This is a genomic window from Paraburkholderia ginsengiterrae, from assembly GCF_001645125.1.
In the GTDB taxonomy this organism is placed as follows: Bacteria; Pseudomonadota; Gammaproteobacteria; order Burkholderiales; family Burkholderiaceae; genus Paraburkholderia; species Paraburkholderia ginsengiterrae.
Genome location: NZ_LXKA01000110.1, coordinates 57,672 through 173,014 on the forward strand (window position 1 = coordinate 57,672; position 115,343 = coordinate 173,014).

General features: G+C 63.3%; 106 protein-coding genes and 2 tRNA genes (2 of these 108 cut by a window edge). 57 read left to right on the forward strand and 51 right to left on the reverse strand.

Annotated elements, in window-relative coordinates:
- Positions 1–755 carry the 3' portion of a LysR family transcriptional regulator gene (locus A6V37_RS08375; protein ID WP_064266807.1) on the forward strand. 172 nt of this gene lie to the left of the window's left edge, so 755 of the gene's 927 nt are visible here — the last part of the coding sequence; its start codon lies beyond the left edge, outside the window; the stop codon is at positions 753–755.
- A 96-nt stretch (positions 756–851) separates the two neighbouring features.
- Here the strand turns inward: A6V37_RS08375 and A6V37_RS08380 are convergent, their stop codons facing one another.
- Positions 852–1,994 (reverse strand): branched-chain amino acid ABC transporter substrate-binding protein, encoded by a 1,143-nt coding sequence (locus A6V37_RS08380; protein WP_064266808.1) that lies wholly within the window; start codon positions 1,992–1,994, stop codon positions 852–854.
- A 239-nt stretch (positions 1,995–2,233) separates the two neighbouring features.
- Here A6V37_RS08380 and A6V37_RS08385 point away from each other — a divergent pair, with 239 nt between their 5' ends.
- Complete coding sequence (locus A6V37_RS08385) at positions 2,234–3,157, forward strand: LysR family transcriptional regulator (protein ID WP_064266809.1); 924 nt, start codon at positions 2,234–2,236, stop codon at positions 3,155–3,157.
- An 8-nt stretch (positions 3,158–3,165) separates the two neighbouring features.
- Here the strand turns inward: A6V37_RS08385 and speB are convergent, their stop codons facing one another.
- From speB to A6V37_RS08415, 6 genes are all read right to left on the reverse strand, one after another.
- Positions 3,166–4,143, reverse strand: a complete 978-nt coding sequence (gene speB, locus A6V37_RS08390; protein ID WP_064285907.1) for an agmatinase — start codon at positions 4,141–4,143, stop codon at positions 3,166–3,168.
- A gap of 317 nt (positions 4,144–4,460) precedes the next feature.
- Positions 4,461–4,536: transfer RNA gene (locus tag A6V37_RS08395), tRNA-Ala, on the reverse strand.
- Positions 4,537–4,616: 80 nt separating this feature from the next.
- Positions 4,617–4,967: a c-type cytochrome gene (locus A6V37_RS08400; protein WP_064266811.1), complete on the reverse strand. Its 351-nt coding sequence runs from the start codon at positions 4,965–4,967 to the stop codon at positions 4,617–4,619.
- Positions 4,967–5,761 carry a BON domain-containing protein gene (locus A6V37_RS08405; protein WP_064285908.1) on the reverse strand — a complete coding sequence of 265 codons (795 nt, stop codon included), beginning with the start codon at positions 5,759–5,761 and terminating at the stop codon, positions 4,967–4,969. The genes A6V37_RS08400 and A6V37_RS08405 overlap by 1 nt, the downstream gene beginning before the upstream one ends.
- 26 nt (positions 5,762–5,787) lie before the next feature.
- Positions 5,788–6,375 (reverse strand): phosphoheptose isomerase, encoded by a 588-nt coding sequence (locus A6V37_RS08410; protein ID WP_064266813.1) that lies wholly within the window; start codon positions 6,373–6,375, stop codon positions 5,788–5,790.
- Between the two features lie 205 nt (positions 6,376–6,580).
- On the reverse strand, positions 6,581–7,084 hold the full coding sequence (locus tag A6V37_RS08415) for a YraN family protein (protein WP_100249361.1): 504 nt from the start codon (positions 7,082–7,084) through the stop codon (positions 6,581–6,583).
- Here A6V37_RS08415 and rsmI point away from each other — a divergent pair.
- On the forward strand, positions 7,083–7,961 hold the full coding sequence (rsmI, locus tag A6V37_RS08420; protein ID WP_064285909.1) for a 16S rRNA (cytidine(1402)-2'-O)-methyltransferase: 879 nt from the start codon (positions 7,083–7,085) through the stop codon (positions 7,959–7,961). The genes A6V37_RS08415 and rsmI overlap by 2 nt on opposite strands.
- Before the next feature lie 144 nt (positions 7,962–8,105).
- Here rsmI and A6V37_RS08425 read toward each other — a convergent pair whose 3' ends face one another.
- Positions 8,106–8,708, reverse strand: coding sequence for a septal ring lytic transglycosylase RlpA family protein (locus A6V37_RS08425; protein WP_423213101.1), 603 nt, complete (start codon positions 8,706–8,708; stop codon positions 8,106–8,108).
- 638 nt (positions 8,709–9,346) lie between these two features.
- Between A6V37_RS08425 and A6V37_RS08430 the strand changes: the two genes are divergently transcribed.
- The 3 genes from A6V37_RS08430 (at position 9,347) to A6V37_RS08440 (ending at position 11,166) form a co-directional block, all read left to right on the forward strand.
- On the forward strand, positions 9,347–9,991 hold the full coding sequence (locus A6V37_RS08430) for an MBL fold metallo-hydrolase (protein ID WP_064267177.1): 645 nt from the start codon (positions 9,347–9,349) through the stop codon (positions 9,989–9,991).
- Positions 9,988–10,617: a 3'-5' exonuclease family protein gene (locus tag A6V37_RS08435; protein WP_064266817.1), complete on the forward strand. Its 630-nt coding sequence runs from the start codon at positions 9,988–9,990 to the stop codon at positions 10,615–10,617. Before A6V37_RS08430 ends, A6V37_RS08435 begins: the two co-directional genes overlap by 4 nt.
- A gap of 90 nt (positions 10,618–10,707) precedes the next feature.
- Positions 10,708–11,166, forward strand: a complete 459-nt coding sequence (locus A6V37_RS08440) for an Lrp/AsnC family transcriptional regulator (protein WP_012431468.1) — start codon at positions 10,708–10,710, stop codon at positions 11,164–11,166.
- A gap of 50 nt (positions 11,167–11,216) precedes the next feature.
- Here A6V37_RS08440 and A6V37_RS08445 read toward each other — a convergent pair whose 3' ends face one another.
- The 3 genes from A6V37_RS08445 to A6V37_RS08455 form a co-directional block, all read right to left on the reverse strand.
- Positions 11,217–12,470, reverse strand: coding sequence for a cation diffusion facilitator family transporter (locus A6V37_RS08445; RefSeq protein ID WP_064285910.1), 1,254 nt, complete (start codon positions 12,468–12,470; stop codon positions 11,217–11,219).
- 295 nt (positions 12,471–12,765) lie between these two features.
- Positions 12,766–13,068: an H-NS histone family protein gene (locus tag A6V37_RS08450; RefSeq protein WP_064266819.1), complete on the reverse strand. Its 303-nt coding sequence runs from the start codon at positions 13,066–13,068 to the stop codon at positions 12,766–12,768.
- A gap of 405 nt (positions 13,069–13,473) precedes the next feature.
- Positions 13,474–14,127, reverse strand: a complete 654-nt coding sequence (locus A6V37_RS08455) for a HugZ family pyridoxamine 5'-phosphate oxidase (protein WP_064267178.1) — start codon at positions 14,125–14,127, stop codon at positions 13,474–13,476.
- Between A6V37_RS08455 and A6V37_RS08460 the strand changes: the two genes are divergently transcribed.
- Both A6V37_RS08460 and A6V37_RS08465 read left to right on the forward strand, forming a co-directional pair.
- Positions 14,120–15,535, forward strand: a complete 1,416-nt coding sequence (locus A6V37_RS08460; protein WP_423213102.1) for an MFS transporter — start codon at positions 14,120–14,122, stop codon at positions 15,533–15,535. The two genes, A6V37_RS08455 and A6V37_RS08460, sit on opposite strands and share 8 nt — an antisense overlap.
- 258 nt (positions 15,536–15,793) lie before the next feature.
- Positions 15,794–17,356, forward strand: a complete 1,563-nt coding sequence (locus A6V37_RS08465) for a collagen-like triple helix repeat-containing protein (RefSeq protein WP_064285911.1) — start codon at positions 15,794–15,796, stop codon at positions 17,354–17,356.
- 156 nt (positions 17,357–17,512) lie between these two features.
- Here A6V37_RS08465 and A6V37_RS08470 read toward each other — a convergent pair whose 3' ends face one another.
- From A6V37_RS08470 to A6V37_RS08480, 3 genes are all read right to left on the reverse strand, one after another.
- Positions 17,513–18,529, reverse strand: a complete 1,017-nt coding sequence (locus A6V37_RS08470) for a cupin-like domain-containing protein (protein ID WP_064266822.1) — start codon at positions 18,527–18,529, stop codon at positions 17,513–17,515.
- A 117-nt stretch (positions 18,530–18,646) separates the two neighbouring features.
- Positions 18,647–19,792: a branched-chain amino acid ABC transporter substrate-binding protein gene (locus tag A6V37_RS08475; protein WP_064266823.1), complete on the reverse strand. Its 1,146-nt coding sequence runs from the start codon at positions 19,790–19,792 to the stop codon at positions 18,647–18,649.
- Between the two features lie 435 nt (positions 19,793–20,227).
- The gene (locus tag A6V37_RS08480) at positions 20,228–21,331 is read right to left on the reverse strand and encodes an NAD(P)H-dependent flavin oxidoreductase (protein WP_064285912.1); all 1,104 of its coding nucleotides are present in this window, start codon (positions 21,329–21,331) and stop codon (positions 20,228–20,230) included.
- A gap of 260 nt (positions 21,332–21,591) precedes the next feature.
- Between A6V37_RS08480 and A6V37_RS08485 the strand changes: the two genes are divergently transcribed.
- Complete coding sequence (locus tag A6V37_RS08485) at positions 21,592–22,290, forward strand: dienelactone hydrolase family protein (protein WP_064266825.1); 699 nt, start codon at positions 21,592–21,594, stop codon at positions 22,288–22,290.
- Positions 22,291–22,494: 204 nt separating this feature from the next.
- The gene (locus A6V37_RS08490; RefSeq protein WP_064285913.1) at positions 22,495–24,018 is read left to right on the forward strand and encodes an amidase; all 1,524 of its coding nucleotides are present in this window, start codon (positions 22,495–22,497) and stop codon (positions 24,016–24,018) included.
- 50 nt (positions 24,019–24,068) lie between these two features.
- On the opposite strand, the gene A6V37_RS08495 is transcribed toward A6V37_RS08490, so the two are convergent.
- From A6V37_RS08495 to A6V37_RS08510, 5 genes are all read right to left on the reverse strand, one after another.
- Positions 24,069–25,361, reverse strand: a complete 1,293-nt coding sequence (locus A6V37_RS08495; RefSeq protein ID WP_064266827.1) for an MFS transporter — start codon at positions 25,359–25,361, stop codon at positions 24,069–24,071.
- A gap of 255 nt (positions 25,362–25,616) precedes the next feature.
- Entirely contained in the window at positions 25,617–25,928 is a 312-nt protein-coding gene (locus A6V37_RS08500; protein WP_064266828.1) for a high-potential iron-sulfur protein, read from the reverse strand.
- Positions 25,929–26,128: 200 nt separating this feature from the next.
- Positions 26,129–27,235: an NAD(P)/FAD-dependent oxidoreductase gene (locus A6V37_RS08505; RefSeq protein WP_064285914.1), complete on the reverse strand. Its 1,107-nt coding sequence runs from the start codon at positions 27,233–27,235 to the stop codon at positions 26,129–26,131.
- A 227-nt stretch (positions 27,236–27,462) separates the two neighbouring features.
- Positions 27,463–27,687, reverse strand: coding sequence for a hypothetical protein (locus A6V37_RS40520; RefSeq protein WP_131799836.1), 225 nt, complete (start codon positions 27,685–27,687; stop codon positions 27,463–27,465).
- A gap of 6 nt (positions 27,688–27,693) precedes the next feature.
- A complete protein-coding gene (locus A6V37_RS08510; RefSeq protein WP_064266830.1) occupies positions 27,694–28,671 on the reverse strand; it encodes an AAA family ATPase in 978 nt (325 codons plus the stop codon).
- 268 nt (positions 28,672–28,939) lie between these two features.
- Between A6V37_RS08510 and A6V37_RS08515 the strand changes: the two genes are divergently transcribed.
- The 14 genes from A6V37_RS08515 to A6V37_RS08580 all read left to right on the forward strand — a co-directional run bounded on the left by A6V37_RS08515 (position 28,940) and on the right by A6V37_RS08580 (position 43,911).
- The gene (locus A6V37_RS08515) at positions 28,940–29,443 is read left to right on the forward strand and encodes a hypothetical protein (protein WP_064266831.1); all 504 of its coding nucleotides are present in this window, start codon (positions 28,940–28,942) and stop codon (positions 29,441–29,443) included.
- 76 nt (positions 29,444–29,519) lie between these two features.
- A complete protein-coding gene (locus tag A6V37_RS08520) occupies positions 29,520–30,335 on the forward strand; it encodes an endonuclease/exonuclease/phosphatase family protein (RefSeq protein ID WP_064266832.1) in 816 nt (271 codons plus the stop codon).
- A gap of 72 nt (positions 30,336–30,407) precedes the next feature.
- Positions 30,408–30,539, forward strand: coding sequence for a hypothetical protein (locus tag A6V37_RS42775; protein WP_278185269.1), 132 nt, complete (start codon positions 30,408–30,410; stop codon positions 30,537–30,539).
- 248 nt (positions 30,540–30,787) lie between these two features.
- Positions 30,788–31,558, forward strand: a complete 771-nt coding sequence (locus A6V37_RS08530) for a ferredoxin--NADP reductase (RefSeq protein WP_064266833.1) — start codon at positions 30,788–30,790, stop codon at positions 31,556–31,558.
- A 437-nt stretch (positions 31,559–31,995) separates the two neighbouring features.
- On the forward strand, positions 31,996–32,874 hold the full coding sequence (locus A6V37_RS08535; protein ID WP_064266834.1) for a sensor histidine kinase: 879 nt from the start codon (positions 31,996–31,998) through the stop codon (positions 32,872–32,874).
- On the forward strand, positions 32,871–33,527 hold the full coding sequence (gene rqpR / locus A6V37_RS08540) for a response regulator transcription factor RqpR (RefSeq protein WP_064285915.1): 657 nt from the start codon (positions 32,871–32,873) through the stop codon (positions 33,525–33,527). The genes A6V37_RS08535 and rqpR overlap by 4 nt, the downstream gene beginning before the upstream one ends.
- A gap of 194 nt (positions 33,528–33,721) precedes the next feature.
- Complete coding sequence (bcaP, locus tag A6V37_RS08545) at positions 33,722–35,113, forward strand: branched-chain amino acid transporter BcaP (protein WP_064266836.1); 1,392 nt, start codon at positions 33,722–33,724, stop codon at positions 35,111–35,113.
- Between the two features lie 1,215 nt (positions 35,114–36,328).
- On the forward strand, positions 36,329–36,847 hold the full coding sequence (locus A6V37_RS08550; protein ID WP_064266837.1) for a (2Fe-2S)-binding protein: 519 nt from the start codon (positions 36,329–36,331) through the stop codon (positions 36,845–36,847).
- Positions 36,848–36,857: 10 nt separating this feature from the next.
- Positions 36,858–39,239, forward strand: coding sequence for a xanthine dehydrogenase family protein molybdopterin-binding subunit (locus A6V37_RS08555; RefSeq protein WP_064266838.1), 2,382 nt, complete (start codon positions 36,858–36,860; stop codon positions 39,237–39,239).
- A 22-nt stretch (positions 39,240–39,261) separates the two neighbouring features.
- The gene (locus A6V37_RS08560; protein ID WP_064266839.1) at positions 39,262–40,059 is read left to right on the forward strand and encodes an FAD binding domain-containing protein; all 798 of its coding nucleotides are present in this window, start codon (positions 39,262–39,264) and stop codon (positions 40,057–40,059) included.
- Between the two features lie 141 nt (positions 40,060–40,200).
- Positions 40,201–41,088: an AAA family ATPase gene (locus A6V37_RS08565; RefSeq protein WP_064266840.1), complete on the forward strand. Its 888-nt coding sequence runs from the start codon at positions 40,201–40,203 to the stop codon at positions 41,086–41,088.
- 5 nt (positions 41,089–41,093) lie between these two features.
- A complete protein-coding gene (locus A6V37_RS08570; protein ID WP_064285916.1) occupies positions 41,094–42,329 on the forward strand; it encodes a vWA domain-containing protein in 1,236 nt (411 codons plus the stop codon).
- A complete protein-coding gene (locus A6V37_RS08575) occupies positions 42,320–42,916 on the forward strand; it encodes an SRPBCC family protein (protein WP_064266842.1) in 597 nt (198 codons plus the stop codon). The genes A6V37_RS08570 and A6V37_RS08575 overlap by 10 nt, the downstream gene beginning before the upstream one ends.
- Positions 42,889–43,911, forward strand: coding sequence for an XdhC family protein (locus A6V37_RS08580; RefSeq protein ID WP_064266843.1), 1,023 nt, complete (start codon positions 42,889–42,891; stop codon positions 43,909–43,911). The genes A6V37_RS08575 and A6V37_RS08580 overlap by 28 nt, the downstream gene beginning before the upstream one ends.
- A gap of 82 nt (positions 43,912–43,993) precedes the next feature.
- Here A6V37_RS08580 and A6V37_RS42120 read toward each other — a convergent pair whose 3' ends face one another.
- From A6V37_RS42120 to A6V37_RS08595, 3 genes are all read right to left on the reverse strand, one after another.
- On the reverse strand, positions 43,994–44,359 hold the full coding sequence (locus A6V37_RS42120) for a hypothetical protein (protein WP_242665762.1): 366 nt from the start codon (positions 44,357–44,359) through the stop codon (positions 43,994–43,996).
- Positions 44,360–44,364: 5 nt separating this feature from the next.
- Positions 44,365–45,231 carry a hypothetical protein gene (locus tag A6V37_RS08590; RefSeq protein ID WP_064266844.1) on the reverse strand — a complete coding sequence of 289 codons (867 nt, stop codon included), beginning with the start codon at positions 45,229–45,231 and terminating at the stop codon, positions 44,365–44,367.
- A gap of 149 nt (positions 45,232–45,380) precedes the next feature.
- Positions 45,381–46,118, reverse strand: coding sequence for a PepSY-associated TM helix domain-containing protein (locus A6V37_RS08595; RefSeq protein WP_064266845.1), 738 nt, complete (start codon positions 46,116–46,118; stop codon positions 45,381–45,383).
- Between the two features lie 371 nt (positions 46,119–46,489).
- On the opposite strand from A6V37_RS08595, the gene A6V37_RS08600 reads away from it, so the two are divergent.
- On the forward strand, positions 46,490–48,391 hold the full coding sequence (locus A6V37_RS08600; protein WP_064266846.1) for a DUF3857 domain-containing transglutaminase family protein: 1,902 nt from the start codon (positions 46,490–46,492) through the stop codon (positions 48,389–48,391).
- 42 nt (positions 48,392–48,433) lie between these two features.
- Here A6V37_RS08600 and A6V37_RS08605 read toward each other — a convergent pair whose 3' ends face one another.
- Positions 48,434–49,471 (reverse strand): serine/threonine protein kinase, encoded by a 1,038-nt coding sequence (locus tag A6V37_RS08605; RefSeq protein ID WP_064267180.1) that lies wholly within the window; start codon positions 49,469–49,471, stop codon positions 48,434–48,436.
- A 103-nt stretch (positions 49,472–49,574) separates the two neighbouring features.
- Positions 49,575–49,787 (reverse strand): hypothetical protein, encoded by a 213-nt coding sequence (locus tag A6V37_RS08610; protein ID WP_007179664.1) that lies wholly within the window; start codon positions 49,785–49,787, stop codon positions 49,575–49,577.
- Between the two features lie 427 nt (positions 49,788–50,214).
- Between A6V37_RS08610 and A6V37_RS08615 the strand changes: the two genes are divergently transcribed.
- The 4 genes from A6V37_RS08615 (at position 50,215) to A6V37_RS08630 (ending at position 56,662) form a co-directional block, all read left to right on the forward strand.
- Complete coding sequence (locus A6V37_RS08615; protein WP_064266847.1) at positions 50,215–53,397, forward strand: efflux RND transporter permease subunit; 3,183 nt, start codon at positions 50,215–50,217, stop codon at positions 53,395–53,397.
- Between the two features lie 49 nt (positions 53,398–53,446).
- On the forward strand, positions 53,447–54,727 hold the full coding sequence (locus A6V37_RS08620) for an efflux RND transporter periplasmic adaptor subunit (protein ID WP_064266848.1): 1,281 nt from the start codon (positions 53,447–53,449) through the stop codon (positions 54,725–54,727).
- Positions 54,724–56,232: an efflux transporter outer membrane subunit gene (locus A6V37_RS08625; protein ID WP_064266849.1), complete on the forward strand. Its 1,509-nt coding sequence runs from the start codon at positions 54,724–54,726 to the stop codon at positions 56,230–56,232. The genes A6V37_RS08620 and A6V37_RS08625 overlap by 4 nt, the downstream gene beginning before the upstream one ends.
- Positions 56,233–56,476: 244 nt before the next feature.
- The gene (locus A6V37_RS08630; protein WP_007179669.1) at positions 56,477–56,662 is read left to right on the forward strand and encodes a hypothetical protein; all 186 of its coding nucleotides are present in this window, start codon (positions 56,477–56,479) and stop codon (positions 56,660–56,662) included.
- Between the two features lie 86 nt (positions 56,663–56,748).
- Here A6V37_RS08630 and mgrA read toward each other — a convergent pair whose 3' ends face one another.
- Entirely contained in the window at positions 56,749–57,792 is a 1,044-nt protein-coding gene (mgrA, locus tag A6V37_RS08635; RefSeq protein ID WP_064266850.1) for an L-glyceraldehyde 3-phosphate reductase, read from the reverse strand.
- Between the two features lie 217 nt (positions 57,793–58,009).
- Here mgrA and A6V37_RS08640 point away from each other — a divergent pair, with 217 nt between their 5' ends.
- Entirely contained in the window at positions 58,010–58,216 is a 207-nt protein-coding gene (locus tag A6V37_RS08640) for a DUF3185 family protein (protein ID WP_064266851.1), read from the forward strand.
- A 98-nt stretch (positions 58,217–58,314) separates the two neighbouring features.
- On the opposite strand, the gene A6V37_RS08645 is transcribed toward A6V37_RS08640, so the two are convergent.
- The gene (locus tag A6V37_RS08645; RefSeq protein WP_064266852.1) at positions 58,315–59,076 is read right to left on the reverse strand and encodes a phytanoyl-CoA dioxygenase family protein; all 762 of its coding nucleotides are present in this window, start codon (positions 59,074–59,076) and stop codon (positions 58,315–58,317) included.
- A gap of 459 nt (positions 59,077–59,535) precedes the next feature.
- Here A6V37_RS08645 and A6V37_RS08650 point away from each other — a divergent pair, with 459 nt between their 5' ends.
- Positions 59,536–59,904, forward strand: coding sequence for a hypothetical protein (locus tag A6V37_RS08650; protein ID WP_064266853.1), 369 nt, complete (start codon positions 59,536–59,538; stop codon positions 59,902–59,904).
- 203 nt (positions 59,905–60,107) lie between these two features.
- Here A6V37_RS08650 and metK read toward each other — a convergent pair whose 3' ends face one another.
- The gene (metK, locus tag A6V37_RS08655) at positions 60,108–61,298 is read right to left on the reverse strand and encodes a methionine adenosyltransferase (RefSeq protein ID WP_064266854.1); all 1,191 of its coding nucleotides are present in this window, start codon (positions 61,296–61,298) and stop codon (positions 60,108–60,110) included.
- 286 nt (positions 61,299–61,584) lie between these two features.
- Here metK and A6V37_RS08660 point away from each other — a divergent pair, with 286 nt between their 5' ends.
- The 9 genes from A6V37_RS08660 to hslU all read left to right on the forward strand — a co-directional run bounded on the left by A6V37_RS08660 (position 61,585) and on the right by hslU (position 71,136).
- Positions 61,585–62,469 carry a lipid A biosynthesis lauroyl acyltransferase gene (locus tag A6V37_RS08660; RefSeq protein WP_064266855.1) on the forward strand — a complete coding sequence of 295 codons (885 nt, stop codon included), beginning with the start codon at positions 61,585–61,587 and terminating at the stop codon, positions 62,467–62,469.
- Positions 62,470–62,572: 103 nt separating this feature from the next.
- The gene (gene dapF / locus A6V37_RS08665) at positions 62,573–63,460 is read left to right on the forward strand and encodes a diaminopimelate epimerase (protein WP_064266856.1); all 888 of its coding nucleotides are present in this window, start codon (positions 62,573–62,575) and stop codon (positions 63,458–63,460) included.
- Between the two features lie 56 nt (positions 63,461–63,516).
- Positions 63,517–64,233 carry a DUF484 family protein gene (locus tag A6V37_RS08670; protein ID WP_064266857.1) on the forward strand — a complete coding sequence of 239 codons (717 nt, stop codon included), beginning with the start codon at positions 63,517–63,519 and terminating at the stop codon, positions 64,231–64,233.
- A gap of 40 nt (positions 64,234–64,273) precedes the next feature.
- Entirely contained in the window at positions 64,274–65,197 is a 924-nt protein-coding gene (xerC, locus tag A6V37_RS08675; RefSeq protein WP_064266858.1) for a tyrosine recombinase XerC, read from the forward strand.
- A 95-nt stretch (positions 65,198–65,292) separates the two neighbouring features.
- Positions 65,293–66,495, forward strand: a complete 1,203-nt coding sequence (locus A6V37_RS08680; RefSeq protein WP_064266859.1) for a class I SAM-dependent rRNA methyltransferase — start codon at positions 65,293–65,295, stop codon at positions 66,493–66,495.
- Between the two features lie 190 nt (positions 66,496–66,685).
- Entirely contained in the window at positions 66,686–67,780 is a 1,095-nt protein-coding gene (locus A6V37_RS08685; RefSeq protein WP_064266860.1) for a CobW family GTP-binding protein, read from the forward strand.
- 699 nt (positions 67,781–68,479) lie between these two features.
- On the forward strand, positions 68,480–68,899 hold the full coding sequence (gene dksA / locus A6V37_RS08690) for an RNA polymerase-binding protein DksA (protein WP_064285917.1): 420 nt from the start codon (positions 68,480–68,482) through the stop codon (positions 68,897–68,899).
- Between the two features lie 344 nt (positions 68,900–69,243).
- Positions 69,244–69,780, forward strand: coding sequence for an ATP-dependent protease subunit HslV (gene hslV / locus A6V37_RS08695; RefSeq protein WP_035987163.1), 537 nt, complete (start codon positions 69,244–69,246; stop codon positions 69,778–69,780).
- Positions 69,781–69,789: 9 nt separating this feature from the next.
- Positions 69,790–71,136, forward strand: a complete 1,347-nt coding sequence (hslU, locus tag A6V37_RS08700) for an ATP-dependent protease ATPase subunit HslU (protein ID WP_064266862.1) — start codon at positions 69,790–69,792, stop codon at positions 71,134–71,136.
- A gap of 132 nt (positions 71,137–71,268) precedes the next feature.
- On the opposite strand, the gene A6V37_RS08705 is transcribed toward hslU, so the two are convergent.
- Positions 71,269–71,811, reverse strand: coding sequence for a response regulator transcription factor (locus A6V37_RS08705; protein ID WP_012431409.1), 543 nt, complete (start codon positions 71,809–71,811; stop codon positions 71,269–71,271).
- The gene (locus tag A6V37_RS08710) at positions 71,808–73,118 is read right to left on the reverse strand and encodes an ATP-binding protein (protein WP_064266863.1); all 1,311 of its coding nucleotides are present in this window, start codon (positions 73,116–73,118) and stop codon (positions 71,808–71,810) included. Before A6V37_RS08710 ends, A6V37_RS08705 begins: the two co-directional genes overlap by 4 nt.
- A 129-nt stretch (positions 73,119–73,247) precedes the next feature.
- Between A6V37_RS08710 and A6V37_RS08715 the strand changes: the two genes are divergently transcribed.
- The gene (locus A6V37_RS08715; protein ID WP_064266864.1) at positions 73,248–74,885 is read left to right on the forward strand and encodes a tetratricopeptide repeat protein; all 1,638 of its coding nucleotides are present in this window, start codon (positions 73,248–73,250) and stop codon (positions 74,883–74,885) included.
- Between the two features lie 55 nt (positions 74,886–74,940).
- On the opposite strand, the gene A6V37_RS38860 is transcribed toward A6V37_RS08715, so the two are convergent.
- Complete coding sequence (locus tag A6V37_RS38860) at positions 74,941–75,156, reverse strand: cysteine-rich CWC family protein (RefSeq protein WP_075643435.1); 216 nt, start codon at positions 75,154–75,156, stop codon at positions 74,941–74,943.
- 264 nt (positions 75,157–75,420) lie between these two features.
- On the opposite strand from A6V37_RS38860, the gene argB reads away from it, so the two are divergent.
- The 7 genes from argB to A6V37_RS40525 all read left to right on the forward strand — a co-directional run bounded on the left by argB (position 75,421) and on the right by A6V37_RS40525 (position 82,736).
- The gene (gene argB / locus A6V37_RS08720; protein WP_064266865.1) at positions 75,421–76,320 is read left to right on the forward strand and encodes an acetylglutamate kinase; all 900 of its coding nucleotides are present in this window, start codon (positions 75,421–75,423) and stop codon (positions 76,318–76,320) included.
- Positions 76,321–76,541: 221 nt separating this feature from the next.
- The gene (locus tag A6V37_RS08725) at positions 76,542–77,345 is read left to right on the forward strand and encodes a pyrimidine 5'-nucleotidase (protein ID WP_064266866.1); all 804 of its coding nucleotides are present in this window, start codon (positions 76,542–76,544) and stop codon (positions 77,343–77,345) included.
- The gene (slmA, locus tag A6V37_RS08730) at positions 77,312–77,977 is read left to right on the forward strand and encodes a nucleoid occlusion factor SlmA (protein ID WP_064285918.1); all 666 of its coding nucleotides are present in this window, start codon (positions 77,312–77,314) and stop codon (positions 77,975–77,977) included. The genes A6V37_RS08725 and slmA overlap by 34 nt, the downstream gene beginning before the upstream one ends.
- A gap of 304 nt (positions 77,978–78,281) precedes the next feature.
- Entirely contained in the window at positions 78,282–79,427 is a 1,146-nt protein-coding gene (metX, locus tag A6V37_RS08735; RefSeq protein WP_064285919.1) for a homoserine O-succinyltransferase MetX, read from the forward strand.
- A complete protein-coding gene (gene metW, locus A6V37_RS08740) occupies positions 79,424–80,032 on the forward strand; it encodes a methionine biosynthesis protein MetW (RefSeq protein ID WP_064266869.1) in 609 nt (202 codons plus the stop codon). Before metX ends, metW begins: the two co-directional genes overlap by 4 nt.
- Before the next feature lie 14 nt (positions 80,033–80,046).
- Positions 80,047–81,441 carry an AmpG family muropeptide MFS transporter gene (locus tag A6V37_RS08745; RefSeq protein WP_064266870.1) on the forward strand — a complete coding sequence of 465 codons (1,395 nt, stop codon included), beginning with the start codon at positions 80,047–80,049 and terminating at the stop codon, positions 81,439–81,441.
- A complete protein-coding gene (locus tag A6V37_RS40525) occupies positions 81,423–82,736 on the forward strand; it encodes a M48 family metallopeptidase (protein WP_423213103.1) in 1,314 nt (437 codons plus the stop codon). The genes A6V37_RS08745 and A6V37_RS40525 overlap by 19 nt, the downstream gene beginning before the upstream one ends.
- Positions 82,737–82,801: 65 nt before the next feature.
- Here the strand turns inward: A6V37_RS40525 and A6V37_RS08760 are convergent, their stop codons facing one another.
- From A6V37_RS08760 to gatC, 5 genes are all read right to left on the reverse strand, one after another.
- Entirely contained in the window at positions 82,802–83,581 is a 780-nt protein-coding gene (locus A6V37_RS08760; RefSeq protein WP_064266872.1) for an exodeoxyribonuclease III, read from the reverse strand.
- A gap of 46 nt (positions 83,582–83,627) precedes the next feature.
- Positions 83,628–84,467, reverse strand: a complete 840-nt coding sequence (locus A6V37_RS08765; protein WP_064266873.1) for a PPK2 family polyphosphate kinase — start codon at positions 84,465–84,467, stop codon at positions 83,628–83,630.
- Positions 84,468–84,591: 124 nt separating this feature from the next.
- The gene (gene gatB / locus A6V37_RS08770) at positions 84,592–86,067 is read right to left on the reverse strand and encodes an Asp-tRNA(Asn)/Glu-tRNA(Gln) amidotransferase subunit GatB (protein WP_064266874.1); all 1,476 of its coding nucleotides are present in this window, start codon (positions 86,065–86,067) and stop codon (positions 84,592–84,594) included.
- A gap of 5 nt (positions 86,068–86,072) precedes the next feature.
- A complete protein-coding gene (gene gatA / locus A6V37_RS08775) occupies positions 86,073–87,560 on the reverse strand; it encodes an Asp-tRNA(Asn)/Glu-tRNA(Gln) amidotransferase subunit GatA (RefSeq protein ID WP_064285920.1) in 1,488 nt (495 codons plus the stop codon).
- A gap of 31 nt (positions 87,561–87,591) precedes the next feature.
- Positions 87,592–87,891 (reverse strand): Asp-tRNA(Asn)/Glu-tRNA(Gln) amidotransferase subunit GatC, encoded by a 300-nt coding sequence (gene gatC, locus A6V37_RS08780; protein WP_064266876.1) that lies wholly within the window; start codon positions 87,889–87,891, stop codon positions 87,592–87,594.
- On the opposite strand from gatC, the gene A6V37_RS40530 reads away from it, so the two are divergent.
- The 6 genes from A6V37_RS40530 (at position 87,890) to rodA (ending at position 94,752) form a co-directional block, all read left to right on the forward strand.
- The gene (locus tag A6V37_RS40530) at positions 87,890–88,039 is read left to right on the forward strand and encodes a hypothetical protein (protein ID WP_157447858.1); all 150 of its coding nucleotides are present in this window, start codon (positions 87,890–87,892) and stop codon (positions 88,037–88,039) included. The genes gatC and A6V37_RS40530 overlap by 2 nt on opposite strands.
- A 232-nt stretch (positions 88,040–88,271) precedes the next feature.
- The gene (locus A6V37_RS08785) at positions 88,272–89,315 is read left to right on the forward strand and encodes a rod shape-determining protein (protein ID WP_004189550.1); all 1,044 of its coding nucleotides are present in this window, start codon (positions 88,272–88,274) and stop codon (positions 89,313–89,315) included.
- Positions 89,316–89,471: 156 nt separating this feature from the next.
- Entirely contained in the window at positions 89,472–90,584 is a 1,113-nt protein-coding gene (gene mreC, locus A6V37_RS08790) for a rod shape-determining protein MreC (protein WP_064285921.1), read from the forward strand.
- Entirely contained in the window at positions 90,581–91,093 is a 513-nt protein-coding gene (gene mreD, locus A6V37_RS08795) for a rod shape-determining protein MreD (protein ID WP_064266878.1), read from the forward strand. The genes mreC and mreD overlap by 4 nt, the downstream gene beginning before the upstream one ends.
- A 139-nt stretch (positions 91,094–91,232) precedes the next feature.
- The gene (gene mrdA, locus A6V37_RS08800; RefSeq protein WP_064266879.1) at positions 91,233–93,593 is read left to right on the forward strand and encodes a penicillin-binding protein 2; all 2,361 of its coding nucleotides are present in this window, start codon (positions 91,233–91,235) and stop codon (positions 93,591–93,593) included.
- A 10-nt stretch (positions 93,594–93,603) separates the two neighbouring features.
- Positions 93,604–94,752, forward strand: a complete 1,149-nt coding sequence (gene rodA / locus A6V37_RS08805) for a rod shape-determining protein RodA (RefSeq protein WP_064285922.1) — start codon at positions 93,604–93,606, stop codon at positions 94,750–94,752.
- Between the two features lie 124 nt (positions 94,753–94,876).
- Here rodA and A6V37_RS08810 read toward each other — a convergent pair whose 3' ends face one another.
- The 14 genes from A6V37_RS08810 to def form a co-directional block, all read right to left on the reverse strand.
- Positions 94,877–95,578 (reverse strand): tetratricopeptide repeat protein, encoded by a 702-nt coding sequence (locus A6V37_RS08810; RefSeq protein WP_064266881.1) that lies wholly within the window; start codon positions 95,576–95,578, stop codon positions 94,877–94,879.
- The gene (locus A6V37_RS08815) at positions 95,575–96,357 is read right to left on the reverse strand and encodes an HpcH/HpaI aldolase family protein (RefSeq protein ID WP_064266882.1); all 783 of its coding nucleotides are present in this window, start codon (positions 96,355–96,357) and stop codon (positions 95,575–95,577) included. The genes A6V37_RS08810 and A6V37_RS08815 overlap by 4 nt, the downstream gene beginning before the upstream one ends.
- Before the next feature lie 248 nt (positions 96,358–96,605).
- Positions 96,606–97,049: a 6-carboxytetrahydropterin synthase QueD gene (gene queD, locus A6V37_RS08820; protein ID WP_100249373.1), complete on the reverse strand. Its 444-nt coding sequence runs from the start codon at positions 97,047–97,049 to the stop codon at positions 96,606–96,608.
- Positions 97,050–97,058: 9 nt separating this feature from the next.
- Complete coding sequence (queE, locus tag A6V37_RS08825) at positions 97,059–97,691, reverse strand: 7-carboxy-7-deazaguanine synthase (RefSeq protein ID WP_064266884.1); 633 nt, start codon at positions 97,689–97,691, stop codon at positions 97,059–97,061.
- A 60-nt stretch (positions 97,692–97,751) separates the two neighbouring features.
- On the reverse strand, positions 97,752–98,483 hold the full coding sequence (gene queC / locus A6V37_RS08830; RefSeq protein WP_064266885.1) for a 7-cyano-7-deazaguanine synthase QueC: 732 nt from the start codon (positions 98,481–98,483) through the stop codon (positions 97,752–97,754).
- A 371-nt stretch (positions 98,484–98,854) separates the two neighbouring features.
- Positions 98,855–98,930 (reverse strand) — tRNA-Phe (locus A6V37_RS08835).
- 153 nt (positions 98,931–99,083) lie between these two features.
- Positions 99,084–99,773 carry a response regulator transcription factor EsaR gene (esaR, locus tag A6V37_RS08840; protein WP_064285923.1) on the reverse strand — a complete coding sequence of 230 codons (690 nt, stop codon included), beginning with the start codon at positions 99,771–99,773 and terminating at the stop codon, positions 99,084–99,086.
- Complete coding sequence (locus A6V37_RS08845) at positions 99,774–102,188, reverse strand: sensor histidine kinase (protein ID WP_064285924.1); 2,415 nt, start codon at positions 102,186–102,188, stop codon at positions 99,774–99,776.
- A complete protein-coding gene (locus A6V37_RS08850; RefSeq protein ID WP_064266888.1) occupies positions 102,178–102,777 on the reverse strand; it encodes a DUF4390 domain-containing protein in 600 nt (199 codons plus the stop codon). The genes A6V37_RS08845 and A6V37_RS08850 overlap by 11 nt, the downstream gene beginning before the upstream one ends.
- A complete protein-coding gene (rsmB, locus tag A6V37_RS08855; protein ID WP_064266889.1) occupies positions 102,774–104,213 on the reverse strand; it encodes a 16S rRNA (cytosine(967)-C(5))-methyltransferase RsmB in 1,440 nt (479 codons plus the stop codon). The genes A6V37_RS08850 and rsmB overlap by 4 nt, the downstream gene beginning before the upstream one ends.
- A gap of 196 nt (positions 104,214–104,409) precedes the next feature.
- Positions 104,410–105,267 (reverse strand): zinc metalloprotease HtpX, encoded by an 858-nt coding sequence (gene htpX / locus A6V37_RS08860; protein ID WP_064266890.1) that lies wholly within the window; start codon positions 105,265–105,267, stop codon positions 104,410–104,412.
- A 104-nt stretch (positions 105,268–105,371) separates the two neighbouring features.
- Positions 105,372–106,013: a LysE family translocator gene (locus A6V37_RS08865; protein WP_064285925.1), complete on the reverse strand. Its 642-nt coding sequence runs from the start codon at positions 106,011–106,013 to the stop codon at positions 105,372–105,374.
- A 113-nt stretch (positions 106,014–106,126) separates the two neighbouring features.
- A complete protein-coding gene (gene fmt, locus A6V37_RS08870; protein WP_064285926.1) occupies positions 106,127–107,113 on the reverse strand; it encodes a methionyl-tRNA formyltransferase in 987 nt (328 codons plus the stop codon).
- 31 nt (positions 107,114–107,144) lie between these two features.
- Positions 107,145–107,648 (reverse strand): peptide deformylase, encoded by a 504-nt coding sequence (def, locus tag A6V37_RS08875; protein WP_064266893.1) that lies wholly within the window; start codon positions 107,646–107,648, stop codon positions 107,145–107,147.
- Between the two features lie 243 nt (positions 107,649–107,891).
- Here def and dprA point away from each other — a divergent pair, with 243 nt between their 5' ends.
- The 3 genes from dprA (at position 107,892) to A6V37_RS08890 (ending at position 112,418) form a co-directional block, all read left to right on the forward strand.
- The gene (gene dprA, locus A6V37_RS08880; protein WP_064266894.1) at positions 107,892–109,037 is read left to right on the forward strand and encodes a DNA-processing protein DprA; all 1,146 of its coding nucleotides are present in this window, start codon (positions 107,892–107,894) and stop codon (positions 109,035–109,037) included.
- Between the two features lie 88 nt (positions 109,038–109,125).
- Positions 109,126–109,503, forward strand: a complete 378-nt coding sequence (locus tag A6V37_RS08885) for a thioredoxin family protein (RefSeq protein WP_064266895.1) — start codon at positions 109,126–109,128, stop codon at positions 109,501–109,503.
- 251 nt (positions 109,504–109,754) lie between these two features.
- Positions 109,755–112,418, forward strand: a complete 2,664-nt coding sequence (locus A6V37_RS08890; protein WP_064266896.1) for a DNA topoisomerase III — start codon at positions 109,755–109,757, stop codon at positions 112,416–112,418.
- Between the two features lie 163 nt (positions 112,419–112,581).
- Here the strand turns inward: A6V37_RS08890 and A6V37_RS08895 are convergent, their stop codons facing one another.
- Together A6V37_RS08895 and A6V37_RS08900 are read right to left on the reverse strand one after the other, a co-directional pair.
- Positions 112,582–113,685, reverse strand: coding sequence for a LysR family transcriptional regulator (locus A6V37_RS08895; RefSeq protein ID WP_064266897.1), 1,104 nt, complete (start codon positions 113,683–113,685; stop codon positions 112,582–112,584).
- Positions 113,686–114,028: 343 nt separating this feature from the next.
- Positions 114,029–115,343, reverse strand: partial view of a phosphoenolpyruvate carboxykinase (GTP) gene (locus tag A6V37_RS08900; protein ID WP_064266898.1) — the 3' portion only. 542 nt of this gene lie beyond the right edge of the window; only the last 1,315 of its 1,857 coding nucleotides appear in the window; the start codon falls outside the window, past its right edge; its stop codon occupies positions 114,029–114,031.

The following is a 115,343-nucleotide window of genomic DNA, read 5'->3' on the forward strand; positions in this document are numbered from 1 at the left end:
GGAGTGGTTTTCGCCTCACCGAGCATGGCGTGGCAACGTACGAGGCGGCGCAACGGTTGCAGGTGGCGGTAGAGAGCTTTTGCGTGGATACGGCCGCGCTGAAGAAGCACGTCTCGGGCAAGCTGTATCTCGGCATCATCGACAACACGGTGACCGACTCCGACTCGCCGTTGCCGCAGGCATTGCAGGCGTTCGTGTCGCGGGGGCACGACGTGCATCTGGATGTCTACGTCGGCACGCCTGCCGAACTGGAAGAACGTGTGCTGGATGGCCGGTTGCACATTGCCGTCGGGCATTTTCCGCTGCACGTGCCGGGGCTAACCTATACCGACCTCTATGGCGAGCCGGACGGTCTGTATTGCGGCAAGAACCATGTGCTCGCCGGCCTCGCGCCGAATGATGCCGCGCTCGAACAGGCCATTGCATCAAGCCGGGTTGTCGCGCGTGGCTATCTGCAGCAGCACGACCTGCGCATGCTGAAGGTGAGCAAGGCCGCAGCCACCGTCGACAATATCGAGGCACAGGCCATACTCATTCTGTCCGGCGCATATATCGGATTCCTACCGATTCACTATGCCGCCCGATGGGTCGCGCGCGACGAGATGCACCGGATATGCCCCGACCAGTTCGGTTCTCAATGGCCGTTTTGCGCGATCATCCGGCGAGCTGCAGTGCCCCCGGCGATCCTGCAAGTTTTCATGACTGATCTGATGGAAAGCTATCGCCTCGCCCAAACGACGGCGCATACGGCATAAGCGCGTTAATTAGGCACCCGCTTTTGTGCACGACACCACAGTGGTTGCGGCAGTGTCGTGCGTCGTATTTCGTCGCACAGGCTGGGTGGCGTCGCGTTACGGCTGTGCGGATGCCAGCGGCGTCGGCTCACCATTCCGATAGGTATAAATCGTGATGGGCGAGTCGGTCAGATCGCGATTCTTGTCGAACCGGTAGTGACCCGAAACACCTTGCCAATCGATGCCCGCCAGCGCCTCACGATACTGGGCCGGTTCGATCGAGTTGGCCTTCTGCATGGCCTGCGCAACGATATTCACGCCGTCGTACAAAGCGGCGCTATAGGTCAACGGCTCGGTATGAAAACGCTGCTTGTAGTCCGCCTTGAACTGACGGCCTTTCTCGGTCTGCTCGAGAACAGGTCCGCCTTGCGGACAATACACGCGCGTGTCGACCGCATCGCCGCCGAGTTTTCCGAGTTCGGCGTTGCACATGGCGTCGCCGCCGAGCAGGTAGCCGTTCATCGCGAGGCGCTTCATCTGCTTGCGCATGGCGCCGGCTTGGGCGTAGTAGCCGCCGTAGAAAATGCCTTCCGCGTTCGCGCCCTTGACATGCGTGAGAATCGACACGAAGTCGGTCGCCTTGTCGGTCGTATATTCACGATCCACGATCTCGATGCCGTTGGCCTTTGCTGCGGCGATGAATTCATCGGCGACGCCCTGGCCGTATGCCGTCCGATCGTCGATCACGGCAATACGCTTGATCTTGAGTTCCTTTGCCGCAAACACACCCATGCGGCTGCCAAGCTGCGTGTCGCTGGCGGAGATGCGAAACACGAACGGGTAGCCGTGCTGCGTGATCGACCGGTTCGACGCGACCGTCGCCATGACAATGCCCGAGACATTTACCAGGTTTGAAATCGGAATCGCGACGCCTGAATTGAAAGGCCCGAAGATGACCTTCACGTTGGCGTCGACAAGGCTTTGTGCAACGGTCATGCCGGTACGTGGATCGGCGGCGTCGTCTTGCGAGACAAGTTCGAAGCGAGTCTTCTGACCGCCAATGACGAGACCCTCGGCGTTCAGGCGCTCGATCGCCATTCTCACGCCGTTTTCGTCGTCCTTGCCGATCGCCGCTTGCGGGCCGGTCAAGGGACCGGTCAAGCCGATCTTGACGACCTGCTCGCCTGCAGTCGCGCTTAGGGACATCGTGCTCAAAGCGACTGCTGCCAACCAGCTTGCGCTTGCGTACGGCTTTTTCATCGTCCTCTCCTCACATCGTGACGCGCCAGAAACGCGCCGTCACCTGAGGTGTCGAACGCGCCACGCTTCGGCGCAGAAAACATCGCTTTGAGCCCCGCTGCCCGCTTACGTTTGCCGGGCTTTGGGCAGGGGGTTGAGCATTATTCTGGGTAGCCAAATTCTCCAATAAAATGCATCATTGACGAAACACATTTCGGGGTTTTCCGAAGTAACTTCCGATGTAAAAACGAGGCTGCACGATGCAAGTTCAGGACACCGATCTCAAGCTGTTGCGTATCTTCGAAACCATCGTGAGGTGCGGTGGCTTCGCCGCGGCGCAGCCGATTCTCAACATCGGCGCGTCGAGCATCAGCGAATACATGTCGCAACTGGAGACGCGTCTAGGACTGCGATTGTGCGAACGCGGGCGCGCCGGTTTCCGCCTCACGGAAGAAGGCGCGGAACTGCACGCCGCCGCGCAGCGTCTGCTCGGCGCGGTCGACACGTTTCATATGGAGGCAGGCGCGTTGCGCAATCAGCTTTCGGGCGTGTTGCGCTTCGGCATGATCGAGGCGACGTTGACGGACAAGTACTCGCCGCTGCCGACAGCGATTCGCGAGTTCGGGCAGATGGCGCCGGACGTGCGCCTGCATGTGCAGATCGATACGCCGGGCAGCATGGAGCAGCATGTGCTGGATGGGCGTCTGCATCTGGCCGTCGGGCCGTTTCCCGCGCAGATTCCCGGTCTCGACTATTTGCCGCTGTATCGCGAGGAGCAAGGGCTCTACTGTGCGTCGACTCATCCGCTATATGAGCGGGCGAGCGGCCGCGTGCCTGTTTCGGTACTCAGCAAACAGCGGCTCGCGGCGCGCGCTTATCTCGGCAGCCAGGAACTGAAGCTGCTGCGCATGCCGCAGGCGGCGGCCTCAGTCGACAACGTCGAAGGCCGCGCCATGCTGATTCTGTCGGGTAACTACATCGGATTTTTGCCGCCGCACTATGCACAGCCGTGGGTAGATAGCGGTCTGTTGATTCGCATCGATCCCGAGCATTACGTGACGCATCTGGACTTCCAGATCATCACGCGCAAGGGGGGCGAATCGGCGCGGGTCGTCAAGGCTTTTTGCAATCAGCTGCGAACGGCGGCTGCGGAGTTAAGCCGCGCAAGGCGCGGCGGCAAATAGTGCTTTGCTTAACGGGTAAGGTTGCGCTTGACCTTGCGTTGATGCATGACGCGGCCAATCGTATTCAGCAGCAGTTGCGCCGCCAGAATCGAAGTCGAACCTGAATGGTCATAGTCGGGCGCGACTTCGACGAGGTCGATGCCGATGACTTCACCCTGCGCGGCAAGACCGGCGAACAGCTCGAGTCCTTCGTAGTACAGCAGGCCGCCGTGGCTCGGCGTGCCCGTGCCAGGGGCGATCGATGGGTCGAAGCCGTCGATGTCGATCGTCAGGTAATAGCGCACGCCCTTCGGAATGCGGTCCAGCACGCCCTGAATGCCGAGCCGGCGAAGGTCGCGCACCGAGATAATGTCCGAACCCATCTCGCGCGCCTGTGCATAACCTTCACGCGCGGTCGACGACACGTTGCGAATGCCGATCTGCGTCATGCCTGAAACCACGCTCTTCTCGGCGGCACGCCGCAGCGGATTGCCGTGGCCATGACGCACGCCGTGGCGTTCGTCGACGAAATCGAGGTGGGCGTCGATATGGACGATATGAAAGGGCTCCTGACCTTCGAACGCGTTGATGCAGGGAATGTTGATCGAGTGGTCGCCGCCCATCACCACCGGCAACGCGCCCGCCGCGAGAATCTTACGCACGCCGTATTCGATGTTGGCGTGGCTCTTTTCCGTGTTGGTGTGCACCATGTCCGCGTCGCCGATGTCGACGATGCGGACTTCGTCGCTGGGCAAGTAGACGACATCGTCTTCGAAGTCGTAGGCGCCGCCGTGGCCGAAGGAGAACAAGGTCGACGCATCACGGATTGAGCGCGGGCCGAAGCGCGCGCCGGCTCGCCATTGTGTGCCGCAGTCGAAGGGGGCGCCTATCACGGCGACGTCGGCGTCGATTTTGTCCCAGTCGAGGCACAGCGGGGACTTCGCGAATGTGCAGATGCCGACAAAGGGCAGGTTTAGGCGGCCAGTTTCGTAGGTGTTGGCTGACATGGGTGTCTCCGTTCCTTTTTGGGTCCAGTTGTGGGGTGCGCACCGCTGCTGCCTTAGATGATGCGAGGGATGGCGGTGTGTCTGGAACGGAGTCTAGGGGAGCTGATTCGACGGGAAAATGCGGGAATGGGGAAATGTACTTCGGGAGATTCCGAAGTTAGTTGCGGAGGGTCGCGGGAGTGCCATGAGGATGGGGACGGCGACGTGCATTACGGACCACATCGGAGATTGCCAGAAACAAAAAACCCCGCGAGCCTTGCGCTACGCGGGGTTTTGGACTTTTCCGGAATTACTTCTGACCTCCCTGGCCGTTTTGTTGGTGGAGAGGAGGAGGATCGAACTCCCGACCTTCGCATTGCGAACGCGACGCTCTCCCAGCTGAGCTACCCCCCCAACGTGCAAATTATTCTAGCACAATGATTTTCCGTTTTGCCAAGCCCACCGGCCTGCCAAAACGACATCGGGAGCCATCATCACCTCGACGGCGGAGCCCCCGCCAGCACCCAATCCACCACCGTCCGAATATCCGCATCGCTCATCGATTGATGCGCGGGCATCGGAATCATGCCCCACACGCCGGCGCCCCCGTCTTTCACCTTGCGCGACAATTTCGCCGGCGCCTGGGCATCGCCCTTGTACTTCGCGGCGATCTGCTGAAACGACGGGCCGACCAGTTTGCGGTCCACCGCGTGGCACCCCATGCAGGCATTCGCGTTGGCGATCCGTTGACCAGGCGGCGTATCAGCAGCACGCGCCGCCGGCGCGACCGCACCCGCCAGCGCGCCGACCATCAGCGCGCTAACGACGACAGCACTGCCGCGCATCACGGCGTCGTGGCCTTCGGATTACCCGGGTGCACCGAGTCCGAATTGGTAACGGGGGCCGGCGCCTGCTGATCGAGCGGACGCGCACTCACCGACGAATCAGGAATCGCGCCGACCGTCGGCGCGCTCGCGTCCGGCTGCGAAGCGGCAACCGGCGCCGTCGCCGCCGCGGCAGCGGCCGCCGCGGCTTCCTGCGGCTGAATGTACTGGAACAATTTCACGACCTGCACCACGCCCGGCACGCGGCTCGCGACGTCGGCGCCGCGATTGCCTTCGTCCATGGTCACGAGGCCCATCAGATACAGATTGCCGCGCTCGGCGACGACCTTGAAGTTGTTCGCCGAAATATTCTTCTCGGCGATCAGCGCAGTCTTCACGCGCGTCTCGAGGTAGGTGTCATTGGTGCGCGACGAAAACGAGCTGGCCGGCATGATCGCCAGTTCGTTGACGATCGTGTTGACGTTGTTCAGGCCACGCACGACGTTCTCCGCGCGCTGCTTCGACACATCCCCCGCCACCTCGGCGGTCAGCAGCACGCGGCGGTTGAACACCGTCACGTTGACGTGCGCGGTGTCGGGCAGATTCTGGTTGATCTGCGCGAGCGCCTTGACCTGCAACTCGCGATCTTCGGTCTGCGCGCCAAGCGTGCGCCGGTCGGTCGCCACCAGCGCGCCGCCGCCCGCCGCGCCGGCCACGGCGAGAAAGCAGCCTTGCAATGTTGCGGACAGCCCCGCCGCGAACCCCACCACCAGCACGGTTCTTACCAGTGTCTTCTTGACGCGAAATACGCTCATCAACTAGCTCTCCTTCGGAATCGGTCTCAATCTTCGCCCAGCAACATGGCATCGATGCCGTCGCACAGACAATGGATGGTCAGCAAATGCACTTCCTGAATACGCGCGGTACGATCCGACGGCACGCACACGTGAATGTCGGTATTGCTCAGTACTTCCTGCGTGCGTCCGCCGCCCTTGCCGGTGAGTGCGATCACAATCATTTCCCGCTCGTGCGCGGCTTCAATGGCGGCCAGTACGTTGGCTGAATTGCCGGACGTGGTAATGGCCAGCAGCACGTCGCCCGGCTGGCCGAGCGCCCACACCTGCTTCGAGAAAATCTGTTCAAACGAATAGTCGTTGGCGATGGCGGTGAGCACCGACGTGTCCGTGCTCAGCGCGATCGCCGGCAGGCCCGGCCGCTCGCGCTCGAAGCGGCCGATCAGTTCGGCCGCGAAATGTTGCGCGTCAGCCGCCGAGCCGCCGTTGCCGCACGCAAGAATGCGATTGCCGTTGGCGAGTGCGCCGAACATCGTGTCGATCGCAGCGGCGATCGGCATCGACAGGGTTTCGAGGGCTTCGAGTTTGACCGCCGCGCTGTCGCGGAAGTGTTGTTGAATGCGTTCGACTGACATCGAGTCTCTATCTTCTACCGCGAATGAGCCGCACTGCGCGGCCGTGTTGTGAAGTCGTGCGGCTCCCGTTCAACCGGTCCGGCAACCCGGCGCCTGAGCGCTAAAGCATCGCAATTTACGCTGCTTCCTGTGTTGCCGGCGTTACGCAGTAGCCTGCACGCGTGCGCAAGTTTAGCGTACTCACGCACGTTCTCCGCGCGCGGCGTCAGACTTCGTCGGCACGGAACGCGTCGCGCAACCAGACGAGCCGGCCGCCTTCGAAAGCGATCACATCGAAACGGCACACGGGCTGATCCCGCCCATGCGGCGCACGAGTGGCCAGATAGTGGCGCGCCGCGCGCACAATGCGCTGTTTCTTCTGCCAGCCGATACTCGCCGCCGCGCCGCCGTACCACCGCTGCGCACGAGCACGGACTTCGACGAATACCAGCGCGCCGTCGCGCTCGCGCATCACCAGATCGATCTCGCCGCCACGGCACGACACATTGCGCGCGACGAACCGCAAACGCTGCCGCTGCAAAAACTCCTGCGCCCGCGCCTCGAAAGCCGCACCGACGAGTTTGGACCCGGTGAGTCCCGAAAAGTTGTGCGCGCCGGCGGCTGCGCCGCTCGTTGCCGGCGCGTTCGCCGCCTGTGAGCCTTCCGGAGCGCGTGGCCCTGCGTGGCACAATGACGGCCTTGTTCCGTCTGTCTGCGTCTTCTGCCTCATGACTCCTCTCTCCGAACTCGCGCAAGGCCAGCAGTACCCCGCCGCCGCGCTGTATGTGGTGGCCACGCCGATCGGCAATATTTCCGACGTCACGCTGCGCGCGTTGCATGTGCTCGGACTCGTGGACCGCATTGCCGCCGAAGACACCCGCAACACCGGTCAGCTGCTCGCACGCTATGGCATCTCGAAGCCGCTCGTCGCCGTGCATCAGCACAACGAGCGGGCTGCGGCGCTGCGCCTGATCGAGCATCTCCAAGCGGGCGAACGCGTGGCCTACGTGTCCGATGCGGGCACGCCGGGCATCTCGGACCCCGGCGCGAAACTCGTCGACGCGGTTCGCGAGGCCGGCTTCCCGGTTATTCCGCTACCCGGCGCGAGCGCACTCGCGACCGCGCTAAGCGCGGCCGGCGACTGGGTCGCGACGTTCTCGTTTCTCGGTTTCCTGCCGCCGAAGGCGAAGGCACGCGCCGCGGCGCTGCAGCCGCTCGCCAGCCACCCGTATGCGATGGTGTTCTACGAAGCACCGCACCGGATCGCCGAAACTGTCCAGGCACTGGCCGACGCGTTCGGCGGCGAGCGCAGGTTGCTCATCGCCCGGGAATTGACGAAGTTACATGAATCGCTGCATTGCGGCACCCTGGCCGAAGCGCCAACGTGGCTCGCTGAAGATCCGAACCGGCAGCGCGGTGAATTCGTGCTGGTGGTGGAAGGCGCGCAGCAGGAAGCCGCCGGCGAACACGATCACGATGCGTTGCTGGCCATTCTGCTAGAGGAATTGACGGTGAGCAGCGCGGCGAAAGTCGCGGCGGCCATCACCGGAGCGCCGCGCAACGCGCTGTACACGCGCGCACTGGCTCTGAAAAAAGACGAAGAATAAGGCCGCGACAGACACGAGCAAAAGAAAAGGGCCGCGCAATGCGGCCCTTCGTGCTTCTGCGGACGTGGCCCGAGGGCCTGCGGTAACGACGCGCGTACATCACCGGCATCACCGGGCGCGCCTCGCGCACCCGCCGCCGTTACATCACTTGTCGACGCTCGAAACCGAGTTCATCGCCAGCGTTTCGTTTTGCGCCGCGCGCGCTTCCTGCTGCGTCAAACCTTCGATCTCGACGCGTGCCGTGCCGGCGTGGCGCATGTGGAGCGCGGACGCGGCCGCCATGGAGAGATCAATCACGCGGCCACGCGCATACGGACCACGGTCATTGATACGCACGACAACCGACAGCGCAGTGGCCGGATTGGTCACGCGGACATAGGAACCGAGCGGCAGCGTACGGTGCGCCGCTGTCAGCGCGTGCATGTTGAAGCGTTCGCCATTGGCGGTAAGTCGCCCATGGAAGCCCCGGCCGTACCACGAGGCGCGGCCAGTCTGGTGAAAGTCCGAGATGCCCGAACTGTCATCCGTGAGCGGTTTGGCATCGGCTAGCGACGAGCCCTTGGCAGACGCGTCGGACGCCGGCGCGCTACCGAAAGCTTGCGGTCCGAAAGCACCCGCCTGCGCGTTCTTGCTGCTCAGCGGCACACCGCTGTCCGACGTGCTGCCTGCGCCCGGAGGCGTAGCGCAACCCGCCAGCACAAAAAAGGCAAAAAGAGTCCCCAGACCACGGGATAACCGAGTTTTCATAAGACGTGCAATCACATTGTCGAGCCGCATCACGCGAAGTTTTGCGTGTTGCCTGCGACTCCGGCGGCAAAGGACGACAACGCGCCGCGCTGGTCTGCGCAGAACGTCAAAGCCCGGATGCGGCTCACTCAGCCGCTACCGCACGGTTAATTTTCACGTCTGGCGCAACCTGTCCCCGGCAGCCTGACCAGACCCCACATGCCGCCAGACGAACGTGGCAAACACGTTCTTGCGCGCGAAACTCAGCGAGCAGGAACGGCGGCGTAGGCCCCACCCAGCGTCACGGCAGTTAAGTCCGTTGCAGGCGCGTGGCGCCTGGCTGGGCAAGACGTGTGCATCGAACGCATCGATACTTGATGGCTGCCGACAACCGCAGCAGCCCATACTTGAGTGGCGATCCGCGCGCCCATTTTTGATGGGGACGCATCGCCTTGTGGCATGCACAATTCTCTGTGCATAGGACGCATTATACCCAAAACAAAATTCCAGGTTGGCAAGCGACTGAAAACCTTGATGAATTTTCACTTTTGCTGCAAGAATGAGCCGCCGGAAGCCCGCTGCGACGAGGCTTGCCCGGCTCCGGCGAGCGCGCGCAAGAGGCCGGTACAATCGATGTTTTTCCAGCGGCGCCGCCATCCATGAAAGTCACCTTGATCCCCGTCACGCCGTTCCAGCAGAACAGTTCGCTGCTCGTTTGCGAGGCAACCGGACGCGCGGCCGTCGTCGATCCGGGCGGCGACCTCGACATCATCCAGGGCGAAATCGCGCGGCAGAACGTGACGGTCGAAAAAGTCTTCCTGACCCACGGTCACATCGACCATTGCGCGGGCGCGAAAACGCTCGCCGCGCACTACGGCGTGCCGATCGAAGGCCCGCACCCCGACGAGCGCTTCTGGCTCGACAAGCTGCCGGATCAAAGCACGCGCTTCGGCTTTCCGGCGGCCGAAGCCTTCGAACCGGACCGTTGGCTGCAGAACGGAGAGACCGTGCAGTTCGGCGCCGAAACGCTCGAGGTCTATCACTGCCCGGGGCACACGCCCGGCCACGTGGTGTTCTTCAGCCGCAAGCATCGGCTCGCGCTGGTGGGCGACGTGCTGTTCGCCGGTTCGATCGGCCGCACGGATTTTCCGCGCGGCAATCACGCGGACCTGGTGCGCTCGATCCGCGAGAGGCTCTGGCCGCTCGGCGACGACGTCACCTTCGTTCCCGGACACGGTCCCACCTCGACGTTCGGCGCCGAACGCCGCTCGAATCCGTACGTCGCCGACGGAGTCGAGGCATGAGCAGCGAAATCTATGTGAGCACCGACGTGGAAGCTGACGGCCCGATTCCCGGCCCGCATTCCATGTTGAGCTTCGCCTCCGCCGCCTACACGGAAGACAAGCAGCTGATCGCCACCTTCTCGGCGAATCTCGAGCTGCTGGAAGGCGCCACGCCGCATCCCGTGCAGGAGGCGTGGTGGAAGACGCAGCCTGAGGCATGGGAAGCCTGCCGCAAGGACCTGCAAACGCCCGCGGCGGCATTGACGGCGTATGTGGACTGGGTCGAAGCGTTGCCGGGCAAACCGGTGTTCGTGGCAATGCCCGCCGGCTTCGACTTCACCTATATGTTCTGGTACATGATGCGGTTTGTCGGCCGCTGCCCGTTTTCCTGGTCGGCGCTCGACATCAAGACACTGGCATTCGCGATGACGGGCCTGCCGTATCGCAAGAACATCAAGCCGCGCTTTCCAAAGCACTGGTTCGACGAACACCCGCATACGCATGTCGCACTCGACGACGCCATCGAACAAGGCGCGCTTTTCTGCAATATGCTGAAGGATCTGCGCGCAAGCCAGGCGATCTCCCTCGCAATCGGTCAAGATGGGGACGGCTCAGGACAAAACCCCGCTGAGGAACCGGCAAATTAGGGAATCTCCCTCGTCGAAGCCGTTTTACATTGCGTTTCGTTTTCGCGCCCTCTACCATTCGTTGATACGGCGACGCAAACGGAGGCGCAGTTGACACTCGATACGTTCTCGCAAAAAATTTTGCGCCTACTGCAGCTCGACGCACGCCGCTCGGTGCAGGAGATTTCCGACCAGGTCGGCCTGTCGAGCACGCCATGCTGGCGGCGCATCAAGGACATGGAGCAATCGGGGGTGATTCAGCGCTATACGGCGCTGCTCGATCGGGAAAAGCTTGGTCTGCACGTGTGCGCGCTGGCGCATATTCACCTTACGCGCCATACCGAGGGCGGTGTGGAGCAATTCGAACGGGAAATTGCCACGTGCCCGGAGGTCACCGAGTGCTACAGCACGACAGGCGAATCCGACTACATCCTTAAGATCGTCGCGCCGGACATCAAGGCGTACGACAGCTTTCTGCACGAACGCATCTTCAAGATTCCCGCCGTCGCACAGGTGCGTACGAGCGTCGTGCTGCGCGAAATCAAATTCGATACGCAATTGCCGCTGTGATCGTCTGGCGGCACGCCACGCAGAAGCGGCGTGCTCGCGCGGCGCGAGCCTCAGATGGCGCTGTGCGGCTCAGTCGCCTTCACGCCGTTCGTTGCCGCGCCATCGGTCTTCGCTTCTCCTGCCTGAGATGCTCCCGCCGGCAACGCCGCCAGTTCCTGCCGCAGATCCAGCTTGCGCGCACCCAGGCGGGCCTTGAGCGCTGCCAGATCAATCGAGGCAGCCTGAGATACTTCGCCATTCGACGCGCCGGAAAGCGGTTTCGGCAACACCACCTCAACGTCGAGCCCGGTGCTCAGGTAGTGAATGTTCACGGCGGCCGCCTTCACGCCGCAGGGTGCCAATGCGGCGTTCACTTCCGCGACCACCCGCTCGCGAGTCGGCAGATCGACCGGCGGGTGCGCAACCGCATCGTTTTCCGGATCGACGTGGATCAACGCGTCGAGCACGCGATTGTCGGTCAGCACGCGCAAACGCGCCGACTCCGCAATGTAATGCCCCTCCGACACTGAGATCTGCGGATCGACCAGAATGTGCGCGTCGATGAGGGCAAAATCGCCCATCTTGCGCGTGCGCATTTCGTGCACGTCGCGCACGCCGGGCGTCGCGAGGAGTAGCGCGCGCATATCGGCGGTTGCGGCTTCGTCGAGTGCGCGGTCGGAGAGATCCTGCAGTGCGTCCCAGCCGAACGTCCAGCCCATGCGCGCCACCATGAAGCCGACAATCGCCGCCGCAATTGGATCGAGCAACCGCACGCCGGCGAGACTGCCGATAATGCCGATCGCGACCACCAGCGACGACGCCGCATCTGAACGCGCGTGCCACGCATTGGCAATTAACATAGCCGACCGCACGCGTTGCGCCTCACGCAGCATGTAGCGAAACAGCGCCTCTTTGGAAACCAGAACCAGCACCGCGACCGCGAGAGCACTCATATGGACGGCGGGGATATCCTGCAGATCGGCGAGACGCGTTCCGGCGCGCCACAGCATCCCGACGCCTACCGCGATCAGCAGCCCGCCGAAAAATAACGACGCCACCGTTTCATAACGGCTGTGCCCGTAATTGTGATCCGCGTCGGGCTTGGCGCCGCTGTGCCGATTGGCAATCAGCACGACAAAATCGGAAATCAGATCGGCGAGGGAATGGATACCGTCGGCGACCAGGGCTTGCGAGTGCGCAAACACGCCGATGACGATTTGCAGCGCCATCAACACCGTATTGAGCGCAATGCTGACAAAGGTACTTTTGCGCGCAACGCGATGTTTCTCAGCGGATTGGGCAGCGGCGGCGGCGGTGGGAGGCATCGCGAGAGCAAAGTGAAAAAGTTCAATGCCTGTATTCTACCCGGCGCATATCGAATTGCGCTGGAGAGACCCTGAAATCCCCTTTTAAATCAGACGCTTATCTAAACGAAAAGCATTCGCGTTCCAGTTACGTGGAGCACATGCGGCAAAAGACCACGGCAGTTTGTCGTGGCAATAAAAAAACCGCGCCCTCGACGGTACGCGGTTTTTTACATAACTGCAGACACAGTGATGTGTCTGATTGAAGCTATTCGTATTACTTGATAGCCGGAAGCATTACTCCCAGCCCAAAGCATTACTTCTGAATGAGAAACTTGTCACGATCCAGACCGGCGATCCAGCGCGGCGGCTTGCCACGGCCGGACCACGTGCTGCCGCTATCCGGGTCGCGGTATTTCGGTGCGACGCCTGCGCGCGGACGGCCTGCTTTAACGCCTTTGGCGGCACGGCCGCCACCGAGTTCAGCCAGCGTAATGCCGTAGTCGGACATTTTCTGCTTGATCTCATTCAATACTTCTGCGTATTCACGCGACTTCGCTTCTTCGATCTGCTTTTCGAGCTTCTCGCGCTGAGCGAGTAGTTCCTTGTAGGAAGACATAGGTTCCCTTGTGGTTTGGTTTAATGACTGCCAGTCTTAAGCCGGCTTGCCCTTCAAAGTGATCATGCCGTCGGAATTTGATGGCGAGATTAACACAAATTAGAAAAACCACAAAAGCTCGAGTGTTAAATTAATCGCGGCTCGTTTCAAAAAATTTCGCGACTGCCGCCGAGTTACGGCACTTCCTTTCAAATAGCTGATTTCGTGTTTTGCTGAAAAACGCAGTCGGCATCGGTAATCGGGGAATTAACTATCAAACCATGAAATTTAAGCCTTCTGTTTGCCGTCAACATTTCATGCCATGAGAGCTTTAACCTGAAACGTCGTAACATATTGCGACAAACGTTTCACACCGTTATTGCCATATGAGTGTTTTCCCCAAAAAGCGCGAAAAAACTAATTCGCTTAGCGCCGCATGCAATCTTCGAGCGCCGCGTGCAAGGATTCTGTATTGACTTTGGCATCGTCAAAGACAAAACGCTCGCGCGCACCGTTCTTTTTCAGATCCACGCCATATCGATCGACACCAAGCAGTTCAAATCCGCCAGCACTAACAGAATGGCCGGCAAATACTGACATAAGCGCGTTTTCCTCGTCGCCACTCAATGGCGGCAATGGATCGAGCTCTGAGCCGCCAAGCCATCCCATTGCGCCAAAGCCGCCTATATAACGCAAGCGTTCAAGCCTCATCACCCAGAAAGTAAAATCGCCGAGCACCAGATAGCGCTCCGCATCCGGGTGGTAGCGCAGATAGCGCTGCACGACCTCGGGGGTTGAATCGACCGGTTCGAACGTGCCGAGCAAAGTCACACGCTGGCCACTCAGTACATCGCCGCCGGGCGCGTCAACCGCCAGAAAACCCGCGCGCGGATCCGCATGCAGGTTGTGCGTATGCTCGGCGAGCCGGCTGACCAGAATCACCGGGCGATGCTGCGGGTCAGGCGCGAACGGCAGCACGGTCGGATAAGGAAAGCCTTCCGGCTGGCGCGCGTGAGTGGCAAGCGTGCCGGTGGGGGCCGTGTGCAGCAGATGCAGCGGAGCGTGAGCGGGAATGTTCAAGTGCGCGTTCCTTGATGGAAATGAGCGGCGAATCGCGAAAAACCCGGCGTGCGGATCGCCGCACAGCCCGGCGCGTTCGAGTTGTTCGGCCGCGAGTATGCGGACGCCGCTTTCCAAGCATAAGACACCACGCCTGGTTAGAATCGAAAACTCGCTTTCAACGCGCTTTCTCGCGCGTCCTCCTCACGAGATATCCGTGTCTGACCACTCGTCTGAATTCGCCCACCTCCCCGCCGCTCACCGCGACCTGTCCGGCACCGCCCGGCAGCGGGCGCGGATTGCCACCATGGCGTTGTTCTTTATCGCCGGCATGATGTACGCCTCGTGGGGCGTGCATGTGCCGACGGTGCGCGACCGTTTCCATCTGAATGCGGCGCTGCTCTCGTTCGCGCTGCTCGCCGTGGCGGGCGGTTCGATCGGCGCGATGGCGGCCAATGCGTCGTGGATTGCACGGGTCGGCACGCGGCGCGCCTGCCTCGCCGGCGGTCTCGTCATGGCGGCGTGCGCGGCGCTGATTCTGGTCGTGCCGACGTACTGGCTGCTGCTTGTCGTGCTGGCTATCTTCGGCGCGGGCATGGCCACGCTCGATGTCGCAATGAACGCCGAAGCCAGCGCGGTCGAGAAAGCCCTCGGCAAGCCGATCATGTCGTCGCTGCACGGCATGTTCAGCATCGGCGGGATGTTCGGTGCAGCGGCGGGCGGCGCGCTGCTGTCGCGCGGCATGGCGCCGGCAGTCCATCTGATACTGGCCGCGGCGGTCAGCGCGCTGGTTCTGATCGCCGCATGCCCCGCCGTGCTGCCGCACGTGCCGCACGCCGACCACCCCGATGCCGCCACGCCGCGCGCGAACCCCTGGCGCTCGCCGGCGTTGTGGGCGCTTGGTGCCATGGCCCTCGTCGCCTTGATTGCGGAAGGCGCCATGTACGACTGGGCCACTGTCTATATGCGCGACGTCGTACTGGCCACGCCGGCGCTTGCGAGCGCGGCCTACGCGGCATTCTCGGGCGGCATGGCAGCCGCGCGTTTTGCCGGCGACGCGGTGCGCGCCCGCTTCGGCGCGCCACAACTGGTCATGGCGAGCGCCACGCTCGCCTGCGCCGGGATGGTCGGCGCGCTGTTGCTGCCCAACCCGGTTGCCGCGCTGATCGGCTTCACGCTGATGGGCCTCGGTCTGGCGAACATGATGCCCGTGCTGTTCGCGGCGGCGGCAAGCGTCAAGGGCATTCATGCTGCGGAGGGACTCGCGCATGTCGCCGGGCTGGCCTATTTCGGACTGTTGTTCGGGCCGGTGATCATCGGTGCGGTGACGCAGGCCACCAGTTTGCCGATCGGTTTGTCGGTGGTCGCCTTATGTTCCGCCTTGATCGCCCTCATCGGCCCGAAGGTGCTGCGGCGTTTAAAAATCTGACGCCAGCGTACGCCGGTGCTGCATCGCGACAAACGAAGAGATACAAAACGCTGGTTTCTTACGTTACGTTACGCGCGGCCCGCACACTGACGCGTTCCGCGACACACGGCGTAGGCCGAGGCGCCTTCACGCTTCTCGCGCGTAACATAAGTCATTGATTAATAAGACTATATTAAGAAAGACAGCCATGCGATCAGAAATGGCATAGGCCTTGCAGTTAGCTCTCCCAGCAGTGTCCAAATTACGGGGGAGCAGACCATGAATCGCAAATTCAAGCTGACGGCGATCGCCATGTGCGTCACGTCGATGATCGTCCTGACAGGATGTGGAAGCACGTTGGTCAAGCCGGGTCTAGGGAACGGCTCGGGTTCTGGAAACGGCTCGGGCACGCCTACGCCAACCCCGACGCCGACGCCGACGCCCACTCCGACGCCTACGCCCACACCCACTCCTACGCCGACACCCACGCCGACGCCGACGCCCACCCCGACGCCCTCGAGCGCCAACCCGGTCGGCGTCGTCGTGCAAAACACCGGCAACGTGGTCACCGCCGCCGGCCAAACCGTCTCCTCGATCGGCAGCCAGATCGGCCTCACTCCGATTCCGGGCGCCAACCCGGCGACCACCACGGCGCTCGGCAATGTCGTTTCGAATCTCGGCAACGGCGTGACCGCCGTCGGCAGCGGCGTGGTGAACGGCCTTGGCCAGCTCGGCAATGCCGCCGATCCGCTCGGCACGACGCTCGCGAGCAGCGGCGGCCTGGTCTATAACGCAGGCCAGGCGGTCAACAGCGCCGGCCAGCTCGTCACGAGTCTCGGCAGCGGGCCCACCGCACCACTCAGCCCGCTGACCACACCGCTCGGCTCCACGGTCTCGGCGGTCGGCAACGCCGTCAGCGGGCTGGGTACGACGCTCGGCACACAACTGACGAGCGGGCCGATCCAGCAGGTCACGCAAAACGTCAACACCGCGATCACGCCGATCACGTCCACGCTCGCGCAGACTACCCAAACGGTCGGTGACACGACCGGTCTGGGCTCACCGCTGAACGGCCTGCTGTCGACTATCGGTCACGGCCTCGACAGCGCCGGCGGCCAGCTTAGCGGCGCAACCGGCAATCCGATCGGCCAGAATCTCGGCAATGTCGTGACGAAGCTCGGCGACACGGTCACGTCCGCGGGTGGTCTGCTGACGGCCGGCGGCACCGGCGGCAGCGGCGGCGGCTCCGGTTCGCCGCTCGCGCCGCTGACCAACATCCTCACTGCGCTGCCCGGCACCCTAAGCGGCGGCCTGACAGGCGGTGGCGGTTCCGGTGGCCCGCTCGCGCCGCTCACAAACGTCGTCAGCACGTTGACCGGCGGACTCGGCAGCGCCGGCTCCGGAAGCCCGCTCGCACCGTTGAACAACGTCGTCAGCACGCTGACTGGCGGACTCGGCGGCAGCACGGGCTCCAGCAGCCCGCTTGCGCCGTTGACCAACGTGGTCAGCACGCTGACTGGCGGACTCGGCGGCAGCACGGGCTCCAGCAGCCCGCTTGCGCCGCTGACCAACGTGGTCAGCAGCCTGACCGGCGGACTCGGCGGCAGCACCGGTTCGAGCAATCCGCTTGCACCTGTGACGTCAGCCGTCTCGTCGCTGACCGGCGCATTGGGTTCGGCAACGGGATCGGGTAGCAGCGGCGGGGCCGGCAACCCGCTCGCTCCGGTCACCGGCCTGCTCACCACCGTCACCGGCACCTTGACCGGCGCGGCGACGTCGGCCGGCGGCACGGGGGGCGGCGGCTTGCTCAGCGGCCTCGGCGGTCTCACGCCGAAGAAGTGACGAACACGAATAACGGCAGCAAATAACGGCGCGGCAAAACAAGCGCCGAAAGGGGGGCGGCGAGCCAGGCAACTGGCCCGCCGTTTTTTTATCGCTGCGTTTTACCGCGCATCATTTCGCGACCACAGTCCAATTCACCGTGGCGCAGCGTCAAAGTCACAGTTCGTGATACGTGTCGTAGCGCTGCGCAAAATCGTTACTGCGCAGAAAATTGGTGAACGTCATCGTGACCGATGCGTCGAGTCCTTCCACGTAATGCCACCAGCCGATCGGCAGAAACAATAGTTCGCCGGGTGCGAGCGTGCATTCGATCAACTGCGCATTGCGCATCGCCGGAAACACCTCGTAGTCGATCGCACTGCCGTCCACCTGCGAATAGCAATGCAGATGGTTCGCCATATGCGGCGTGTCGGATAACGGCACGAGTTTGATCTTTTTGCGGCCGATAACCTGCGCCATGAAGTTATTGGTCAGGTCATGGTGAAACGGCGTCCTGGTTCCGGGCGGCCCCATCCAGAAGAAACCGGTATCGGGCGATCCGGCGTCGAGGTACTCGCCGATTGTTGGGACGTCGGACCACAATGCCGCAAGCGCCGCGCGATTATGCGAGGTGTTATTGGCGGTCATGTAGAAATCGTTGGTCGGACCGCTGCTTTCGACGAGATCGACATAATCGGCAAAGCGCATCATGCGCTTGAGCCTGGGCTGATTGATTTCGTAATTCGTATCCGACTCGCGGCCAAACTGCACTTCGACTTCACAATCCCCGCACCGCTCGCGAAAGTAATCGAAACTCCAGCGCGTGCGCGCGGGCCAGGAGTCGAACGCGCCAGTGATAATCACCGGCCGGTTCTGAAAGTAGTACTGCTCAAAGAACACGTCGCGCGGCAAGCGTTCGCGCCGCTCGATCTCGCCGCTTCCGGCGCGCATGCGATTGAGTTCGCCATACACCGACAAGATCCATTCACGCTTGCGCAAACGATTGCGCAGGCGCGTTGCCCCGTGAAAGTAAGGACTCGCGAGCGCCGCATCGATTTCTCGCGCGGCCTCGGCCGCGTCGAAGCCATGCCCGACCAGCGCGCCATGCAACGCCGGCGGTGGAGCTTCGAGCAGCAGATTCTCGGCAATCCAGCGACGCCATGCGTCGTCGATTGAACGGCTCCCAGTAGTCACGACCCTCTCCCCCAACAATGCGGATGTACCAAAGAAAAGGCACGCGAACCTTGCGGCGCGCGTGCCTCGTCAACCATTGGATCGAAGACAGACCAGGCCGTCTTCGATCATGCGGTCTTACATCTTCACTACGTCGAGCAGCGTCTTCTTGCCTGCCTTGTAGTTGTACAGCGAGATCACGCCGTGCTGAAGGTCGCCCTTCGAGTCGAACGTGGTTTCACCGATCACACCCTTGTAGTCCGTAGCCGGCATTGCTGCCAGGATCTTCGCCGGATCGGTCGAGTTCGCACGCTTCATAGCGTCGACGATGATGTACACAGCGTCATACGTGAACGGAGCGTAGATCTGGATCGGCTGACCGAAACGCTTCTGATACTTGGCGAGGAACGCTGCGCCGCCAGACATCTTCTCGAGCGCCATACCGGCTTCCGAGCAGACGATGTTGTCGGTTGCGTCGCCAGCCAGGTCCGACAGCTTGTCGGTACACACGCCGTCGCCTGCCAGCACCTTCGCGCGCAGGCCGAGCTGCTTGGCTTGCTTGGCGAACGGGCCGCCGGTTGCGTCCATACCGCCGTACATGATCGCGTCCGGGTTTTCGCCCTTGATCTTCGTCAGAATCGCGCGGAAGTCGACAGCCTTGTCGTTCGTCGCGTCATGCGACATCACGTTCAGGCCCAGCGATTTCGCGGTCTTTTCGAATTCGTTTGCCAGACCCTGACCATAAGCGGTCGAGTCGTCGACGATCGCGACGCTCTTCACCTTCATGGACTTGGATGCGTAGTTAGCCAGTGCCGGGCCTTGTTGCGCATCGGTCGCCACGACGCGGTACGTCGTCTTGAAGCCCTGTTGCGTGTAAGCCGGGTTCGTGGCCGACGGCGAGATCTGCACGATGCCTGCATCGCTATAGATCTTCGAAGCCGGAATCGACGTACCCGAATTCAGGTGGCCGACCACTGCGACGACCTTGTCGTCGACCAGCTTCTGCGCAACCTGCGTAGCGGTACGCGGGTCGGCTGCGTCGTCTTGTGCGTCGAGTTGCAGCGTGATTTTCTGGCCACCGATCGTCAGGCCCTTGGCGTTGATTTCTTCAACTGCCAGGCGCGCGCCGTTTTCGTTGTCTTTACCCAGGTGAGCGATACCGCCGGTCAACGGTGCGACGTGGCCGATCTTGACGACCTCGTCCGCCACCGCGCCGGTTGCCATCGACGCAAACAACATGGCCGCAGCGCTGATCGGCAACAGCTTTTGAATCTTGATGTTCATGTAAGTCTCCAGTTTCGGTCCCAAAAACAACGTAATCGCCCTGTGCCCCCGCTTCCCCAACACGTGTCGCTCAGTCCCGTGGACGACCACGCCGGTTGCATCGTTCATGCACTTGGCCAGTACCCTCGCCGGACTGTTTGTGGCAGGCGGCAAACCGTACTTGCGCGCAAGTGTAGGCTATCAAATTAATTTGTGGGACTTTTTTGAGGAAGTGGGATGAACACTAATAGCGTTTATCCAACAAGCGCCGATTCCGACTGGATAGAGTGGCTGGAAACCACCAGCCCATGCGGGTTTCCGCTATGTGAGGCTTTCGTCTAACGGCATACCCTAAAGTGTTTCGCGTGTTAAACCGTTAATCGTCCAAAAAGCTTTGCGTCTGAAAAAATAAGGCGCGTCGCAAACGGTTGCGAGACGCGCCGGGGTCATGCTGAATCAGCGTTGATGAGCGGCAATGCGCGCCGTCGCCTCGCGCCATTCCTGCTCGAGTTGCCGCATCAGTTCGGCGGCGCCGATATCTTCGCGGCGCGCGCGGCCCAAAGGCGCGCCCTGGCCTGCCCACAAGGAAAGATAGTCGCTATTCCCCGCACGGCCCGCGCTTTGACGCAGCTCCTGCGTGAGGGCGTTTTGCACCGGATACGGCGCGATCTTCTGCTCCGCTTCGCTCAACCGCTGCATCAACGGATTGCGTATGCCGCGCGCGTGACGACCGGTGATCGCGCGCGTGACCGAGGTCGACGTATCGGACGAAGTGCGTACGCGGGTTTTCCATGCCTTCGGCACCCCGCTCTCGTGACTGGTGAGAAACGCGGTGCCCATGGCCACGGCTTGCGCGCCGAGCGCGAGTGCGGCGACGATGCCGCGCCCGTCCATGATGCCGCCCGCGGCGATCACCGGCAGACCCGTCGCGTCGACGAGCTGCGGCACCAGCGCCATGGTCCCGACCAGCGCGTCTTCGAACGCGCCTATGAACGTGCCGCGATGCGCGCCGGCCTCCGCGCCTTGCGCGGCAATCGCGTCGGCGCCCACGTCGCGCCAGGCCAAACCTTCGGCGACATGCGTCGCGGTCCCGATCACGTAGGTCCCGTCGGCATGGAGCCGGGCCACGTCGTCGGAGGGAAGCAGTCCGAACGTAAAGCTCGCCACCGGCACGCGCAATTCGATCAGCATGTCCAGTTGCGCGCGGAAATGCGGCGCATAGCGTTCGAGCGGCCCGCCAGGCGGCAAACCCAGTTCCGCGCGCAGCGGGTCGATGGCTTCGAGCGCGGTACGCACGGTAGCGTCGTCCGGCGCGGCCGGTTCGAGCACGAACAGGTTCACGCCGAACGGACGATCCGTCAGCGCCCGAATCGCCGCGACTTCGCTCGCGATTTTCTCGGGCGAGAGCGCCGCGCCCGCCAGGAAACCCAGGCCTCCGCCGTTCGACACCGCTGCGACCAGCGCCGGCGTCGTGGCGCCGCCGGCCATGGGCGCCTGCATGACCGGCACCCGCAACTCGAAACGTTCCGCCAACGGAGTCACAAAACGGTCTTCATTCATGGTGGATTCCTCTTCGATGACGCGCTCGCGGCATGGGCGAGCCGCTACGCCTAACTGTACCGAGGCGGCTCGCGTTGGAAAAATAAATTATCGAGAATGTTTCATTCCCCTTACGAGATTAGCCCCGCACGACACCCGCCATTGCGCCGCGGGGGGGCCACACTGCAAGCCGTTTCTTTTGGTGGCAAACTGACCGCCCCGCTTCCGGCATTCATTCAGACCAACCTCGCGCGAGCGCGCGCGAGTCAATGGAGAGCAACATGAGCACGACTTCCCGATGGATCGACATTCCCGCCGGCGACGACAGTTTCGGCGGCTACCTCGCGCTGCCCAAGAGCGGCAAGGGACCGGCCGTCATCATCATCCAGGAAATTTTCGGCGTGAACAGCCATATCCGCTCGGTGGCGGATCAGTACGCGCAAGACGGCTATATCGCGCTCGCACCCGATATCTTCTGGCGCGTTCAACCGCGCGTTGAATTGACATACGACGGCGCCGATCGCGAAAAAGGCATCGAACTGATGCAGAAGACCAACGTGGGTCTCGCCGTGGCCGACATCGGCGCGGCCGCCGCCGCGCTGCGCGCGATGCCGGAAGTGACCGGCAAGATCGCGGCAATCGGCTACTGCTTCGGCGGCCGGCTCGCGTATCTGTCCGCCGCGCAAGGCACGCTCGACGGCGCGGTCGCCTACTACGGCGGCGGCATCCAGAATCAGCTCGATGAAGCCGCGAAGATCAAGGTGCCAATGCAATTCCACTACGGCGAACTCGACGCGCATATTCCGCTGTCGGCTGTCGGTGAGATTCAGGAGCGCTTCGCCGGCCGCGCCGACGCCGAATTCAACATCTATCCGAACGCCGATCACGGCTTCAACTGCTCGGACCGCGCGTCGTATAACCAGCGCGCCGCCGCGCTGGCGCATGGCCGCACGCTGACGTTCCTCGGCGAACGCCTGTAACGCACGCTTGTGACTGGCGTGAGTCACTCGCGTGGCAACTCGCGCGGTGAACTCAGTTACTCTCTCAAAGACGGCGCGTCAGCCGCGTGCCGTCTTCTTCCTTGCGTGGCATCGGGCCTGAGCGACGGGACGCTAAGTGAGGCCGCTCATCGCGCGCATGGACCACCGGCCGTTCCCATCATCGATAGAGAGGGCTCATCCGTCGTGCATTCAGACTATCTCGCCCATGACGCCACCGGTCTCGCCGAGCTCGTGCGAACCCGCCAGACCAGCGCACGCGAACTGCTCGATATCGCGATCTCACGCACCGAAGCCGTCAATCCCGCGATCAACGCGATTGTCCTGAAGGACTACGATGCAGCCCGTCAGCGCGCCTCCCGCGACGACGCGAACCGTGCCGCGAACGGCGCCGGCCACGCGAACGGTACCAGCACGCAGTCCGCGCTGGCAGGCGTGCCGTATCTGATCAAGGATCTCGGCGCGCCGGTCGCCGGACTGCGCATGTCGATGGGCAGCCGGCACTACCGCCATTTCATTCCCACCGAAGACGCGCCGGTGGTCACGCTTGCGAAGGCGGCCGGACTCAACATCTTCGCCAAGACCAGCACCTCCGAACTCGGCCAGATGCCTTATACGGAGCCCGAACTGTTCGGCGCGTGCCGCAATCCGTGGAGTCTCGACCATACCCCGGGCGGCTCGAGCGGCGGCGCGGCGGCGGCCGGCGCGGCGGGCATCGTGCCGCTCGCGCACGCATCGGACGGCGGCGGCTCGATCCGCATTCCGGCTTCATGCTGCGGACTGTTCGGCCTCAAACCTTCCCGCGGACGAGTGCCCAAAGCAGTGCAGGCCCGTGCCGCCGGTGACCTCGGCGTCGACCACGCGGTGTCGCGCAGCGTGCGCGACAGTGCGTTGCTGCTCGACCTGCTGGCCGGTCACGCAGACCGGCCGCTCGGCGCGCCGGGAACGTTTCTGGGCGCGAGCCGCGAGCCGTGCAAACCGCTGAACATTGCCTATGTCACCGAGCCGATGCTGGCGCCCGCGCTTTCCGCCGACTCGCGCGCCGCGCTCGACGACGCGGCACAACTCGCCAGCTCGCTTGGCCATCGCATCGAACCGGTGTCGCTCGATATCGATTTCGCGGCGGTCCGGCATGCGTTTCTCATGCTCTGGTCCGTGACCGCGGAAGATCTGGTGCTGAATGCCGAGCGCATCAGCGGCCGCAAACCGCTGCGCGACGAGTTCGAAATATCCACGTGGGCGATGGCCCATGTCGGCCGCAAGCTCGGCGAACGCGGACTGCCTGGCGCGCTCGAGGAACAGCGCCGCATCACCGAACGGCTCACCGATCTGCTGAACCGCTACGACGTGATCCTGTGCGCCACGCTCGCCGCGCCGCCGATCAAGATCGGCGAGATGCATCCCACCTCGACGGAACGCATGCAGATGCGCGCGGTCACCGCCATGCCGCTCGAAGCGCTGTTGAAGAAAGTGCTGGCGGAGGCGTCGGATAAGGCGTTCACGTGGGCAGGCTGCACCGAACTGTTCAATCTGAGCGGCCAGCCGGCGATGTCGGTGCCGCTTTACTGGAATGCGCGCGGATTGCCGGTCGGCGTGCAGTTCGCCGCGCGCGAGGGCGGCGAAGCGACGCTCCTGCGTCTGGCCACGCAACTCGAAGCGGCGCGTCCGTGGTTCGACAGGCGTCCGCCGCTGATGCAGGCCCGCAGCTAACTCGGGCCGCCGTTCAAGCCACCGCTACAGGCCGCCGCTCAGGCCACTGCTCAAGCGGGCTTGCGCCGCGCGTCGAGATCCGCGTGGCGCTGACCGGGAATGCAGGCCACCGCGACAATCGAGAGCGCCAGTCCGCCCATCACGTAATAGGTCGGCGCGAGCGGCGAGCCAGTCATGTCGATAAGCCACGTGACGACGAGCGGTCCGAAGCCGCCAAACACCATCACCGCGACGTTGTAGGCCAGCGATAGGCCGATCGCGCGCACATTCGCCGGGAACAGCTCGGCGATCAGCGCGCCGCACGGCCCGTAGTAGCCCGACAGCGTAATCGACAGCAGTGCCTGGACGAGAATCAGCTTGGACGTGCTCGGCTCCGCCGCCAGCCACGCGAACAGCGGATACATGATCACCAGCGTGATCACCAGCGACCACAGCGCCAGCCCCTTGCGCCCGATCCGGTCCGACCATGCGCCGGTCAACGGCGAGAGCACCGTCAACAATAGATTGCCGACGATCAGCGCGTAGAAGGATTGGGCGTAAGGCAACTTGAGTTGCTTGACCGCGAAGGTCGGCAAATAGCTGATCAGCACATAGACCGTCACGGTGAGTGCGATGACGGACCCGAGTCCGCACAACAGGTCGCGGCCGTGGCTGTGAAAGACTTCGCCGAGCGTAGCGCGCCGCGCGTTTTTTTGCGCGAGCAGAAAGGCTTCCGAATCGGCAAGACGGCGGCGAATGTAAAAGCCGATCGGGCCAATGATCAAACCCAGCATGAAGGGCACGCGCCATCCCCAGGACTGCAACGCCTCGGGCGACAGACCATGTGTGATCAACGCGCCCACCAGCGCGCCGAGCAGCAGCGCCGCCGCCTGGCTCGCCATCTGCCAGCTGCCGTAGAAGCCGCGCTTCGAGAACGGCGCCGCTTCGATCAGCAAGGCCGTCGAGCTGCCGAACTCGCCGCCGACGGAAAAGCCTTGCAGCATGCGTCCGAGCACGATCATCAACGGCGCGCCAATGCCGATTGCCGAATAGGGCGGCGCGATTGCGAGAAGCAGCATGCCAAGGGTCATCAGCGCAATGACGAGCGACAACGCCGCCTTGCGGCCCGCGCGATCCGCATAGAGCCCAAGTACGATGCCGCCGATTGGCCGGACGATGAAAGCGACCCCGAAGGTCGCGGTGGCGAGCAGCAACGACACATAATCGTTGCCCGCCGGAAAGAACAACTGCGCGATCACCACGGTCAGGAAACCGTACACGGTGAAGTCGTACCACTCGAGTGCGTTGCCGATCACGGCCGCGACGACGGCCCGCGTATGAAGGCTCCTTGACGCTGGTGTCATTCGAATCTCCAGCCCGCGAGAAGTACCTGATTGTTGGTTGTTTCAGCGCTATGGCGTGTTAGCGCATTTGGGCAAAGACAGCACTGGCCGCAGAGGTCGCCTTGGAGTGTAAAGAGCGCACAAGCTGTTTTCAAGCAACAAAAAGGCGCCTGCCACACACGGTGGCAGGCGCCTTGATGATTGATCCGCGGTTGCGCGCCGCCATGTTGCGGCGCATTTCGCGTGGTATCGCCTAGATACGCTGCGAGCGCGTAATCAGGCCTTCTTATTATATGCGCTGCACCAACCCTTGGCCGCGACCTGCTTGCCGGCGAACATCGGGCAGCCCGCGTAAGCGTCGGTCGCCTTGCCCTGGTAGAAGCTGCAGTTGCCGCAATCCTGGCCCGCCGCGTACTTCGCAAACTTGGCCTTGTCGACCTTGCTCGCGTCTTCCTTGTAGCCCAGAGCTTGCGCGGTCGGATCGGATTCGGCGACCTTGGGTGCGTCGGCGAAAGCCTGGCGCGACAGCGCGAACGTGGATGCCACACCGATGCTGGTGATCAAAAACGTACGACGGGAAGACTTCATGGGGACTCACTCCATTTATATTGAACTGATCGCCGTTCTGGTGACAGCGGTCCCCAAGGATAGCAATGAAGCTGTCGCCCGTGATATCCCAAATGATAGAGATAACCGAATTGCTACGACGCGCTGGCGAATTTCACATGCGTAATGCGAATCGATCGCACGCAGGTGGGCAACGTGCGACGAAACGACACACCGGGGCGTTATGCGCGCCCGCTCAATTCGCAAACACGCTGAGCGATAGCGAGCGATGCCGTCAAACCCGGCGACTCGATTCCAAACAGATTGACGAGCCCACGCACGCCATGCGCGGCCGGACCATGAATCACGAAGTCGGCGGCCGGCTCGCCCGGCCCGGACAGCTTCGGACGAATCCCGGCATAAGCGGGCTGCAGCGCGCCGTCCGCGAGTGCTGGCCAGTAGGCGCGAATCGCCGCGTAAAACGATTCCGCGCGACGCGGGTCGACTTCGTAATTGATGGCATCGACCCATTCGACATCGGGACCGAAACGCGTCTGGCCGCCCAGGTCGAGCGTCAGGTGCACGCCGAGGCCGGCTTCGTTCGGCATCGGATAAATCAGGCGGCTGAACGGTGCGCGCCCCGAGATGCTGAAGTAGTTGCCGCGCGCCAGATAGAGCGGCGGCACGTGGCGCGCGTCGAGTCCGCGGATCTTGCGCGCCAGGGCGTTTGCATGGAGGCCGGCGCTGTTGATCACGCAGGCGGCGCTGATCGTGGTCGGCGCGCTGCCGCCCACCTTGATGATGAAGCGGCCGTTGCTGGCTTCGATCGCTTCGACAGGCGCATGAAACGCACACACCGCGCCGTCGCGCTCGGCGTCGCCCTGAATCGCCAGCATCAACTGGTGACTATCCACGATGCCCGTCTGCGGCGAGAACACCGCTTCGACACATTCGAGCGCCGGCTCGAGCGCTTGCGCCTGGTCGCCGGTAATTCGCATCAGGTCGAGCACGCCGTTGTCGCGCCCTTTGGCCAGAATGCTTTCGAGCTGGGGAATCTGGTTGCGCGACGTGGCGACCAGCAGTTTGCCGCAGCGGGAATGCGGCACACCGCGCTCGACGCAGTAGTCGTAGAGCATCTCGCGGCCGCGCACGCACAGCGCCGCCTTGAGCGAGCCGCGCGGATAGTAGATGCCTGCGTGAATCACCTCGCTGTTGCGCGAACTGGTGCCCACGCCGATCGCTTCGGCCGCTTCCAGCACGATCACCTCGCGCCCACGCGCCGCCAACGCGCGCGCCACTGCCAGACCGACCACGCCCGCGCCGATCACCACACATTCGATTTGGTCCATGTCCCTTGACGCGGCCAACCTCTCCGCGCGCTGCCTCGTTCACCCGATGGAGATGTAGACAGGATGCGGCCACCGTATGCCGCACACCGCTCGCTGTCGAACGCACCTGCCCTTTCGCAACCGCTACGCAAAATTGTACGACGCCGTACAGACAGAAATGCCCGCAGTGAGGAGCGACTGCGGGCATTCGGTCTTGAGCGCGTCTCAAACGTATCGGCCGGACAAAATCAGTGTACGCCGTCGAAGGGCGCCGTGCTCGCCTCTTCGTGCGTTGCCGAACCACCGCCGGAAGAGACGCTCGCGCTGTCGCACCGGACGCGGCGCAGACGGCGCCGGTCCGCGATCTCATTAATAGCAATAATTGCCACGACATTCACCACAACTTTGGCATGGATTCCCTGTTTAAGGCCGCCAAAAGCCGCCAACTGGCAGTTTTTTACAAAAAAAGGCAAAAAACCTCAAAAACCGATCGGTTTTCGACGGTTTCCGTAATCCAGAAGAATGTCGCGTGCTTCGATCCGGTCGCGTCCGTCTATCCGCGCGGCGCCGAAGCCGTTGAGAATCGCACGGCGCATGGCGCGCGGCGAGGCCTGCTTCAGTGCGTCGAGCGCCGGCTCGCCGAGCACCTCGGGAAAACGCAGCCCCCAGTTATGCGCTGAACGGATTTCGTCATAGATCGACTGCGCGATACGGCGCGCGCCGGCGTGATCCGGTGGCGGAATCTCGTACACATTCATCCGGTTCAGGATCGGCTCGGGAATCGAGCGCTCGTCGTTGGCCGTGGCGATCCAGATCACGTGGCCCGCATTGATCGGAATCTCGGCGAATTCGTCGGTGAAGCTTTGCGCCGTGTCGTGCTCGAGCAGCGCATACAGCGCGCCGAGCGGATCGTATTGCGAATCGCCGGTGGCCTTGTCGATTTCGTCGACGGCGATCACCGGGTTAGCGTAGCTGCCGTTCACGAGCGCATCGAACACCTTGCCCGGCTTGGCGTTCTTCCATTGCGACGAGGCGCCCGAGAGAATCCATCCCGCCGTCAGCGAACTCATCGCCACGTATTGATAGGCGGTGCCGAGCAGGCGCGCCAATTGTTTCGCAAAGTGCGTCTTGCCGATGCCGGGGTCGCCTAGCAGAAGCATCGGCATCAGTTCGAGCCGGTCTTCGGTTTCCAGGCACAGCGCGACCTGCTTGCGGACGTCGTCGAGCGGGGTGGAAAAGTTGGGCAGCGCGTCGATCAGATCGTCGATCGACGGCATCCGGTTCGGTTTGACACAGAAGCGCAGATTGCCGGTTTTCAGCATCTTTTCGTACGTTGCGCGCAGCGCCTCGTTCGCGCCCTCACCGAGATCGTTCAGCGCGGTCTCGACCTGATCGAGGTCGTAGACCCGGCTGAACGACGCTACGGCAATTTCCTGTTTGACCATCGCTGTTGTCATCGCTCACCCCGACTGTCTGGTCCTGCCGATGCGGCGCCTGTTGGGCGCCGTTTCAAGTCCAGTGTAACGAGGTCATATTCGCGTGCAAGCCAGCAGTCGTGCCGCTCTGCTGCTAACAGCGGGTTGTTTTTAATCGTTCCCGCCCGTATCTGAAATAGAGTATTGCTGAACCCGGCCCCGATTGAAGTGTCAGAAAATCGTTGCGCGTAGCAGGCGTAAGATGGCCGTCTGCGCACGCTGCCGGATGCACTGACCGGAGATTTTTTGTATGTGGAAAACCAGTATCGTGGCCCTGCTGTTCGGCACTTCGTTGCTTGCGAACGCGCAACAGCGGCCGGCGCAGCAGGTCGTGCAATGGCAGTTGCAGGTCATGCGCGACGGCCAGCAGATCGACGCGTTCGACGGCACCACGACCGTCGGCCAGGCGCGCACGGATACGCATCACAAAGTCGTGCAGCATAACGTCGGCTGCAAGGATCAGCCGGGCGGGAGCATCGATCTGGCGCGCACGCTGACGGTCTCGCCGCTGCAGGCGGATGCGAATGCGGTCACACTGTCGATCGACGCGCAGGAAACGTTCGAGGAAGATGCCGCGCGGCTAACCGACACCGGCTGCAAGCTGCCGCCGCAACCGCGCCAGGTGAACGCGAGCCATCCGGGTCTGAAGGTGCCCGCGGGTCAATGGACCAGCTGGACGATCGTCGACAAGAATCCGAACCTGGTCTACCGCGTGCGCGCAAATCTCGCAGACAGCGCAACCCCGGCAAACTGATCGAACGGATGCAACGCACACGCAGGCAGCGCGCGAGTCATCGGCGCCCCCAAACAGAACACGTGGACAACGCGGCATGCGAAACCCCGAAGAATTGATCCGCGAGAGCCTGGCACCCAAGGATTTCATTGCGGTGAGCTGGAACCTGCACAAAGGCCGCACGCCGCTCGGCTTTCAGGCCTGGCAGGCGATGCAGCGCTGGGTGCAATCGAATCACGCGGACGCCTATTTCCTGCAGGAAGCCATGGCGCGGCGCCTGCCTTCGCCGACGCTGGCGAGCAGTTTCGGCGCGCCGCTTGGCGATCCCCTGAACGACGTCTGGCACTGCCAGGCCACCGAAATCGCACGCGCGCTGGAACTCGAAATCGCGCTTGGACCAAACGTGTTCAAGCCGTCCTGGCGGCATGGCAATGCGATCCTGTCGCCGCATCCGCTCGATCTCGGCGGACGCTGGGACATTTCCGCGCATCGCTTCGAACGGCGCGGTTTGCTGGTGGCGCGGGCGACTTTCGGCGGCCACTCGGTCACGCTGCTGTGCGCGCATCTCGCGCTCACACGGTCGGCACGCCTGCGGCAGATGAACTGGATCGCGCACTGGATCGCGAAGGAAGCGCCGGACGGCCCGCTTGTGCTGGCAGGCGATTTCAACGACTGGCGCAACGATTCGGTGCCGCTATTCGGCGAGCATGGCCTGCAGGAAGTGGCTACGCTGCTTGGCGAAACAGGCCGCACCTTCCCCGCCTTCTCACCGGCACTCGCACTCGACAAGATGTTCGTGCGCGGCATGCAGCCGATCGAATGGATCCAGCCGACGCAGGAAACCGCGTGGCTCTCGGATCACTTGCCGTATATGGCCCGTTTGCGGGTCGACCAGGCACAAACACGAGATTGATCGCCACACGGCTGAAAATCCTGCCGTTCAATCCGCTTGCCAGCCCATTTGCCAGTTTTATTAGCAGGGTCAATGCTGCAGCGCATAGCGGGTTTCGGTATGATCCTGAAATTGCTGCCCGCGCGGCGCGCCTACCCGGCGCATGCCGGACAGCCCATGGCGGCCGCCCTGCGCGGCTTTCGCCTGTCGCCGTACCCCTGCTGAAGCACGGCAGCACCCACGCCAACGTACTTCGCGGCGCCCGATCGTATCGACAGCCGGCGCCGACGCTTCCAGGTCCGGCAACCCGCTTTACCGTGCTCGACCGCCGCGTCAAAGCCCTCGGGCAGCGGGCGCGGTAAAATAGCGGATTGCGCGTGATTCCCGACCCTGGGTTAGCGCAGCATCGCCCTTGCCGTGCCGGCCGGCTCAACACGACTGGCCGCCTTTGTTTTCGCACTCTCCAAGAAGCCATGAGCAACCTGAATTCACAAACCGTCCTGAGCGTCCACCACTGGACCGATACGCTTTTCAGCTTCACCTGCACGCGCGATCCGTCGTTCCGTTTCGAAAACGGCCAGTTCACGATGGTGGGCCTCGAAGTCGACGGCAAGCCGCTGATCCGCGCCTACAGCCTCGCGAGTGCGAACTACGAAGAGCACCTCGAATTCCTGAGCATCAAAGTGCAGGACGGCCCGCTCACGTCGCGTCTGCAACACCTTAAGGTCGGCGACGAAGTCCTGATCGGCAAGAAGCCGGTCGGCACGCTGATGGCCGACAACCTGCTGCCGGGCAAGACGCTGTGGCTGCTGTCCACCGGCACGGGGCTCGCGCCGTTCATGTCGATCATTAAAGATCCGGACATTTACGACCGCTACGAGCGCGTCGTGCTCACGCACACCTGCCGTTTCGTCGACGAGCTGGCGTACAAGGAATACATCACGGATCACCTGCCCGCGCACGAGCATCTGGGCGAGCTGGTGCAGGAAAAGCTGCTGTACTACCCCACGGTCACGCGCGAAGCGTTCCAGAACCGTGGCCGCATCACCGAACTCATCGAGACCGAAAAGCTGTTCGCCGACCTCGGCGTGCCGGGCTTCTCGCTCGAAAACGACCGGATCATGCTGTGCGGCAGCCCGCACATGCTGCGCGACACGCGCAAGCTGCTCGACGACCTGGGTTTCCAGGAAGGAAGCAACAACGCACCGGGTCACTACGTGGTGGAAAAAGCCTTCGTCGGCTAAGCCACAACCCGAACGTCGCGGCGCGCGCCGCGATTTCAGCGAAAAAGGAGCCTCCGGGCTCCTTTTTTTATTCTCGCCGTTACAAGTTGGCGTCTTTAGCCTGACATTTGGCGTCGGTATTATTCCTACAAATGTTTGTTTGCCGACCATCAAGCATTGCGTGAGAGATAGGCGCTAACCCTTGGTGGCACTGCATTTTTTATTTTTATGAGATATCATCGCGACGCGCGAATGGTCGATTTGACGCCTCCGTCACGGCATCTTCGTATTGTTACAGAATGTAAATTTCGTTACGTTACAACGTCGCGATCCGCCCGTTGCGTCCTAAGCGCAACGGCCTGCACCTGGAGGCCAGAGACCCACATGCGTTCTTTCGTCTTCGCGCCGCCGATGCGCAGCCGCTCCGCTGTCCACGCTGCTTCCTGAGAAGGCAAGTCATGGATACGTCGACTGTCGTCCCGTTCACCGCTTACACGCCTGCATCACCCGCGTCGCCGGCATGCAACGGATTCGACACGTCCGTAGCGTCCGGGCCCGCCGCGCCGTCCTCGCCGGCTGAGCGCGAACTTGCGCGGCTGCGCGCCCGGGTGCGCGAATTGTCGGCCGAGCTCGTGCAGGCCCAGGAAGCCGCCTGCCGCCATGTGGCGCGTGAACTGCACGACGGCGTGGGCGCCGAGTTGACGGCGACGCGTTTCGCGCTTGCCGGCGTCGAAACCTGGCTGCCTGCCGACGCGCCGCCGCAGTGCGCCGCCGCGCTCGCCGTGGCGAACCGGTCGCTGGATGCCGTGTGCGAGGCGAGCCGTCAGGCCGTCGCGGAACTGCACGCGCCGTCGCTCGAGGCGGGCATTGTCGGGGCGCTGGCCCAGTGGACCGGCGACTTCGCCGCGCGCACCCAATTGCGCACGAGTTTCGTCTGCGCCGCCGACGTCCGCCTCACGCGCCTGCCCACTGAGGCCGCGCTGGCCGTGTTCCGCGTCGCCCAGGAAGCACTGAACAATATTGCGAAGCACGCGAAAGCCGATTCCGCCGACGTGCGGATCGAAACCAGCCGTCGCCACCTCACGCTGCTCGTCGTCGATGACGGGATCGGCGTGCCGCGCAACGCTCGCGCCCGCCGGGGCCATTTCGGCCTGAGCGGCATGCAGGCGCGCTGCGCCGCCTACGACGGCAAGCTGCGCGTGAGCGCGCGGCGCGCCGGCTCGACACGTGGCGACAGCGGCAAGGAATCGCGCGGCACCGCCGTGCGCGCGCGCTTTGCGTGGGACGCGCTGCTGGCGCTCGCGCCCCGTGCCGGACGGCAGGCGGCGCAATCATGAGCCTGCGCATTCTGCTCGCCGACGACCACGCGGTGGTTCGTCAGGGCGTCCGACAATTGCTGCTCGACCGCGGCGTGGCGCGCGAAGTCGCCGAGGCGCAAAGCGGCATCGAAGCGCTGGACGCCGTCGTGCACCGCATCTACGACGTGGTGCTGCTCGACATTTCGCTGCCCGACATGAACGGCGTGGAGGTCCTCAAACGCCTGAAGCGCAAGGCGCCGCGCGTGGCCGTGCTGATGTTCTCGATGTACCGCGAGGATCAATACGCAGTACGCGCATTGAAGGCGGGTGCCTCCGGCTACCTGTCGAAAACCGTCGATGCCGCCCAGATGATCGGCGCGATCCAGCAGGTCGCGGCGGGGCGCAAATACGTGAGCCCGGCAATGGCCGAAGCGCTGGCCGACTACGTCTCCTTCGACGGCGAGCAATTGCCGCACGAAAAACTCTCCGATCGCGAATACCAGACGCTATGCATGCTCGCCTCGGGCAAGCGGCTGACGGATATCGCCGCCGCGCTTTCGCTGTCGGTGAAAACGGTTAGCGTGTACCGCACCCGGCTGCTCGAGAAAATGAAACTGCGCAATAACGCCGAACTGACGTTTTATGTGATGAGCAACCGGCTCATCGATCTGAATCCGGCGATGGCGGGCTGACACGCTCTCACGGCCAGGGTGCGCCCGGTCGGCCACTACGCCGCCCGCACGCGGTTTGGCTGGCATGTCCGGCCCCGCGCGTGTGCCGAAAATACGACGTCCCAAAAAGGTGCAAATACGGGCATCCGTTAAAATCGAGGGTTTCCCCCGACATTCGGCGCGCAACACGCGTGCACTACTGGAGACCCCCGCCAATGTCCCTGTTTCGCAAGAAGAGCGTCGAGCACATGATCGCGGCAAGCGCTCAGAACGCCGGCCTGAAGAAAGCGCTCGGCGCGCTCGACCTGACTTTCCTCGGCGTCGGTGCCATTATCGGCACGGGTATTTTCGTGCTGACCGGCACGGGCGCCGTGCAAGCCGGCCCGGCGCTGATGATTTCGTTCCTGATCGCGGCCGTCGCATGCGGCTTCGCCGCCCTCGCGTACGCCGAATTCGCGTCGACGATTCCGGTGGCGGGGTCGATCTACACATACTCGTACGCGACGCTGGGCGAATTGGCCGCGTGGATTATCGGTTGGGACCTGATGCTCGAGTATGGGCTGGCCACCTCGGCGGTGTCGGTGGGCTGGTCGGGTTATCTGCAATCGCTGCTGTCGGGCTTTGGCGTGTCATTGCCGGTTGCGTTGACGGCCGCGCCGGGCGCCTTGCCGGGCCATGAGACGCTCTTCAACCTGCCCGCCTTCCTCGTGATGATGGCGATCACCGCGCTGTTGTCGGTCGGCGTGCGCGAATCGGCGCGGATCAACAACATCATGGTGGCGATCAAGGTGGTCGTGGTGCTGCTGGTAATCGGCGTGGGTGTTTTTCACGTGACGCCGGCCAATTGGCATCCGTTCATGCCGAATGGCTGGAATGGCGTGTTCGGCGCGGCGGCGGTGATGTTCTTCGCGTTTATCGGCTTCGATTCGGTGTCGTCCGCGGCGGAAGAGGTGAAGAATCCGAAGCGCGATCTGCCGATCGGGATCATCGCGTCGCTGGGCGTGTGCGCGGTGTTGTACGTGGCGGTGGCTGCGGTGGTGACCGGCATCGTGCCGTCGGCGCAGTTCGCGAATATTTCGCACCCGGTGTCGTACGCGTTGCAGGTGGCGGGTCAGCCGTGGGTGGCGGGCTTTATCGACCTGGGCGCCGTGCTGGGCATGTTGACGGTGATTCTGGTGATGGCTTATGGCCAGACGCGGGTGATTTTCGCCATGTCGCGCGACGGGTTGTTGCCTGCGCGGCTTTCGAAGGTGCATCCGCGGTTTGCTACGCCGTTTTTTACCACCTGGCTCGTCGGGATTTTCTTTGGGTTGATTGGGGCGCTGGTGCCGTTGAATGTGCTCGCTGAGCTGATCAATATCGGTACGTTGGCCGCGTTTTCGATGGTGTCGATTGCGGTTCTGGTTTTGCGGAAAACGCATCCGGAGTTGCCGCGGGCGTTTCGGTGTCCTGGGGTGCCGGTTCTGCCTGTTCTGGCTGTCGCTTCCTGTCTGTTTTTGATGGTCAATCTTCAGGCTGTGACGTGGGTCGCGTTTGTTGTTTGGTTGCTTATCGGCATGGTTATCTATTTCGGATATTCGCGGCGGCATTCCAAGTTGAGTAAGTGATTGCGGTTTTTTTGCCTGTGCGGCGCTTTGGGTGTGATCTTTGCGGTGTTGGCCTCTCCTCAAGGTTAAGGTGGTTCACTACTGGCTGTGATCTTATGGCGTTGGCCTTTCCTTGAATTCACGGTGGTCTATTGGTGTTGCCCCTGTGCGGGGCGGCACCTACTTTCTTTGCCGCGGCAAAGAAAGTAGGCAAAGAAAGCCGCTTCACACCGCAAATTCTTAAGCGGGGCCCCTGGCTCGGAGAGGGTAGCGGTGCATCTGGAATCCGTGCCCTCGCACACTCCGCGTTCGTGACAAGGCAGTCATACTTCCGGCGGCGCTTCGCGCGCCGCAGCGGTACTTCATTAAGCCGTTCGCCACTTCTCCCGCCCGCAATACTTCATCAAACCGCTCGCCGCTCTCCGCGCCCGCAGTACTTCATCAAACCGCTCGCCGCCCCCCGCGCCCGCGGTACTTTATCGGACTGCTGGCCCTTCTTTTTCTGGCGATCTTGATCAACGCGTAGGCGTTTCTTGTGCAAAGCGGCACCGCTGAAACTTCCCTCCACCTTCCTTGCGCGGCTACGCGCTGACACACCGCCGGCCTTGTCATTTGCCGGTACCGCTGCGCAAACCAGTAACTGTTTCGTCGCCTCGCCGAGGCGAAGCCGACGGCCCCCACCAAGCGGAACCGAAGCCATTGGCTTTGAAGCGGACCCTTCCGGCGAGCGCGTAGCGCGAAGCGGGAAGAATGACTGCCTTGTCACCGGTGCCGAATGTGCGAAGGCACGGATTCCAGATGCACCACTACCCCCTCCAAGCCAGGGGACCCGCTTAAGAATTAGCGGTGGGAGGCCGCTTTCTTTGCCTACTTTCTTTGCGGCATGCAAAGAAAGTAGGTGTGCCCGCACAGGGGCAACGCCAATAGACCACCGCGAATACAAGGAAAGGCCAACACCCAAAGATCACACCCAACCAGGCGCCCCGCGCAAAAAAACCCCTCATAGCGCCCCGCCCCAATTTGTGCTTTACTTTTCGGCAGCCCCATAAGAAACAAGAAAGAAGGAAAGAACGAAGGAAGCAAAAACCGGCAATCCCCCATCGGACCCTACGAACACGCATCAACAGGCACCACGACAGACAAGCAAACCCAAAGGTCCGGTCTCACCCCATAACATTGTATGGGACCGGAGTAAGCGCTAAAGCGCCAACTCCGGTCGACACAGGAGACAACTTCATGGCGATCAGCATCAGTCTGACGGTGAACGGCGCGCCCATCAGCGCCTCAATCGACCCTGGCACCCTGCTTGTCCAGTTCCTCCGCGAGCAACTCCGTCTCACCGGCACCCACGTCGGCTGCGACACTGCCCAGTGCGGCGCCTGCACCGTCCACCTGAACGGACGCGCGATCAAATCCTGCAACATCCTCGCCGTGCAAGCGGAAGGCGCGGAAATCACCACGATCGAAGGCCTCGCCCAGAACGGCGCGCTCCACCCCATGCAAGCGGCCTTCAAACACTGCCACGGCCTGCAGTGCGGCTTCTGTACGCCCGGCATGGTCATGAGCGCGGTCGCACTGGTCCAGCGTCAGCCCAGCCTCACCGGCGACGACGTGCGCGCCCAGCTCGACGGCAACCTGTGCCGCTGCACCGGCTACCACAACATCGTCAAAGCCGTCCTCGAGGGCGCCGAAGGCATGAAGTCCGCCGGCTCGGCCAATGCCGCCGCGAACGCCAACGCACCCGCCACCGCCTGAGGAGCTGACCATGAACGCACCGGAAACACATGGGCTGATCGGCGCCTCCGTCGAACGTAAGGAAGACTATCGGTTCCTGACCGGCAACGGTCAGTACACCGACGACATCATCCTGCCCCTGCAAACCTACGCCGTGTTCCTGCGCTCGCCGCACGCGCACGCGAAGATCAACAGCATCGACACCACCGCGGCTAAACAGTCGCCCGGCGTGGTCGCGATCTTCACGGGCGCGGATATGGCCGCTGAAAACGTCGGCGGCCTGCCATGCGGCTGGCTGATTCACAGCATCGACGGCAAGCCGATGAACGAGCCGCCGCATCCGATCATTGCGCATACGAAAGCGCGCCACGTCGGCGATCAGGTCGCGCTCGTCATCGCCGATTCGATCAAGGCCGCGAAAGATGCCGCGGAATTGATCGACGTCGACTACGACGTGCTGCCTGCCGTGGTCGACACCGCGCATGCCGCCGACGCGGGCCAGGCCGCCGTCCACGACGAAGTGCCGGACAACGTCTGCTACAACTGGGGCCACGGCGATAAAGCCGCCACCGACGCCGCCTTCGCCAAAGCCGCACACGTCACCACGCTCGACATCGTCAACAATCGCCTGATCCCGAACGCCATCGAGCCGCGCGCGGTCAACGCGAGCTACTCCACGCAGGACGACAGCTACACGCTCTACGTCGCGAATCAGAATCCGCACGTGGAGCGCCTGCTGATGGCCGCGTTCGTGCTGTCGCTGCCGGAATCGAAACTGCGCGTGATCGCGCCGGATGTGGGCGGCGGCTTCGGCTCGAAGATCTTCCTGTACGCCGAAGATGTCGCGCTCACCTGGGCTGCGAAGAAAATCCGCCGGCCGGTCAAATGGACTGCGGAGCGATCGGAAGCGTTCGTCTCCGACGCGCACGGGCGCGACCACGTGACCAAGGCTGAACTGGCGATGGACGCGGACGGCAAGTTCCTCGCCATGCGCATCCATACGATCGCCAACATGGGCGCGTATCTGTCCACGTTCGCCTCGAGCGTGCCGACCATTCTGTACGCCACGCTGCTCGCGGGGCAGTACGCCACGCCGGCGATTTACGCGGAGGTGAAGGCCGTCTTCACCAATACCGTCCCTGTCGATGCCTATCGCGGCGCAGGCCGTCCCGAAGCGACCTATGTCGTGGAGCGTCTGGTCGAAACCGCCGCGAAAGAAATGAAGCTCGATCCGGCAGAGATACGCCGCCGCAACTTCATCCGCTCGTTCCCGTACGCGACGCCGGTCGGCCTCACCTACGACACCGGCGACTACGACACCATCCTCGCCCGCTCGCTCGAACTCGCCGACGTCAAAGGCTTCCCCGCACGCAGACAGGAATCCGAAAGGAATGGCAAGCTACGCGGCCTCGGCTATTCGTGCTACATCGAAGCGTGCGGTCTCGCTCCGTCGAATATAGCGGGCGCGCTGGGCGCGCGTGCCGGCCTCTTCGAAGTCGGCCAGATTCGCGTGCATCCCACCGGCTCGGTCACCGTGTTCACGGGCTCTCATAGTCACGGACAGGGGCATGAGACGACCTTCGCGCAGGTGGTTGCCGACCGGCTCGGCATCCCGCTGGAAAGCGTCGAGATCGTGCACGGCGACACCGGCCGCATTCCGTTCGGCATGGGCACATATGGCTCGCGCTCGATCGCAGTGGGCGGATCGGCAATCATGAAGGCGCTCGACAAGGTCGAAGCCAAGGCGAAGAAAATCGCCGCGCATCTGCTCGAAGCGGCAGCGGAGGACATCGAGTTCAAGGACGGCGTGTTCCGCGTCGCGGGCACCGACCGCACCAAGGCGTTCGCCGAGATTTCGCTGGCCGCCTACGTGCCACACAACTATCCGCTCGACGTGCTCGAACCCGGTCTCGAAGAAAGCGCGTTTTACGATCCGTCCAACTTCACCTACCCGTCCGGCGCCTATATCTGCGAAGTCGAAGTCGATCCCGAGACGGGCGTGAGCCGCATCCAGCAGTTCACCGCGGTCGACGATTTCGGAAACGTGATCAATCCGATGATCGTCGAAGGCCAGGTGCACGGCGGGCTCGCTCAGGGCATCGGCCAGGCCATGCTGGAACGCTGCGTGTACGACAACGAGAGCGGCCAGTTGCTCTCCGGCTCGTACATGGACTACGCCATGCCGCATGCGTCCGACCTGCCGAACTTCACCGTCGAAACCGTGAAGGGCACGCCATGCACGCACAATCCGCTCGGCGTCAAAGGCTGCGGCGAAGCGGGCGCGATCGGCTCTCCACCAGCGGTGATCAACGCGATTCTCGACGCGCTCACGCCGCTCGGTGTGACCGACCTGCAAATGCCGGCCACGCCGCATCGCGTGTGGTCCGCGATTCGCGCCACCAAACAACCCTGAGATCCTGAGCGGAGCATTCGACATGTATTCATTCGAGTATCAACGCGCGACGGATCCGAAAGCGGCCGCCGCCCTCCTCACCGCCGACAGCGACGCCAAGTTTCTGGCCGGTGGTCAAAGCCTCCTGCCCACCATGCGGCTGCGTCTCGCGCAGCCGTCGCAACTGGTCGACGTGACGCGTATTCCCGCGCTCAAAACGATCACTGTCGATGCGAAAACCGTGACGATCGGCGCCGCCGTATGTCATGCCGACGTCGCGGAGCACGCGGAACTGCGGCGCGTGTTGCCTGGGCTGGCGGAGCTGGCCGGCAACATCGGCGATCGCCAGGTGCGTGCGCTCGGCACGATCGGCGGCTCGCTTGCCAATAACGATCCCGCTGCCTGCTATCCGTCGGCGGCCCTGGCGTTGGATGCCACCATCGTCACGGACAGGCGGCGCATTGCGTCGGACGATTTCTTCGTCGGCATGTACGAGACGGCCTTGGCGCCCGACGAGTTGATCGTCGCCGTCGAGTTTCCGGTGCCCGAGCGCGCGGCGTACGAGAAGTTTCTCAATCCCGCTTCGCACTTTGCGCTGGTCGGCGTGTTCGTCGCGAAGTTCGCAGGCGGCGTGCGCGTTGCGGTGACGGGGGCGGCGTCGTCGGTGTTTCGCGTGCCGGGACTGGAGAACGCGCTATCGGCGAATTTCACGCCCGCGGCTGCTCGCACCGTGACCGTGCCGGCGGCCGACCTGAACGCCGACATGCATGCGAGCGCCGAGTATCGCGCGCATCTGATTCCGGTGCTGGCCGCGCGCGCGGTGACGAAGGCAAGCGCTTAGCGATCCTTGCTGGTCGCGGCTGAAGTGTCCTGCTCAAATGCAGGCACGTCAGCCGCATTCGCGCACGTTTGCGAATGCCGCTTCGCGCTTCATGAGCACCGCTTCATTGGTACCGCCTCACAGCGAAGATCCATGAACACCATGCAGCCCGCTTCAATCGACGACACCCTCGCACAACTCGCGGCCCAAAGCTATTTCGCGAGCCGCGAGCTTGCGACCGCGCTCTATCTCGCGCTGCGCATGGAGCGTCCGCTGTTCGTCGAAGGTGAGCCGGGCGTCGGCAAGACCGAGCTCGCCAAGGCCGCAGCCGGGATGCTCGGCACGTCGATGCTGCGCCTGCAATGTTATGAAGGCCTTGACACGGCGAGCGCGCTTTACGAGTGGGACTATCCGCGGCAGATCATGGCATTGCGTCTCGCCGAAGCCGCCGGTGAACGCCCCGATAACGACACCTTGTATCGCGGCGAATTCCTGCTGAAGCGTCCATTGCTGCAGGCGCTGATGCCGGACGAACATCACCCGGGCGCACGGCGGGTGTTGCTGATCGACGAGATCGACCGCGCCGACGAACCGTTCGAAGCCTTTCTGCTCGAACTGCTTTCGGACTTCCAGGTATCGATTCCCGAATACGGCACGGTTCGCGCGGCGCAGCCGCCGCTGGTCGTGATGACCTCGAACCGCACGCGTGAAGTACACGATGCATTGAAACGCCGTTGCCTGTATCAATGGATCGGCTATCCCGAGCGCGAGCGCGAACTGGAAATCGTCGCGGCGCGCGCACCGCAAACGTCGGCGGAATTGCAGCGGCGGGCGGTCGACTTCGTGCACCGGCTGCGCGGCATGGACCTGTTCAAGGCGCCGGGCATTGCCGAAACGATCGACTGGTGCCGCGCGCTGGAAGCCCTGTCGGTGACCGAACTCGATCCGCAATCGGTGCAGAACACGCTCGGCGTGCTCCTCAAGTACCAGGACGATCTGGCGCGCGTCGACGCCACGCAGATCGCGCAGTGTCTCGCCGCGCCAGGATAGTCAGCATGACGAACCCAATCGACGATACGCCTACGCTTGCCCGGAACGTGGTCCATTTCGTCCGTGTGCTGCGCGGCGCGGGGTTGCCGATGTCGCCTGCGCAAGCCGTCGATGCGCTCGCGGCGCTGCACTGGATCGACCTCGCCCGCCGCGACGACGTGCGTGCGGCGCTCGCCGCATCGCTGGTGTCGGCGCCCGACGAGCGCGAGCTCTTCAATGCCGCGTTCGACCTGTTCTGGCGCGATCCCGATTGGGAAGGCAAGCTGCGCGCGCTGCTGCTGCCGAAGGTCCGCGACGGCCTGCCGCCGCCCAAACGCAATAACCGTCTCGCCGACGCGCTGGCCGTGCGCGCGCCCCACTCGCCGCACAACAAGACGCAGCAGGAGACCGAACAGCACGAGTTGCACGCGCAGCTCACCTTCAGCGCAGAGGAGCGGCTGCGGCATCGCGATTTCGACACGCTTTCCGCAGATGAATGGCGCACCTTGCGTCACCTGATTCGCGGCCAGCGACTGCCGCTCGCCACCGAGCCGACGCGCCGTCTGAAAGCCGCTTCGCACGGCACGCATGCGGACTTGCGCGCGAGCGCCCGCCACGACGTGCGCGCGGGCGGCGACTGGATGGTGTGGAAATATCGCGCGGTGGTCGAACGCAAACCACCGCTCGTGCTGCTGCTCGACATCTCCGGTTCGATGAGCAGCTATTCGCGCGCGGTGCTGTATTTCTGCCACGCGCTCCTGCAATCGCGCGAGCGTCTGCAGGTGTTTCTGTTCGGCACGCGCCTCACCAACGCGACGCGTGCGCTGCGCGAGCGTGATCCGGACGTGGCGGTGGCGACACTTGCCGAGCAGGTGGTGGACTGGTCGGGCGGCACGCGGATCGGTGCGGCGCTCGCTGAATTCAACCGCCGGTGGGCACGGCGCGTGCTGACCGGACGGGCAACGGTGCTGCTCGTCACCGACGGCCTCGACCACGAGGCGATCCACGTCCTCGACACCGAGATGGCCCGGCTGCACCGCTTTGCCCACCGCATCGTATGGCTCAATCCGCTGCTGCGTTTCAGCGGTTTTTCTCCGAAAGCGCGCGGCGTGCAGGCGATCCTGCCGCATGTCGATGCGCATCGTCCGGTTCATAATCTAGACAGCCTGACGGCGTTCGGCCACGACCTCGCGCAACTCACGCGCGCGCCGCGTCGCGGCGCCGGCGTCACGGCACCTGCAGGAGCGACATCATGGAATTGACCGAAACCCATACGCTGCCGGTTCCGCAGCAGCGTGCATGGGACGCGCTGAACGACACGGAGATTCTGCGGGCCTGCATTCCGGGCTGCGAAAGCATTGACCCGGACGGCGAGAATGCCTATCTGGTGGCGCTGAGCGCCGCGGTCGGCCCGGTCAAAGCGCGCTTCAAGGGGCGCATGCAGCTGACCGACATCGACGCGCCGAACTCCTACAACATCGTGTTCGAGGGCCAGGGCGGCGCGGCGGGCTTCGCCAAGGGCAGCGCCCATGTTTCGCTCGACGCCGACGGCGACGCCGCCACGAAGCTGAGCTACACGGCGAGCGCGCAGGTGGGCGGCAAGCTCGCGCAGATCGGCTCGCGGCTAATTGATGGTGCCGCGCGCAAGATCGCAGGCGAGTTTTTCAAGCGCTTCGGGGCCCAGTTCGGCGGCGACGCCGATAGCGCGGCGGCCGCGGATGAGGAGCTGCCTGCAGCCGATGACGGAACCGGCGACAATACGGGATCGAATGAGGCTGCGGACGGCGAGTCCGGCGGCGACGGACAGAAAAGGAAGAAATCATGGACAGCGTGGATCTCGAAGTTCTGAAGTCCAGCGCACGTTGGCTGGAGGAAGGACATCGCGCGCTACTGGTTACGGTGGTCAAGACATGGGGCTCGTCGCCGCGTCCCGAGGGCGCAATGCTTGCCGTGCGCGACGACGGGCTGGTGGTGGGTTCGGTATCGGGCGGCTGCATCGAAGACGATCTGATCGACCGCGTTCGGCAAAGAGGGATCGAGCAGACGCACCCGGAGTCCGTCAAATACGGCATCACGGCGGAGGAGGCGCATCGCTTCGGCCTGCCGTGCGGCGGAACGATCCAGCTGGTGCTCGAGCCGTTGACGCCGCAAAGCGGCATCGCCGAGTTGTGCCGCGCGGTGGAAGACGGGCGCCTCGTGGCCCGCGAAGTCGATATGACAAGCGGCATGGTGCGCCTCGATGACGCGCAGGCAACCGACGGCGTGCATTTCGACGGCGAGCGTCTGCTGACGATACACGGGCCGCGCTACCGCATGCTCGTCATCGGCGCGGGGCAATTGTCGCGCTATCTGTGCCAGATTGCCGTGGGGCTCGACTATCAGGTTACCGTGTGCGATCCGCGCGAGGAGTACACCGAAGAGTGGAATATTCCCGGCACGAAGATCGTGCGGACCATGCCGGACGATACCGTGATGGAAATGAAACTCGACGAGCGCTGCGCGGTGATCGCGCTGACCCACGATCCGAAGCTCGACGATCTCGCGCTGATGGAGGCGCTGAAGACGCCGGCGTTTTATGTCGGCGCTCTGGGTTCACGAAGGAATAACCAGGCGCGGCGCGAGCGTCTGAAGGAGTTCGATCTGGACGATATCGAACTTGCCCGGCTGCATGGGCCCGTGGGGATTTATATCGGCAGCCGGACGCCGCCAGAGATCGCCGTGTCCATTCTTGCCGAGGTGACGGCCGCGAAGAACGGGGTTTCCTTGCCGACGTTGCTGCAGGTGGAAGGCGCGAAGGCCGCGCGGGAGATTGCCGCTTCGGGCGGGGCGGTTTGCGGCGTTTAACCTGAGGTTTGGCCTGCACGGGCACGGCAGCGCGTTTCGGAGCGCCGCCACCCAGTGGCCATGCAATGCACAGTGAAGTGTATTAGCCGTTCGTCCCGATCTTCAGCGAGTCGAATTCCACGGCGAGTTCCGCCCCCAAGGTGGAATACAGACAGGCGACATTCGCCCCACGCCGAGCCGAAAGGCGCTCCCCCTGGTTCAGCTCAGCCGTCACTCGCGCAAAATCTTTGTCGGTCGGCGTCAGGAGCCTGAGGCTGTACACAATATTCAACAGGCCGAACCGGCCAAGATGAAAGCACGTCACGCCCTCGAAGGTCACGGTCGCCCGCCTATGGCCAAGGTAGAGCCCAAGCTTAAGCGCGCGGGGCTCCTCATTGGGGCCGACCGCAACAGTATCGAAATACCAGTCGTGAAAATGACCCCATTCGTCCAGTGCTGTCGCATCCATCTCGTTTACCAAGGAAGTAGTGATACCGGCGCACCCTCATCGCGGTAAGTCCCCTCCCAATTGTGCGCATGAGGGTTCGGGTTACCGTGATGAGCCTCGAAGTCGATGTCCGTCAACGGCGTTCCATTGAGGCCGTATTGGCGCAATTGCCGCATCGATCCGGGCATGCTCGATGCCCACGAGCCAGGTGTTCCATTGAATGGCATGCCGGCAATCTGCTCCGCGTCGGCGTTCGGCAAGTCGTCTACATACACAAACGGCTGCGCATCAGCCAGCGACGTCGAGGCGTCGTCGCAGACGAAAGCGTCGGTGTCGGCCACCGCTCCGTCGCCCGCGGGGGCAGCGTCCGTGTCGTCTCCGCCCTGCACCGCTCTGGCAATCGTCTCGGCCGCGACGCTCACCGCGTTCATGCTGTCCCACTGCATTGTTGAACTGGCCGAGCGGGCGACACCCCCACCGCTCGAAGACGGCCAGCGCAGCGGCGCGGGCGTCGGAGAGAATGTTCTCGGCATCAGGCGATAATCGCGATTGACGACCGGCACCAGTTTGCCATCCGAAACGGCCTGCTTGAGTGCGCGCTCGATCCCGGCATTGTCGGACGGCAGGTTCCAGTGCGCGACGTTCAGGTGATCGCTCAGAAAACGCTGAATTTCCTGCAGAGCATGTCCGCCGGTGATGGTGCGCAAATCGTAGTCAGGCCGGAAGTAATGTCCAAAGGCTCGTTCATCCTCTTCGCGCTGCCGGTCGCGCCGCGACCATTGGCGATGCCGTGCCTGCTCCTCGTAGTCACGGCACAGCATGAGCATGCATTCCCACGTGCCCATGTCGAGTGGCACCGTCAGGCTGTTGTAGCTGGAGTAGCTGTAACTCATGCATGTAGGCACCATTCAAAGCCGGGAAAGGCATCTTAGCGCTACGACAAGACTGCGAAGGTGGCGTGGGAGAAATTCGACCTTTTATGACACAGACGACCTGGCGGGTTAAAACGGGCCTCCTGTCTTTGAAACGGCGCAAATCCCGCTTACATCAGCCCGCACACCACGGCGGCGATCACCGACCCGCCCACCAGCACCACGCCCACCATGCGGCGTTTATTCAGCTCGGTCCACAGCAGGACACCGGTTAGCGAGAGCAGGATCAAGCTGCCGGCAATCGTATCGATCAGCAGCACCCAGCCGACGCTCAAGCCCACGCCCTTGTGCAGGTTGTTCATGGTCGCGAGAAACGAGTTCTGCGTGCGTTTCACCGCGACGAAGCTATTGCCCACCCAGTACTCGGCCTGCACGCTCTGCGACGGTCCCATGATGGCGACCTGCCAGAACTCCGGCTGCATCGTACTGCGATCGCCCCATGCCACCGGATGCGCGGGCTCGCGCTTTGCCCGGCCCGGCTTCCCGTCGATCTTCAACTCGTGCTTGAGCCACTGCGCCAAGTCCTTCGGCGAACTCAGCGGCTTTTGCGGCAACGCAATCTGCATTTCCTCGACCTGCGGCTCGCCCGTGGACACCTTCAACGGGCCGGCGCGGTGGTTCAGCAGAAAGCCGGTCACACCGAACATCAAACCTAACACCGCGCCCCACAGGCCGACCCAGCCATGCACCTTGCGCAGCCACTTGATGAAATTCGCGCGCCGCGAACGCTGGCGCCGCGCCGCCTGTTCGGCGTCGTCCATCGATTGATAGCCGCGCTCCGGCGTGGGTGCCATACCTGGCGTAGCGCCGGCGGCAGGTTTCAGGTCGATCGTGTCGGGCGCGTTCACATCCAGGCTCCAGGCGCAGCGGTTAATCCGCCGCCGGCGCACGGCGGCGAAGCGCGCGCTTAACCAGCAGCGGTCAATGAAGTTATCGAACGGAAGAGCCGGACGGCCCGGCTTGCGGTCCGTGGCGTCCGGCGGAGAGGCTGGCTGGCGGTCACAGAGGAGGACACGTGTGACGAAAAGCTGGCGATGCCCTTCAAATGAGAATGGCTATCATTACATATCTGAGGCGTTTGCTCAATCGGCATTCGGGCATCCCGCATTTGATCAATCATTACACGCGATTACGCGCGGCATCCGCTTGACATCCGCGCGGCGCGAACCGACCCTAACTGGCGATCCCGTCAACGTTACCGTTCGGATACCTGCCCGCCATGCGCCTCCTCTCTCTGGTCTGTCTTGCCTCGTTCGGCTGGCTTGCCGGCATCCACGGCGCGGGCGCGGCCATCCCGGCCAAACTGGACGATCCCTATACCAACGAAGGCGAGACCCAAACCTTCACCGTCAATGCCGACGGCTCGTACTCCAAGCTCGATTCGATGACGCTGCGCGTGAACAACGAAGCCGGCGTCGCGCGGGTGGCGCAGCAATACGTCTGGTTCAACCGCAACATGGCGGACGTGCAGATTCTCGAGGCCTATACGATCACGGCCGACGGTACGCGCCACGACGTGCAACCCGAGCAGATCCGCGACGTGCAGGAAGCCCGTTCGTTCGACGCGCCGATGTTCCAGGACATTCAGGAAAAGGTGATCGTCTTTCCCGCGGTGGAGCCGGGCGCGCGAGTGCATCTCAGCTACCGGAAAACGCAGAGGCAGCCGATCGTGCCGGGCGAGTTCAGCGACTTCACGCCGCCCGACCTCGCCCCGACTCACAACTTCCGCCTGATCTACGACCTGCCCGCCGGCAAACCGCTCTACGCCGACGCGCGCGGCTTCACCGTGCAGCAACCCGTTACGCGCGACGGTCGCACGCGCTACGAATATCGCTATGACAAAGCGCATTTCAGCCGGCTGGAGCGCGGCTCGATTGCGTACGTGTCCTATGGCGACCGGCTGATGGTCTCGACCTTCCCCGACTACACCGCATTCGCCGCGACCTACCGCGAATCCGCGGTGGATCCTGGCGCGCGCGATGCGGCCATCGTGCGGCTCGCGCAGCAGCTCACCGCAGACGACCGCACGCCGCGCGACAAAGCCAAGACCCTGTACGACTGGGTCCGCCGCAACGTCCGCTACGTGGCGATCAACGTCGGACGCGGCGCGGTGGTGCCGCACAGTGCAAGCGCGATCCTCGCGAACCGCTACGGCGACTGCAAGGACCACGTCGCGCTTTACGGCGCGCTGCTAGACGCCGCCGGCGTGCGCAACGAACCGGCCCTGATCAGCAGCGGCACGATCTACACGCTGCCGAACGTGCCGGGCTACGGCGTGATCAATCACATCATCACGTGGCTGCCGGATTTGCAGCTCTATGCCGACTCGACCGCGTCGAATGTCGAATTCGGTTTTCTGCCTTCGTCCGACATGAACCGTCCTGCCGTGCTGGTCGGCGAGGGCGTGCTCGCGCGCACGCCCGCTACCGCGCTCATGACACGCAGCACCGATCTGTCGATCAAGGTGGAGCCCGACGGCTCGGCGCGCTTCACCTATCGGCTGGAAGCGGCCGGCGCCTCCGCCGAACAGGCCCGCGCGATGTTGCGCACGCAAACCCCCGCGCAACGGGAGGAGTCGATTCAGGCCGAGTTGCGCAGTGTCAATCTGCGCGGCACCGCCACGCTCACCACCAGCGACCTCACCGCGCCGGACGGTCCGCTGACGATCACGATGAAGGGCACGCTGGAAAGCCTCGTGGTGCCAGGCGCGGCGGCCTCGATACCGGCGCTGACGAGTCTGGCCGGCGGCGTCGCGGCGGATACCCGCTATTGGCTCGGCGAGCGCCAGCGCACGCAGCCTTTCGTGTGCCACAACCTGACGCTGCACGAACGCGCGCGCATTGAGTTGCCCGCTAATTTTCATGTGCTCGACATGCCGGAGGCAAAACAGACGCAAGATCGCTTCGTCGATTTCCAGTCGCAGTACACGTTCGATCCGCTCAGCAACGTCGTCACGATGACGCGCGAAGGCGCCACGCATTTCGATAGCGACGTTTGCACACCGGAAGATTTCGCGCAGATGCGTCCGGCGATCGAAGCAATCGGGCGCGACGTGCGCGCCGAAGTCATCGTCAGATCGACGCTGGTGGAGTCGTCGAACGTGGCCTCGCAGGCGCCCTGAGCGCCCGCGAAAGCCTATCCATCCATTGCACAGGACCGCCGCTCAGACGGGCCAGAGCGGCCCTTCCTGCATCGCACCGAGCTGTTCGCGCAACTCGAGGATGCGGTCTTCCCAATAGCGTTGCGTGTTAAACCACGGGAACGCGGCCGGAAACGCCGGATCGTCCCAGCGGCGCGCGAGCCACGCCTGATAGTGAATCAGCCGCAGCGTGCGCAAGGCTTCGATCAGATAAAGTTCGCGAGGCTCGAAGTCACAAAAGTCCTCGTAGCCGGCGAGCAGATCCGCCAGTGCACGCGAGGCCTCGGCGCGCTCGCCCGGCAGCAGCAGCCACAAGTCCTGCACCGCCGGACCCATGCGGCTGTCGTCGAAGTCCACGAAATGCGGACCGGCGTCGGTCCACAGCACATTGCTCGGATGGCAATCGCCGTGCATTCGCATCATGCGGATTTCGCCCGCCCGCTCGAATGCGCGTTCCACGCCTTCGAGCGCGAGGTTCACCACCGCTTCCCACGCCACGCGCACGTCATCCGGCACGAAACGGTGAGCCAGCAGGAAGTCGCGCGGTTCGTAGCCGAAGGTCTGGATGTCGAGCGTGGGGCGCTCGGTGTAGTTCTGCGTCTGCCCGACCGCGTGAATGCGGCCGATAAACCGCCCCAGCCATTCGAGCGTGTCGCGCCGGTCGAGGTCCGGCGCACGACCGCCGCGCCGTTCGAAGATCGAGAAGCGAAAACCGTCGAAGCTGTGCAGCGTGCGGCCCTCGAAGGCACGCGCGGGCACCGCCGGAATCTCGCGCGCGGCGAGATCGGCGACGAAGGCGTGCTCCTCGAGAATGGCGGCGTCGCTCCAGCGCTCGGGACGATAGAACTTCGCGACCACGGGCGGGCCATCTTCCACGCCCACCTGGTACACGCGGTTCTCGTAGCTGTTGAGCGGCAGCATGCGCCCATCGGTGCGCACGCCGACGGTGCCGAGCACGCTGTCGAGCGCGTCGAGCACGATTTCCGGCTTGAGCCGGGCGAAAGGCACGGCGCTGTTCGCGCCGTCCTGGGGATCCTGGGTATCGGGAATGTCGTCGTTCATGCCCGCATTGTGCGCCGCGCCGCCGTCAAAGACGAGGGCGAACGCGCACAACGCGATTCGAACCGTGGCTTACAACTCGCACACGGCATGTACTCAACTGCTTTCAATGCATCTGCGCGCTCGACGGACGCACCAGCTCGCCCGTATCGATCAGGTCTTCAAGGAAAAAGGGTTCAGTGTTCAGTTGCAGCGAAGCGCCGGGTTCGCCGGCATACCACGCCACCATAGCCATGTCGCCGAGAATGCGCATGACGATCCCGCGCGCGCCTTGCGGCACGGCGATATGCACCGATCGGACAATGGAACCGATTTGCATGATGTTTCCCCGTTTCTCCCATAGCCGGCTTTATGGTGTCCACGCCGGTCAAGGTGATGATAAAAGCGCCGCTTCGCTCAAAACGTTGCGTACGCACCCAATCTGCTGCGCGTAATACGCGTGCGAGGTTCGAGTCATTGTTCCCGTTTTGCGGGGCCACGGAAAGCGCGAAAAAAGGGGCTTCACCCGTCGTTTCGCCCTATTCCCATTACGGCGCGGCAGGCCGATGATGCACGGCATAACGCGTCATAACGAGACCATCATAAACCCTGCTGGGGTGAGATATCAAAAACGTGCACCGGCTGGACGACAAGCTCAATCCGACCACCGCGACCGCCTGCCTGAGCCGCCGCGGCCGGCGTCACGCCCGCCACCTCCAACGTGCGCGCGGCGCCGCTTGCCACGGCTTTGAACGGCGGCGCTAGCCATGTGGATCGTTCGTCTCGCGCTGCGGCGCCCGTACACATTCGTCGTCCTGGCCCTGCTATTGCTGATCGTCGGACCGTTGACGATCCTGCGCACGCCGACCGACATCTTCCCAAATATCGACATCCCGGTGCTGTCTGTGATCTGGTCGTACAACGGCCTGCCCGCGGACGAGATAGAAAAACGCATCGTGCTCAACTACGAGCGCGGGCTCTCGGTGGCGGTCAACGATATCGAGCATACGGAGTCGACCTCGCTGAACGGCATTGCCGTGGTCAAGATTTTTTTTCAGCCGCACGCGAATATCGATGAAGCGCTGGCCGAAGTCACGGCACTCTCACAGGCGCAATTGCGTTCGCTGCCGCCGGGCATCAACCCGCCGTTCATCCTGCGCTACAACGCCTCGACCGTGCCGATTCTGCGGCTTGCGCTGTCGTCCCCCTCGCTCACCGAACAGGAGCTGTACGACTTCGGCAACAATTTCCTGAAGACGCAGCTCGCCACCGTGCCCGGCGCGTCCGCGCCGTTGCCCTACGGCGGCAAGCAGCGGCAAATCATGGTGGACATCGATTCGCGCAAGCTGCAGGAGCGCAATCTCTCGCCGCTGGACGTGGTCAATGCGGTCACCGCGCAGAATCTGATCCTGCCCTCGGGCACAGCGAAAATCGGTTCGACTGAATATTCGGTGGAAATGAACGGCAGCCCGGATTCGCTTGCCGGCCTGAACAGCATTCCGATCAGGACCACTGCCAACGGCACCGTTTATATCCGCGACGTCGCGCATGTGCGCGACGGTTTCCAGCCGCAGACCAATATCGTGCGCGTGAACGGCCAGCGCGCGTCGCTTCTGACCATCAACAAAAGCGGCAACACGTCCACGCTCGAAATTGTCGACCGCATCAAGAAGATGATGCCGACGCTGCGCAATCTCGTGCCCGCCTCGCTGAATATCGACCCCGTTGCCGACCAGTCGCTGTTCGTGCGCGCGTCGGTGCAGGGCGTGCTGCGCGAGGCGCTGATCGCGGCCTGCCTGACCGGCCTGATGATTCTGCTGTTCCTCGGCAACTGGCGCGCCACGCTGATCATCGCCGTGTCGATTCCGCTCTCGATGATCACGTCGATCATCGCGCTCTCCATGCTCGGCGAAACCATCAACATCATGACGCTGGGCGGGCTCGCGCTCGCGGTGGGGATTCTGGTGGACGACGCCACCGTGGCGATCGAAAACATCAGCCATCAGCTCGAACAGGGAAAGACGCTGGAGCAGGCGATTCTGGACGGCGCGCATCAGATCGCGATACCGACGCTGGTGTCGACCCTGTCCATCTGCATCGTATTCGTGCCGATGTTTCTGCTGACGGGCGTCGCGCACTATCTGTTCATCCCGCTCGCCGAAGCGGTGGTCTTCGCGATGCTGGCCTCGTATTTCTTCTCGCGCACGCTGGTGCCGACGCTCGCGAAATACCTGCTGCGTCATCACCATAAATCGCCGGACCCGCATCACGCGCCGGCGCAATCGCACAACCCGTTCATGCGCGTGCACTACGCGTTCGAGGCCGGGTTCGCACGCTTGCGCGAGCGCTACCGTGTATTTCTCGAAGCGCGCGTCGCGAGGCCCGGTGGGTTCGTGACGCTGTTTCTGGTCTGCTGTGGCGCGTCGATGCTGTTGATGCCGTTTCTCGGCCGCGACTTTTTCCCGGCCGTCGACGCGGGCACGATCGCCCTGCATCTGCGTGCGAAAACCGGCATGCGGGTCGAGGAAACCGCCGTGGTGACCGATCGCGTGGATACGCGGATCCGTCAGCTGATACCGGCGCGAGAGCTGCATTCGATCATCGACAATATCGGCTTGCCCGTCTCGGGCATCAACCTCTCGTACAGCAACACCGGCACGATCGGCACCTCGGATTCCGACGTGCTGATCACGCTCAACCCCGATCATCATCCGAGCGCGAACTACGTGCGCACGCTGCGACGCACGCTCACCGACGAATTCCCCGGCGTGCAGTTCGCTTTCCTGCCCGCCGACATCGTCAGTCAAACGCTCAACTTCGGCATGCCGTCGCCGGTCGATATTCAGATCGTGGGCCGCGAAGTGGCCGGCAACCGCGTTTTTGCCGCGAAGCTGTTGAACCGCCTGCGCGCGGTGCCCGGTCTCGTCGATGCACGCATTCAGCAGCCCGCCGATCTGCCGCGCATCTTTATCGATGTGGACCGCACGCGCGCGCAGCAAGCCGGTTTCACGCAACGCGACATCGCCAGCAATCTGCTGATCACGCTGTCCGGCAGCCAGCAAACCACGCCGACGTTCTGGCTCAATCCGCGCAACGGCGTGAGCTACAACGTCATCACGGAAGCGCCGCAGTACACGATCGACTCGCTGCAATCGCTCGCCAACATTCCGCTGAACGCGAACGGCCGCAGCAACATTCTCGGCTCGCTCGCCACCATGACGCGCGAAGCGGGCAACGCTGTGCTCACCCACTACAACGCGCAGACCACCATCGACATCTTCGGCACTGCTGACGGCCGCGATCTCGGCGGCGTGTCCGACGACATCCGCGCGATCATCGACGACACCCGCGCCGATCTGCCCAAAACCTCGACCATCGAGGTGCGCGGCCAGGTGCAAACTATGAACGATTCGTTCTCAGGGCTGTTCGCCGGGCTCGTGTTCGCGATCGTGCTGGTGTATCTGCTGATCGTAGTGAACTTCCAGTCGTGGCTCGATCCGTTCATCATCATCACCGCGCTGCCGGGCGCGCTCGCGGGCATCGTGTGGATGCTGTTTCTCACCCACACCACGCTGTCGATTCCGGCGCTCACCGGCGCGATCATGTGTATCGGCATTGCCACCGCCAACTCGATTCTGGTGATCAGCTTCGCGCGCGAACAGCTGCGGGAACATGGCGATGCGGCGCGCGCGGCCATCGAAGCAGGCTTTACGCGTTTTCGTCCGGTGCTGATGACGGCGCTCGCGATGGTGATCGGCATGGTGCCGATGGCGATCGGTCTGGGCGAAGGGGGCGAGCAGAATGCGCCGCTCGGGCGCGCGGTGATCGGCGGTCTTGCGGTGGGTACGCTGGCAACGCTGATCTTCGTGCCGGTGGTGTTCTCGATGATCTACCGGCGGCTCGCGGCGCGGCATCAGCGCGCGGCCGAGCATGTGGTGGGCAAACAATGAGTGCCATCGCCAAGGTGGCCACGCAACGCCGCTCAAAAGGGGATGCTTGATGGAAGGACAACGCCCAGACGGTTCTCACTCCGCGCGCGATGCCGCGCAGGGCCACCGCGCACGCTGGATCGGCGTCGCGGTGGCCGTCGCGGTCGTCGCGCTCGCGGCGCAAGGCATCTGGTCGCGCCATGACGCACACGCCGAACTCGAGCGCGCTGCCGAGCATGCGAGTCAGACGAGCGTCGAGGTCGTGCGGCCGCAGAAGTCGACCAGCGGCCCCGATCTCATGCTGCCCGGCAACGTGCAGGCTTTTCTCGACACGCCGATCTACGCCCGCACCAACGGCTATTTGAAGAAGTGGTATGCCGACATCGGCGCGCACGTGAAAGGCGGCCAGTTGCTCGCGGAAATCGACACGCCGGAAGTGGACGATCAACTGCGCGCTGCCCGCGCTGATCTCGCGAATGCCGACGCCAACTACGCGCTCGCAAAAAGCACCGCCGACCGCTGGACCGATATGCTGAAGAGCAAATCCGTCTCGAAGCAGGAAACCGACGAGAAGGTCGGCGACATGCTCGCGAAAAAGGCCACGCTCGACGCCGCGCGCTTCAACGTGGCGCGCCTCGAGAAAACGCAGTCATTCCAGAAGGTCTACGCGCCGTTCGACGGCATCGTGACGGCGCGCAATGTGGATGTCGGCGCGCTGATCGATGCGGGCAGCGCGGGCGGCCCGGCGAAGGAACTGTTCCATGTCGCGCAGGCGGATCGGCTGCGCGTCTATGTGAACGTGCCGCAGGCCTACGCGCTGCAGATCCGCGCGGAGCAAAGCGCATTCCTGACGCTGACTGAAACGCCGTCCAGACATTATCCCGGCGTCGTGGCGCGCACCGCGGGCGCGGTCGATCCACAGCAGCGCACGATGCTGGTCGAAGTCGACGTCGACAATCGCAACGGCGATCTGCTGCCGGGCGCGTACGCACAGGTGCATTTCGCGTTGAGCACGGGCGTCGCGCCGTTCACGCTGCCCGGCAACACATTGCTGTTCCGCCCGGATGGCGTGAAAGTCGCAACCGTCGATGCGCAACACAAGGTGAAGCTGATGCCGGTGTCGCTGGGGACGGACTTCGGCACGCGTGTGGCGATCGTGTCCGGCTTGCGAGGCGACGAGCAGGTGATCGTGAATCCGCAGGACTCGATCGTCGATGGCGCGCAGGTGCGGATCGTCGCGGCGAAAGTGGAAGGAGCGTCGGGTCTTTCAGGCGCTCCCGCAGTCGAAGGCGCAGCGAGCGCAACAGGTGCGTTTGCGACGGACCTGCCAACCGTGGAAGCATCTTCATGAATGCGCCTGCATCGCGCCGCCGGTTCGTCGCACCGCCGTTTGAGCGCGTCGGCCCGCACGTCGTTGCATTGGCGTTGGCTTCGGCATGCGCGCTCACCGCTTGCACCGTCGGCCCCGACTACGTGAAGCCACCCGCGGCCAGCGCGGCGACCTACAAGGAACTCGACGGCACCGGCTGGAAACCCGCGCAACCCGCCGACACGCTCGCACGCGGCGCATGGTGGAGCGTCTATGCGGACCCATCGCTCGATGCACTCGAACAGCAGGTCGCGAGCGCGAACCAGAACGTGCAGGCGGCCGACGCGCGCTTTCGCGCCGCCCGCGCCACCGTCGCGCAATATCGCTCGAGCTTCTTTCCGGTCGTCACCGCGAACAGCGACTATTCGCGCGGGCGTACCTCGGAAAACGTGGCACATAAATCGACCGCCGGTCTCACGCTGAACGACTATCTCGTGCAGGCCGACGCGTCGTGGGAGCCCGACCTGTGGGGCCGCGTGTCGCGCAGCGTCGAAGGCGCGAAAGCCGAAGCGCAGGCGAGCGCCGCCGATACCCAAAGCGTGCTTCTGTCGATGCAGGCCGAGCTCGCCACCGACTACTTTGAGTTGTGTGGACTCGATCAGGAAAGCCAACTACTGGACGACACGATCCAGGCCTACCGTGATGCACTCGATCTGACGCAGCACCGCTACGCCGGGGGCATCGCTACCGACGCCGATGTCGCGCAGGCGCAAACGCAGCTGAAAACCACCCAGGCGCAAGCGCTCGACCTCGGTGTGCAGCGCGCGCAACTGGAACACGCGATCGCGATCCTGATCGGCCAGACGCCTTCCACTTTTTCGCTGCCGGTCGCGCCGCTCGTAGCGATGCCGGTCGTGGCAGCGGCGGGCGTGCCGTCGACCTTGCTCGAACGCCGCCCCGACATTGCCGCGGCGGAGCGGCACGTCGCCGATATGAACGCGCAAATCGGCGTGGCGACCGCGGCGTTTTTCCCGAACCTCATTTTGTCCGTGACGGGTGGGCTCGAGGCGACCAATTACAACCAATGGCTGCTGGCGCCGAGCCGGCTCTGGTCGTTGGGGCCTGCGTTGGCGGTCACGCTGCTCGACTTCGGCGGGCGCGCCGCCGTGAAGGAACAGGCCCGCGCGCATTACGACGAGAGCGTGGCGCAATACCGGCAGACGGTGCTCACGGCGTTTGGCCAGGTCGAGGACAACCTCGCCGCGTTGCGCGTGCTCGAACAGGAAGCCGCCGCGCAGGACGACGCTGTCGCCGCGGCGCAGCGTGCGCTGGCAGTCGTGTCGAACCGCTACAAGAACGGCGCGATCACCTATCTCGACGTGGTGGTCGCGCAAACCACCGCGCTCACCAATGAGCGCAATGCGGTATCGATCGCGCGCCGGCGCATGGCCGCGAGCGTCGCATTGATCAAGGCGCTCGGCGGCGGCTGGGATGCGTCGGCGCTACCGACGGACGATCAGATCGTGCACGCATCCAGCCCGCATTGAAAATGCCGCAAAAAGTAAGGCGTACGTAATCAAACGCAGCCTGTTTTTCGACTCTTTTGCTGCATCGCGGAAATCGCGGCCACCGTTGCCACGCCGGGTTCAGCGGCTTGCGAATAGCCGTTGCAGCGCCGCAAAAACGCGGTGCGCCGATTGGGCCGTCTCCTATACTCGAATCGTGCGTTGGCGGCGCATGACTCCATCAATGGAGCCGCCGTCTTCGTCCGTCATACATAAGGAGACGAGAATGACGACGTACTTCACGATCGGTGATTTCATCCTGGTCATTCCGATGGCACTGGCCGGGGCTTTGTTTGTCGGTGCGCTTCCCTGCAAGACGGAATTCAGGCACAACGCGCTGCGCGTGCTCGGCGCGTTGATCGGCGTGGTGTTCGCGGTCGTGCTGGTCGAAGGTTTGCCGGCCCTCGTGTAGGACAAAAAAAGCCGCCCCAATTCATAACGGGCGGCTTTTCCATTGCTACGGCCTAAGCGCCGGACGAATCGTCCGCGGCGCGCGGATCAGATCGCCTGATCCGTCGACGGCTTTTCCCACAAATTGATGCCACCTTCGGTCGCGTAGCGGTCGATCTCCGCCAGTTCGTCCTTCGAAAACGCGAGGTTCTTCAAAGCGCCGACGTTCTCGCGCACCTGCTCCGCACGGCTCGCACCGATCAGCACGGAGGTCACACGCGGGTCGCGTAGCGCCCAGGCCAGCGCCATCTGCGCAAGGCTTTGTCCGCGACGCTGCGCGATCTCGTTGAGCTTGCGCACATGCTCGATGTTCTGCGGGCTCAAATGCTCCTGCTTCAACGAACCGCCGCCCGGCTTGTTGACGCGCGCATCGTCCGGCACGCCATTCAGGTATTTGCCGGTGAGCAGCCCCTGCGCCAGCGGCGTGAACGCGATGGCGCCCGAGCCGGCCGTCTCCAGCGCATCCAGCAGTTCGCGCTCGATCCAGCGATTGAGCATGTTGTACGCCGGCTGATGAATCAACAGCGGCACCTTGTATTCGGCGAGCAGCTTCGCCATTTCGAGCGTCTTGGACGCCGAGTATGACGAGATCCCGACATAGAGCGCCTTGCCTTGCTGCACGGCGCTCGCCAGCGCACCCGCGGTCTCTTCGAGCGGTGTGTCGGCGTCGAAACGATGCGAATAGAAAATATCGACGTAGTCGAGCCCCATGCGTTGCAGGCTCTGGTCGAGACTCGCGAGCACGTATTTGCGCGATCCGCCGCCCTGGCCGTACGGACCCGGCCACATATCCCAGCCGGCCTTCGACGAAATCAGCAGTTCGTCGCGATACGGCTTGAAGTCGTCCTTGAACAGCCGGCCGAAATTGGTTTCAGCGCTGCCGTACGGCGGGCCGTAGTTGTTGGCGAGGTCGAAGTGCGTGATACCCAGATCGAAGGCGGTGCGGAGAATGTCGCGCTGCGTGGAGATGGGCGTGGTGTCGCCGAAGTTGTGCCACAAGCCGAGCGACAGCGCCGGCAGTTTGAGACCCGACTTGCCGCAGACGCGGTACTGCATATCCGAATAGCGTTCTGAAGCTGCTTCGTAAGCCATTGCTAGTGTCCTTGATGGTGAAGGCGCCCGACCAGTGGCGGGCATGGGGCAATTGCATGCTGCGGGAGGCGTGCCGCTTTGTTGTTGTCGGTGGGGAGGCGGCCAGACCGTTATGGTAGCCAATCGGGATGTTGCGTGCAGACGCCCACTATGCGGGATGGACGATTGTCGGCGGCTCCCCTACACTTTGCGCGTTTTCAGGCTTAGGGAGAGGTAGATGACGAAGGCGATTTCAATCGCGCTGATTGTCGGCGGTATCGTGTTGCTGTATTTCGGCGGACAGGCGTTCAACTCGGTGAGCAGCGAAGTCTCGCGCGTCTTCACCGGTTCGCCGACCAACAAGGCGATCGTGCTGATCGTGTGCGGCGTCGTGGCTACCATTGCGGGGCTAACCGGCGTGGCTTTGTCCGGGCGCAAGCGGTAATAACTCGCCAAGAGCTCGCGGAGAGCTCAATGGCTCGCGCGGCGCTTTGAACTCGGGTACGTGGACCCGGACATGCGCCGCCGCGAGCATTAAACACGCTAGAAAGCCACCTCGGGCTTCGCCGCCGAACGCGTTCCCGGCAACGGCACGTTGCTCGCACCGTGATACGTGTACACCAGCGAAAACTTCACCTCGTCGCTGATGTTCTTGCCGGCCGAGTGCAGCGTATTGCAGTGAAAGAACACCACGTCGCCGGCCTGAAGTTCAGGCGAAACCGCCGTGCGGATCCATTCCTGATTCTCTTCCAGATCGGAGCGGAAGAATTTGGCCTGATCGAAACGATCGGAGGTGAACGCTGCGTTATGCGACTTCGGCACGAACCACAGCGCGCCGTTATCCACGGTCTCCGAACCGACCGCGAGCCACACCGACACCAGATCGTCCCGCTCGAACGACCAGTACCGCACGTCGCGATGCCAGCCGGTCAAGCTGCCATACGCGGGATGCTTGGTCATCATGCAATTGTGGTGCGCCCGCGATAAGCGCGGTTCTTCACCGAAATACAGTTCCATCCAGCCGCGAATTTCCGGCGCGGTCGCCCACTGCGCGAAATCCGGATGCCGTCCATACGCATCCAGCAGCCGCCGCACGGTATGGCCGCCCGGCGCATGCTTCGACGGCGGCGCACCGGGATACTGCAGATCCGCTTCGAACTCGATCGGCTCGGCCGCTTCCACCAACTGCCGCTGGGCAATCTGTTTCAGTTCCGCGCAACGCTCTGGCGACACCAATCCGGGCACGACGACAAAACCCTGCTCCCGCAACGCTTGAATCTGCTCTTTCTTGGAATGAAGTGACATGGTGTTCCGTGACTGTCGACTAGCTGATGCTCGATTGTAAAACGGGCACGATCGCGCTGTGCGCTGTTTCACCTTCCGGCCGGTCGGCTGACGCACTGCTTTCATGCACCCGGCTCAATTTCGCGGCACATTGAGGGGGCACAGACGCACGATAATCGGTCGCAAAGGACACGACCCCGTCACGCGCGAGTCGCGATCTGCCTCGTAAAAACCCTTATTCGCAGGGTAAAAACCGACTTTCTCACGTCACGAATCGCGTGTAGCCTTCTCGCATGTTGATCGCCACTCCTGCACTCTTGCGCGGTGTACAGGCCACCAGAGCCGGCTCCGCTGTCCTCCGTGCGCTTTTCCATCGAATTCCGGGCTCTTGCGCCGTCCATCGCGACACCGTCACTGGCACATTTGGTGCTGCTTCTGACGCACATACCATCTCGCGGCGCGTAGCCGGCTTGTGAAGCCATGCACACTCTTCTGAACACCCGTCTTACCCGCGCCGCGCTGAAAGCAGCGCGTCCGGCGCGCCGCCATGTCGTGCGCGCACTGCGGCACCATGCCACGCGCGCCCGCGCGCTGGGCGAACAATGGCGCGATGCCAAAGCCGTCGACGGTATTCGCACCTGGTTCCACACGTTCTTCGCTGCCTTGCGCCTGCAAGGCCATACGCGTCGCTTTTCGCTGCGCACGCTGCTGCGCAAACCGACGCCGCTGCACCTCACCGCAGCGCAACGTGCACCGGTCGTCGCAGCAACCAACACGAGCCGCCGCCCGCGCCGGATGTCGACGAGCAGCAGCTCCGGCTGGTTCGTATTTGCGTTCGCGAGCCGATGAGTCGGCGGGAAAGTACGCGCGGCAGTGGCTGTTTTAGCGGCTGTTGCGCGGCGTCGCGCGGGAGCGCCTCACGTTGATCGCAATGCTGTCGACCAGGCGCGTGACCACGCAAATGACAGACAAAAAAAACCCCGCCCGGCTTGCGCCGGCGGGGTTTTTTGCTGAAGCGGAAAGCTCGCGCCTAGTTGGCCATTAACTGGCCATTATTCGGCCAGCGCGGCAACCGGTTCTGTGCCGGCAGCTTCGGCGAGCACCAATGCCTTGTCCGTGGCTTCCCACGTGAATTCCGGCTCTTCGCGGCCGAAGTGACCGTATGCCGCGCTCTTCTCGTAGATCGGGCGCAGCAGGTCGAGCATCTGGATGATGCCCTTCGGACGCAGGTCGAAATGCTCCTGCACGAGCTTCGTGATCGTTGCATCCGACACGCGGCCCGTGCCGAACGTGTTGACCATGACCGAAGTCGGCTGGGCGACGCCAATGGCGTACGACACCTGAATAAGGCAGCGCGAGGCCAGACCCGCGGCCACGATGTTCTTCGCGACATAACGGCCGGCGTAGGCCGCCGAACGGTCGACCTTCGACGGATCCTTGCCCGAGAACGCGCCGCCGCCGTGCGGTGCGGCACCGCCGTACGTATCGACGATGATCTTGCGACCCGTCAGGCCGCAATCGCCCTGCGGACCGCCGATCACGAAACGACCAGTCGGGTTCACGAGGAACTTGATGTCGCCCTTGATCAGGTCGGCCGGCAGCACCGGCTTGATGACTTCTTCGATCACGGCTTCGCGCAGCGTGGCCAGTTCGATGTCCGGCGAATGCTGCGTGGACAGCACGACTGTGTCGATGGAATGCGGCTTGCCGTCGACATAACGCACGGTAACCTGCGACTTCGCGTCCGGACGCAGCCACGGCAGGCGGCCGTCGCGGCGCAGATTCGCCTGACGCTCCACCAGACGGTGCGACAGGTGGATCGGCAGCGGCATCAGTTCCGGGGTTTCTTCGCACGCGTAACCGAACATCAGGCCCTGGTCGCCGGCGCCTTGATCGAGGTTATTGTCGTGCGCGCGGTCCACGCCTTGGGCGATGTCCGGCGATTGCTTGTCGTACGCGACGAGCACCGCGCAGCCGCGGTAGTCGATGCCGTAGTCGGTGTTGTCGTAGCCGATGCGCTTGATCGTATTGCGCGCGACCTGGATGTAATCGACGTTCGCAGCGGTGGTGATTTCACCGGCCAGCACGACCAGACCCGTGTTGCACAGCGTTTCCGCCGCAACACGTGAGTATTTGTCTTGTGCCAGGATGGCGTCGAGAATGGCGTCCGAAATCTGATCCGCGACCTTGTCGGGATGCCCTTCAGAAACGGATTCGGACGTGAACAGATAGTTGTTTGCCACGTTGCAGACTCCTGTTGTGTGGTTACGGTTGAGTTTCACGTAGCCAGCTTCGGGAGCCTTGAAGCGGCGACGCTTTAGCGGATTACCTTCCTGGAAGGCGCAAATCACATGGATTACGCCCACCGGCTTCGCCCCGCAAGTTGTCTATTAACTCGGCGAAGCCCTTATTATAGCGACTTCTTTCGATTGTCACAGAGTGTCCAAGCGTGCGGTATTACGTCAACCTTTCCGCTGTTCTGAAATCCGTCCCGCGCGGCGCCCCGTGCACCTCCTTCCAGGAGGCGGCATGCTGAGCCGCTATGGCGCGAAGTTCGCGATCGGCCTGTTGAAACTGTTTGCCTTGCTGCCCTACGGTCTCATTGCCCGTTTCGGCGATGGCCTCGGCTGGCTGCTCTATCAGATTCCGAGTCGGCGCAGGCGGATCGTCCATATCAATCTGAAGCTGTGCTTCCCCGAATGGAGCGATGAGCGCCGCGAAGAGGTCGCCCAGAAACATTTCCGCCACGCGATTCGCAGTTATGTCGAGCGCAGCGTGCAATGGTTCGGTTCGGCCAAGAAACTCGAAAAGCTGATCCAGGTCGACAGCGCGGTCGACCTCACCGACCCGAATATGCCGCCTACCTTGCTTCTCGGCTTTCACTTCGTCGGGATCGAAGCCGGCTCGATCTTCATTAACTACTCACTCAAACGGCAATGCGGCTCGCTCTATCAGCCAATGTCGAACCCGGAACTCGAGGCGGTCGCCAAAGCGGCGCGCGGGCGTTTCGGCGCGGACATGGCAAGCCGCGCCGACAGTGCGCGCGTCGTGCTGCGCTGGCTACGCGAGGGCAAACCGGTGATGCTCGGCGCGGACATGGACTACGGCGCGCGCAACTCCACCTTCGTGCCGTTCTTCGGCGTGCCGACCTGCACGCTGACCGCGGTGGGGCGTCTGGCGAAGGTCGGGCACGCGCAGGTCCTGCCGTTCATCGGCGAGGTACTGCCGAACTACAAGGGATACCGCCTCAAAGTGTTCAAGCCTTGGGACAACTACCCAACCGGCGACGACGATGCGGACGCACGGCGCATGAACGCCTTTCTCGAAGAGCAGATCCCGCTGATGCCCGAGCAGTACTACTGGGTTCACAAGCGCTTCAAGACGCGGCCGCCGGGCGTCCCAAGCGTGTACTGAGCGGCCGGCCGCCTGACGGCGAAGCCGCGCGTAAAAAAGCGCCAGAACGCGGAAATAACGTGGCGTACGGCCCACCTGCAGGCGTGTCACTTACAATAGCGCGATGAAACTGAAATTCACCAAAATGCACGGCGCGGGCAACGACTTCGTCGTGCTCGACGGCTACAGCCAACCGGTCAACCTGACGCCGGCGCAGGTGCGCGCGCTCGCGGACCGGCATTTCGGCGTCGGTGCCGACCAGTTGCTGCTGGTCGAAAAGCCCACGGTAGAGGGCGTCGATTTCAGATATCGCATTTTTAACTGCGACGGCGGCGAAGTGGAGCATTGCGGCAATGGCGCGCGCTGCTTCGTCAAGTTCGTGCGCGACAGTGGCCTGACCGATCAGCGCAGCGTGCGTGTGCAGGTGCAAAAGGGCACCCTCACGCTGACCATGCAGGACAACGGCGAAGTGCTGGTCGACATGGGCGCGCCGGTGTTCGATCCGGAACGCGTGCCGTTCGCCACCAAGGGCCTGGAAGGCCGCCGCGAAGGCGCGGACACGCTCTGGCCGCTCGACGTGAACGGCACGGCGCGCTGGATTTCGGTGGTGTCGATGGGCAATCCGCACGCCGTACAGGTGGTCGAGGACGTCGAGGCATTTCCGGTGCTGGTCGAAGGCCCGGTGATCGAAAAGCATGCGCGTTTCCCGCAGCGAGTGAATGCGGGCTTCATGCAGATCGTCGGTCGCAGCGAGATCAAACTGCGCGTCTACGAGCGCGGCGCCGGTGAAACGCTGGCGTGCGGCACGGGCGCGTGTGCGGCCGTCGCGGCCGGCATCCGGCGCGGGCTGCTCGATGCGCCGGTGCTCGTGCACACGCACGGCGGCGACCTGACGATCTCGTGGGACAACGCGCAGGAAGGCCAGCCGCTGCTAATGGCCGGCCCCGCGGCAACCGTTTTCTCAGGTGAGATTGAGTTGTCCGACTCGTTGGCCAATTCACCCGCCGCTTGACCCCATTGACCGATGCGTCGCCTCTGGCGCCGCCCCGTAGTCCTTTAGCCGAAACCATGAACGATCGCGAAGTCGCCGAATATCTGCTCGCCAACCCCGAATTCTTCGCCGAACACGCGGAAATGCTCGCGACGATCCGGCTCGCGAACCCGCACGGCAAAGCCGCGGTGTCGCTGCAGGAACGGCAGATGGAAATGTTGCGCGACAAGAACAAGCTTCTCGAACGTCGCCTCGCCGAACTGCTGCGCTACGGTCACGAGAACGACAGCATCGCCTCGAAGTTCAACCGCTGGACCACCCGCGTGATGGCCGAACGCGATCCGTACGCGTTGCCGCGCACCATCGCCACGGGCTTGCGCGATATTTTCGACGTGCCGCAAGCCGCGCTGCGCGTGTGGGATGTGGCCGAGCCCTACGCTCAGGCTGATTTCGCACGCCATGTCGGCGAGGAAGTGCGGATTTTCGCCAATAGCCTCACCTCGCCGTACTGCGGCGCGAACACCGGCTTCGAGGCAGCGCAATGGCTGGCACCGGCCGTTACGCCTGTGCCTGACGACGGCGCACCCGCGGCGCCCGAGTCCGCCCACGCCACCGAGTCGATCGCGCTGCTCGCGCTGCGCGATCCCGAAGGCAAGGAAGAAGCGCCCACCTTCGGCCTGCTGGTAATGGGTTCCGCCGACGCACGCCGCTTCCACGACGGCATGGCCACCGATTTCCTGACGCAGATCGGCGCTTTGGCCAGCGCGGCGTTGAGCCGTCTGCTGCCGCGCTGAGCTCACGACCACGCCGCGCCGGCCGCTAACCACATCCACCGTGACCGCCTCAGATCCAATCGCCGCCTATCTGTCGAATCTCGAACATGAGCGGCGCTTGTCGGCGCATACGCTGCGCGGTTACACCCACGAACTCGAGGAACTCAGGTTGCTGGCCAAAGGCCGGCCGCTCGAAAGCCTCACCGCCGTGGATATTCGCGGCGCCGTGTCGCGGGCGCACGCGGGCGGCCTGACGGCGCGCTCGATCAGCCACCGGCTGTCGGCGTGGCGCGCGTTTTACCGCTGGCTCGCCGGCCGCGTCGACCTGCCGGCAAATCCGGTCGCCACCGTGCGTGCGCCGAAGCAGGCCAAAACGCTGCCGAAGGCACTCTCCGTCGACGACGCCACGCGCCTGATGGAAAACGCGCCCGCCGCGTCGCCCGAAGGCTTGCGCGATCACGCCATGCTCGAACTGTTCTACTCGTCGGGTCTGCGTCTCGCGGAACTGGTCGGTCTCGACGTCCGTTTCGCCGATGCCGGTGGCTACCGCTCCGCCGGTTGGCTCAAGCTCGATTCCGCCGAAGTCGAAGTGCTCGGCAAGGGCAATCGGCGCCGCGTCGTGCCGGTCGGCAGCAAGGCGCTGGACGCATTGAACGCTTGGCTCGCGGTGCGCGACCAGATGGTCCGGCACGATCCGCATCCGCTGTTTCTGTCCGCGCGCGGCAATCGCCTGTCTCCGAACGTGGTGCGTGAGCGGGTGAAGCGGGCGGCGCTGGCCGCCGGCATTCCCGCCAACGTGCATCCGCACGTCCTGCGGCATTCGTTCGCCACGCATGTGCTGCAGTCGAGCGGCGATCTGCGCGCCGTGCAGGAATTGCTTGGCCACGCCAGCATCACCGCTACGCAGGTCTACACGGCGCTCGATTTCCAGCATCTCGCCCACGTCTACGATCAGGCACACCCGCGCGCCAAAAAACGCGATTGACGCCGCGCAGTAAAACTGCACGGCGGGCAGTCTCCGCCTTCGCTTGACCCGCCGCGCGATTTACCACGCGGCTCATTGCTCCTGCTGACACCCTGATGAATACCGTTACGCTCAAACCGTCGAAAGAAAAGTCGCTGCTGCGCCGCCACCCGTGGGTCTATGCCAACGCGATCGACCGGATCGACGGCAATCCCGCGCCCGGCGCGACCGTGCTGGTGCGCTCGCACGACGGCCGTTTTCTCGCGCGCGCCGCCTACAGCCCGCATTCGCAGATCCGCGCCCGTGTGTGGAGCTTCGACGAAACCGAACCGATCGATCACGCGTTTTTCAAGCGCCGCGTGCAACGCGCGCTCGCCCATCGTCAAACGATGGTTCACGACACCGGCGCGGTACGGCTGATTTTCGGCGAAGCAGACGGCCTGCCCGGCTTGATCGTCGATCATTACGTCGCCGAGGACGAAGGCCAGCGCAGTCAGTTGGTCTGCCAGTTCATGGCGGCAGGCGTCGAAGCCTGGAAGGAAGCGATCGTCGCGGCGCTGACCGGCGCGACCGGCTGTCCGAATGTCTACGAACGCTCGGACGTCTCGATTCGCCAGAAGGAAGGGCTCGAACAGATCACCGGTGTGCTGGCGGGCGAGCCGCCGTCCGAGACGCTGATCGCCAGCGAAAACGGCGTGCGGTATCACGTCGACGTGCGCAACGGCCACAAGACCGGCTTTTACGTCGATCAGCGCGACAACCGCCTGCTGGTGCAGCAGTTCGCTCAGGATCGCGAGGTGCTGAACTGCTTCTGCTACACCGGCGGCTTCTCGCTGGCCGCACTAAAGGGCGGCGCCAAACGCGTGGTCTCGATCGACTCATCCGGCGACGCGCTGACAATCGCCCAGCAGAACGTGGCGGCCAACGGCTTCGACGCCGAGCGCGCCACCTGGCTCGACGCCGATGCCTTCAAGACGTTGCGGCGCCTGTACGACGACGGCGAGCGTTTCGACCTGGTCGTGCTCGATCCGCCGAAATTCGCGCCGTCGCGCGAGCATGTGGACCGCGCGTCGCGTGCGTATAAGGACATCAACCTGACCGGCCTGAAATTGCTGCGCCCGGGCGGGCTCCTGTTCACCTACTCGTGCTCCGGAGCGATCGACGCCGAACTGTTCCAGAAGATCGTGTCCGGCGCGGCCGCCGACGCGCGCGTCGATGCCCGGATTCTCAAGCGCCTCGGTGCGGGGGTGGATCATCCGATGCTCACCGCGTTCCCTGAAGGCGAATACCTGAAAGGCCTGCTGTTGCAAATCGCCTGAGCGCCCATAGCTTGGAGAGTATTTCCTGCACAGCCGGCCGGGACGAAAAGGGGCTCGATCCCCGACCGTCAGCGCCGGCTCGACAGTTATGTTTCAATAACCGGTTAGACAGCGCTGCGCGCCCTGAGGCTGCCGCGCCCGGCTAAAAGCTTCGATTACGCACCGTTTCACGCACATACAGGCGACCAACATGATCCCAGTCACCATCCTGACCGGCTTTCTCGGCAGCGGTAAAACCACTCTGCTCAAGCGCATCCTGAATGAAAAGCACGGCATGAAGATCGCCGTGATCGAGAACGAGTTCGGCGAAGAGAACATCGACAACGAAATCCTCGTGCAGGATACCGGCGAGCAGATCATCCAGATGAGCAACGGCTGCATCTGCTGCACGATCCGGGGCGACCTGTCGCGCGTGCTGGGCGATCTGGCGGCGCAAAAACAGGAAGGCAAGCTCGATTTCGACCGCGTCGTGATCGAAACGACCGGCCTCGCCAACCCGGGTCCGGTCGCGCAGACGTTCTTCATGGACGACCAGATCGCGGGCGAATTCCTGCTGGACGCGATCATCACGCTGGTCGATGCGAAGCACGCGAATCACCAGCTCGACGAGCACGAAGTGGTGCAGCGCCAGGTCGGTTTCGCCGACCGCCTGTTTATCACCAAATCCGATCTGGTCGACGAAAAGCACGTGGCCGATCTGCGCCACCGCCTGCTGCACATGAACCCGCGGGCGGCGATCAAGCAGGTGAACTTCGGCGAAGCGGACATCAAGGAAATCTTCGACCTGCGCGGCTTCAACCTGAATTCGAAGCTCGAGATCGATCCAGACTTTCTCGTCGAGGACGAACACGCGCACAGCCACGCTCACGCGCATGACGAGCACGGCCACACGCACGACGATCACGCGAACTGCGATCACGATCACGATCACGGCCAGTGCGATCACGAAGGCCACGATCACGCGCATCACCATCACGCGCACCACGACGACAAGATCAAGTCGTTCGTCTACCGCAACGACCGTCCGTTCGATCCGAACAAGCTCGAGGATTTCCTCGGCGGCATTCTGCAGATTTACGGCGAGCGCCTGCTGCGCTACAAGGGCGTGCTGTACATGAAGGGTGTCGACCGCAAAGTCGTGTTCCAGGGCGTGCATCAGATGATGGGCAGCGATCTCGCCGCCAAATGGCAGCCGATCGAGAAAAAGACCAACAAGATGGTGTTCATCGGCATTGAACTGCCGCAGGACCTGATCACCGACGGTCTCGACGCCTGCCTCGTTTAAGTGCGTCCCCCGGCATGAGCCGGGTTGCGCCGCGGAATGCGCCGGATACGCCGGAGTGCGCCGGACCAGGGATGGTTTGGCATTCCGCGGCCGGCCGCGCGGCACGCGCCGTGCTACTGCTCTAGAAATACACGCGTCACAAGAGGCTTGCCGGCACCATTTGTCTGCGGAATGCACGCCGAAGCGGCCGAAAGCAGACTGAAAAGCTGCGCACATGAAAAGCGCGTGAAAACCCTGTTGCGTTAATGCGTGCACGACCATCGCTTTTTGATCGTGCGCGCGTTATATTTTCGGGATAACAGTGCTCCGTCAGGGGATTTTCACCAGTTGCGGTACACGATTGCGATTCAGTTACAATACGTGCCCACTGGAGAATGACAACGAATTGCCCGGTCAGCGCGTATCCGCTCCGGGCCTGAAACGGCGCCGGAAAATCTTGTCCGGAGACACGCCGAGAATGCCGGCCGGCACGGCCTGACAAGGCGTGCCGTCGGCAAGCAATACCTCAGGAGCATTTGAGAATCGGTTTCCAGAGGAGTTCGGCCCCGCATTGGCGTTGCGACGCCCGGCGCTTCGGCGTCGCGACAGTCCACCGCTCGTGCCTGCCTTGCGCTCAGTGTCTTTGAGCCGCCTTTGCGGGCAATACGAAAGTGCGGGCCCCATGTAAGAGTTTTGCCTCACATTGAAGAAGTAAGCCAGATGACGACGAAACGACTCTTGACCGAAGCCGAAATCCTGAAGATGAGCGACAAGGATTACATGAATGAGGATCAGCTCGCTTTCTTCAAGAACAAGCTCGAACAGCTGCAGGCGGAAATTCTCCGCAATGCCGGCCAGACGACCGAGAATCTGCGCGAAACGGTGATCGTGCCGGATCCGGCCGACCGCGCAACGATCGAGGAAGAGCATGCGCTCGAACTGCGCACGCGCGACCGCGAGCGCAAGCTGCTGAAGAAGGTTCAGCAGTCGCTCGCTCGGATCGATTCCGGCGAGTACGGCTGGTGCGAAGAAACCGGCGAGCCGATCGGCATTCCGCGTATGCTCGCGCGGCCCACGGCCACCCTGTCGCTCGAAGCGCAGGAACGCCGCGAACTGCGCCAGAAGCTGTTCGGCGACTGAACGCTTGCGGCGCGGCTTCGGCTCCGCGCCCTGAAACGCTGCTTCGTCGAGAGGCGCACGGTGATCCGTGCGCCTTTTTTCTTGCGTGGCGCCTTTAGGCGCGCTGCGATGGCCATGCCCGCCGCCATTCCGCGCGCCCTCCTCATCCCAAATGCGCGTTTTTTGTCTTATGCCATTTGCCGGCTCTTGATATGACCGCGCACGCCCTAAAATAAACCCGACATGCGTTGCACGTGCGCGCGCCGCCTGTGTCGGCTTCAGCGTCGCGCGCCGTCCGCGTTCAGGATTCATGCGGTGGTGCATTGCATTGCCGCGGCCTACCCGTTTTGCAAAGAGGAACGCATATGGAGCAATTTCACGGCACGACGATCGTCTCCGTGCGCCGCGGCGACAAGGTCGCGCTCGGCGGCGATGGCCAGGTGACGCTGGGCAACATCGTCATGAAGGGCGGTGCGAAGAAGGTTCGGCGCATCTATAACGGCAAGGTGCTGGTCGGCTTCGCCGGCGGCACGGCCGACGCCTTCTCGCTGCTCGACCGCTTTGAAGCGAAGCTGGAAAAACATCAGGGCAACCTCACGCGCGCCGCCGTCGAACTCGCGAAAGACTGGCGCACCGACCGCATGCTGCGCCGTCTCGAAGCCATGCTGATCACCGCGGACGCCACCACCACGCTCGTCATCACCGGCAACGGCGACGTGCTCGACCCGGAAGGCGGCATCTGTGCCATCGGTTCGGGCGGCGCCTACGCGCAAGCCGCAGCGAAAGCGCTGGCCGACAACACGGACCTGTCGCCGCGCGAAATCGTGGAGAAGTCGCTCGAAATTGCCGGCGACATGTGCATCTACACGAACCACAACCGCGTGATCGAGACGATCGAGTAAGGACCCACGATGAGCACCATGACCCCAGCCGAGATCGTCTCGGAACTCGACAAACACATCATCGGCCAAGGCCGCGCGAAAAAAGCGGTGGCTGTGGCGCTACGCAATCGCTGGCGCCGTCAGCAGGTCGACGAGCCGCTGCGCCAGGAAATCACGCCGAAAAACATTCTGATGATTGGACCGACCGGCGTCGGCAAGACCGAAATCGCACGGCGCCTCGCGAAGCTGGCCGACGCGCCGTTCATCAAGATCGAGGCCACCAAGTTCACCGAAGTCGGCTACGTGGGCCGCGACGTCGACAGCATCGTGCGTGACCTGATGGAAATCTCGGTCAAGCAGACACGCGAAACGGAAATGCGCAAGGTGCGAACCAAGGCTGAAGATCAGGCTGAAGACCGCATCCTCGACATTCTGCTGCCGAGCGCACGCCCAGTCGGCTTCGGCGCGAGTTCGAGCGCCACGGATACCGCGGATGAAGGCAGCACCACCCGCCAGACGTTCCGCAAGCGCCTGCGCGAAGGCCTGCTCGACGACAAGGAGATCGAGCTCGACGTCGAACAGCCGCAAGTCGGCATGGACATCATGGGGCCGCCGGGCATGGAGGACATGACCGAGCAGATCCGCTCCATGTTCGCGAATATCGGCGGCGGCAAGAAAACGCGCCGCAAAATGAAGGTGAAAGAAGCGCTCAAGGTCCTGACCGACGAAGAAGCCGGCAAGATGTTGAACGACGAAGAGGTGAAAGCCAAGGCGGTACAGAACGTCGAGCAGAACGGCATCGTGTTCCTCGACGAGATCGACAAGATCGCCTCGCGCGCCGAAGCCGGCGGCGGCGAAGTGTCTCGTCAGGGTGTGCAGCGCGATCTGTTGCCACTAGTGGAAGGCACCACGATCAACACCAAGTACGGCATGGTGAAGACCGATCACATTCTGTTCATTGCGAGCGGCGCGTTCCATCTGGCCAAGCCGAGCGATCTGATTCCGGAATTGCAGGGCCGTTTCCCGATTCGCGTCGAACTGGATTCGCTGTCGGTCAACGACTTCGAATCGATTCTGGTGTCCACGGACGCAAGCCTCGTCAAGCAATATCAGGCGCTGCTCGCCACTGAAGACGTGCACCTCGAATTTGCCGACGACGGCATTCGCCGTCTGGCCGAGATCGCGTACGCCGTGAACGAGAAGACCGAGAATATCGGCGCTCGCCGTCTGTACACGGTGATCGAAAAACTGCTCGAGGAAGTCTCGTTCGCGGCCGGCAATCACTCCGGCAGAACGGTGCAGATCGACGCGGCGTATGTCGATCGCGCGCTGAACGAAGTGGCGGAAGACGAAGATCTGTCGCGTTACGTTCTGTGAAAACGATGCTGACAGCGCCTTAAACTGCGTTCATTGTTTGAGGTAGATCAGCTGCGAGAAAAAAAACGGGCTGCCTTTGATCAGGCAGCCCGTTTTCATTTCGGTCCGGCGCGGGGCACCGGGACGCCGCGCTTACTGCTTGACCGGCCGCTTCGCCAGCTTGCGCTGCAGCGTTCGCCGATGCATGTTCAACGCACGCGCCGTAGCGGAAATATTGCCGCCGTGCTCGGCCAGCACGCGTTGAATATGCTCCCACTCCAACCGCGCCACTGACAGCGGCGTGGGATGCTCGATCGCCTCTTCAGCTTGCAGTGCGCTCGCCTCGCTTTGCAGCGCCGACAAAATCGTCTCGACATTGGCGGGCTTCGCCAGGTAATTGTCGGCGCCGTCTTTCACCGCCTGCACCGCGGTGGCAATGCTCGCATAGCCGGTCAGCACCAGCATGCGCGCGTCGGGCTGCAGATCGCGCAAGGGCGCGACAAGCGTCAGTCCGGAGTCGTTGCCAAGATGCAGATCCACGGTGATCTGGCTGAACTTCTGCTGGTTCGCCAGCTTGATCGCCTCGTCCGCGTTGTGGGCCTCGCTCACCGTGTAGCCGCGCCGGGTGAGGCCACGCGCGAGGATGCCGGAGAACACCTCGTCGTCGTCGATCACCAGAAAATTCATGTCGCTCATGCCTGTTTCTCCGTGTTGGATGGCGCGGCGCCTTGACGGCCCGCGCCAGAAAATTTTCGCCCGGCAAGCGGCAGCTTCAGAACCGCACGCGTGCCACGTGGCCGGGTCATGCTGACGTCAGCCAGATCAATCGATCCCTTCAGACGTGCCGCAGCAGAAAACGCCAGATAGAGTCCCACGCCGTGCCCCCCTTGCGTGCTCTCGACTGGCATCGTACCCAGCGAGCCACGCAACGCGGCCGGAATGCCCGGGCCCGCATCGCATACCTCGAACACGATCTGGTCGCCGCGCGCCGCGAGGGCGCAAGACAGCGTCACATGATCGCGGCTCGCTCGCGCGGCGTTGTCGAGCAGAATCGTGAGAATCTGACTGACGGCCACCGTATCGTCAAGACTGACCTCCGCGGGTGGCACGCCGATCCGCTCGAACTTCACATGCGGGTGCCGCAAGCGCCACTGCTCGCAGAACGACTCCAGCCACTCGCCGACCTGTTGCCGGTTGGTGCTCGTCGAGGCCCGGCTGCGTAGCCGGGCAAGCGCCGATGTGCACAACGTCATCTGCTGTTCGAGCAATTCCAGATCGGCGCTGTACGCCGCGAGCCCCTTGTCGGAGCGCGCGGCATCGCGCAATTCTTCGGACAGCATCGCAATTGTAGACAGCGGCGTGCCGATTTCGTGCGCGACGGTAGCAGCCTGAACGCCGAGCGCGACCGCTCGTTCGTCCTGAAGCAAGCGCTGCTGCGCGTCTCCGAGCGCTGCGTCACGTAGCCGCAGCGCGCGCGACATCCGCGCGACGAACCATGCAATGAGGCCGACGCTCACCATGAAGTTCACCCACATGCCCGCGCGGTAGTAGTCGAACAAGTTCGCGGGGTTGTCGAGATTCAGCGGCACGGAATCGAAACCGAGGACCGCGTAGCAGGCCACGGCGAACGCCGCGAGCCATGCCATCAGATGCCATGGCAACACCGCTGCGGCGATTGCCAGCGAAGGCAGGTAGAGCGACACGAATGGATTGGTGGTGCCGCCGGAGAGAAACAGCAGTGCCGACAGCGCGCCCAGGTCGACCCATATCTGCCCGAACAGCTCCATGTTGGACTCGGGCCGTTGCTGCGAAACGCGCCACCACGTCAGCGCGTTGAAGATCACTTCGAGCGCGATCACGAGCAGCATGGCGGGCAACGGCAGATGTACGCCGATGAACACCTGTACTGACGCAATCGTTATGAGCTGGCCGATTATCGCGAGACTGCGCAACCAGAACAGATGTTCGAGATTGACGCGGCCAGTGTTGGTTATACGATGCATGACTTTAGTTTGCCTGTTCGGACTCGTCTGAATTACCCCGAGGCCTTAGGCCGGTAACATGGGTTTTTTTGCGACAGCGCCGCACGGACCGTTCCCTGAGCATCGGTTCATCGACGGCACAACCTATCCATGCAGCCTACCTCTTCTACCGAGGCCGACGCCTCGTCAGCTTTCCTGATTGTTCTGCGACAAGCTGTCGCAGCCCGGCAAAGCGGCACAGCGCAAGCAGAAGCGAAAAGTCTGGACGCCGCGGCGCAAATTCATGCACTTGACGACGCATCACTCGATTCGCTCATGAACACTTTGATCGACCAGCGCCGTCACGACGAGGCGATCGAACTCGCCGCCATTATTGCCCAACTCGCCCCCCATCGCGCTCTCGCGCATTTTCGTCACGGCTACACGTTGCAGATGGCCAACCGGCACGGCGAGGCCATCGCCCCCTATCGCCGCGCACTCGCGCTCGAGCCAAAACTGCCGAGCCTGCGCAGCAATCTCGCCGCAGCACTGATGGTCACGGGCGGCGACCGGGGTGAACAGCTGGCGCTTCTCGAAAACACAGTCCGGGATGAACCGAACAATGGAAACGGCTGGATCAACCTCACGAACGCGTACCGCATGGGCATGGATCTGCCCCGCGCGCTCGAGGCCGGCGCAAAGGCCGTGCAATGCACACCAGATAGCCCGATGGCGCACAACAACTATGCGCTGACGCTGCGCGAGGCGCAACGCTGGGACGACGCGGAGCACGCCGCCCAAACCGCCTGCGCACTGGCCCCTCACGACGCCGCGGTGCGCTCCAATCTCGGCATGCTGCAACTCATGCGTGGGGATTACGCATCCGGCTGGGTCTCTCACGAGGCGCGCTGGGATGGTTCGTCGGAACTGGGGGGCCGTCGCCCCGCGATGCTGGCGCCGCTATGGCGCGGCGAGCCGCTCGCCGGCAAGACGCTGCTCGCGTGGGGCGAGCAAGGCATGGGGGACGTTCTGCAGTTCTGCCGCTATATTCCGATGCTGGCGGAGCGCGTCCATCGCGAAGGGGGTCGCCTCATCTGGAATTCGTTTCCGCAAATGGGTGCGCTGCTCGCACGCAGCCTCGGCGGCCACGCTGACGAATATTCAGCCGGCGGCGGAGTCGAGTCGCTGCCGGCGTTCGACTATGAAATTCCGTTGCTCAGCCTGCCGCTCGTATTCGAGACGCGCGAGGCAACCATTCCAGCCACAGCGCCTTATTTGCGCGCGGACCAGGTCGCCACTGACTACTGGCGCAAGAGGCTGGCCGGCGAATCGAGGCTCAAAGTCGGGCTGACCTGGACCGGCAGCGACGGTCATCAGCGCAATCCATTCCGGCGAGTCGGCTGGGAACGCTACGCGGCCCATTTCGGCGGCATGCAGGATGCGGCGTTCTATTCGCTGCAGCCGGGCGCGAGTGACGACGTGGCAGCCGCGCGAGCCGCCGGCCTGCAAATGACCGACTACACAGCCGAATTCGCGACCTTCGACGACACCGCCGCGTTTGTCGGCGCGCTCGATCTGGTCATCACGGTTTGCACGTCGGCGGCACATTTGAGCGGCGCGCTCGGCCAGCGCACCTGGGTGCTGCTCGACGTCAACCCGCACTGGGTCTGGTTGCTCGACCGCAATGACAGTCCGTGGTATCCGAGCGCGGCACTTTACCGGCAGCCGCAGTTCGGCCAGTGGGAGCCGGCGCTGGAAACTGTCGCACGTGACCTGAGAGCGCTTGCAGCCCAGCACCGCGTGGCTTAAGGCGACGCCTCGCTCAAACCACGCCGCCGGCGGCCCGCGCCGGCCTTCTCATGAATCACTCGCCGGCCCGGCTTTGGGCGGCCCGCGCGATCTCAGCGGCAAGACACTCGGGACACAGGCAGCGTCCGCCCGGTTCGAGCCTGTCCGCGGGCAACGGCGGCATTTGGCGGCACCAGCAGTCGAACGGCTGCGCATGCCTGCCGCAATCGAATGAATTTCCACAGCGCGGGCAGCGCGCGCTGCTTGCGGAGCGGGGGGCGGACGGTTTCATAACGGGCCGGATAATCTCGCTTCAGCCTGGTTCAGGAAATAATGCCACGACCGGCGCCCCACCGTGAGTCGTCCATTCGGCCAGTTCACAAGCGCGGCCGAAGCGCGATACGCTTGATCGTCAACGGCGTACGCAGCCCGTCGTTGCGCAGTGCGCAAAGACAACGGCGCCCACCGCCCGCGCTACTATCGAAAACCCTGTTGCAGCGCGCCAGTCCTGTACAATTCGCCGTGTTTTAACCGTTCCCCGCCAGAGTCCGCCGCCATGTCCGAGATTCCCGACCTTTCGCAGATCGCGCCCACCCTGAAAGCTGAAATCCTGGCCGAGGCGCTGCCTTACATCCGTCAATATCACGGTAAAACCGTGGTCATCAAATACGGCGGCAACGCCATGACCGAAGAGCGGCTGAAACAGGGCTTCGCGCGCGACGTGATCCTGCTGAAGCTGGTCGGCATCAACCCCGTTATCGTGCACGGCGGTGGTCCGCAAATCGACCAGGCGCTGAAAAAGATCGGCAAACAGGGCACGTTCATCCAGGGCATGCGCGTCACCGACGAAGAGACGATGGAAGTCGTCGAATGGGTGCTCGGCGGCGAGGTGCAGCAGGACATCGTCACGCTGATCAACCATTTTGGCGGCCACGCGGTCGGCCTGACGGGTAAAGACGGCGGCCTGATCCACGCACGCAAGATGCTGATGCCGGATCGCGACAATCCGGGCCAGTACGTCGATATCGGCCAGGTGGGTGAAGTCGAGGCGATCAACCCGGCGGTCGTGAAAGCGCTTCAGGACGACGCCTTCATCCCGGTGATCTCGCCGATTGGTTTTGGCGAAGACGGCTTGTCGTACAACATCAACGCCGATCTGGTCGCGGGCAAGCTGGCGGTCGTGCTGAACGCCGAAAAGCTCGTCATGATGACCAACATCCCCGGCGTGATGGATAAAGAAGGCAATCTGCTGACCGATCTGTCGGCGCGCGAAATCGACGGCCTGTTCGCCGACGGCACGATCTCCGGCGGCATGCTGCCGAAAATCTCCTCGGCGCTGGACGCGGCCAAGAGTGGTGTGCGCTCGGTGCACATTATCGACGGCCGTATCGAACACTCGGTGCTGCTCGAGATTCTCACTGAACAACCGTTCGGCACGATGATCCGCTCGCATTGATTCCTGCCTCAAATCCGGCCCACATGGCACGCCTTGGCATGCCGTATGGGCCAAGCCTTCCGCGTGCCTGCCCCGCCCCGTCGTACTGCGGGGACGGCAGCCCGCAAGGCGCCGACATGGCGCGCCAACACCCTTTCCCCACTTTTATCGCCGCCCGCGCCATGAACCGCCCGTGTTCGCACCGTCACACGGCCACGCGTGCCTGAGCGGCGCCCTCCACCATGCGCACTCTCACTTCCCGGCGCCGTCGTCCGCATATCGCCGGTGGCCGTCCAGTCTGGCTGTTCGATCTCGACAACACGCTGCATCACGCATCGCACGCGATTTTTCCGGCGATCAATCGCGGGATGACGCAATACATCATCGACGCGTTGCAAGTGGATATCGACGAAGCCAACCGTCTGCGCACCGGCTACACGCAACGCTACGGCGCCACGCTGCTTGGCCTGACCCGCCATCATCCGCTCGATCCGCACGACTTCCTGAAGGTCGTGCACACCTTTCCCGATCTCGGCTCGATGATCCGCCACGAACGCGGCGTCGCGCGTCTCGTCGCTGCGCTGCCGGGGCGCAAGATCGTGCTGACCAACGCGCCCGAGGCCTATGCGCGCGCGGTGCTCGCCGAACTGCGCATCGAGCGGCTGTTCGAGCAGGTGATCGCCATCGAACACATGCGCGATCGCCGCCGCTGGCGCGCCAAGCCCGACCACGGCATGCTGCGCAAGGCCATGCGCGACGCTCACGTTTCGCTCAAGGACGCGATCCTGGTGGAAGACACCCGCACGCACCTGAAGAACTACCGGCGGCTCGGCATCCGTACGATATGGATCACCGGCCATCTGCCGCGCAAGCTGCACGCGGACGGCGTACCGACGCGCCTGCCGGGCACCGGCCGGCCGCACTATGTCGACCGGACCATTCGTTCGTTAAAATCGCTACGACTGGGCACCCGCTCGGTTCGATTGAAGGGACAGCAGACGGGACGACAGCCATGCAGCCGATCGACAAGCCTGACCAGGTCTTAGCCGAACACGAACCGGCCGCGCCGCGCGCGCAGCGCCTGAAGCCGCGCGAGCGCCGCGTGCACATCCTGCAGACGCTCGCCGCCATGCTGGAAGCGCCGAAGAGCGAGAAGATCACCACGGCGGCACTGGCCGCCCGGCTCGGCGTTTCGGAAGCCGCGCTGTACCGTCATTTCGCCAGCAAAGCGCAAATGTTCGAAGGACTCATCGAGTTCATCGAGCAAACCATTTTCGGGCTGATCAATCAGATCGCCGCCAAGGAAAGCAACGGCGTGCTGCAGGCTCGCGCGATTGCCCTGATGCTGCTCAATTTCCCCGCGAAGAATCCGGGCATGACCCGCGTGCTGACCTGCGAAGCGCTGGTGGGCGAGCACGAGCGGCTCACTGAACGTGTCAATCAGATGCTCGAACGCATCGAAGCGTCACTGAAGCAGTGCCTGCGGCTAGGTGCCATGGAGGCCCAGACCTCCACGCAAGACACACCCGTGCCGGTTCCCGCGGACTACGATCCTGCCGTGCGGGCGAACCTGCTGCTGAGCTATATCATCGGGCGCTGGCATCGCTTTGTACGAAGCGGCTTTGTCCGCATGCCCGCGGAACAGGCCGATGCGCAGTTGCGACTGATTCTTCAGTAGTCCGCTGCGAAGCCGCGCGCCGGCGCGACCTCTGTGCGGGCTTGCGGCGCGCCGGACGTTGCCGCGCGAATTTTTCCGCTATACTTTGCCCCTGATCGCGGTGCCGGAGAGCACCCTGAGCCGCGACCAGAGCAACACTACGCGCCGATTTGCTGACTCGATTGCGGGCGCGCGAGCTGCCGGGAACGTTTCCCGCGGTTCACTATAAATGCGGCTAAAGAGGTCGTCAGCCGCGCACAAAGTCGTTCCCCCGTGCCTCGCCGACGCCATCTAGCCGCCCTGTTTTTGTTAAATGGCGGAATGAATGGAATCGATCGGTATCGTCGCTCCCCACACAATGCATTTCACCGAGCCGCTGCAATTGCAGAACGGCAGCTCGCTGGCCGGCTACGACCTGATGGTCGAGACCTACGGCACGCTCAACGCCGCGCGCAGTAACGCCGTGCTGGTCTGTCACGCGCTCAACGCCTCGCACCACGTGGCGGGCGTGTATGCCGACAATCCCAAGGACATCGGCTGGTGGGACAACATGGTCGGTCCGGGCAAACCGCTCGACACCGACAAGTTCTTCGTGATCGGCGTGAACAACCTCGGATCGTGCTTCGGCTCGACCGGGCCGATGAGCATCGATCCGGCCACCGGCCAGCCGTACGGCGCGACGTTTCCCGTCGTGACGGTGGAAGACTGGGTCAACGCCCAGGCGCGCGTCGCCGATCAGTTCGGCATCACGCGTTTCGCCGCGGTGATGGGCGGCAGCCTCGGCGGGATGCAGGCGCTCGCGTGGAGCATGATGTATCCGGAGCGTGTTGCGCACTGCATCGTGGTCGCGTCCACGCCCAAGCTGTCGGCGCAGAACATCGCGTTCAACGAGGTCGCGCGCTCGGCGATTCTGTCGGACCCCGACTTCCACGGCGGCAACTACTACGCGCACAACGTGAAGCCGAACCGCGGCCTGCGCGTCGCGCGCATGATCGGCCACATCACCTATCTGTCGGATGACGACATGGCTGAGAAATTCGGCCGCTCGCTGCGCCGCGCGGAAGGCGCGCAGGACGCGTACAACTTCAACTTCGACGTGGAATTCGAGGTGGAGTCGTATCTGCGCTATCAAGGCGACAAGTTCGCCGACTACTTCGACGCGAACACGTACCTGCTGATCACGCGTGCGCTCGACTATTTCGATCCGGCCAAGGCCTTCGAAGGCGACCTGACGGCCGCGCTCGCGCACACCACGGCGAAATATCTGATTGCCAGCTTCTCGACCGACTGGCGTTTCGCGCCGGCCCGCTCGCGCGAACTGGTGAAGGCGCTGCTCGATCACAAGCGCACGGTCACTTACGCGGAAATCGACGCGCCGCACGGCCACGACGCCTTCCTGCTCGACGACGCGCGCTATCACAACCTGATGCGCGCCTACTACGAACGTATTGCGAACGAGGTGAACGCATGAACCAGCGAGCACTCGATTATCTGGCGCTGCGCCCCGACTTCCGCGCGATCGCCCGCTGGGTCGAACCGCGCGCCACCGTGCTGGATCTCGGTTGCGGCGACGGCTCGCTGCTGTCGCTCCTGACCGAAGAACTGGACGTGCAGGGCTACGGCATTGAAATCAACGACGCGGGCGTGCTGGCCTCGACGCAGAACGGCATCAACGTGATCCAGCAGAATCTGGAAGACGGACTGCGCCTGTTCGAGGACGGCAGCTTCGATTTCGCGATTCTGTCGCAGACGCTGCAAACCATTCATCAGACGGCCGCGATCCTGCGCGAGACCGTGCGGGTCGGCAAGGAATGCATCGTGTCGTTCCCGAATTTCGGCTACTGGGCGCATCGGCTCTCGGTGGTCAAGGGCCGCATGCCGGTGTCGAAGTCGCTGCCCTATCAGTGGCACAACACGCCGAACGTGCGGGTGCTGACCATCAAGGATTTCGAGGCGCTCGCACCGGAAGTCGGCATCGAGATTCTCGACCGGGTCGTGCTGCACGACGGGCAGGTGGTGCGGTGGGGGGAGAACTGGCGTGGTAGTCTTGCGGTCTATCGCGTCAAGAAAAGCTAACGCAAGTCATTCACATGTCGAACCCGCCGCACGAGGCGCCTGCACTTACCGCTCACGAAGAACATCCCGGCTGGCGCGCGTTCCTGAACGCGCGCATGCTGATCTGCGTCTTTCTCGGCTTTACATCGGGATTGCCGCTGTTCACGCTCGTCTATCTGGTGCAGGCATGGTTACGCTCCGAAGGCGTGAATCTGAAGGAAATCGGCCTGTTTGCGCTGATCCAGTTCCCGTACACGTGGAAATTCATCTGGGCGCCGCTGATGGACCGGTACGTGCCGCGCTTTCCCGGCTGGCGGCCGGGCAGACGACGCGGCTGGATGCTCTGCACGCAGATTCTGGTCGCCGGCGCCATCGCGGCGTTGGGATTCGTGTCGCCGCGCGATTCGATCTGGACAGTCGCTGCCTTGACGGCACTGGTCGCGTTTTTCGGCGCAAGCCAGGATATCGTCATCGACGCCTACCGGCGTGAGTTGCTGAGCGACACGCAGCAGGGCCTCGGCAACGCGGTGCACGTGAACGCGTACAAGATCGCGGCGCTGGTGCCCGGCTCGCTCGCGTTGATTCTGTCCGACCATCTGCCGTGGACCACCGTGTTCATCGTGACGGCGGCGTTCATGCTGCCCGGCATGGTCATGACGCTCGTGGTGCGCGAACCGCAGGTGCACGGTGTGCCACCCAAGAATCTGCGCGAAGCGATCGTGCAGCCGTTCAAGGAATTCATCCAGCGCGACGGCTGGCGCGGTGCGCTGTTCGTGCTCGGATTTATCTTCCTGTACAAGCTCGGCGATACGATGGCGACCACGCTATCTACCTCGTTCTTTCTCGACATCGGTTTTTCGCGCACGCAGATCGGCGTGATCGCGAAAACTACCGCATTCGGTGCGAGCCTGGCTGGCGGGATCGTCGGCGGAATCTGGCTGATGAAAATCGGCATCGGCCGGGGCTTGTGGATCTTCGGCATCCTGCAGATGGTGTCGACGCTCGGCTTTGCCTGGCTCGCGCATCTCGGACCTGCGTCGCCCGGTCTCGCGGCGATCTACGACATCGCCGTCGGGCTGAGCCAGGGCGCGACGAAGCTGCTGGCGCTGGTCGGCGTCGATTGGGCTGTGCAGCTCGAGCCGCGCTCGGTTGCGCTGGCGCTCGTCTACGGCTTCGAAACGTTCTCCACCGGTTTGACCATGGCGGCCTTCACGGCCTACATCGCCAGCACGACCGATCCGCGCTACACGGCCACCCAGTTCGCGCTCTTCACGAGCCTGGCCTCGGTGCCGCGCACCCTGGCTTCGGCGGCAAGCGGCTACGTGGTCGCGCAGATCGGCTGGTTCGACTACTTCATCGCGTGCACCGCGCTGGCGTTGCCCGGCATGTTGCTTCTGGTGCGCATTGCGCCGTGGAGGGCGCCGTCGTGAAGGCGCCCCGCTTACGAGGGGCGCCGCGTGCGACTGCGTCCCGAGCCGATGCGTTCAAAGCTTGTCGCGTGGTGCTGCGTACGGCCTCCTGGGGGCTTGGCTGCCTGAGCCTGACCTTGGCCGCTCCGTTGAGCGCCTACGCGAACGCCGCGCCGGCAACCGCCACCAGCGCCCCCGCGGCGCCAGCCGTGCCCACGCCCGCACCGTCCACGCCTGCCGTGCCAACGGCCAAGTCCGCTACGGCCGGCCCCAGCCCTGAAGGCACGACACCGGCGGTGCAAGGGGCGAACGGCACCGCCAGCGCTCCCAGCGCCGGCAGTGCGCCTGCCGCAGCCGCACCGCCCTCCTCGACGCAATCGCCACCGCCCCCTGTCACAGCGAAGACACCCGCTGCAACATCAGGGGCGCCCGCAGCCGCGAAAGCGCCTGCCGCCACCTCGACGCCGGCCGCAGCCACTGTGCCCGCGCCCCCGCCGGATAGTGCGAACCCGCAGCTGCGCTACGGCGGCTACCTCGTGTTTCGCAACCTGATTCCATCGCCGATGCTCGAGGCGCAAGCCGCCGAAGAGTTCAGCCAGATCACCTACGGCGCCGAGCACGCGAACCGTCTGTATGGCGACACCGACGCGCACGTGACGCGCGTGCGCTCGATCGTCGACAAGTTGATTCCGTACTCGCTGAAATGGAACGAGCGGGCCAAAGGCTGGAAGTGGGAAGTGGCCGTAGTGCGCTCGCCCGACATCCGCATGTACTGCCTGCCGGGCGGCAAGATCGTCGTCTATGCCGGCGTGCTCGACCGTGTGCGTCTGAACGACAACGAACTCGGCATGCTGATCGGGCACGAGATCGCGCATGCGCTGCGCGAGCATGCACGCGAGCGGCTCGGCCAACTGCAGACGAGCCAGCTCGATTCGTCCGGCACGATCCCGCAGCTATTCGGGCTCGCCGATCTGGGCGCGGCGCCGCTCGGCATCGGCTCGCGCCTGCTGGAAATGAAGTACGAGAACACCGACGAAACCGAGGCCGACGTAATCGGCAGCGATATCGCGTCGCGAGCCGGCTTCGATCCGCGCGCGGCGGTCACGCTGTGGGACAAGCTGGCCCAGGCGACGCACAGCAATCGCGATCAAGGTTTCATCTACGTGCATCCGTATTCGCCTGCGCGCCGTCAGGACATTATCAAACGCTTGCCGGATATGCTGCCCCTCTACGCGAAGGCGATCGGCACGACGGTGGATGCGCTGCCGGACTACGCCGGCATGGGCCGCCCACGCCGCAAACTGATCCGCGATTGACTAGCGCGGCCCGCAACTGATCGGGCCGCCGTGCAACGAGCCTTCTGCGCGCGCTCGCTGCGGTCTTACTTCTTGAGCTTGTGGTCGTAATCGACGGTCAGCGGCGCGTGGTCGCTGAACTTGATGTCGCGGAAGACGTCAGTGCGTTTCGCCTTGCTCGCAATGCCCTGCGTTGCGATCTGATAATCGATCCGCCACCCGACGTTCTTCGCATAGGCCTGGCCGCGATTGCTCCACCATGTGTACTGTTCAGGCCGCTGATCGAGGGTGCGGAACACGTCGACATAGCCCACTTCGTCGAACAGCTTGGTGAGCCACGCGCGCTCTTCCGGCAGACAACCCGAGTTCTTCTGGTTGCCCTTCCAGTTCTTGATGTCGATTTCCTTGTGGACGATGTTCACGTCGCCGCACACGATCACTTCGCGCTCGCTCGAAAGCTCCGCGAGATGCGGCATGAACTCGTCCATGAACCGGTACTTGGCCTGCTGACGTTCGTCGCCACTCGACCCCGACGGCACATAAACCGAAATCACCGAGAGCTTGCCGAAGCGCAATTCGACATAGCGCCCTTCCGGGTCGAACTCCTCGCTGCCGAAACCGATCACCACTTCGTCCGGTTCGTGGCGCGTGTACACGCCCGCGCCGCTATAACCCTTCTTCACGGCATGCTGAAAATAGCCCGTGAAATCGTGCGGCGCCATGAATTCCGGCGTCATGTCGTCCTGCGAGCATTTGATTTCCTGCACACACAGCACGTCGGCCTTCTGCTCGCCGAACCAGTCGAAAAAGCCCTTCTTCGCCGCTGAGCGGATGCCGTTGAGGTTGGCGGTAATCACACGCAACATGTCGTTCCTTTGATGTTCGATTCGTTTGTGGAGCAAAAGGCCAAGGTCACTCGACCTTCACGCCCTTCAGCGATTCTTTGGCGGGCGGATATTCGAGCTTCAGTGCCGCGAACGTGCGCAACAGCAGCTCGGCCACCATCAGATTGCGATGCGTCTTGGAGTCGGCCGGAATCACGTACCACGGCGCGTATTCGGTCGAGGTCGCGGCGAGCGCGTCACGATACGCCGCCTGATATTTGTCCCACTGCTTGCGCGCTTCGAGATCGGAGACGTCGAACTTCCAGTGCTTGTTGGGATCGTCGATACGCGCCTGCAGACGCGCGCGCTGCTCGTCTTTCGAAATGTGCAGCATGCATTTGACGATGGCCGTGCCGCTATCGGCAAGCAGCGCTTCGAACTGGCGAATGTGGCGGCAGCGTTGCTCGAAGCCCTTCGCATCGAGCGTGCCGAGCACGGTGGGCACCAGCAGATCTTCGTAATGGCTGCGGTTGAAGATGGTCAGCTCGCCCGCGGCAGGCGCCTGCGCATGCACTCGCCAGAGAAAGTCGTGCGCCACCTCGACAGGCGTCGGCGCCTTGAACGGCACGATGCGCAAACCGAGCGGGTCGACTTCATGAAACACCGCGCGGATCGTGCCGTCCTTGCCGCTCGTGTCCATGCCCTGCAGCACCAGCAACACACGGCGCTTCTGTTGCGCGTGCAGGCACTCCTGCTGAGTGTCGAGCGTCGCGCCGATCTCCGACAGACGCGCCTTGTCAGCATCTTTCGCACCGCTCGAAAATGGCTTGGAAGACGGGTCGAAATCGTCGAGCGAGAATTTGCCTGGTTTCTTGTCTTCGTCGAAAAACGGCACGCGGAAATCGTCGAGCTCAGGTTGTTTCGCCATCCACACACTCCGTTATCTGCGTTTAAACGGGCCCGCAAAATGAAACGGGCCGTTGCCCCACTTTCGTTTCCGGCAACAGCCCGTGTTGACTAAAGCATGACTACTTTAGCCGTGCTACTTCTGCTCAGGACAGCTTCTTCTTCAGCAGTTCGTTCACCTGCGCCGGATTGGCTTTGCCCTTGGTCGCCTTCATGGCCTGGCCGATCAGCGCGTTGAACGCCTTTTCCTTGCCGGCGCGGAATTCTTCGACCGACTTCTGGTTCGCGGCGAGCACTTCGTCGATGATCGCTTCAAGCGCGCCGGTATCCGAAATCTGCTTCAAGCCCTTCGCTTCGATGATGCGATCGGCGGCGGCTTCGTCAGTGGCCTTCTCTTCCCAGATCGCGAGGAAAATTTCCTTGGCAATCTTGTTGGAGATCGTGCCGTCGGCAATGCGTTGCAGCAGCAGCGCGAGTTGCGCGGACGACACCGGGCTGGCGGCAATTTCCAGGCTCTCGCGATTCAGTTGCGAAGACACTTCGCCCATCAGCCAGTTAGCCGCGGCCTTCGCGTTGGCCGGGCCGACCTTGCTCACCACCGCTTCGTAGTACGCCGCCATGTCCTTGCTCGACGTCAGCACGTTGGCGTCGTACGGCGTGAGGCCGTACTGCGACACGAAGCGCTGCTGAATCGCTTCCGGCAATTCCGGCATGTCGCGCTTCACACGCGCGACCCATTCCGCGTCGATCACGAGCGGCATCAGGTCGGGATCGGGGAAATAGCGGTAGTCGTGCGCGTCTTCCTTGCTGCGCATGGAGCGCGTTTCGCGCTTGTCCGGGTCGTACAGACGCGTTTCCTGCACCACGGTGCCGCCGTCTTCGATCAATTCGATCTGACGGCGCACTTCGTACTGAATCGCTTCTTCGAGAAAGCGGAACGAGTTCAGGTTCTTGATCTCGGCACGCGTGCCGAATTCCACCTGGCCGACCGGACGCACCGACACGTTCGCATCGCAACGGAACGAGCCTTCCTGCATGTTGCCGTCGCAGATGCCGAGCCACGTGACGAGCGTGTGCAGCGTTTTCGCGTACGCCACCGCCTCCGCCGCGCTGCGCATTTCCGGCTCGGTGACGATTTCGAGCAGCGGCGTGCCGGCGCGATTCAGGTCGATGCCCGTCATGCCCGCGAAGTCTTCGTGCAGCGACTTGCCCGCGTCTTCCTCGAGGTGGGCGCGGGTGAGGTTGACGACCTTCTCGTACGCTTCCTTGCCCGCCTTTTCATTGGCCGGCACCTGAATCGTCACCTGCCCGCCCTGCACGACGGGAATTTCATACTGGCTGATCTGATAGCCCTTCGGCAGATCGGGGTAGAAATAATTCTTGCGCGCGAAGATGCTGCGCGGCGCGACCGTCGCGCCGATCGCGAGGCCGAACTGGATCGCGCGCTCGACGGCGCCGCGGTTCATCACCGGCAGCGTGCCCGGCAACGCCAGATCGACGGGGCTGGCTTGCGTGTTCGGCTCGGCCCCGAACTGCGTGGAGGTGCCCGAGAAAATCTTCGATTGAGTCGACAGTTGCGCGTGGGTCTCCAGACCGATCACGACTTCCCATTGCTTGGCCATGGTGCTCACACTCCTGCCGGCGCTTTGCGGTGCCAGTCGGTCGCGCGCTGGAACGCGTCGGCCACCTGCAGCATCCGGGCTTCATTGAAATAGTTGCCGATGATCTGCAAACCCACCGGACGCTGCGCATTCGCACCGGCGCCGAAGCCGCACGGCACGCTCATGCCCGGCAAGCCGGCAAGACTCACCGACAGCGTGTAGATGTCGGCCAGATACATCTGCACCGGGTCGTCGCCCTTCGCGCCGAGATCCCACGCCACCGACGGCGCCACCGGTCCCATGATCACGTCGCACTGCTTGAACGCTTCCTGGAAGTCCTGCGCAATGATGCGGCGGATCTTCTGCGCCTGCAGGTAGTACGCGTCGTAGTAGCCGTGCGACAGCACGTAAGCGCCAACCAGAATGCGGCGCTTGACTTCCGGACCGAAACCTTCTGCACGCGACTTCTTGTACATGTCCTGCAGATCGCGATATTCCGCGGCGCGGTGGCCGAAGCGCACGCCGTCGAAACGCGACAGGTTCGACGAAGCCTCCGCCGGCGCGATCACGTAGTACACCGGGATCGACAGCTCGGTTTTCGGCAGCGAGACTTCCACCAGCGTGGCGCCGAGCGCTTCGTATTGTTTGAGCGCGGCGTCGATCGCAGCACGCACGTCGTCGGCGAGGCCGGCGCCGAAATATTCTTTCGGCAGGCCGATGCGCAGGCCGGCGAGCGGCTTGCCGGCACCGTCTTCTTTCCACTGCTTGCCGAGGTAGCGCGTGTAGTCTTCGTCGTCGCGCACGAGGCTGGTCGAATCGCGCTCGTCGAACCCGGCCATGGCGTTGAGCAGCGTGGCGCAATCCGCGGCGCTTTGCGCCATCGGACCACCCTGATCCAGCGACGACGCGAACGCGATCATGCCGTAACGCGACACACGGCCATAGGTCGGCTTGATGCCGGTGATACCGGAGAACGACGCCGGCTGACGGATCGAGCCGCCGGTATCCGTGCCGGTCGCGGCAGGCGCGAGTCGCGCGGCCACCGCCGCAGCGGAGCCGCCCGACGAACCGCCCGGCACAGCCTGACGATCCCACGGATTCTGCACCGGGCCAAAGTACGAATTCTCGTTGGACGAGCCCATCGCGAACTCGTCCATATTGGTCTTGCCCACGCACACCATGCCGGCGTTCTGCAGACGCGCGACCACGGTCGCGTCGAACGGGCTCGCGTAGTTCGCCAGCATCTTCGAGCCGGCGGTGGAGCGCCAGCCCTGGGTGACGAACACGTCTTTGTGCGCGATCGGCAGGCCGACCAGCGGGCCGGCGTGGCCGGCATGCAGCAGCGCGTCCGCGGCTTTCGCCTGGGCCAGCGTCAGATCGGGATCGACCTGGATGAACGCGTTCAGGCTGTTGGCCGCGTCGATCCGCTTCAGATAGAGCTGCGCCAGTTCGACTGCGGAGCATTCCTTGGCCGCCAGTGCGGCACGCAGTTCGGTCAAACTTTTTTCATGCATTGCGTTTTATCCTGTGCTTGATGCGCGGTTCTTATTCGATCACTTTCGGCACGAGGTACAAGCCTTCCTGCACGGCCGGCGCCGGGCGCTGGAAAGCTTCGCGTTCGACGGTTTCGGTTACCGCGTCGTCACGCAGACGCAGCGCGACGTCTTCGATCTGCTCGATCGGGTGGGCAAGCGGCGCGACGCCGGTGGTATCGACTGCCTGCATTTGCTCGACGAGGCCGAAAAAGTCGTTGAGCTGGGCAAGCGTGTGCTCAGCGTCGGCGTCGGCCAGTTCGAGCCGCGCGAGATGCGCGATGCGTTTAACATCGGTCAGGGTCAGAGCCATGCAGTCACCGGAAAATGTGGTGGACCGCCGCAACGTGAAAAAAACAATGCTGCGACAGTGGGTTACGACACTGGAGGAAGACCTCGAAAAAGGGGTCAGCGGCGGCAAAAAGTGCCGTCCGTTTCCTTCAAAACATCCAAAATTATAAGGTATCATTACGCGTTCGACCCAAACCCGGACCGACTTACGAAGGCCTTTCTGAACTGTTCCCAACGATAGTTCGGAATTTTCTGACCTGGCTTTGCATCGGCCTCCGGTAGACTCCCTCGCAGCTTCAAGTTCCTGTGGCGCCACTTTCGCCCGGCTGAAGCTGTTATTTTTTCCGCTGCCGCCCTGCGCATACGGTGCGAGGCCCGGCTCCAAGCGAGACAGGATTTTGAATGTTCGGTTTTTTGCGCAGCTACTTCTCCAACGATCTGGCCATTGACCTCGGCACGGCCAACACGCTCATCTACATGCGCGGCAAGGGCATCGTTCTTGACGAACCGTCGGTCGTCTCGATCCGCCAGGAAGGCGGTCCCAACGGCAAGAAGACCATCCAGGCAGTCGGCAAGGAAGCCAAGCAGATGCTCGGCAAGGTGCCGGGCAACATCGAGGCGATCCGCCCCATGAAAGACGGCGTGATCGCCGACTTCACCGTCACCGAGCAGATGATCAAGCAGTTCATCAAAACTGCTCACGAATCGCGCATGTTCTCGCCGTCGCCGCGCATCATCATCTGCGTGCCGTGCGGCTCGACCCAGGTCGAGCGCCGCGCCATCAAGGAAGCCGCGCACGGCGCGGGCGCTTCGCAGGTGTACCTCATTGAAGAACCCATGGCTGCCGCGATCGGCGCCGGCCTGCCGGTGTCGGAAGCCACCGGCTCGATGGTCGTCGACATCGGCGGCGGCACGACCGAAGTCGGCGTGATCTCGCTGGGCGGCATCGTCTACAAGGGCTCCGTGCGCGTGGGCGGCGACAAGTTCGACGAAGCCATCGTCAACTACATCCGCCGCAATTACGGCATGCTGATCGGCGAGCAAACCGCCGAAGCCATCAAGAAGGAAATCGGCTCGGCGTTCCCGGGTTCCGAAGTGAAGGAAATGGAAGTGAAGGGCCGCAACCTGTCGGAAGGCATTCCGCGCAGCTTCACGATTTCCAGCAACGAAATTCTCGAAGCCCTCACCGATCCGCTGAACCAGATCGTGTCGTCGGTGAAGATCGCGCTCGAACAAACGCCGCCGGAACTCGGCGCGGACATCGCCGAGCGCGGCATGATGCTGACGGGCGGTGGCGCACTGCTGCGCGATCTGGACCGTCTGCTCGCCGAAGAAACCGGCCTGCCGGTGCTCGTCGCCGAAGACCCGCTGACCTGCGTTGTACGCGGCTCGGGCATGGCGCTCGAACGCATGGACAAGCTGGGCAGCATCTTCTCGTACGAGTAAGCGAGCCCGTCTCCATGTCAGTAGCGCGGATCTGGCAAACGGCCCCTTGCGGACCGGTTTGCCGTTGGCTGGGCCTGCCAGCCTCCGCGCGCTGAAGGCGCGTCTCATCGCGCGCGCCGCCGTCTCACCCAACCGCTCACGCCCCCGGCGCCGACCATGGAATACAGTCCGCCGCCCCTGTTCAAGCAAGGCCCGTCGGCACTCGCACGACTCGTATTTTTCGTCGTGCTGGCGCTCGCCCTGCTGATCTCCGACGCACGCTTCAAAACGCTCGAAATCGTTCGCGGCTTGCTCGGCGCGGGTCTTTATCCGTTGCAGCGCGCGGCGCTCGTGCCGCGCGACATCTTCGTGGGCGCCGCCGACGTGGCCGTGACCAGCGCCACGCTGCGCAGCGAAAACGACAAGCTGCGCGCCAAAGACCTGCAGCTTTCACAGCAAGCCAACACGGCCGCCGAACTGGCTGCTGAAAACACGCATTTGCGCGCACTGCTGCAATTGTCGGAACGCTCCACCACGCAATCGCTGCCCGCCGAAATCCAGTACGACACACGCGACCCTTTCACGCAAAAAGTGGTCATTGGCCGCGGTGCGCAGCAAGGCATCCAGAACGGTTCACCCGTCGTCAACGAAGACGGCGTGATCGGTCAGGTAACGCGCGTATTTCCGATGCAGGCTGAAGTGACGCTGCTGACGGACAAGGATCAGGCTGTGCCCGTGCAGATCGTGCGCACCGGTTTGCGCAGCGTGATTTACGGCACGCCGAAGGGCGACACGCTCGATCTGCGCTTCGTGCCGATCAGCGGCGACGTCCAGACCGGCGACGAACTCGTCACCAGCGGGCTCGACGGAGTCTATCCGCCGGGGTTGCCGGTCGCCAAGGTGGTGCGGGTCGACAAACAGGCCGACACGGCGTTCGCGCGCGTGGTCTGCCTGCCGATCGCGCCGGTACGCGGCGCCCGCCAGTTGCTGGTGCTGCACTACGTGAACAATATTCCGCCACGGCCGGCCGAAGAGCCCGACGCCGCTACGGTAGCCAAGGACGCGAAGGCGAAAAAGGGCGGCAAGCCGGCCGATAGCAAGGCCGCGGCGGACAAGCCGGCGACCGACAAAGCCGCAGCAGCGAAGCCGGCGGACAAGCCCGCGGCCGCCAAGCCCGCCGACAAAGCTCCGGCCAAACCGGCGGCAGCGGAGAAGAAATCCTCCGCCGAGAAGAAACCGGCCGCTGAGAAAACCGCGAAGCCGCAAGCCACGCCGGGGGCCCAGCCATGAACCGTCCGCAATACATTCTGCAGCCGGTCAATCCGTACTTCATCTCGTTCAGCCTCGCCGCGGCGTTCCTGCTGAACCTGATGCCGTGGGGGCGCCTCGCCGGGGTGCCCGACTTCGTGGCGCTCGTCCTGCTGTTCTGGAACGTGCACCAGCCGCGCAAGGTCGGTATGGGGATCGCGTTTTTTCTCGGTCTGCTGATGGACGTTCACAACGCCAGCCTGCTCGGCGAGCACGCGCTGGCGTATACGTTGTTGTCGTACGGCGCGATTACGATCCACCGCCGGGTGCTGTGGATGTCGCTCGGCGTGCAGACCTTCGCGGTCATGCCGCTCCTCGTGGTCGCGCAACTGGTGCCGTTCGTGATCCGTTTGCTAACGGGCGCGGCGTTTCCGGGCTGGGGTTATCTGATCGACGGTTTTGTCGAAGCCGCGCTGTGGCCGGTTGCCAGCGTGCTGCTCCTGATGCCGCAGCGCCGCCCGGCCGATCCGGACGATACGCGGCCGATTTGATCCCGCCTCGGGCCCGCCGGCCATCCAGCGCATGCGCGTGGCCGGCCCGCTCGACGCATATCGCTGTTCATGCCTTCCGGTTCCGGCCGGAATAGGCGCACACTCATGATGGCCGTCACCCGGCCTTTTGCAGAATCGCATGACCGAATTCAAGGACACTCAGCAACAGCTCTCGAAGTTCCGCGTGCGCGTCGCGGCGGCGGGCCTGTTCGTGTTCGTCTGCTTCGGGCTGATCGGTTTCCGCTTCCTGTTCCTGCAGGTCTGGCACTACAGCAAATACTCGCTGCAGGCGGACGAGAACCGCATTTCCGTCGCGCCGATCGTACCGAACCGCGGCATCATCACCGATCGCAACGGCGTGGTGCTGGCCAAGAACTACTCGGCCTACACGCTCGAAATTACGCCGTCGAAGCTGAACGACTCGCTCGAAAACGTCATCGACAACCTGGCCACGGTCATCTCGATCGACGCGCGTGATCGCCGCCGCTTCAAGAAGCTGCAGGAAGACTCGAAGAACTTCGAGAGCCTGCCGATCCGCACCCGCCTGACCGACGACGAAGTCGCGCGCTTCACCGCACAGCGCTTCCGCTTTCCCGGCGTGGAAGTGCGGGCGCGCCTGTTCCGCCAATATCCGCTCGGGCCGACCGCAGCGCACGTGATCGGCTACATCGGGCGGATTTCGCAGCGCGACCAGGATCGCATCGACGACGCCAGCGACCAGAACGACAGCGATCCGGATCACTACGATCCGCGTCTGGACGCGAACAACTACAAGGGCACGGACTACATCGGCAAGATCGGCGTCGAGCAGAGTTATGAAACCGAGTTGCACGGCCAGACCGGTTTCGAGGAAGTGGAAGTGACCGCCGGCGGGCGGCCTGTGCGCACGTTGTCGCGCACGCAGGCAACGCCCGGCAACAATCTCGTGCTGTCGCTCGACATCGGGCTGCAGCAGGTCGCGGAACAGGCCTTTGCCGGCCGCCGCGGCGCGCTGGTCGCAATCGAACCGGCCACGGGCGACGTGCTCGCTTTCGTGTCGGCACCGAGCTTCGATCCGAATTCGTTCGTCGACGGCATCGACCAGCAGACCTGGGACGAGCTCAACAATTCGCCGGATCACCCGCTGCTGAACCGGCCGTTGCACGGCACCTATCCGCCGGGCTCGACGTACAAGCCGTTCATGGCGCTCGCCGCGTTGACGCTCCATAAGCGCACGCCGAGCTGGGGCTTCCAGGATCCGGGCTCGTACACGTTCGGCGGCCACACGTTCCGCAACGACGTGCGCTCAGGCCAGGGCTGGGTCGACATGAACCGCGCGATCGTGGTGTCGAACGACACGTATTTCTACATGCTCGCGCACGATCTCGGCGTGAACAATATCGCCAACTTCATGAAGCCGTGGGGCTTCGGCCAGATCACCGGCATCGATATTTCGGGCGAAGCGCGCGGCATCCTGCCGTCCACGGAATGGAAGCGCAAGGCGTACCGCAAGCCCGAGCAGCAGCGCTGGTACGAAGGTGAAACGATCAGCCTCGGCATTGGCCAGGGCTATAACTCGTTCACCATTCTTCAGCTCGCTCACGCTACGGCGACGCTCGCGAACAACGGCGTCGTGATGAAGCCGCACCTCGTGCGCGACATCGAAAACCCGATCACGAAGGACACCCGTGCGGTCGTGCGCGATCCGAGCGACAAGATCGCGGTGAAGCAATCGGACATCGACATCATCAAGCGTGCAATGGAAGGGGTCGTGACCAACGGTACCGCGTCGAAGCTGTTCATCGGCGCGCCGTATCAGGCGGCCGGCAAGACCGGGACTGCGCAGGTTTACTCGCTGCAAGGCCAGAATTACAAGGGCCACGCGATCGCCGAGCATCTGCGCGACCACGCGCTGTTCATCGCCTTCGCGCCGGTCGACAACCCCAAGATCGCGCTCGCCCTGATCGTCGAGAACGGCGGCTGGGGCGCGGAAGCGGCGGGGCCGATCGCGCGGCGCGTGCTTGACTACTACCTCGTCGGCAAGAACAAGCCGGGTGCCCAGGAGGCTGCGGTAGCGGCCGCTGCGTCCGCGACCGAGGATGCATCCGCGCCGGAAGTTGGCGGCGCTCCCACGCCTCAGGATGCGGCGCAGCCGGTCAAGGTCGCAGCAGGCTACACCGCGTTGCCGATGCCGGGTGCGGCCTCGGCAGCGGCGGCTGCTTCTGCGGCTGCAGCGGCGTCAGCTGCAGCCGTGTCAGATAACGCCGCCGCGTCCGCGCCAGCGGCCGTCACGGCGACAGCCGCGTCGGGTGCGTCAGCAGCCGTGGCCGCGTCTGGCTCCGCGGCGGCCAGGAATCCGGCGTCGCGCAAATCCGGTGCCCCGCATAAACCCCGTCCGGCCAGCGAGCCGGCGCCGAGCGCCGCCGCACGCTCCGAAAGAAATCCCCTTGGACAGCCGGGGGATGACGGTACTCAGTCCACCTCGCCACGCCAGCCGGTTTCCGGCGGCATCGACGAGTAAGGAGAAAGGCATGCAATTCGACAAGCGCGCCGTGCTCGACCGCATCAAGCAAATGTTCGCGGGCTTCGACCGCCCGCTGGCTTTGATCGTTTTTCTGCTGCTGTGCGTCAGCATTGTCACGCTGTACAGCGCGAGCCTGGACGTCCCCGGCCGCGTGGAAGACCAGTTGCGCAACATCTTGCTGACGTTCGTGCTGATGTGGGGGCTCGCCAATGTGCCGCCCACCACGCTGATGCGCTTCGCGGTCCCGCTCTATACATTCGGGATCGCATTACTGGTCGCGGTGGCGCTATTCGGCCTCACGCGCAAGGGTGCGAAGCGCTGGATAAATGTCGGCGTGGTGATCCAGCCGTCGGAGATCCTGAAGATCGCCACACCGTTGATGCTTGCCTGGTACTACCAGCGGCGCGAAGGCGTGATGCGCTGGTACGACTACCTGGTCGGTTTCGTGATCCTCGCCGTGCCGGTTGGTTTGATCGCCAAGCAGCCTGACCTCGGTACCGCAGTGCTGGTGTTCGCGGCCGGCCTCTTCGTGATTTACTTCGCGGGCCTGAGCTTCAAGCTGATCGTGCCGGTGCTGATCGCGGGCGTGATCGCGGTCGCCTCGATCGCAGCGTTTCAGGTCAAGATCTGTCAGCCCGAAGTGCAATGGCCGCTGATGCATGATTATCAGAAGCACCGCATCTGCACGCTGCTCGACCCCACCTCCGACCCGCTCGGCAAGGGCTTTCACACCATCCAGGCGGTGATTGCGATCGGCTCGGGCGGTCCGCTCGGCAAGGGCTGGCTCAAGGGCACTCAGGCGCATCTGGAGTTCATCCCCGAAAAGCACACCGACTTTATTTTCGCGGTGTTTTCTGAAGAGTTCGGGCTCGCGGGCGGTGTCGTGCTGCTCACGCTCTACATGCTATTGATCGCGCGCGGACTGTATATCGCGGCCAATGGCGCGACGCTTTTCGGGCGCTTGCTGGCCGGCTCGCTGACCATGGCATTCTTCACCTACGCGTTCGTCAATATCGGCATGGTGAGCGGGATCTTGCCGGTGGTCGGTGTGCCGTTGCCGTTCATGAGTTATGGCGGCACTGCGCTGACAACACTGGGGGTCGCGGTCGGCCTCATCATGAGCATCGCACGGCAGAAGCGGTTGATGCAGAGTTAGTGCGGCAAGATCAGGTCGCCGCCGACAGGTCAAAGCTTGCCGGGCGGGGCTTGAAACAAGACTCAACAAACATGAAAAAGGGGCGCACCGTCGGGAGCGCCCCTTTTGTCTTTGCTGCGTGTCTTTACTGCGGCTTCACTTCCTTCTGGTCGCGCAACTGTGCGCTGAGTTGCTGATACTTGAGCCGCGCCGCCGGATCGCCCTGAGCCGCCGCAGCGGCGTAATAGGCGCGCGCGACATTGAGGTTCTTGTCCACTCCGTCGCCGCCTCGTTCGTAGAACGAGCCGGTCACGTATTGCGCGGTCATGTCGCCGCCCTGCGCCGCTTTCTTGTACCAGACGAACGCCTGCTTGTTGTCGCGCTCGGTGCCGCGGCCATCGAGGAACTGGTTGGCGAGCGCGAGCTCGGCCTGCACGTGGCCTTGCATCGCCGCCTTCAGGAACCAGCGATGCGCCTCGACCGGATCGCGCCCGACGAACTCGCCATCGTCATACATCTTGCCGTACACATACTGCGCGTGCGACATGTTGGCGTCGGCCGCCTTGCGAAGCCACTTTTTGCCTTCGTCGACGTTGGCTGGACCGCCTTCGCCATTGAGCAGCATCATGGCGTAGTTGAACTCCGCGAGCCGGCTGCCATGCTCCGCGGCCTTGCGGAATTCGGCGAGCGCCGCGCCCATATTGCCGGCGTTGTAATCGGCGACTGCGGTTTGCGTCTCCGGATCGCTCGGCTTCGTGGCGCTGCTCTGCGCGTAGGCCGTCACATTCGCCATCAACGCCGCTGCCACCGCTACACGCAGCACGACACCCTGCACCATCCACTTCATGACCTGACCTCCTGCAACGCCTGACGAGTTGCGCGCAACATCCACATGACGTCGGCGGCTAAAGCAATAAATCGAAAACCTGCATCGCGATGCTGCCTGGCGCTCGCGGCGTCCATGGCAAAAATGCCGGCGGCAATGCCGGCCTTGTCCGCGGCGCTGACAATGCGCGCCATGGCGGCCTGCACGTCGGCATGCTTCGAGTCGCCGAGGTGACCGAGGCTCGCGGCCAGATCGGCCGGTCCGACAAACAGGCAATCGACGCCGGGTGTCGCGGCGATCTTGTCCACTTCCTGCAGGCCGCGCGCCGACTCGATCTGCACGATGGTCGCGATCTGCGCGTTGGCCGTCTGCACATAGTCACGCCGCATGCCGTAGCCTCCCGCCCGCACCACGCCGGCGACACCGCGCTTGCCCTCGGGCGCCCCGGCACCCGGAAATTGCGTGAGGCTGACGGCATGAGCCGCTTCCTCCGCGGACTCGATATTCGGAAACATCAGCGTGCGCGCTCCCGCATCCAGCACGCGCTTGACGAGCCACGCCTCGCTGGCCGGCACGCGCACCACCGGCTCGCTCGGCAGATGCGCGGCGGCAATCGCGCGCAACTGTGACGTGACGTCGCCGCTATCGTTGGGCGCATGCTCCATGTCGATCAGCAGCCAGTCGAATCCGGCGTGCGCGAGCGCTTCGGCCGCGGCATCGCTGCCGAGCGAAAGCCATAGCCCGAACAGCGGATCGGTTTCCGTCAGACGTTGCTTGAGGGGATTGGTGAAGGTGCTCATCGCGGCGCTCCAGCGCAAGGAGAACACGCCTTGCCTGAGACGCGGGACGGCATGCCGCGCTGACCGGGCATGCAGAAACTAAGAGGATGGCGCAGGCCGTAGCGGCCTGGATGCCTGCTGCGGCGCATTGCGGTGACCGGCATGTCTCGCTCCGTGTGGTTATCGGAGCGATCATACCGTGACAATAACGCGAGGGTTGGTGCGCCCTGCAAGGGCACTTCCCGCGGAGCGCGCGGGCGGCGCTGGATTTAGTCGCGAACCACGTCGGCCCAGCAATTCGGCGTCTCGTACAGACGCACCTTATGCAGGCGCAGATTCACGCCGTAGTGTGCGTCGTAGACGTTCGCGAGGATGTCGAACGCGACGGCGGCGAGATTTTCCACGGTCGGAATGCGGTCGAGCACGACCGTCTTGTGGCCGGCCATGGTCTCCAGAAAGCCGCGCACCTGCGTGTCGCCTTCGTAAACGAGGAAGGCATGGTCCCACTTGTCGATCAGATGCTCGACGGCGAGCGACTTCACGTCGGCGAAGTCCATCACCATGCCGCGATCAGGCGCGCCTTCGGTGTCGACCAGATCGCCTTGCAGCGTGATTTCGAGCACGTAGCGATGCCCGTGCAGATTCCGGCACTGGCTGCGGTGGTCGGGAATGCGGTGACCCGCGTCGAATTCGAGTTTTCGTGTAATCGTCAGCACGGCAAATCAGGGAATGTTCAGATACTTGTGGGTCTGCATCGACAGGCGCCATTGCGGATGGCGTTTGCACCAGTCGATCGCGAGCCTGGTGTTGATATCGCGCGACGGACCGTCCATCGGCTGGACGAGGAAATACTCGAAGTCGAGCTTCGCATACTCGGACAAACGCTGGTTGTCCTGCGGAATCACGACCTTCAGTTCGTTGCCTTTGGTCACAACGAGCGGCGCGTCGGCCTTCGGGCTCACGCAGATCCAGTCGATCGTCTCGAGCACCGGCAGCGAGCCGTTGGTTTCAATCGCGATCTCGAAACCGGCGGCATGCAACGCGTCGACCAGCGGCGGGTCGATCTGCAGCATCGGCTCGCCGCCCGTGCACACCACGAAGCGCTGGCCCTCACCTTCTGGCCATTGCGATGCGATCATCTGCACCAGTTCTGCAGCCGTGCGGTACTTGCCGCCGTTCTCGCCATCCGTGCCGACGAAATCGGTATCGCAGAAGCGGCACACGGCCTCGGCACGATCTTCTTCGCGGCCCGACCACAGGTTGCAGCCGGCGAACCGGCAGAAGACAGCCGGACGCCCGGCATTCGCGCCCTCGCCCTGCAACGTGTAGAAGATTTCCTTGACCGCGTACGTCATGCTGCTTTCTGCCCTGTATTCCTGAAATGAGTGGCCGGCGCCGCGCCGGTGCGCGACACGTCAGACCGGCTCGGTCACCTTCTCGCCTGCCAGATACGCTTCATAGCCGCGCTTGCGCAAGCGGCACGCCGGGCATTCACCACAGCCGAAGCCCCAGTCATGCAACTCGGAGCGCTCGCCGACGTAGCAGGTATGCGTCTCGACGCGCACCAGCTCGACCAGTTCTTCACCGCCCAGTTCGTGCGCGAGACGCCACGTATCGGCCTTGTCGAGCCACATCAGCGGTGTCTCGAGCTGGAAGCGCGCGTCCATGCCGAGATTCAGCGCGACCTGCAGCGCCTTCATGGTGTCGTCGCGGCAATCGGGATAGCCCGAAAAATCGGTCTCGCACATGCCGCCGACTAGCACCTGCAAACCACGCCGATAAGCAATTGCCGCGGCGATGGTCATGAACATCAGATTGCGGCCCGGCACGAACGTGTTCGGCAAACCGTTGGTTGCCGCTTCGATCTCGATTTCGCGCGTCATTGCGGTATCGCTGATCGAGCCGAGCACCGACAGGTCGATCATATGATCGTCGCCGAGGCGGTCAGCCCAAGCGGGGAACGCGCGCACAATGGCGTGACGAAACCCTTCGCGACATTCAAGCTCGACGCGGTGCCGCTGACCGTAATCGAAGCCCAGCGTCTCAACCGTTTCATAACGTTCGAGCGCCCAGGCAAGGCACGTGGCCGAGTCCTGGCCGCCGGAAAACAGCACCAGAGCGCTACGTTTAGCGTTGTTGCGGATCACCGTGAAACTCCGTGAATGATGAGTGCCACGTCGCGCTGCGCGAGGTGCGCCATGCAAGCAACGCGGCGCGACGCGTGCCGGCACGGGTGCCGGTCCAAAGCAGTATAGGCCGCGCCTTCCGCATGCAGAGTCGCTGGGCGCTTATACCGTCAATCGTCGGGCGTTGGGTTCGGTGCTGATTGCGGCGTTGCCGCGCGTCACCCGGGTGACTCATTCATGTGACCCGCTCACGCGCAAGTCCTTGAACTGGCGCGATTTTATCACGCGGCGCCAAATGCCGCCGAGCGCGCGACACACCCCAGCCGGCGCAACGCGTTTCCGTCAGAAAAGGAAAAGCCCCAGGAATCTTGCGATTTCCTGGGGCTGAATCCTGGTGGCCTGGGACGGAATCGAACCATCGACACGCGGATTTTCAATCCGCTGCTCTACCAACTGAGCTACCGGGCCAACGAAGAACGAAATCATATCAAAGGGTCAGCAGCAGGGCAAGCCCCCTCTCGAAAAAATCTGTGAAGCCGAAATTCTCGCGGATCACGGCCTGTTCACCTGCATTGCTTACCCGTCTGACTTATTGACTTGAACTGGCTGACTTGACGTGACTTACTCGCCTTTGTTCTTGCCGAGATCGACACCGAGTTGTTTGAGCTTGCGATACAGGTGCGTGCGCTCCAACCCCGTCTTCTCCGCCACCCGCGTCATGCTGCCGTTCTCGCGTGCGAGGTGATATTCGAAGTAAGCGCGCTCGAACGCATCGCGTGCGTCGCGCAACGGGATGTCGAACGAGATCGATGCCGTCTGCGCGGCCAGCGCGCCACTGCCCATACCGTCGGCCGAGAGCATCGGCAACGCCGCCGCCGAAGCCACCGCCGCCGCGCTGACCGGCAACACCGGCTTGGCCGCCGCGCCGCCCGGCGCGCCCGCCGCATTGCCGCGCGCCAGCCCCTGCTCGACCGCCTTCAGCAGCTTCTGCAGCGCAATCGGCTTCTCGAGGAAATTGAGCGCACCGATCTTGGTGGCCTCAACCGCCGTATCGATCGTAGCGTGGCCGGACATCATGATTACCGGCATGGTGAGCTGCCCCTGCGCGGCCCATTCCTTGAGCAAGGTCACACCGTCGGTGTCGGGCATCCAGATGTCGAGCAACACCAGGTCGGACGCCTGGCGCAAGCGGAACTCGCGCGCTTCCTGCGCGTTTTCCGCGGCCTCCACGACATGCCCTTCGTCGCTCAGGATCTCCGAGAGCAATTCCCGGATGCCCATTTCATCATCTACCACCAGGATGGTTGCCATTTACGCTGCCCTTGTCTGCACTGTTGCTTTTGTGTTTCCGTGCGACGCACCGCCGTGCGCCGGACGCGACCCTGCCTCAGGCGCCGCGGTATCGTCCGCGAGCTGAAGGAAGAGGATCGAAATTTGCGCGCCCTCGATCACATCGCCAGCCTTCATGCGATTGCGAATGTCGATGCGCGCGCCGTGTTCGTCGACGATCTTCTTGACCATCGCCAGACCCAAACCCGTGCCTTTGGCCTTGGTCGTCACGTAAGGTTCGAATGCACGTGTGAGGATACGCGCGGGAAAGCCCGGTCCATTATCCGACACGGTCAGCCGCACCGCGACGTGAACCTTGCCTTCCGCGTCGGGGTCTCCGTATTCTACTGTCCTCGTCTCGAGCAACACATGGGGGTGCTCGACTTCGGCAACCGCGTCCTGCGCGTTCTGCAGCAGGTTGTGAATCACCTGGCGCAATTGCGTCGCGTCGCCGCGAATGGCGGGCAACGCCGCCAGCTCTACCTGGATCGCACCCTTGCCTTCTTCGATACCGTACAGCGTCAATACTTCGCTGACCAGATCATTCAGTTGCAGATGAGCAAGCACCGCCGGCGGCGTGCGCGCATAGTCGCGGAAATTGTCGACCATCTGCTTCATTGCCGCGACCTGATTCACGATCGTGGTCGCGCCGCGCTTCAACACATCCGCGTCCGACGGTGACAGCTTTTCGGCAAGCTTCATTTGCAGACGCTCGGCGGAAAGCTGGATCGGCGTGAGCGGATTCTTGATTTCATGCGCGAGCCGCCGCGCGACTTCGCCCCAGGCGATCGAACGCTGCGCGGAGATCACGTCCGAAATATCGTCGAACACCACCACATAGCCGGACGTCTGCAAGTCTTCCGCGTCGCGCTCTGCGGCGGAGACGAGGCGCGCGCCGCGCACGAGCAAGGTGAGCGGCTCGGTTTCGCCCGGCACCTGAATCGAGAACTGCTGCTGCCAATGGCCGCGATCGTCGTGACCGTCGCCGCTGGCGGCTTCGCGATCGGCAAACGCCTTGCGGACCATGCCGCCGAATTCGCTCAACACGCTGATCTGATCGAGCGCCGAACCGAGCACCGTCTGAAACGGCTGGCGGAAAATCCGCTCGGCACCGCGATTGGCGGTGGTGAGCCTGAACTGCCGGTCGAACACGAACACGCCCGCGGTCAGGTTCGCGAGAATGCTTTCCAGATACGACTTCGAATGCTCCAGCGCGATGCGGTTGTTTTCGACCGCGGCACGCGCTTCGGACAACTGCCGCGTCATCGCATTGAACGACTGGGTGAGGAAGCCCAGTTCATCACGCGACTTGATTTCCCGCTTCGGCGTGTAGTCGCCTTCGGTCACTTCCTTCGTGCCCTGCGCGAGCAGGAACAACGGCCGCGCAAGCTGATTGCCGAGCGCCAGCGCCAGCATCATCGCAATGAAGGTGGCCAGGAACAGCGCAAGCGTCAGCGTGCCGATGTACATCTTGCGCAGACCCGTGCGGCCAAGCGCCTTCTCCTGGTATTCGCGGTAGGCGCGCTGCACCGCGTCCGCATTGCGAGCGAGCGTGGGCGAGACCGGCTGCGTGAGTTGCAGGAAGCGCTCGGTGGGCTGCAGCAGCGCGGCGTTCGAATCGGGAATGCGCTGCACCACGCGCAGCCGCAGCACGCCCTTGCCGCCCTGTGCGTGAGGATCGCCGTCCACTTCGCCTTCGATCGCCGCATAGCCACGGCCGCGCGCCTGATCGATCATCAGCGGCGTGGGCAAGTCGTTCGGCACGAGCGTCGCGTAGTTGCCGGAGGCCTGCGCAACGACGTGCATGTCGGGTGTCGCGCCCGACATGCTGCGCGTAGGTTCGACGATCGTCGCATCCTGCACGCCGAACTGATCGCGCAGACGCAGCAGTGTGAGCGTGGTGCCGGCGGCATCCGCGCTCGCCAGTTGCTCCGACATCAATCGCCCCTTGGTCTGCAGGTCGGACAGCGAAGCGTCGAGCATGCCGCGTCCGAGATTCAGGCCGGAGGTGAGCGCCGTTTCAACGTTCACGTCGAACCACGATTCAATACTGCGCGACACGAACTGATAAGAGACGACGTAAATGATTCCGCCCGGCACCACGCCGACCAGCGCCATGAAGAACGCGAGTTTCGCCAGCAGCCGCGTGCCGAACTTCCCCTTTTTCAGCCGCGCGATGATGATGATGACGAGCGTCGCCACCACCAGCAGGAAGATCATCGCGACCACGAGGTTCGCGGCGTAGAGCCACTGGTAATAGCGGTCGAAGAATTCGGTATTCGCGCTGGCGGCGGCGAGCAGCACGAGCAGCAACACGGCCGTGACCGCGACCGTGGACACCAGCACGCGCACGACGATGCTGCTGACGCTGGTGGCGGAGCGCACTTTATTTAGCACGTTCGGTCACCGTGAAGGTAAAGCGCTTCCATTCGGATGCGAGATTCCAGTCGCGGTTGTTCACCGCGTCGATCTGGAACGGCTTGGGCATCAACGCGATGTCGAGTTGCATGCGCACCGACGCGGTGTAGGTCTCGCCGGCATGCACGTCGTTGCGATCGATCACATGCCACGACGTAATGTGCTTGATCACCGCGAGCGCATCCTTGAGCGTGCTGAAGCCGAGCTGCAAACCACCGGACGACACGCCCGACACGCGGTATTCACGCGTGAGCGGCTGAAACGACAGGCGGACGCTTTGCGACACGTTCACCGGCTGCTCGTCGAACCAGTACCAACGCGGCCGGCTCAGCTCGAAGTCGGTCGTGAAGTAAAGCGGAATGCCTTTGTTGACGGCGTCTTCGAGATTGTTGTTCAGGTCGAAGTCAAACCGTGCATCGAGGTTCCAGCCGGTGTTGTCGGCTTGCAGCGACGCACGCTGCACCGCGATCGAATCGGCGAGCGCCACGCCCGGCGCCGCCAGCCATACGGCCAGCGCGATCCAGAGCACGGCAGCGAGCCGAAGCGGGAAGAAGCGTTTGATGGTCACCGTTTCTGAAAGCGCGCGTAGAAAAATCCGTCGTGGTCTGAGTTCGCGCCGGCGCTGTCTTCAGCGGATTGTCCGGCATGGGAACCGGCCGATATGTCGGCGGGCGCGCGAGCCACTGAAGGTAAAAGTTGCCCCGGCGCGTCCAATCGTACCGCATCCTGATGCTTGTTTTCAAACCACTGCGCCTGCAACTCGCCTTCTTCAGGAAAGATCGAGCACGTAACGTAGAGCAACTCGCCGCCAGGCTTCACGAGCGGCCACAAGGCGTCGAGAATCCGGCGCTGCTCGGCGACCAGCGCGGGAATGTCGGAGGCGCGCCGCAGCCAGCGAATGTCCGGATGACGCCGCACGATGCCCGAGGCCGAGCACGGCACGTCGGCCAGTATGCGGTCGAATGGCTGGTCGATGTCGTCGTGCCACTTCGCGGGCGTGCCCGCGTCGCCGATCCGCACTTCCGCTTCGAGCTTGAGCCGCTGCAGGTTTTCACCGATGCGGCGCGCGCGCGCCGCATCGCTTTCCAGCGCCACGAGCTGGATATTGGCAAGTTCGAGCAGATGTCCGGTCTTGCCGCCAGGCGCCGCGCACGCGTCGAGCACGCGCATGCCGTCGCGCACGCCGAGCAGTTGCGCGGCGAGTTGCGCGCCGGCGTCCTGCACCGAGACGACGCCTTCATTGAAGCCTGGGATACGGTCGACCGGCATCGGCGTGTCAAGTCTGACCGCATAGTCGCCGGCTTTGCTTGCGGAAATGTGATGGTTCTGCAGCACTTGCAGGTAGGCGTCGACCGTCGAATGACGGGCGTTCACGCGCAGCGTCAACGGGCCTTGCGTGTTGCCGCTGGCGAGCACCGATTGCCATGCCTCGGGCCACGCAGTTTTCACCGCCTCGATCCACCACTGCGGGTAATTCCAGCGCGCCACTTCGTCGGCTTGCGCAGCGTTCAGCAGCGCCTCGCGCTCGCGCAGGAAACTGCGCAGCACGGCGTTGACCAGCCCCTTGGCAAACGCGAATTCACGGCGCGCGCCGATCGCGCTCACAGCCTGATCGACTACCGTGAACGGCGCGTATGCGGCATTCGCTTCGTCGTCGACGAGGAGAGCCAGCGCGCACGCGAGCAGATGAGCAACGTGCGGCGGCGGGGTCTTTTTCACCAGCTTCGCGATCAGCCATTCGGCGGTCGCAAGACGCCGCATCGTGCGGTAGGCGATATCCTGGACCGCGCCGCGCGCGGCAGCCGCGCTGCCCTCAGGTGCAGACACGAAGACGGACTGCAGCGCCGCCGGCAGGGCCGCGCCGGAGCGCACGGCGCCGACGGCCTGGCCCGCGCAATCGAGCGCGAAACCGAGCGATTCGGGCGCGAGGTGCAGCGTCGACAAGCGGGATTCGCGCACGCGCGCCGATGACGAAGCAGAACGCGAAGAAGACTTTGTTGTCATGAAGAAGGCTAAAGCAGGCCGCGCGGTGCGCGCGGCGCAATCAGCACATTGTAGCGTGGCGCGGCCCACGGACCTCCGCGGCGCGCCTGCGGCTGCGGCAGTGGCAATCTCGCGGTGGTCAGCAAAACACATACCGAACAAAAAAGGCGAGCCCGCGGACTCGCCTTTCATCACACCGCGTAAGCGCCGCGCGGCGTTATTCGAAGCGCCCCGTGCGCGCCATCTCCATCAAACGCGCAATGCGCTCCTCAGTGGCCGGGTGCGTGGAGAACAGGTTTGCGATGCCGCCGCCTGACAGCGGATTCATGATCATCATTTGCGCGGTGGCCGGATGCTGCTCAGCGGCCGGGAACGGAATACCGCTCGCGTAACGATGAATCTTGTCGAGCGCCGAAGCCAGCGCTTGCGGGTCGCCGGAAATCTGTGCGCCGCCACGGTCGGCTTCGAACTCGCGCGCGCGCGAAATAGCCATCTGGATCAGCGCGCCGGCAATCGGCGCCAGCAGCGCAACCGCGATGCCCGCGATCGGATTCGTTGGACGGCCGTTTTCGTCGCGGCTGCCGAAGAACATCGCGAAGTTCGCGAGCGCGGAAATGGCGCCGGCCATCGTGGCCGACACGGTCGAAATCAGAATGTCGCGATGCTTCACGTGAGCCAGTTCGTGCGCCATGACTCCGCGCATTTCCCGCTCGGAGAGCACGCGCAGAATGCCCGTGGTCGCAGCGACCGCAGCGTGTTCCGGATTGCGGCCCGTGGCGAACGCGTTCGGCGCGTCTTCGTTGATCAGGTAGACGCGCGGCATGGGCAGGTTCGCGCGCGTGGCAAGTTCGCGCACCATGCGGTAAAACTGCGGCGCACTGTTTTCGTCGACTTCCTGCGCGTTGTACATGCGCAGGACCATCTTGTCCGAGAACCAGTACGAAAAGAAATTCATGCCGAGGGCGAGCACGAGCGCGATCGTCATGCCACGCGACCCGCCGATCATCCCGCCGATCACGATGAAAAGGGCCGTGATCGCGGCCATCAACATCGCGGTTTTGACCCAATTGAACATGTCTGCAACTCCTTGCCCTGACGCGGGTTTCATATCTGCACCGCATGATTGCGGCGCTCGATTGTAAGCGGAATGTTAGATATGGGCGCGTGAGGAAAATTCAATCATCTTGATGCGGTGGCGAGCTTGATGCCCAAGCCGACAAAAGCGCTGCCCACGCCGCGATCCAGCCACTTCTTCACCGCCGGCTGGCCGGAGAAGCGCTGCGTCACACTGCCCGCGATCCACGCGACGAAACTGTTCCACAGCGTGCTCATGGCGACGAACACCGCGCCGAGCACCAGGAATGCGAGCGCCTTGTGGTCGTTGCCGGTCGTCACGAACTGCGGGAAGAAGGACACGAAGAACAGCACCACCTTCGGGTTCAGAACATTGGTCCAGAAGCCTTGCAGGAACAGCTGCCGCAGCGACTTGGGCGCACCGGCCGCACGCGTGTCTCCGGCTGCCTGATCGGCTGCGGGCTTGGCGAACACCAGGCGCACGCCAAGGTAGATCAGATAAATCGCGCCGACGAACTTAATGACCGTGAATGCCGTGGCCGACGCAGCTAACAGCGCGGTCAAGCCAAACGCGCAGGCGAGCGAGTGAACGCAGCAACCCGCGGAGATGCCAAGCGCCGACATCAGACCCGCGCCACGGCCTTGAGCGACGCTGCGCCCCACGATATAGGCAGTATCGGGACCCGGCGTGACATTCAGAAGAAAGACCGCGGCGACGAAAAACTCGAAATGGGTGATGCCGAACATGAAAATCCTCGAAATCTGGAGTGCTGCATGGAGAATTCTAACGCGCGGCAGACCCGGCAAGCGGTGTCTTGAACATCGGCCGAACGGACAATGTTCAAGCGTGCGCCTGACTGTTATTTCGCTTCGGGAAGTTGAAAACGCTGCCCGGCGGCCAGCGTCGAGCCGGCCAGGAATTCGCGCACTGGCAAGCGCTTGCCGCCGGGTTTCTGCAGTTGCGTGAGACGCAATACGCCTTCTCCACAGGCCACGACTACGCCTTCGGGCGAGACGTCGGCAATCGTGCCGGGGGCACGGTCGCGTTGCGCGCCGATGGGAGCGGCGGCCCAGATTTTGATCGACGTGCCGTCGTCAAGCGTGCCTACTCCGCCGGGGAAGGGGTCGAATGCGCGCACCTGGCGCGCGAGCTCGGCCGCCGGGCGGCGCCAGTCGAGCGCGGCTTCGTGCTTGCCGATTTTTTCCGCGTAAGTCACGCCGTCCGCCGGTTGCGGCGTTGACGCGAGCTTGCCGCTACGCTCAAGCTCGATCAGCGCGTCGACAATCAGCCTCGCGCCGTCTTGCGCGAGACGGTCGTGCAACGTGGCCGTGGTGTCGTCAGCGGAAATCGCGGTGCGCGTTTCGGAGATCATCGCGCCGGTATCGAGACCCACGTCCATCTGCATCAGCGTGATGCCGGTTTCGGCGTCGCCCGCTTCGATCGCGCGATGAATCGGCGCGGCGCCGCGCCAGCGCGGCAGCAACGAAGCATGAATGTTGATGCAGCCGCGCGGCGGAATATCGAGTACTTCCTGCGGCAGGATCAGGCCGTAGGCGGCCACCACCATCACGTCGTGCGGCGTGGCACGCAGTTGATCGATCGCGGCGGCGGCTTCGGCCGGATATTTTCCGGCACGGCGCAGCGAAGCCGGCTGGGCAACGGCCAGCCCATGCTCCTGCGCGTAGCGCTTGACGGGGCTCGCCTGCAATTTCATCCCGCGGCCAGCGGGCCGGTCCGGCTGGGTCAGCACGAGCGGCACCGGAAAACCGGCACGGTGGATCTCGGCCAGGGCGGCCGCGGCGAACTCCGGCGTACCGGCAAAGATGACGCGCAACGAATGACTCATGAACGGGTGCGGAAAGCGGGGTGGACGCGCATTACATCGCGTGGGCGAGCTTCTTCATCTTGCTCTTGATGCGCGTCTGCTTCAGCGACGACAGGTACTCGACGAACACGCGGCCCATCAGGTGATCCATTTCGTGCTGGATGCACACCGCGAGCAGACCTTCGCAATCCATTTCGAAGGTTTCGCCCTTCTCGTTCAGCGCCCGCACGCGCACTTTTTCGGCTCGCTCGACATTGTCGTAAATGCCCGGCACCGAGAGACAGCCCTCTTCCGACAGCTTTCTTTCGTTGCTCGACCAGATGATTTCCGGATTGATGAAGGCGAGCAGCTCGTCGTGCGCGTCCGACACGTCGATCACGACCACGCGCTCGTGCACGTCCACCTGGGTCGCGGCCAGACCGACGCCAGGCGCGGCGTACATGGTTTCCGCCATGTCCTTGACGAGGCGGCGGATGCGGTCGTTGACCACTTCGACCGGCTTGGCAATCTTGTGCAGCCGCTTGTCCGGGTAATTGAGGATATTCAGTAAAGCCATGATCTTGAGTGTGATTTTCGGGCGCCGCTGACCGTGGGAACGCTCGCGTTGGCCTTTCGGCCAGGTTGTGGGCGCGCCGCATTGCGCACACGATAGTTGGTGTCGAACCGGTTCGATTCAACGCGCCATGTGCGCCAAACGACGGGCCCGCGCGGGTGGGCGCGGCGCTGCAGTTTTTCGGATGATGAAAATTTTAGCATGGCGCCTGCCTGCCCGCTGGCCCTGTACGAGGATCGACCTGCAATGCACACCTTGCCTGCAACTGATATTGAACTCGCCGCGTGGCTGCGGCTCTCGCTGGCGCCAGGGCTGAAACCCGCCGCCTTGCGCCTGCTGCTGAGCGCTTTTGGACTGCCGGAGGCAATACTCGAGCAATCGCCGGACGCGCTTGCCGCAATCGCCGGCGACGCCGCGGCGCGCGCTGCGCTCGCGCCGGCAGGTCCCGGGTTCGCCGCCCAGCTCGACGCGGTAATCGCGTGGCGCGAGCAGCCCGGCAACCAGGTCGTCACACTCGACGATCCGGCCTATCCGCCGGCGCTGCTGACCATGCCCGATCCACCACCGCTGCTATATATAAAAGGGCGGCTGGATCTGTTGCATGGCAGAGCGGTCGCGCTCGTGGGCAGCCGCAGCGCGACGCCCCAGGGAGTCGAAGACGCGGAGCGGTTCGCGCGCGAGTTGTCGGTGGCCGGCGTGACTGTCGTGTCGGGGCTGGCGCTCGGCATCGACGGCGCCGCGCATCGAGGTGGCCTCGCCGGCAGCGGCAGCACGGTCGCCGTGATCGGCACGGGCGCGGATCTGGTGTATCCGGCGGCACATCACGCGCTGGCGCGGCAAATCGCGGTGCAGGGCGCCATCGTGTCCGAATGGCCGCTCGGCACCCCCGCGCGCGCCGCCAACTTCCCGCAGCGCAACCGGCTGATCGCCGGGCTCGTCAGCGGCGTGGTGATCGTCGAAGCGGCCATGCGCTCCGGGTCGCTAATCACGGCGCGGCTTGCCAACGAAATGGGACGCGACATCTTCGCGTTGCCCGGATCGATTCATGCGCCGCTGTCGCGTGGTTGTCACCGGATCATCAAGCAAGGGGCAAAGCTGGTGGAAACGCCAGATGACGTGCTGGAGGAACTGGGGTTCGCACGACGGGCAGCGGCACGCCCTTCGGCGCTGCCCTGCCAGCCGTCCGCCAGTTCCGAAGCGACTTCCGAGGCGAATTCCGAGGCGCGGCGTCTCCTCACGGCCCTCGGACATGCACCCACCACGCTTGAAATTCTCGCCAGTCGCACCGAGATGGAAGACGCCGCCCTGCAAGCCACCTTGCTGCAACTCGAACTCGCCGGCCAGGTGACCGTGCTGCCCGGTGGCCGCTTCGTGCGGGCAAGCCACGGCTGACCCCGCACCGATCAGGGTTGACCACCATTCGGGATTGGCCATGCTACATTCGCGCCAACGCATCTGACAAAGTACGTAAGGAACCACCATGCCCGCGCTGAACCTCGACACCGACCAAGACCGGATCGCCGAGCGCGTCAACGAACCCGAAACGCTCTTCGTTGCCTGCTTGTGCGCGCAATGGTGCGGAACCTGTCGCGAGTATCGGGACGCCTTTGACAAACTGGCCGACCGGCACCCAGAAATCTGTTTTGCGTGGATCGATATCGAAACCCATGCAGACCGCTTCGACGATCTGGACGTGGAGAATTTTCCGACCGTCCTGATCGAAGATTCGGTGACGACCCGGTTTTTCGGCACCGTTCTACCGCAGGCGGCAATCGTGGAACGGATGTTGTCTGACTCGACGGCTTTGCCCGGCCTCACCGGCGCGCCCAAATTGCGCCCCGCGCTGTCGGTCGTCTGATGATGGCGGCCGGCCCGCATGCCCCGCAGCGCGGGCCGTGTGGGCGGGGCGCACCGCGTGTTTGCCGCAGCTTGCTCGATGCATGAGCACACAATTATGATGGCGCGCTTTTATGGCACTTGACACGCCGGTTTCGCGCCGTGTGCTATAAAGCGGTCGTTAATGGGTCGCAAAGGTCGCAAACGAGGGTCGTGCGCTAATTGCGCGCACTCAAGGCCATCAACCCGGATCTACCAACCTCACATCGAGTCATGTCCAAAGCACTGATCATCGCCGAAAAGCCTTCCGTCGCGAACGACATCGCGCGCGCTTTGGGCGGTTTTACCAAGCATGACGAATACTACGAAAGCGACGATTACGTCCTTTCCTCGGCAGTCGGCCATCTGCTGGAAATCGCCGCGCCCGACGAGTATGAAGTCAAGCGCGGCAAGTGGAGCTTCGCCAATCTGCCGGTCATTCCGCCGCACTTCGATCTCAATCCGATCGCCAAGAGCGAGTCGCGCCTGAAGGTGCTGACCAAGCTGCTCAAGCGCAAAGACGTCGATCGTCTGATCAACGCCTGTGACGCGGGGCGCGAGGGCGAACTGATTTTCCGCCTGATCGCGCAGCACGCGAAAGCCAAGCAGCCGGTGCAGCGCCTGTGGCTGCAGTCCATGACGGCGGGCGCGATCCGTGACGGTTTCGCGCGTCTGCGCAGCGACGAAGAGATGCAGCCGCTCGCCGATGCGGCACGCTGCCGCTCGGAAGCGGACTGGCTGGTCGGCATCAACGGCACGCGCGCCATGACCGCGTTCAATAGCAAGGGTGGCGGCTTCTTCCTGACCACGGTCGGGCGAGTGCAAACGCCCACGCTGTCGATCGTGGTCGAACGCGAGGAGAAGATCCGCCGCTTCGTGCCGCGCGACTACTGGGAAGTGAAAGCGGAGTTTGTCTGCGCGGCGGGCTTCTACGAAGGCCGCTGGTTCGATCCGAAATTCAAGCGCGACGAGTTCGACCCGGAAAAACGCGATTCGCGTTTGTGGGCGCTGCCTGCCGCTGAAACGATCGTCGCCGCCTGCCGCGGCCAGATCGGCACGGTGACGGAAGAATCGAAGCCGTCCACGCAACTGTCGCCGGCGCTGTTCGACCTCACCAGCCTGCAGCGCGAGGCCAACGGCCGCTTCGGCTTCTCGGCGAAGAACACACTGGGCCTCGCTCAGGCGCTGTACGAAAAGCACAAGGTGCTGACCTATCCCCGTACCGACGCGCGCGCGCTGCCGGAAGACTACCTGGAGACGGTCAAGCAGACGCTCGGCATGCTCAAGGAGAGCAACAACTACCTGCCGTTTGCCAAGCAGGTGCTCGACAAGGGCTGGGTGAAGCCGAACAAGCGCATCTTCGATAACTCGAAGATCAGCGACCACTTCGCTATTATCCCGACGCTGCAAGCGCCCAAGAATCTGTCCGAACCGGAACAGAAGCTCTACGACCTCGTCGTGAAGCGGTTCCTGTCGGTGTTTTTCCCGGCCGCCGAATACCGGGTGACGACGCGGATCACGGAAGTGGTCGGCCATCACTTCAAGACCGAAGGCAAGGTGCTGGTGGAACCGGGCTGGTTGCAGGTTTATGGCCGGGAAATCAGCGGCGAAGACGCGAATCTCGTGCCGGTGCAGAAGGACGAGAAGGTCAAGACCGACAAGATCGCCGCGCAGCAACTGGTCACGAAGCCGCCGGCACGCTACAACGAAGCGACCTTGCTGTCGGCCATGGAAGGCGCCGGCAAGCTCGTAGAAGACGACGAACTGCGTGAAGCCATGGCTGCCAAGGGTCTGGGCACGCCGGCCACGCGCGCCGCCATCATCGAAGGTTTGCTGGGTGAGAAGTATCTGATCCGCGAGGGCCGCGATCTGATTCCGACCGCCAAGGCGTTCCAGCTCATGACGCTGCTGCGCGGTCTCGGCGTGAAGGAGCTGACTGCCCCAGAATTGACCGGCGAGTGGGAGTACAAGCTCTCGCAAATGGAACGCGGCAACTTGCCTCGCGACGCGTTCATGCAGGAAATCGCGCGCATGACGCAGACCATCGTCAAGCGCGCGAAAGAGTACGATTCCGACACGATCCCGGGTGATTACGCGACGTTGCAGACGCCGTGTCCGAATTGCGGCGGACAGGTGAAGGAAAACTACCGGCGCTTTGCCTGCTCGAAATGCGAGTTCTCGATATCGAAAATTCCGGGCGGCCGGCAATTCGAGATCGAGGAAGTCGAGGAGTTGCTGCAGAACAAGACCATCGGACCGCTGTCGGGTTTCCGCAGCAAGATGGGCCGTCCGTTCTCGGCAATCCTGAAGCTTTCGCTCGACGACGAGATCAAGAATTACAAGCTCGAATTCGACTTCGGCCAGGATGCGGGTGGTGAAGACGGTGAACCGCCTGATTTCTCCGATCAGCAGCCGGTGGGCGCATGCCCGAAGTGCAAGGGCCGCGTGTTCGAGCATGGCATGAGCTACGTCTGCGAGAACTCCGTCGCCAATCCGAAGACTTGCGACTTCCGCTCCGGCAAGGTGATCCTGCAGCAGGAAATTGCCCGCGAACAGATGGCGAAGCTGCTCGAAGAGGGCCGCACGGATCTGCTGACAAACTTCAAGTCGTCGCGTACCGGCCGTAACTTCAAGGCATTCCTCGTCAAGCAGAGCGACGGCAAGATCGGCTTTGAATTCGAGAAGAAAGAACCGTCGGCGAAAACGGCGGCAAAGACCGCGGCAGCCAAATCGGCCGCCAAGGCAGTGCCGGAAGCTGATGAGGAAGATGCCGAAGTAGCGGTGAAAGCAGCGCCAGCCGCCAAGAAGGCGGCGGCGAAAAAAGCGCCTGCAACCAAGACCGCCGCAGCGAAGAAGGCGCCCGCCAAAAAAGCGGTAGCGCGCAAAACGGGCTCGTAATTTGCGCCGGCGTTGAACCGGCGGCCGGACGGGCGTTCGCCCCCGGCCGGCGTCAATCCGACTTGCCATGAAAAAAGGCGCGGTCACATAGTGTGACCGCGCCTTTTTGTTTGTTCGCCAGGCTGCGCCTATTGCGGCACAGCCAGCCTTACCGGCTCATCCCTTATAGCGGCGACAAAGCCGTTGGCCGCGAACGAGGCGTCGTCTTTGCCAAGGTCTTCGGCATCGGCGACAACTCGCTATCCAGCAGGTGCGAGAGCGGCTCAGCGCCGTCGAAAGCTTCCGGCGGCATGGGATCCGCGGAATTGACGGCGGGCATCGCGGCGGGCCGGCCGAGACCGTCCTCCTTGATCCACTGTTCGCCCAACAGGCCATTCGGCGTCTGACTGAAATGCTCGACCAGATGGTCGATGAACGTCCGCACCTTCGCCGGCAAGTGGCGGCGGCTCGGGTAAGCAATGTTGATCTCGACCTGCGGCAACCGGTAATCGCCCAGCAAACGCACCAGCCGGCCACGGGTCATGTCGCGGCCAATCAGGTAGCTCGGCAAAATCGCGATGCCCATGCCCAGCAATGCAAACTGACGCAGCATTTCCGTGTTGTTCGCCACGATCACGTTCGCCGGACGCACCCGCACCTCACCTTCAGGCCCCGTGAAAACGCGCTCGTCGCCCCAGTACTCGGACGGCAGGCTCAGGCACGGATGTTCGAGCAGATGCTCCGGCCGCGTGGGCGTGCCATGCTTCTCCAGATAGGCGGGCGTGGCGCACACCGTCATACAGCCGGTGGTGAGACGCCGCGTGACGATGCTTGCGCTGCGCATCTGCCGCGCAATCACTACACCCACGTCGAAACCTTCTTCGACCAGATCGACCTGGCGGTCGACCAGCGTGACGTCGGGGATGACTTTCGGATAGCGCTCCGCGTACGTCTGAAGCACCGGCGCCAGATTGTGCAAGCCGAACACGACGGGCGCGACGATTCGCAAGGTCCCGACCGGTTCGTGATTACGCGCGACTACCATCTGCTCGACGTCTTCCAGTTCGTCGAGAATCTGGCGCGCACGCTCGAGATAGACCTGACCCGATTCCGTCAGCGACAAACTGCGAGTTGTGCGATTGAGCAGCCGGGTACCAAGACGGCCCTCGAGATCGGCAACGTGACGGGTGGCAACTGCGTTGGAAATATCCATCGCGCTCGCAGCGCGGGCAAAACTGCCGAGATCCGCCACTTTGACGAAAACTCGCATCGACTGCAAATGATCCATAAGACAACTCCGGCCGTGTTACTGCTTCCTGACAATTAGTGAAAACCAGTGAAGCGAACTTGGAATTCTCCTACGACTCGCGAAATCGTGCAGAAGTTGCCCACGAAAGCGGAAATATTGTCGATATTTGTGTCAATGCTCCCTTCAATGTGGGGAACAATCAGTGATTATTCTTTGATACGAAACAATCTGCTGCACTGCACGTTGAACCACCGTTATTGTTCGAACAGATGCAACGGTGGTGCCGGTGTTGCGGAATCAGAAAAGATCGCCGCAAAGAGGCGATCCCCAAATAAAAAGCCGCCCGAGGGCGGCTTTTTAGACGAAGTGAATACTCACATGCCTATGCTGCGAGCTTGCGCTCTAGCGTGCGCTTTGCTTGCGTCAACGCTGGCGGCAGGCCTTGTTGCAACGTGTCAAACAGCTTGGCATGCAGTTCCAGCTCGTCGCGCCAGGCTGCGTCGTCGACGGAAATCACCTGCTCGAACTGCTCGCGGCTGAAGTTCAGGCCGTTCCAATCGATGTCCTCGTAGTGCGGCGACACGCCAAACGCATGTTCCTCACCTTGAGCCGCACCTTCGACCCGCCCGACCATCCAGCTCAGCACGCGCATGTTCTCGCCGAAGCCCGGCCAGACGAACTTGCCGTCCGCCCCCTTGCGGAACCAGTTGACGCAGAAGATTTTCGGCAGCTTCGCGTTCAGCGCTTCCAGACGCTCGCCCATTTTGAGCCAGTGACCGAAGTAATCGCTCATGTTGTAGCCGCAGAACGGCAGCATCGCGAACGGGTCGCGACGCACCACGCCCTGCTGCCCGGCTGCGGCGGCGGTCGTTTCGGAGCCCATGGTCGCCGCCATGTAGACGCCTTCGACCCAGTTGCGCGCTTCGGTGACGAGCGGCACGGTGGTGGAGCGGCGGCCGCCGAAGATGAACGCGTCGATCGGAACGCCCGCCGGGTTTTCCCAGTCGGCGTCGATGGACGGACATTGCGAGGCCGGCGCCGTGAAGCGCGCGTTGGGATGCGCCGCCTTTTGGCCGGTTTCCTTTGCGCTGGCCGGCGTCCAGTCTTTGCCTTGCCAGTCGATCAGGTGCGCGGGCGCTTCGTCGGTCATGCCTTCCCACCAGACGTCGCCGTCGTCGGTCAGCGCGACGTTCGTGAAGATCACATTCTCTTTCAACGTCGCCATGGCGTTGAAGTTGGTCTTTTCGCTGGTGCCCGGCGCGACGCCGAAGTAGCCGGCTTCCGGATTGATCGCGTACAGGCGGCCGTCCTTACCTGGTTTGATCCAGGCAATATCGTCGCCGATCGTGGAGATTTTCCAGCCGTTCAGGCCTGCCGGCGGAATCAGCATCGCGAAGTTGGTCTTGCCGCACGCCGACGGAAACGCCGCCGCGACATGGTGCTTGCGCCCTTCCGGCGAAGTCACGCCGAGAACCAGCATGTGCTCGGCGAGCCAGCCTTCGTCGCGGCCCATGGTCGACGCAATGCGCAGCGCAAAGCACTTCTTGCCGAGCAGCGCATTGCCGCCGTAGCCCGAGCCATAGCTCCAGATTTCGCGCGATTCGGGGAAATGGACGATGTATTTGGTGTCGTTGCACGGCCAGGGCACGTCTTTCGCGCCAGCCGCGAGTGGCGCGCCCACCGTGTGGACGCAGGGT

Coding starts and splice junctions, on each gene's coding strand:
- A6V37_RS08380 (WP_064266808.1), bottom strand. CDS start 1,994: ATGAAAAAGCCGTACGCAAGCGCAAGCTGGTTGGCAGCAGTCGCTTTG.
- A6V37_RS08385 (WP_064266809.1), top strand. CDS start 2,234: ATGCAAGTTCAGGACACCGATCTCAAGCTGTTGCGTATCTTCGAAACC.
- speB (WP_064285907.1), bottom strand. CDS start 4,143: ATGTCAGCCAACACCTACGAAACTGGCCGCCTAAACCTGCCCTTTGTC.
- A6V37_RS08400 (WP_064266811.1), bottom strand. CDS start 4,967: ATGCGCGGCAGTGCTGTCGTCGTTAGCGCGCTGATGGTCGGCGCGCTG.
- A6V37_RS08405 (WP_064285908.1), bottom strand. CDS start 5,761: ATGAGCGTATTTCGCGTCAAGAAGACACTGGTAAGAACCGTGCTGGTG.
- A6V37_RS08410 (WP_064266813.1), bottom strand. CDS start 6,375: ATGTCAGTCGAACGCATTCAACAACACTTCCGCGACAGCGCGGCGGTC.
- rsmI (WP_064285909.1), top strand. CDS start 7,083: ATGACTCCTCTCTCCGAACTCGCGCAAGGCCAGCAGTACCCCGCCGCC.
- A6V37_RS08415 (WP_100249361.1), bottom strand. CDS start 7,084: ATGAGGCAGAAGACGCAGACAGACGGAACAAGGCCGTCATTGTGCCAC.
- A6V37_RS08425 (WP_423213101.1), bottom strand. CDS start 8,708: ATGAAAACTCGGTTATCCCGTGGTCTGGGGACTCTTTTTGCCTTTTTT.
- A6V37_RS08430 (WP_064267177.1), top strand. CDS start 9,347: ATGAAAGTCACCTTGATCCCCGTCACGCCGTTCCAGCAGAACAGTTCG.
- A6V37_RS08435 (WP_064266817.1), top strand. CDS start 9,988: ATGAGCAGCGAAATCTATGTGAGCACCGACGTGGAAGCTGACGGCCCG.
- A6V37_RS08445 (WP_064285910.1), bottom strand. CDS start 12,470: ATGCCTCCCACCGCCGCCGCCGCTGCCCAATCCGCTGAGAAACATCGC.
- A6V37_RS08450 (WP_064266819.1), bottom strand. CDS start 13,068: ATGTCTTCCTACAAGGAACTACTCGCTCAGCGCGAGAAGCTCGAAAAG.
- A6V37_RS08460 (WP_423213102.1), top strand. CDS start 14,120: ATGTTCAAGTGCGCGTTCCTTGATGGAAATGAGCGGCGAATCGCGAAA.
- A6V37_RS08465 (WP_064285911.1), top strand. CDS start 15,794: ATGAATCGCAAATTCAAGCTGACGGCGATCGCCATGTGCGTCACGTCG.
- A6V37_RS08475 (WP_064266823.1), bottom strand. CDS start 19,792: ATGAACATCAAGATTCAAAAGCTGTTGCCGATCAGCGCTGCGGCCATG.
- A6V37_RS08480 (WP_064285912.1), bottom strand. CDS start 21,331: ATGAATGAAGACCGTTTTGTGACTCCGTTGGCGGAACGTTTCGAGTTG.
- A6V37_RS08485 (WP_064266825.1), top strand. CDS start 21,592: ATGAGCACGACTTCCCGATGGATCGACATTCCCGCCGGCGACGACAGT.
- A6V37_RS08495 (WP_064266827.1), bottom strand. CDS start 25,361: ATGACACCAGCGTCAAGGAGCCTTCATACGCGGGCCGTCGTCGCGGCC.
- A6V37_RS08500 (WP_064266828.1), bottom strand. CDS start 25,928: ATGAAGTCTTCCCGTCGTACGTTTTTGATCACCAGCATCGGTGTGGCA.
- A6V37_RS08505 (WP_064285914.1), bottom strand. CDS start 27,235: ATGGACCAAATCGAATGTGTGGTGATCGGCGCGGGCGTGGTCGGTCTG.
- A6V37_RS08510 (WP_064266830.1), bottom strand. CDS start 28,671: ATGACAACAGCGATGGTCAAACAGGAAATTGCCGTAGCGTCGTTCAGC.
- A6V37_RS08515 (WP_064266831.1), top strand. CDS start 28,940: ATGTGGAAAACCAGTATCGTGGCCCTGCTGTTCGGCACTTCGTTGCTT.
- A6V37_RS08520 (WP_064266832.1), top strand. CDS start 29,520: ATGCGAAACCCCGAAGAATTGATCCGCGAGAGCCTGGCACCCAAGGAT.
- A6V37_RS42775 (WP_278185269.1), top strand. CDS start 30,408: ATGCTGCAGCGCATAGCGGGTTTCGGTATGATCCTGAAATTGCTGCCC.
- A6V37_RS08530 (WP_064266833.1), top strand. CDS start 30,788: ATGAGCAACCTGAATTCACAAACCGTCCTGAGCGTCCACCACTGGACC.
- A6V37_RS08535 (WP_064266834.1), top strand. CDS start 31,996: ATGGATACGTCGACTGTCGTCCCGTTCACCGCTTACACGCCTGCATCA.
- rqpR (WP_064285915.1), top strand. CDS start 32,871: ATGAGCCTGCGCATTCTGCTCGCCGACGACCACGCGGTGGTTCGTCAG.
- bcaP (WP_064266836.1), top strand. CDS start 33,722: ATGTCCCTGTTTCGCAAGAAGAGCGTCGAGCACATGATCGCGGCAAGC.
- A6V37_RS08550 (WP_064266837.1), top strand. CDS start 36,329: ATGGCGATCAGCATCAGTCTGACGGTGAACGGCGCGCCCATCAGCGCC.
- A6V37_RS08555 (WP_064266838.1), top strand. CDS start 36,858: ATGAACGCACCGGAAACACATGGGCTGATCGGCGCCTCCGTCGAACGT.
- A6V37_RS08560 (WP_064266839.1), top strand. CDS start 39,262: ATGTATTCATTCGAGTATCAACGCGCGACGGATCCGAAAGCGGCCGCC.
- A6V37_RS08565 (WP_064266840.1), top strand. CDS start 40,201: ATGCAGCCCGCTTCAATCGACGACACCCTCGCACAACTCGCGGCCCAA.
- A6V37_RS08570 (WP_064285916.1), top strand. CDS start 41,094: ATGACGAACCCAATCGACGATACGCCTACGCTTGCCCGGAACGTGGTC.
- A6V37_RS08575 (WP_064266842.1), top strand. CDS start 42,320: ATGGAATTGACCGAAACCCATACGCTGCCGGTTCCGCAGCAGCGTGCA.
- A6V37_RS08580 (WP_064266843.1), top strand. CDS start 42,889: ATGGACAGCGTGGATCTCGAAGTTCTGAAGTCCAGCGCACGTTGGCTG.
- A6V37_RS42120 (WP_242665762.1), bottom strand. CDS start 44,359: ATGGATGCGACAGCACTGGACGAATGGGGTCATTTTCACGACTGGTAT.
- A6V37_RS08590 (WP_064266844.1), bottom strand. CDS start 45,231: ATGAGTTACAGCTACTCCAGCTACAACAGCCTGACGGTGCCACTCGAC.
- A6V37_RS08600 (WP_064266846.1), top strand. CDS start 46,490: ATGCGCCTCCTCTCTCTGGTCTGTCTTGCCTCGTTCGGCTGGCTTGCC.
- A6V37_RS08605 (WP_064267180.1), bottom strand. CDS start 49,471: ATGAACGACGACATTCCCGATACCCAGGATCCCCAGGACGGCGCGAAC.
- A6V37_RS08610 (WP_007179664.1), bottom strand. CDS start 49,787: ATGCAAATCGGTTCCATTGTCCGATCGGTGCATATCGCCGTGCCGCAA.
- A6V37_RS08615 (WP_064266847.1), top strand. CDS start 50,215: ATGTGGATCGTTCGTCTCGCGCTGCGGCGCCCGTACACATTCGTCGTC.
- A6V37_RS08620 (WP_064266848.1), top strand. CDS start 53,447: ATGGAAGGACAACGCCCAGACGGTTCTCACTCCGCGCGCGATGCCGCG.
- A6V37_RS08625 (WP_064266849.1), top strand. CDS start 54,724: ATGAATGCGCCTGCATCGCGCCGCCGGTTCGTCGCACCGCCGTTTGAG.
- A6V37_RS08630 (WP_007179669.1), top strand. CDS start 56,477: ATGACGACGTACTTCACGATCGGTGATTTCATCCTGGTCATTCCGATG.
- mgrA (WP_064266850.1), bottom strand. CDS start 57,792: ATGGCTTACGAAGCAGCTTCAGAACGCTATTCGGATATGCAGTACCGC.
- A6V37_RS08640 (WP_064266851.1), top strand. CDS start 58,010: ATGACGAAGGCGATTTCAATCGCGCTGATTGTCGGCGGTATCGTGTTG.
- A6V37_RS08645 (WP_064266852.1), bottom strand. CDS start 59,076: ATGTCACTTCATTCCAAGAAAGAGCAGATTCAAGCGTTGCGGGAGCAG.
- A6V37_RS08650 (WP_064266853.1), top strand. CDS start 59,536: ATGCACACTCTTCTGAACACCCGTCTTACCCGCGCCGCGCTGAAAGCA.
- A6V37_RS08660 (WP_064266855.1), top strand. CDS start 61,585: ATGCTGAGCCGCTATGGCGCGAAGTTCGCGATCGGCCTGTTGAAACTG.
- dapF (WP_064266856.1), top strand. CDS start 62,573: ATGAAACTGAAATTCACCAAAATGCACGGCGCGGGCAACGACTTCGTC.
- A6V37_RS08670 (WP_064266857.1), top strand. CDS start 63,517: ATGAACGATCGCGAAGTCGCCGAATATCTGCTCGCCAACCCCGAATTC.
- A6V37_RS08680 (WP_064266859.1), top strand. CDS start 65,293: ATGAATACCGTTACGCTCAAACCGTCGAAAGAAAAGTCGCTGCTGCGC.
- A6V37_RS08685 (WP_064266860.1), top strand. CDS start 66,686: ATGATCCCAGTCACCATCCTGACCGGCTTTCTCGGCAGCGGTAAAACC.
- dksA (WP_064285917.1), top strand. CDS start 68,480: ATGACGACGAAACGACTCTTGACCGAAGCCGAAATCCTGAAGATGAGC.
- hslV (WP_035987163.1), top strand. CDS start 69,244: ATGGAGCAATTTCACGGCACGACGATCGTCTCCGTGCGCCGCGGCGAC.
- hslU (WP_064266862.1), top strand. CDS start 69,790: ATGAGCACCATGACCCCAGCCGAGATCGTCTCGGAACTCGACAAACAC.
- A6V37_RS08705 (WP_012431409.1), bottom strand. CDS start 71,811: ATGAGCGACATGAATTTTCTGGTGATCGACGACGACGAGGTGTTCTCC.
- A6V37_RS08710 (WP_064266863.1), bottom strand. CDS start 73,118: ATGCATCGTATAACCAACACTGGCCGCGTCAATCTCGAACATCTGTTC.
- A6V37_RS08715 (WP_064266864.1), top strand. CDS start 73,248: ATGCAGCCTACCTCTTCTACCGAGGCCGACGCCTCGTCAGCTTTCCTG.
- A6V37_RS38860 (WP_075643435.1), bottom strand. CDS start 75,156: ATGAAACCGTCCGCCCCCCGCTCCGCAAGCAGCGCGCGCTGCCCGCGC.
- argB (WP_064266865.1), top strand. CDS start 75,421: ATGTCCGAGATTCCCGACCTTTCGCAGATCGCGCCCACCCTGAAAGCT.
- A6V37_RS08725 (WP_064266866.1), top strand. CDS start 76,542: ATGCGCACTCTCACTTCCCGGCGCCGTCGTCCGCATATCGCCGGTGGC.
- slmA (WP_064285918.1), top strand. CDS start 77,312: ATGCAGCCGATCGACAAGCCTGACCAGGTCTTAGCCGAACACGAACCG.
- metX (WP_064285919.1), top strand. CDS start 78,282: ATGGAATCGATCGGTATCGTCGCTCCCCACACAATGCATTTCACCGAG.
- metW (WP_064266869.1), top strand. CDS start 79,424: ATGAACCAGCGAGCACTCGATTATCTGGCGCTGCGCCCCGACTTCCGC.
- A6V37_RS08745 (WP_064266870.1), top strand. CDS start 80,047: ATGTCGAACCCGCCGCACGAGGCGCCTGCACTTACCGCTCACGAAGAA.
- A6V37_RS08760 (WP_064266872.1), bottom strand. CDS start 83,581: ATGTTGCGTGTGATTACCGCCAACCTCAACGGCATCCGCTCAGCGGCG.
- A6V37_RS08765 (WP_064266873.1), bottom strand. CDS start 84,467: ATGGCGAAACAACCTGAGCTCGACGATTTCCGCGTGCCGTTTTTCGAC.
- gatB (WP_064266874.1), bottom strand. CDS start 86,067: ATGGCCAAGCAATGGGAAGTCGTGATCGGTCTGGAGACCCACGCGCAA.
- gatA (WP_064285920.1), bottom strand. CDS start 87,560: ATGCATGAAAAAAGTTTGACCGAACTGCGTGCCGCACTGGCGGCCAAG.
- A6V37_RS40530 (WP_157447858.1), top strand. CDS start 87,890: ATGCAGTCACCGGAAAATGTGGTGGACCGCCGCAACGTGAAAAAAACA.
- gatC (WP_064266876.1), bottom strand. CDS start 87,891: ATGGCTCTGACCCTGACCGATGTTAAACGCATCGCGCATCTCGCGCGG.
- A6V37_RS08785 (WP_004189550.1), top strand. CDS start 88,272: ATGTTCGGTTTTTTGCGCAGCTACTTCTCCAACGATCTGGCCATTGAC.
- mreC (WP_064285921.1), top strand. CDS start 89,472: ATGGAATACAGTCCGCCGCCCCTGTTCAAGCAAGGCCCGTCGGCACTC.
- mreD (WP_064266878.1), top strand. CDS start 90,581: ATGAACCGTCCGCAATACATTCTGCAGCCGGTCAATCCGTACTTCATC.
- mrdA (WP_064266879.1), top strand. CDS start 91,233: ATGACCGAATTCAAGGACACTCAGCAACAGCTCTCGAAGTTCCGCGTG.
- rodA (WP_064285922.1), top strand. CDS start 93,604: ATGCAATTCGACAAGCGCGCCGTGCTCGACCGCATCAAGCAAATGTTC.
- A6V37_RS08810 (WP_064266881.1), bottom strand. CDS start 95,578: ATGAAGTGGATGGTGCAGGGTGTCGTGCTGCGTGTAGCGGTGGCAGCG.
- A6V37_RS08815 (WP_064266882.1), bottom strand. CDS start 96,357: ATGAGCACCTTCACCAATCCCCTCAAGCAACGTCTGACGGAAACCGAT.
- queE (WP_064266884.1), bottom strand. CDS start 97,691: ATGACGTACGCGGTCAAGGAAATCTTCTACACGTTGCAGGGCGAGGGC.
- esaR (WP_064285923.1), bottom strand. CDS start 99,773: ATGGCAACCATCCTGGTGGTAGATGATGAAATGGGCATCCGGGAATTG.
- rsmB (WP_064266889.1), bottom strand. CDS start 104,213: ATGACAACAAAGTCTTCTTCGCGTTCTGCTTCGTCATCGGCGCGCGTG.
- htpX (WP_064266890.1), bottom strand. CDS start 105,267: ATGTTCAATTGGGTCAAAACCGCGATGTTGATGGCCGCGATCACGGCC.
- A6V37_RS08865 (WP_064285925.1), bottom strand. CDS start 106,013: ATGTTCGGCATCACCCATTTCGAGTTTTTCGTCGCCGCGGTCTTTCTT.
- fmt (WP_064285926.1), bottom strand. CDS start 107,113: ATGAGTCATTCGTTGCGCGTCATCTTTGCCGGTACGCCGGAGTTCGCC.
- def (WP_064266893.1), bottom strand. CDS start 107,648: ATGGCTTTACTGAATATCCTCAATTACCCGGACAAGCGGCTGCACAAG.
- dprA (WP_064266894.1), top strand. CDS start 107,892: ATGCACACCTTGCCTGCAACTGATATTGAACTCGCCGCGTGGCTGCGG.
- A6V37_RS08885 (WP_064266895.1), top strand. CDS start 109,126: ATGCCCGCGCTGAACCTCGACACCGACCAAGACCGGATCGCCGAGCGC.
- A6V37_RS08890 (WP_064266896.1), top strand. CDS start 109,755: ATGTCCAAAGCACTGATCATCGCCGAAAAGCCTTCCGTCGCGAACGAC.
- A6V37_RS08895 (WP_064266897.1), bottom strand. CDS start 113,685: ATGGATCATTTGCAGTCGATGCGAGTTTTCGTCAAAGTGGCGGATCTC.